Raw genomic sequence first — 111,325 nt, 5'->3', positions numbered from 1 at the left:
GTGCTTTGTTTGGCTGCTTTCGTCAACGAAGAAGGAGAAGCGGCGTAGCGGTGCAGACATGCCATCACTTGAATTTCTGCCGCGCCCTGGCGCCGCCTCGCCGAGACTCAGTAATCGGATGAACCTATGTTGCAAATCATGTCGCATGGATTCGCCGATGTCATCTGAAAACCACTGAGAATCCAAGGAATTCAGTTGCAACACAGATGCAACATGATCTGCAGTAAAACCAGCTCTAACTAATTGAATAGATTGGCGATCCCGACTGGATTCGAACCAGTGACCCCCAGATTAGGAATCTGGTGCTCTATCCTGCTGAGCTACGGGACCGCGCGCTTTTTCCATATAGAAGACCGGGCGCTTCGCCAAGTGCTCCGCTGAATTTCGTCCTTTTGACCCGGCCTCGCGCCGGGTTTTTCATTTTTCCTCGGCCCTGTTCCCCAGGAAACAGCGGCTTGAGTTGGGCCGTGCGAAAACAACATCACCGGATGAGAGAAGACATCCAACAAAACGAAGAACTGAACCGCACTTCAACTCAACACCCTAGAGGACAACAATCATGAAAAAGTTCATCATCGGCGCCACCGCCGCCCTCGTCGCCACCGTCTCGCTCGCATCGGCCGCTGAAGCCGGCTGGAAGTGGAAGCACAAGCATCACGGCTGGAAGCGCCATCATTGGGGCGTTGTCGTCGTCTCCCCGCGTTACCATGACTACTGCTTCGTCAAGAAGGTCAAGCGCTACGACGATTGGGGCAATGTCTACATCAAGAAGGTTCGCATCTGCGACTAATCTGATCTGACCCGGACCGCGGCCGCCTGATCCTCCCCCTGCTCGGAGCGGCCCATCCGGGACCACGATCGAAATGAACTCCCAGGCAGAGCCCGGCGTCCTCAGTGATTGCCCCTTAGGGGCAATTCACGACAGCGCCGGGTTCTGTCTTTTCAGCGTTTGCTAGCCCTCGAGTTCCTCGCGCAGCATTTCCAGCTCCAGCCATTCTTCTTCCATGCGGGAGATCTCGGCGCGGGCTGCTTCCATCTGCTTGGCCGCCTTGGCGAAGCCGTCGGGGTCCTTGGTGAAGAAACTGCCGTCCGCCATTTTCGCCTCGATCCTTGATATCTCCGCTTCCTTGTCGGCCATCTGCTTCGGCAGGTTCTCGATCGCGAACTTCTGCTTGTAGGACAGCTTGCTCTTGGCCTTGGAAGCCGTTTCCTGCAAAGGCTCCGCAACGGCCGCCGGTCGGCGCTCGCGTTCGTCCTTCCTGCGCTGTTCGGCCTGCTGGCCACGGCGCTGCGCCAGCATATCGGTATAGCCGCCGGCATACTCGATCCAACGGCCATCGGGGCTCATAGGATCGGCCGGCGCTATGGTCGAGGTGACGGTGCGGTCGAGGAAGTCACGGTCGTGGCTGACCAGGATCACGGTGCCGTTGTAGCTGGAAACGATTTCCTGCAGCAGGTCGAGGGTCTCGATGTCGAGATCGTTGGTCGGCTCGTCGAGGATCAGCAGGTTCGAGGGTTTGGCGAGGTTGCGCGCAAGCATCAGCCTCGCACGCTCGCCGCCCGACAGGCTGCGGATCGGGGTGCGCGCCTGTTCGGGCTGGAACAGGAATTCCTTCATGTAGCCCGTCACATGCTTCTGGACACCGTTGACCAGCAGGTTATCGCCACGGCCATCGGTCAGGTAATGCGCCAGCGTATCTTCGAGATTGAGATCTTCCCGCTTCTGGTCGAGCGTGGCAATTTCCAAATTCGTGCCGAGCTTGACCGTACCGGAATCGGGCTCGAGCTGGCCCGTGAGCAGCTTGAGCAAGGTCGTCTTGCCGGCGCCGTTCGGCCCGACGAGACCGATGCGGTCGCCGCGATGGACGCGCAGCGAAAAGGGGGCGACGATCGTCCGGTCGCCGAAAGCCTTGGTGATCTTCTCCGCCTCGATCACCAGTTTGCCCGAGTCACGCGCCTCCGAAACCGTCGCCTGAGCCGAGCCCAATGCCCCGCGATGCGTACGGTGCTCCTGCCGCATGTCCTGCAATTGCCCGAGCCGGCGCATGTTGCGCTTGCGCCGCGCGGTGACGCCATAGCGCAACCAATGTTCCTCGCGCTCGATCGCCTTGCCGAGCTTGTGCTGTTCGAGTTCTTCCTCCTCCAGCACCTTGTCGCGCCAGGCCTCGAAATGACCAAAGCCCCGGTCCAGGCGACGGGAGGTGCCACGGTCGAGCCAGACAGTCGCCGTCGAGACCTTTTCGAGGAAGCGCCGGTCGTGCGAGATCAGCACCAGGGCACTTTTCGTCTTCTGCAATTCGCCTTCCAGCCATTCGATCGTCGGCAGGTCGAGATGGTTCGTAGGCTCGTCCAGCAGCAGAATGTCGGGCTCCGGCGCCATGACCTTGGCCAGCGCCGCGCGCCGCATCTCGCCGCCCGAGAGCTGCAAAGGGTGTTCGTGGCCGGTGAGCCCGAGATGTTCCAGGAGATAGGTCACGCGATAGGGATCGTCCGATGGGCCGAGCCCAGCGGCCGCATAGGCTTCCACCGTTTCAAAGCCCTCGAAATCGGGTGCCTGGGGCAGATAGCGGACAGTGGATGACGGGTGACGGAATATCTCGCCGCTCTGCGGCTCGATCATGCCGGCGGCGATCTTCATCAAGGTCGACTTGCCGGAACCGTTGCGGCCGACCAGGCAGATGCGCTCTCCCTGTTCGATCTGCAGGCTCGCCCCGGACAGGAGCGGTGTCCCGCCGAAGGTGAGGTTGATATCTTCGAGTTTCAGGATCGGCGGTGCCAAGATCACACTCCGGAAAAGTCATGCGGTCGCGCCAAGACAAGGGCGCGTCCGGCGCGGAGGTCGAAGGTCACTTCACCTTCCGCGACATTGGAAATGGTGCGCGACGATCCGAACGGCAATTCGAAGCCGTCGAGCGGATAGCGTGCGTTCTGGATCGTCAGTCCTTCGAGCCGGTCGAGCCCGAGGACGGAAAACATGCTCGCCTTGGGCAGGTCGAGGATTATGCTTCCCGGCAGCAGCGGGTAGCCTTCCTCGTCGCCGGAGGTCAGGAAGACCCGGCGACCGTCAAGTGCCAGTGCCAGCGCCTGGACGACATGTCCCCAGGCATGGTCCGCCCGCTCGCCGCCCAGCGCACCGACCATGACGATCTCGGATGCGCCTTCGTCGAGCGCCATCTGCAAGGCAAGCTCGCCATCGGTCAGGGACTTTTCGGCCGGATATTCGAGGCGCGGAATCTCGGCATATTGCAGCGCCAGTTCGCCATCGGTGGAATCGAAGTCGCCCACCCACATTTCTGGTGTGAGCCCGAGCGGCTCCGCATGTCGGATGCCGCCATCGGCAGCAATGGCACGCGCACCCTTGACCTGGTCGAGCAGTCGCGGATGGATGGTGAGAGGACCGCCGAGGAGAATGACGAATTTGGACATGTGGGCGCTTTACGCGAGCGGCCCTTCAACGTCAAACGCAGCGGGTTTAGTTTGTGTGCATGTCCTTCACCCCAAACCGGTTCCCACTTTCGGTAGACATGCGTCAGTCCCGCAGCTTCTGCACCTTGTCGAAGAATTTCATGACCTGGGCGAGATCCTGTCCGCGCTTGAGGATGCGCCCCTGGGTATTGACGATGGAGAAAGCGCCCTGCTTCTGGGCAAATTTCGGATTCTTCTCGATTTGGTAGAGCGGCAGGTCACCCGAACGCTTGAAGACGGAAAACACCGCCTTCTCCTTGAAATGATCGATGGCATAGTCGCGCCATTCGCTCTCACCGACCATCCGGCCATAGACACGAAGAATCTGATTGAGCTCGAGGCGATGGAACGTGACAGGCATCGGATCGCGGACGTCGCGATATTCGCTGAGGTCGATGACGATCCGGCCGCGTCGGTCGGCCGCTCCAGAATGCTCGTTATGATCCGTCATAGCGTCCCGTCGACCGATTATTCCCGTCCTCTCGGCACGAACCATTGATGACGGATTGGTGACAGTTTGCCTCAACGAGCGCGAATTGCAAGAATGAATTCCCGCAACATGCAGGATGTCATGCCTGCCGGCACCGGGCGATCAGAGGGCCGCGGCCCCAAGAATGCGGCCGGGATTGTTGTCGACGTCATGGGACTGCAACAGGATCGCGCAGCCATCGAAGCCGCGCTTGGCCAGCACCGCGGCGGGAAGCTTGACCGTCAGCGCCTTGCCTTCCCACATACCAACGGTCTCCAGTTTGGTAACCGCGTTGCGGTAAACGATCTTCTTGCCCTGGTTCTCGCCCTTCTGGATCTCGACTGTCGAATACTTGCGGAAATAGGCCACGACCACGTCGGCCTTGTCTATGCCGGCGACCGGACCATCACCGATATGGATCGTCATTTCCTCTGGCGAAAGTTCGGCCGAGACAGTCACCGGCATACCATTGCGTGTGCCGTTCAGCCGGCCGAGTTCGTCGACAAGGCGATCCGGATTTGTGACTTTTGTATCATGCATGCCGTTGAGCACGATCTGGGGCGTGAATACATTCTTGATGCCCATCGTCTTGGCATAGCCATATTGGCGCTCGGTATTCTCCTTGGCGCTCAGCGTGTCCTGCCAGCCCATATAGTTCCAGTAGTCGACATGATAGGCGACCGTAACGACATCATCACGCCCCGCGAGACTCTCGATCGCGCGATCCGCTTTCGGACAGTTGGAACAACCTTGCGAGGTAAAGAGTTCTACGACGCCGATAGGCTTGGACTTGCTGGCCTCCTGTGCAGGCGCATTGGCCACAAAGCCCATCGTCGCGAAGGCCGTGGCAACGAAGATCAACGCGCGGGGCAGTAGGATGGACATTCAGAATTTCTCGCCAAATACGGGAAAGATCGGTTCAGTCGGCCGGACGACCTCATCTGCGGTTATAGATGAAGGCTAGCTCACACATAAATCAAAATAGGTTGATTGTGGCTTTCCTTTGCTGCTTGGCGCGGCAGTTTTCAATCGAAACCAAGTGCTTGACCCACCGGTTGAAGACAGGAATTCTGTGCGGTACCGTACAATCAACAGGTTTTCGTACGTGTGTACAAAGAAGATGAAAACCGGCCTTCCTGAGTGAAGATTTTCACATTATGGTCTGCCGCGCGATTTGTGATTGGACACTAGATGAGCATACTTGATGAAACTGACCGCAACCTGCTTGCCCTCCTCCAGAAGAACGACAGACTTTCGCTGGCGGAAATCGGCCAGGAACTCAAGCTAGCGCCCTCAACCGTCAATGATCGCATCAAGCGCCTCATCCGCAATGAGATCATTTCAGGCTTTCACGCCGCGGTAAATCCCGAGAAAGTGGGGCTCGACCTGCTTGCCTTCGTCTTCGTCGGCTGGAACGATCCTGGTGTCGAAACCGCCTTCTTGAAGAAGGTCGCGGAGAGCGGCGCGGTGCTCGAATGCCACCATGTCACCGGCGCCTGGAACTATCTGATGAAGGTCCGGCTCAAGAACACCCGCGAGCTCGAGCGCTTCCTTGCCCAGGATCTCAAGAGCATCGAGGGCCTGATGCGCACCGAAACACTGATCGTGCTCTCGTCGGCCAAGGAAGTGTCGACACTCGAAGTTTGAAAAAACAAAAATCTTTTCGAGACCCGCGAATAAACAAAGAAGGCCGCGCGTCTTATCGATAAGCGCAAATGCATCGTGCCTGTTCCCGGCGGAACGGCGAACTGCGCCTTTTCCTGTGAAAACCTGTCCATCGAACAACTCTCCCAACGACGGAGCGGGACATGGCACAGGTAACCAGAGGCACGAATGGAAATGACCAGTTTGTTCAGGGCAGCCTGACCAACCTCGATATCAGCACACTCGGCGGCGACGACACGATCAATCTCAACCGATCGGACGATCTCGGCGGCGACAACCGCGTCGATGCCGGCAAGGGCAACGATACCGTCACGAACGCCTTCGAAGGCGGCAATATCATCCTGCTCGGCAAGGGCAACGACGTCTATTTCGGCACGGGCTTCTCGTCGCTCGGCGGGCTCGACGGTATCGATGGCGGCGCAGGCAACGACCAGTTCGTCATCCAGACATTCAAGAGCGCCTACCATGGCGGCAATGGCCAGGATATCTTCTTTAGCGACGGCTGGCAGAATAACATCAATGGCGGCAACGGCATCGACACGATCTCCTACCAGGAGCGCCATCTGAACAACGTGGTCGGCGATGAAGGCGTCACCATCGACCTTGCGGCCGGCGCCGCCCAGACGGGCGCCTCGCGTTTCGAAACGCTGGCATCGATCGAAAATGCGATCGGCTCCGAGCTTGCAGACCTCATCGGCGGCACCAATGATGCCAACTTCCTGGGCGGCCTCGGCGGCAACGACGGTCTGCATGGGTTCGATGGTGACGACATCATCGACGGTGGAATCGGCGCGGACTTCATGTCCGGCGGCGCCGGTGCCGATCACTTCGTCTACCGCACGGCCAATGATACCCGCGCCAGCGGCTTCACGACCCTTACGATCGAGACCATCGCCGACTTCTCGGGCGCCGAAGGCGACCGGATCGACCTCAGCCTCATGCAGGGAAGCGAAAACTTCACCTTCAACGGCACGGCAGGCTTCAGCGCACGCGGCAATGGCGAGATCCGCTTCGACAACGGCTTCGTGCAAATCGATGCCAATGGCGACGGCTTGACCGACATTCTTATTCAAATGGACGGCGTTGCCTCGATGGCGAACACCGACTTTCTCATCTGATCAGAGGTTCGGATTGACCACGACGCGCCCCTTGACCCCGCCTTCGAGGATTGATTTTCCGAGGGCGGGCATTTCTTCGAGCCCATGTTCGGAAATCATGGCATCGAGCTTTTCCATCGGCAGGTCGGTGACAATGCGGTTCCACGCTGCGACGCGATCCTCGTAGGGCCGCATCACGGAATCGATGCCCAGCAAGTTCACCCCGCGCAGCAGGAAGGGAATGACGGTGAAGGAGGGCACGCCCGCGCCGGCCGCAAGCCCGATCGATGCGACTGAGCCATTGTATTTCATCTGCTTGAGCACTTTGGCCAGCATCTCGCCGCCCACGGCATCAACGGCGGCGGCCCAGCGCTCGGTTTCCAGAGGCTTGGGGCCGGCTTCCGCCAGCTCGGCGCGATCGATGATGGTGGCCGCGCCGAGATCCTTGAGATAATCCGCCATCTCCGGGCGGCCGGTAACTGCCGCGACCGCGTAACCGAGCTTCGCAAGAATCGCGACCGCGACCGAACCCACGCCACCGGCCGCGCCCGTCACCAGCACCTCGCCCTTGTCAGGCGCGAGGCCGGCCTTCTCCAACGACATGACGGCCAGCATCGAAGTGAGGCCTGCCGTGCCGATCGCCATCGCCTGGCGGTTCGAAATCACATCCGGCAGCTTCACCAGCCAGTCCGCCTTGACGCGGGCACGCGTCGCATAGCCGCCCCAGCGCGCCTCGCCGACGCGCCAGCCCGTCAGCACCACGCGATCACCCGGCTGGTAGCGCGGGTCGTCGGACATCTCGACGACGCCGGAGAAATCGACGCCGGGCACATGCGGATAGTTGCGAACGAGGCCGCCCTGGCCATGCATGCAGAGCCCGTCCTTGTAGTTCAGCGTCGAATAATCGACCCGGACCGTGACATCGCCTTCGGGAAGCAGGCTGTCGTCGAGTTCCCGCACGGTCTGCGAAATCCCGCCGTCGGTTGCCTTGTCTATCACCAGCGCTCTGAACATCATGCCTTCCTCCCTCGATTTCGAGCGGAAGCATAGGCGGACGGCCGTTGTCCCGCAATCAGACGAAGGTCACCTCGGCGTTCAACGGCATCCGCCGAACCCGCTTGCCGGTCAGAGCAAAGATCGCGTTGGCGAGCGCGGCCATGACGGGCGGCGTGCCCGGTTCGCCGGCGCCACCCATATGGGTCGAATTGCTGAGCAATTCGATTTCGATCTCGGGCGCCTGCGGCATGCGGAGCGGATCATGGTCGCCGAAATTCTGCTGCTCCACTGCGCCGCCGGCAAAGGTGATCTGCTGCTGCATCGCCGCCGAGAGGCCGAAGATGATGCCGGACATCATCTGCGCCTTGTAGTTCCGCTCGTCGAGCACCAGACCGGCATCGGCGGCGCAATAGACCTTGTCGATCTTGATGCTGCCGGCACGGTCGGAGATTTCGACGACCTGAGCGACCCAGGTGCCGAAGGACAGCGTGAAGGCCAGTCCGCGCGCCTTGCCTGATGACAGCGGTGTGCCCCAGTTCGACATGGCGGCCACCTTGTCGAGCAGGGCAGTGGCGACCGGATAGGGCGTCATCAAGGTCTTGCGGAGCGCCAGCGGATCCGTCTTTCCGGCCACAGCAATCTCGTCGATGAAGCTCTCATGCATGAAGGCGTTGTAGGAACAGCCCACCGAGCGCCAGAAGGTGACCGGCACCGCAAGTTCCACCGGCCGGCCGTCAATGCGGTAGTTCTCGATCGCATAGGGCTGGTTATAGGCGCCATCGACAATGCCGACATCGGCTCCGCCCGCCGGCAGGGACGGGTAGAGCCGACCCATGAAACTCTTCTGGATCGATGGCGACGCGACCGAGCCAAGGACCGCCTTTGGCGTGCCGTCGCCATTCAGCACCGCGCGGTATCGCGCCTTGGCGAGCGGGCGGAACGGGCTGTGGGTGATGTCCTCCTCGCGCGTCCAGGTCGTCTTGACAGGCTTGCCTTGCGCCCACATCGCCATGCGCACGGCATAGTCGATGAAGTCGGGCTCCGCGCGCCGTCCGAAGCCGCCACCGAGGAAGGTCGTGTGGACAAAGACCTGGTCTTCCTCGATCCCTGCCGCACGCGATGCCGCAAGCTTGACCACGGTCGGTGACTGGTTCGGCGCCCAGACATCGAGCCGGCCATGGCGGAAGAGCGCCGTCGCGTTCATCGGCTCCATCGCCGCATGGCTGAGGAAGGGCGCGAAATAATCGGCCTCGATCACCTGCGCCTTGGGCGTGGCTGCGAGGACCGCGTCGGGGTCACCCAGAGTGCGCAACACCGATCCGGTGTCGCCATCGAGCGCCGTATCGAGCAGGGCTTCCATCGCCTTGCTGTCGGAGGGATAGGAAGCGTCTTCCCACTCCGCGCTCACCGCATCGGCCGCCTGAAAGGCACGCCAGGTATTGTCGGCTATGACGCCGAAGCCCTCGCCATAGGGCGACTTGAGCTCGACGATCCGTTGGACGCCGCGCATGTCCTTCGCCGCTTTCATGTCCAGCGACTTGAGTTTGCCACCGATCTTCGGGTTCATCCGGATGGTCGCATAGACCATCTTGTCCTCGGCGACGTCGATGCCAAAGATCGGCGCGCCGGTGACCTTGGCCAGCATGTCCTTGCGCGGCGGCGATTTGCCGAGGATCTTCCACTCGGACTTGTCCTTCAGCTTGACCTCGGAGGGTGGCGTGAGCTTGGCCGCATCAAGCGCAAGTTCGCCATAGGTCAGGCGCTTGCCGCTGGCCGCATCGATCACATGGCCATCTGATGTCGTCAGCTTGGCTGCATCGACACCCAGCTTCTTCGCGGCAGCTTCCTTCAGCATTTCGCGCGTTACCGCGCCGGCGAGCCGCATCTTCTCATAGTGATCGACCGTCGAAGTCGATCCACCCGTGAGTTGCAGCGCCAGGAATTTTGCGACCACGCCCATGACCGAGCGTGTCGTCTCAGCGCCAAAACTCTCGTCGAACAGCGGATAGGGCGCGCCGTGCTCCAGCGCCGCCGTGTTGAAATAGGCCGGCGATCCCGGACCATGCTCGATCTTGATCTGGTCGAGCGTCACGTCAAGCTCCTCGGCGACAAGCGCGCCGAGTGTGGTGAATATGCCCTGCCCCATCTCGGCGCGCGGCGCGATGACGGTGATCGTATTGTCGGAACCGATCTTCACATAGGGATTGAAGGTCGCCTCGCCGTCAGCGAGATCGTCCTTGAGCGGATTGTCGAAAGGCTGCTTGTATTTGTAGTAGCCGAAAGCCGCGCCACCTGTCAGCGCCACCGCGCCAACCAGAAACGTCCGCCGCGTAATCGTTGCAAGTCGGCCCATGGTCAGACTCCCCTCAGCTCGTTCGAGGCACGCTTGATCGCAGAACGAATGCGCGGATAGGTACCGCAGCGACAGAGATTGCCCTGCATCGCTTCGTCGATCGCCGCGTCGTCAGGGTTGGGATTCTCGCTGAGCAGAGCCGCTGCCGCCATGATCTGGCCGGACTGGCAATAGCCGCACTGCGCCACCTGCTCCTCAATCCAGGCTTGCTGGACGGTATGCAGCGTCGCACCATTGGAGAGGCCTTCGATGGTCGTGACGGGTCCGGTGACGGAGCCGACCGGAAGCTGGCAGGATCGTTCGATCTTTCCATCGACCCAGACCGTGCAGGCGCCACAGAGCCCGGCGCCACAGCCGAATTTCGGCCCCTTGATGTCGAGTTCGTCGCGAAGCGCCCAGAGCAGCGGCATATCCTCCTCGATATCGAGCGTGTAAGCCTTGCCATTGACGGTCAGATTCATCAGACTCTCCGTGCTGAGGATTGCTTTGACAAAATATCAAAAAATGTCAGAATGTCAAACATGGTAGAAACAGAACTTCCCGACCGGCGCGGGGCGATCCTCGAAGCGGCTTTCAAGACCTTCGTTTCCTACGGCTTCAAGCGCACGACGATGGCCGATATCGCCGATGCGGCGGGACTGTCGCGGCCCGCTCTCTATCTCTTATTCAAGAACAAGAACGACATCTTCCGCGCCGGGTTCGAAATGTTCGTCGAGGAACTCCTGGCGGCGATGGAAACCGTCCTTGCCGGGGACGCCGACCTGCCGGATCGCGTGGCGGATGCCGTGATCGCCGGCATGGTAACGCCCTTCCGGGATATCGTCGACACGCCGCATGGCGCCGAACTGTTCGACGCCAAGCAGGCATTGGCCGAAGATCTTGGCGATGACTGGTTCGCGCGCATGCAGGGGCTGATCGCCGGCGCCATGGACCGGGCCGTCGCCGGCGGCGATATGAAGCTTCCCGACGGCGCGAGTACCACCGCCGTCGCCCGCCTGCTTGTCAACGGCCTCGAAGGCATTAAGCACCGCACCCACCTTGCCAAGGGCAGCGAGCAGGAAATGCGGCTGCTGGTTGACCTGATGCTGAAGCCGATGATGACGAAGGACTGAGGCCTTCAACTGATCGTCATCAATTTGCCGCAGCATTGACATTCAGGTCGGCCTTTGCCACCTGAGATCCAGTATTCTCCCGGGATTGCCCATGTCCGCCTTCGCCGAATTCGCCCCCAAGGACCGCCGCGCCTCCATTGCCGTCGATGTCGGCGGCGTGATCGTCGGCGGCGGCGCCCCTGTCGTCGTCCAGTCGATGACCAATACCGACACGGCCGATATCGACGCGACCGTCAAGCAGGTCGCCGAGCTCTTCAAGGCCGGCTCAGAGATCGTCCGCATCACCGTCGACCGCGACGAGAGCGCGGCGGCCGTGCCGAAGATCCGCGAGCGGCTGCTCCGGCTCGGCCTGGACGTGCCGCTGGTCGGCGATTTCCATTATATCGGTCACAAGCTGCTCGCCGATCACCCGGCCTGTGCGGAGGCCCTTGCGAAATACCGCATCAACCCGGGCAATGTCGGCTTTAGGGATAAGAAGGACAAGCAGTTCGCCGACATCGTCGAAATGGCGATCCGCTACGACAAGCCTGTCCGCATCGGCGTCAACTGGGGTTCGCTCGACCAGGAACTCTTGACCGCGCTGATGGACAGGAATGCCGCCGAGGGTTCGCCGATGTCGGCGCGCGACGTTACCCGCGAGGCGATCGTCCAGTCCGCACTGCTTTCGGCCGAACTCGCCGAGGAGATCGGCCTACCGCGCAACCGCATTATTTTGTCGGCTAAGGTTTCCAACGTGCAGGACCTGATTGCCTGCTACTCGGCCCTCGCCCAACGTTCGAACCATGCGCTGCATCTCGGCCTGACCGAAGCCGGGATGGGATCGAAGGGCATCGTCGCCTCCTCCGCCGCGATGGGTTATGTGCTGCAGCAGGGCATTGGCGATACGATCCGTGTTTCGCTGACACCGGAGCCGAATGGCGACCGCACCCGCGAGGTCATCGTCGCGCAAGAACTGCTGCAGGTCATGGGCTTCCGCCAGTTCCTTCCCGTTGTCGCCGCCTGTCCCGGCTGTGGCCGCACAACCTCGACCGTTTTCCAGGAACTCGCCCAGAATATCGAGCGGGACCTCCGCAAGAACATGCCGGTCTGGCGCGAGAAATATCCCGGCGTCGAGGCGCTCAACGTCGCGGTCATGGGCTGCATCGTCAACGGCCCGGGCGAGAGCAAGCATGCCGATATCGGCATCTCGCTGCCCGGCACCGGCGAAACGCCGGCCGCGCCCGTCTTCATCGACGGCAAGAAGGCGCTGACATTGCGCGGACCGAAGATCGCCGAGGAATTCGAGGGCCTGGTCATTGATTACATCGAGAAGCGGTTCGGCGGGAAGACAGAGGCGGCGGAGTAATCTCTGCCGCACGGGTCCTATGTCAGCAAGCTCACGAAGTGGTCGCGCACGGCTTCAAGTACTGAATCCGGACAGTCCGGCTCCTTCACGAAGAACCAGAACTCTCCGTACGGATTGTGGATGTTGAAATCATTCTGCCGGTAGCGGAAATCGATCCACGATTCCGTCACGCCGTCGAGAAACCCGACCAGCTCTGCACCGGCCAATGTCTTCAAGTGTGCGACCGCGGTGTCCGCGCTGACCGACTGAAGCAAGGACAAAAAGAGCCGGCTCCCGTCGGCCATGCGCTGGTCAATGATCGGATGCTCGCCCACCAACCTCCGTCAAATCCTCGCCGTCAGCAGCTTGAGCCCGGCCGCAGCAAAGAACACACCAACGAAGGCGTCGATATACCGCCGCGCATGCGTATATCCCCGCCGTACCGGCCCGGTCGAGAACAGGATGGCGAGGCCAACGAAACTCGTGCAGCCGATCAGCAGGCAACCGGCGATGAAGAAGGCGATAACGGAGGTCGGCGCACCCGGTGGCAAGCCGAGCGACAGCATCGAGAGCCAGGCGAGGATCGCCTTGGGATTGGTCAGATGCAGCATCAGCCCCTTGAAATAGAGCTGGCGGCGGGTGAGTTCCTTGTTGGCGAGCGCCGCAAGATGCAGCGCATTGGGCGTCATCGCCGACTTGAAGGACTTCCAGGCCAGCCAGAGCAGATAGAGGCCACCGACTATCTTGAGAATGGTGAGCAGGCCGGCATAGGCGGTGAGGATCGCGGCCAGACCCAGCGAGGTCAGACAGGCCCAGATGAAGGAGCCCGTGTAAACGCCCAGTGCGAGCGACACACCGGCCGCACGGCCCGACGTCATGGACGTCGCGGCGAGCGCCAGGGTGGCGGGACCAGGGCTGACGACCGCGATGAAATAGGCCGTCCAGGCAATGGCAAGATAGGGCAGGTATTCATGGATCGGCATGGCGGCCTCGCGCGCAACTGATGCCGAGAGGATAGCTGAGCCTTCGATAAGGAAAAGAGATTTTTGTTGAAGACCCCATCAGCGGAATCGATCGGAACACGCCAAAACGAAAGCCGCCGGGATTGCTCCCGGCGGCTCGCATTTCCAGATGCATGCAGGCGGATCAGGCAGCCAGGTCGCGCAGAACCTGCTGCAAAATCCCGCCATTGTGGAAGTAGTCGATCTCGTCGAGCGTATCGATGCGGCAGATGATCGGGATGTCCTTCACCGTACCGTCGCCATAGGTCACATGCGCAACCGTCTTCTGGCGCGGCTTGATCGTAGCCAGCCCCTCGATCGTCACCACTTCGTCGCCCTTCAAGTTAAGCGACTGCCAGCTCGAGCCTTCCTCGAAGACGAAGGGCACCACGCCCATGCCGACGAGGTTGGAGCGGTGGATACGCTCGAAGGACTGCGCGATCACGGCGCGGACGCCGAGCAGGTTGGTGCCCTTGGCCGCCCAGTCGCGCGACGAGCCGTTGCCATATTCGACGCCGGCGAAGATGACGAGCGGAACGCCCTCTTCCTTGTATTCCATGGCGGCGTCGTAGATCGACATCTCTTCCTTCGACGGATAGTGGATCGTGTAGCCACCTTCCTTGCCGTTCGGTCCGAGCATGTGGTTGCGGATGCGGATATTGGCGAAGGTGCCGCGCATCATCACTTCATGGTTGCCGCGGCGCGTGCCGTACTGGTTGAAGTCCGCGACCGGGACCCCATGGCCGATCAGGTAGCTGCCGGCGGGCGAGGCTGCCTTGATCGAACCGGCCGGCGAGATGTGGTCGGTGGTGATCTTGTCGCCGAAGAGGCCGAGCACGCGGGCGCCCTTGATGTCGGTGACGCCGATCGCTGCCTTCTTCATGCCGACGAAGTAAGGCGGGTTCTGCACATAGGTCGAGTTGTCGTCCCAGGCATAGGTCTTGCCTTCGGGAATCTTGACGTCCTGCCAGTTGGCGTCGCCCTTGAACACGTCGGCATATTTCGAGGCATAGAGCTCGCGGGTCACATATTTCATGATGAATTCCTGGATCTCCTTCGAGGAGGGCCAGATATCCTTCAGATAGACAGGGTTCCCCTGCTGGTCATCGCCGATCGGCTCCTTGGTCAGGTCGATCTGCACCGAGCCGGCCAGCGCATAGGCGACGACGAGCGGCGGGGAAGCCAGATAGTTGGCCTGTACGTCGGGTGAGACGCGGCCTTCGAAGTTGCGGTTGCCCGAGAGCACGCCGGCGGCGATCAGGCCCTTGTCGTTGATCGTCTTGGAGATCGGCGCCGGCAGCGGGCCGGAATTGCCGATGCAGGTGGTGCAGCCGAAGCCGACGAGGTTGAAGCCGAGCGCGTCGAGCGAATCCTGCAGGCCGGACTTGCCGAGATATTCTGCCACGACCTGGCTTCCCGGTGCGAGCGAGGTCTTGACCCACGGCTTGGACTTCAGGCCCTTGGCGACCGCGTTGCGGGCGAGCAGGCCGGCAGCGATCAGCACAGACGGGTTGGAGGTGTTCGTGCAGGAGGTGATGGCGGCAATCGCCACATCGCCATGGCCGAGATCGTAGTCGGTGCCTTCGACTTCGTAGCGGGTCGTCAGCTGGCCGGGCTTCTTGTAGTCGTTCTCGAGCGCCTGGGCGAAGTTCGGCGCAATGGTTTCGAGCGCGAGGCGGCCTTCGGGACGCTTCGGGCCGGCCATGGACGGTACCACTTCGCCGAGATCGAGTTCGAGTGTGTCGGTGAAGACGAGTTCGGAGCCGTCGCTGTCGCGCCACATGCCCTGCGCCTTGGAATAGGCTTCGACCAGCGCGATGCGGTCCGTCTCGCGGCCGGACATGGTGAGATAGTTGATGGTCTCTCCATCAACAGGGAAGAAGCCGCAGGTCGCGCCGTATTCCGGACCCATATTGCCGATCGTCGCACGGTCGGCGAGCGACATGCTCTCAAGGCCGGGGCCGAAGAATTCGACGAATTTGGAAACGACGCCCTTCTTGCGCAGCATCTGCACGACCGTCAGAACGAGGTCGGTGGCGGTGACGCCCTCCTTGACAGCACCTGTGAGCTTGAAGCCGATGACTTCGGGCAGCAGCATGGAGACCGGCTGGCCGAGCATCGCCGCTTCCGCTTCGATACCGCCGACGCCCCAGCCGAGCACGCCGAGGCCGTTGATCATGGTGGTGTGCGAATCGGTGCCAACGCAGGTGTCGGGATAGGCGGTGGTTTCGCCGTCCTCGTCCTTCGTCCAGACGGTCTGGCCGAGATATTCGAGATTCACCTGATGACAGATGCCGGTGCCGGGGGGCACGACGCGGAAGTTCTCAAATGCCTGCTGGCCCCATTTGAGGAAGCGGTAGCGCTCGCCGTTGCGCTCATATTCGAGCTCGACATTGCGGGCGAGTGCGGTGGGCGTGCCGAATTCGTCGACGATGACGGAATGGTCGATGACGAGGTCGACCGGCACCAGCGGGTTGATTTTTTCGGGATCGCCGCCGAGCGACACCATCGCGTCGCGCATTGCAGCGAGGTCGACGACGGCGGGAACGCCGGTGAAGTCCTGCATCAGCACGCGAGCGGGACGATAGGCGATTTCATACTCAGTCAAGCCCTTGTTGACGAGCCAGGCGGCGACCGCCTCGATGTCTTCCTTGGTGACGGATCGTCCATCCTCGTTGCGCAGCAGGTTTTCCAAGAGCACCTTCATCGAAAAGGGTAGCTTGGAAACGCCGGCGAGGCCGTTGGCCTCGGCCTTGGGCAGGCTGTAATAAACATATTCCTTGCCGTTCACGGAAAGCGTGCTGCGGCAATTGAAACTGTCTGTTGATTTGGACATCTAATAACCCGTCTCGTCTGATCAGCTTTGAACTGACGTGCGAACGCCCGGCGCCATGAGGCGCTTAGTGGGATGCGGGTGCAACCATTTCCGCTGTCCGCACGTGGAATGCTCCCCGCAATTCCAGGTTCGGCGCTAGGATGATATTCACGCCGGCTGCTGGCGTGGTTGAAGTTGGTATAGATAATTTCTAAACAAGTCGCCATACAGACTTAAGCCCAAGCGACATTTTTTTGCGTTGCGGCGATAATGCTGCCGGAGGCGACGCTTGACGGTAATTGACGTGACCAACCTTGCGGCCCGGCGCGGCGACGATCGGATATTTTCCGGCATCGGTTTTGCGCTGCAAGATGGCGAATCACTGGTGCTGACCGGCCGAAACGGAACAGGCAAGTCGACGCTGATCCGGGTGATCGCGGGATTGCTTCCAGCAGACGCCGGCAGTGTGAAGGTGACGGTCAACGGCACGGATATCCCCCGCGCCGCCGAGGCGATGCACTATCTCGGCCATCGCAATGCGATGAAGCGGGAACTCTCTGTCGAGGAGAACCTCGCCTTCTGGAAGTCCTTCATGGGCGACTTCGCCGGTGGCACGGGACTCGGCGTTGAGGCTGCCTCCCGGGAACTCGGCCTCGTCGAACTGCTGCATCTGCCTTTCGGCTATCTGTCGGCCGGCCAACAGCGGCGCATGGCGATGGCCAAGCTGCTCGTCGCGTGGCGGCCGGTCTGGCTCCTCGACGAACCGACAGCGGCGCTGGACCGGCAATCGGACGCGCTGTTTGGGCGAATTATGAAAGAGTATCTGGCGCGCGGCGGAATCATCGTCGCGGCAACGCATCAGGAGCTTGGGCTCGAGGGTGCGAAGCGGCTGGAGATGAAGGGGTTCGAGTATCACGGAGAGATTGCATGATAGTCGTGCGAGCGAAAGTCGCCTTCCCATTCCTGTTGGGACTTGCGCTGAACCCCTCACCAAGCGCGCCCAGGAACTCGACTTCGTCTCGTTCGGGCTTGCTATCCTCTCCCGCAAGGGGAGAGGTAAGGTGCGACAAGCGTCGTCCGCGCTTGTGGAGAGCCAGTGCCCCGAGTCTACCACTCCCCTTGCGGGAGAGGATACGCAGGCCGGGTGAGCAAAGCGAGCCCTTGGCCGAAGTTGGTGAGGGGTTCAGCGACCTCTCGTTCCCCGGTAGCCTTCAGGGCCGGGCGGCCGTGACCTCCCGCGGAGGCCACCCTCAATGACCGCCCTCTTCCTCCGTGACCTCAAACTCGCCTTCCGCGCCGGCGGCGGCACGCTCACGGCCATCCTGTTCTTCATGACCGTCGTTGCCATCATCCCCTTCGGCGTCGGCCCGGACCTCAACCTGCTCTCCCGCATCGGACCCGCTATCCTCTGGACTGGCGCGCTGCTCGCCTCGCTGCTCGGCCTCGACCGCCTTTTCCAGGCCGAACGCGAGGATGGCTCGCTCGATCTCCTGATGATGCAGGAAACGCCGCTGACGCTGGTCGTCCTCGTCAAATGCGGGGCGCATTGGACCGCAAGCGTGCTGCCATTGGTCATCGCCTCGCCTTTGCTCAGCCTCTTCATGAACATGAATGAGACCGCGATCGGCGCGCTGGCACTAACCTTGCTCGCTGGATCGCCCGCTATCACCTTCATCGGCGCGGCCGGCGCCGCTGTCGCCGTCTCGTTGCCGCGCGGTGGGTTGCTGGTCTCGATCCTCGTGCTCCCGCTCACCGTTCCGGTTCTGATCTTCGGTGTCTCGGCCGTCTATGCCGCGGTCGAAGACCCGGCCCCATTCCTGCCGCCCTTCCTTGCTCTCTTGGCGCTCAGCCTGTTCTTCGCGGTGATCGGCCCTTTCGCCGCGAGCCTTGCACTGCGCGCCTCCGCGGAATGACCGGAAAGTGAGTGCAGGCTTGACCCGGATCAATTGCGACCCCGTGGCAAACAGGATATTGAACCTGACATGACCGACGCCACCGCAACCCAGTCCCGGTTTGCCTCGCTTGCCAATCCGACACGCTTCATCGCGCTGTCAGGAGTCGTGCTGCCATGGCTTGCGGGCCTCACCGCTCTCTGTTTCGCCATCGGCATCTATCTGAGCTTCACCACCGAGGGCGACTACCAGCAGGGCGAGACGGTGCGTATCATGTATGTGCATGTGCCGGCGGCATGGCTCGCGATGATGTGCTATTCGATCATGGCAATCGCCGCGCTCGGCACGCTGGTCTGGCGCCATCCGCTCGCCGACGTCGCGGCAAAATCCGCAGCCCCGCTCGGCGCCGCCTTCACCTTCCTGGCACTCGTCACCGGCTCGCTCTGGGGCAAGCCCATGTGGGGCACATGGTGGGTGTGGGATGCGCGGCTGACCTCGGTCTTCATCCTATTCCTGATGTATCTCGGCCTCATCGCGTTTAACCGCGCCATGGACGACCCCGGTCGCGCCGCACGCGTCAGCGCCGTGATGATCCTCGTCGGCTTCGTCAATATCCCGATCATCAAGTTCTCCGTTGAGTGGTGGAACACGCTGCACCAGCCCGCCGCTGTCATGCGCCTGGACGGCCCGACCATCGATCCCGAATTTCTCCGGCCGCTGCTGGTCATGGCAATCGCGTTTACGCTGCTGTTCTTCACGCTGCATCTGATGGCCATGCGCAACGAAATCTGGCGCCGCCGCATCGCGGTCATGCGCCGTCATGCAGCGCGCGCCGCGCAGGCGGGGGAATGATGGTGGACACAAGCCACGCCTTCTATGTCTACTCCGCCTGGGGCATCGGCGCAGTGATGCTCATCGCCGTCACGGCCTATACATGGTTCGAGAGCGCCCGGCTGAAGCGCGAACTTGCACGCCTCGAAGCCCAGGGCATCCGGCGGCGCTCGGCATCCGCCACCGGAGAGCAGGCGTGAGCGAAGCCGCAAGTCCCTCGAAAGCGCGCCGCTTCCTCGTCGCCGCGATCCCACTCATTGTTTTCGGTGCGCTTGCCGGCATCTTCCTCATGCAGCTCATGTCCGGCCGCGACATCAGCGTCATCCCGTCGGCCCTGATCGACAAGCCCGCGCCGGCACTGGCCCTTGCCCCGCTCGAAGGCGCCATCCGCGCGGGCCAGCCTGTCCCGGCGCTCGATACTGCCGCGATCAAGGGCAAGCTCACGCTGGTCAATGTCTGGGCCTCCTGGTGCGTCCCTTGCCGCCAGGAACACCCGATCATTCTCGGTCTCGCGCAGGACCCGCGCATCAACGTCGTCGGCATCAATTACAAGGACAAGAACGATGCCGCGCTGGCCTTCCTGGGCGAACTCGGCAACCCCTTCCGCGCTATCGGCGTCGATCCCAAGGGCACCGCCGCCATCGACTGGGGCGTCTACGGCATCCCCGAATCCTTCCTCGTCGGCGAGGATGGTACGATTCTCTACAAGCACGTGGGTCCGTTTACGGATGATGCGGTGAAGAACAAGCTGATGCCGAAGATCGAGGAAGCGCTGGACCGGGCGAAGAGTTAGTATCATTTGTTGAGACGAATCTATTGACTCCAACAGGTATCAATTTATGATACCAATCTAGGAGACTTGATGATCCGATCGCATAAGAATTCCGTGACTGAGGCAATCGCGTCTGGGAAGGCGCCAATGGGATTTCCCTCCAATATTGTGCGATCTGCTCAACGCAAGCTTTCCATGATCCAGGAAGCCGACCACCTCGAAGACCTGCTCGCTCCTCCTGGAAACCGACTTGAAGCATTGAAGGGCGATCGAAAGGGTCAGCATTCAATCCGCATCAACGATCAATGGCGCGTTTGCTTCATATGGTTCGAAGGCGGTGCCGAGCAAGTCGAGATCGTTGACTACCCCGAATGACCGAAGGAGCTTGTGATGAAACTGAGCGATATGCTGCCCCCAATCCATCCAGGGGAAATTCTCCGGGAGGAATTTCTTAGCCCCCTCGAGATGACACCCTATGCCCTCGCCAAGCACCTTCATGTGCCCCGTACGCGTGTTGAGCGGATCGTCGCAGAGAAGATCGGCATCAGTGCCGATACTGCGCTCCGCCTCGGCAAATTCTTCAAGACAACCCCACAGTTCTGGCTGAACATGCAGACGAGCTACGACCTGAAGATCCAGTCCGCAGCCATGAAGAAGGAGCTTGCAGAAATCAAGGAGCTTGCGCTGCCGCCTAACGCCGCCCCAGCGACATGATCTTGTCGCGGATCTTCTTCGCCACGCTGCGGGTGTTCTGATAGAGGTGCAACTGCGTGCCGACCTGGCGGACTTCGCGGTCGGAATTCGGCTTGAGGCCGATGATCAGCGTGCCCATGGTCTCACGTTCCTGCCAGAGCCGGCTCATGATCGGGTGATCGGATGTGGCGCAGGAATCGGTGCGAATGATATTGGCGTCGTCGAGATGCCAGTCTGTGAGCTGGGCGGTCAGCAGTTTGCCGGGCGAATAGCGGGCGTATTCCTCGTCGAAGGCCGTCTTCCAGGTATAGGCCTCGCCATTCATGATCAGCACGATCATCGAGGCGATCGCCTTGCCGTCGAGGTCGATCGTGTGGATGCGGGCGGCGTCGATCTCGGCGAGATTGTTGACGGCTTCGCGGGCGAAGGCGGCGCGCAGGCGATCTGACAGCATGGCCGTGCGCTTCTTGCCCTTCCAGCCGCTCGCCTCGAGCAGCAGGAATTCCTCCATCCGCATGCGGATATCCTTGGGCTGGCGCGCCACTTCATAGGTCGCCGCGCCGAGCTTCGCGAGATGCCCCCATTGGCGGCGCATCTCGCGCATATGCGAGGACTTGATCGAATCCCGGAGATAGGTATCGCCGTCCTTGAGGCTGTCCAGCATCGGCCGAACCTGCTCGTTGGTGACATCGATGGGCAGGTTGCGCGACATGGCGATGGCGCGCGCCATCTGGGCGAAAGGCCCGTTGAGCCGCAGGTCCGGCAGGACCAGCACCGACGGAAGACGCATTTCCTCGCGCCCCAACGCTTCGAGGAAATGATCCATGATCTCGCCTGCACCTTCGGCATCGACAAGCGGCGTGCCGAGCGGACCGAAGGGATTGGCCCAGGCGCGAATGATCGGCGCGCCGATGGCAAAGCCCGGACGTTCGATCGAGAAGGGAACCAACAGCCTCAACCGGCTATGGGTATCGGATTCGTCACGGATGATCGCCAGGCGGATTTCGCGATCCTCGAGGCGCGGCATGGCCGGCGCCAGGAAACGGCTGGTGAAGAAGACATTCGGCTCCATCGCCCGGTTCGACAGGAAGTCCAGTTCGTCCTGGAGGTCGTATCCGGTTTGCGCGGGATAGATCGAAAGTACGCGGTCCGGCTTGCCGACCGCAGTCGAGGCGACCGCGGCAGGCCGCTGGCGGCTCGTACCGATCTCGCCATGCGCGAGCTGCATCGAGGCATGGAAGGCTTCTTCGTGGAGTGTCGGGGACGGCGACATGGTCAGGCTTCCTCGAGACGGGCGCGCGGGACAGGACGCGCGAATGCAAACAGCGTAATGCCGAGGCGGCGGCGGACGGCGACATGGAGCAGGATCGCCTCGACCAGCATGGCAAGCGCTGCGGCATAAGCAGCACCCTGGATGCCGTAGAGCGGGATCAGCGCCACGTTGAGGCCGATATTCGCGGCGAGCGCCACGACATAAAGTTTGACGCAGAGCGCCTGCTCGCCGGCCATGGTGAGCAAGACTTCGCCGGGCCCGACGGATGCCTTGCACATGATGCCGAAAAACAGGATCACCATGACCCCGTAGCCTGCCGTAAAGCCCTCGCCGAACATGCCGAGCAGGAAGTCGCCGAGCAGGAGTGCCACGAGGCCGACAAACAGGCTCGGCCAGAACACCCAGCGCACGCTCTGGCCGGAAAACTTCGCCAGCCCATCGCGATCATCATTGGCATAGAGCGCTGAGAAATGCGGCGCCGTGGCGGCCTTGACCGAGAAATAGACGAACTGCACCAGCGCCATGGTCTTGGATGCCGCAAAATAGACTGCGACCTCGGCCGGCGCGAGGAACAGGCCCGTCACCACGGTATCCGAATTGGTGAGCAGGAAGATGAAGCCTTCGATGAAGAAGATCGGCACGGCGACTTTGAACCACGGTCCAAATTCGACACGGGCCGGACCCTTCTCGAAGCGGCGACGGAGCCGGCGGGTGATGTTGAAGAACTGACCGATCGTCGTGATATAGGCCGCCGCGAGACTCGCGACCAGTGCCGTCTCTGCCGTCTTGGCGGCGCCCATCCAGACAGCAGCGAGCATGAAGACCAGGATCAGCGTCGGCCGGATGATATAGGTCGGCGAGAGCGCAACGATCGCCCAGGAATTGGCGCGCGCCGTGCCTTCCATCGTGTCGCCGAGCGCGATCATCGGCAGGATGAACAGCGCGATGAACAGCGGCATCACATAGTAGGGTTCGATCATCCCGCTGAAGAAGTGCAGCGCGACGACGCCGACCGCGAGCACGCCAGTCGAAGAAAAGAGCGCAAAGATTCGCGCTGTCGCCGTGAGCCCACGGATGCGCTCGACATCGTTGATCGCCTCGAACTGCGGCAGGAAGCGGATCTGGGCGGAATGGAAGCCGAGGCAGGAGAAATTGCCGATGAGGATGACCAGCACCCAGACGAAAACGAATATGCCATATTCGTGCTGGCCCATCATCCGGGCCATGATGACCTGCGAGACGAAGGCAATGGCTGCCGACACGACGCGGATCATGAAGGCGATCAGCGCGTTGCGGCTTGCCCGTCCGTCTCCCTCGCTCGAAGAGAGCAGTCCATAGGCCCTTCCGAGCAGGCCTTTCAGCCTGCTCGAACCGGTATCCGGCAAGTCCTTTCCGGATGCCTGGAGAAGGGCCATTGGACGCAATACTCGATATGTGTGACGCGGTACGAACGTCCTAGGTTCTCACATATCAAGGTTAAGAAACGGTTCGGTCGCCGCCCTAAAAACCGGATCGCGGCCCATAAAATTCGAACTGGCTTATTTAGTGCTGGTCTTCTGGAAAGACCGGCAGTGGCGCAATCTCGATGCCCTCTTCGGTGAGAGCCTGCGCCTCGTCCGGTGAGGCCTGACCAATGATGCCGCGCGCCTCGGTCTCGCCGTAGTGGATCTTGCGCGCCTCTTCCGGAAAACGCTCGCCGACATCGTCAGCATTGGCGCGAATTTCCTTCACCGCGTCCTTTATCTTGGTGATCATGTCCCGGCGCATATTGTCCATGGCGACAGCCTGCGTCCGGTCCTTCTGCCGGCCGGTCGTGACATTCGGAGCCATCAGCAGTTTCGAGACTCTCTTGGATTCGCAGTAGGGACAGGTGACCAGCCCCTTTTCCTGCTGGCGATCGAAGTCACCGCTCGAGGCGAACCAGCCTTCGAAGCCATGCTCATTTTCACATTGCAAGGAGTAATGGATCAACGCATCACGCTACGGCAGCCCGGATGGGTGCGGCTTCCTTCACTTGAAATTCCCTGGCATTGCGGAGATTGGGGATCTTGCGGCGCGCCGCCGCGACCGCGGCGATATCGAGATCTGCGGTGATCACAGCTTCACCCGTCCCATCGGCAGAGGCGAGTACCCGCCCCCAGGGATCGATGATCATCGAATGGCCGAAGGTTTCGCGGCCATCCTCATGCAGACCCGCCTGTGCCGCGGCGATCACGAAGGCGCCGTTCTCGATCGCCCGTGCCCGGAGCAACACCTCCCAATGCGCCTCGCCCGTCTGGCGGGTAAAGGCGGCGGGAAGCGTCATGATCTCGGCACCAGCCAGCGCTTCCGCCCGGAAAAGCTGTGGAAAACGCACGTCATAGCAGATGGCGAAGCCCATGCGGCCGAAGGGCAGGTCCGTCACCCGCGCCTCTTCACCGGGGCGATAGGTCGCGCTTTCGCGCCAGCTCTCGCCATTGTCGAGATCGACGTCGAACATATGGATCTTGTCGTAACGGGTCACCAGAAGACCATCGGGTCCAAACAGCAGGCCGCGATTGGCAACCTTGCCGTCATCGAGCTGGATCGCGGTGGAGCCGACATGAACATGGATGCCGAGTTCGCGCGCCAGCGACGACGCCCTGGCCGCGACGAGATCGGTACTCTCGGGCCTGAGGATTGCGCGCAGCCCGGCCTTGTCGCGCATCAGCGCGCCGGTCATTTCCGGCGTCTGGACATAGATCGCGCCCGCGGCATGCGCCTCGCGCACCAGCTTGTCCATGCTGGCGACGTTCCGCTCGACACTCATGCTGGAGCACATCTGGACGGCTGCGACTTTCACCATGGTCATGCCGCCACCAGAAGAGGATCGAGCTTGCCGGCCCGGTCGAGTGCGTGGATATCGTCGCAACCGCCGACATGCTGGCCGTTGATGAAGATCTGCGGGAAGGTCGTACGGCCATGCGCCTTGTCGATCATCTCGGCGCGAATCTCGGGCTTGCCGGTCGCGTCATGCTCGACATAGTCCACGCCCTTCTTCTCGAGTAGCGCCTTGGCCGCCGAGCAGTAGCCGCAATATTGCCGCGTATAGATCACGACAGATGCCATTTCCCGTCTCCGTTCGGGTGAACACGCTGAATTCTCATATAATACCGGCGTCCTGCCTTGCAAAGGCCATTGCGAAAGTCAGGACGTCGACTTTGGTGGCTCCTGCGCGTTTCAAGGCACGCGTCGCCGCGGAGACAGTGGCACCGGTCGTGTAGACGTCGTCGATCAGAAGTATCCGCTTGCCGAAGAGTTCCGTCTTGCCCTCGGCCGTCACCTCGAAGGCACCTTTCATATTCGCCTCGCGCGCAGCCTTGCCGAGCCCCACCTGCTGGGCGGTTCGGCGTTTTCGGCGCAGGGCATTTGCCAGCATCGGCTTACCCGTTTCCGCCTCCAGCGCTCGGGCGAGATCGGCGGCCTGGTTGAAGCGGCGCGAAAAAAGGCGCCAGCGGTGCAGCGGCACGGGAATGAGGACGTCGCATTCGGCGATGACCTCCTTGCCGGCCCGCGCCATCCAGCGCGCCATCATCGGCGCCAGTTCGGTCCGGTCGCGATACTTCAGCCCATGCACAAGATGGCGGGCGACGCCGTCGAAGGTGCACACGGCCCTCAGACGGTCGAAGACAGGCGGATTGGCGATCGCCTCGGCAGACAGAAAGCCGGCACCGAGATCGTGGGCGAACGGCGTACCCAGCACCTCGCAATAGGGCCGCTCAATGAAGCCGACATCGCGCCAGCAGACTTGGCAAAGTGCACCATGCTCGGCCATCACCCGGCCGCAGCCCGGGCAGGTAGGCGGAAACAGGAAGTCCGAGGCGCGCCGCCAGCCATGCCGCGCCTTCTCGACCAGGAGCGGAGTAAAGAACGGGCGGCGCGGCTGAGGATGAAAATCCGTCATTCCTTGACAATACACCGGCCTCTGTGACTTTGCGAGAAAACGGGCAAAGAATCATGGACCACCTCTTCGACTCATCTCTCGTTGCGCAACGACGCCGGCGTGCGGCCCGCAACTTCGATCCCAAGGCGGGTTTCCTTCTCGATATCGCCGCCGAGGAGATGGCCTTCCGGCTGATGGCGGTCGAACGCCATTTCGATCGGGCTGTCGAGATCTTCGGCGGTTCGGGCGCCGTCGCGCGCGCGGCCGTGGCGACCGGCAAGATCGGCGCGATGCAGCGGGTCGATGTCACAGGCGACGCTGACGTGACAGCCAAGGATTTCGAGGATGTTCCGCTCGACGCCGACAGCGCGAACCTCGTGCTTGCGCCACTTGGGCTGCATCTCGTCAACGACCTGCCGGGCAGCCTGATCCGCATCCGCCGGGCACTGAAACCGGACGGGCTGTTCCTCGCGGCAATACCGGCAACGGGAACGCTAACCGAACTCAACGACGTGCTGCTCGAAACTGAGACGCGCCTGTTCGGTGGCGCAAGCCCCCGCGTCGCACCCTTCGGCGATGTCCGCAGCATCGGAGCGCTGCTGCAGCGGGCCGGCTTTGCATTGCCGGTCGCCGATGTCGAGACTTACACCGTGCGCTATGAATCGCTCTTCGGCCTGATGAAGGATTTGCGCGGCTTCGGCATGACCAACGCGCTCGCCAATCGTTCGCGTCGGCCGGTGTCACGGGCATTCTTCCTCGAAGCCGCAAAACTCTATGCCGAGCGCCATGGCGATCCCGATGGCCGCATCCGCGCGACCTTCGCCATCGTCTATCTCTCGGGTTGGGCGCCGCATGAAAGCCAGCCGAAGCCGCTCAAGCCGGGCTCGGCGACGGTGCGGCTGGCGGATGCGCTGAAGGGATCCAAGACCTGAAACGCAAGGAGCCCGGACGAACCGGGCTCCGAAGCGTCAGCGGTCGGCGAACAGCTCAGCAGCCGTTCTTGGTGCCGTTCGACTGGATGATGCAGACGTCGTCCGGATTCTGCTGGAGAATGCTGCGGCGGATCGTGTAGCGCTTGGTCTTGCCGTCATGCGACGGCACCGAGCCGGTGGTGATGTTGTCGTAGTCCATCGTGCTCGCCTGCATGCGGTCGGCCTTGTCGGGGGCGAGCATGGGAGTGACGATCAGTGTCAGCGCGATCGCCGCTGTTCCGAAAAGGAGAGCCATGTTGAGGGCGCCCATCCGGTTGGATCGGTCCACAACAAACTCACGCTCCGGCGTTTCCTGCCAGTGCTCTTCGTTCATTTCGTCGGTCCTGCAGAGAAATCAACTTCCTAGGTGAGATTGATTTTTGCCACACGGTTCTAAACAGAACCTTAACGGAAACAGATTCTTAACCGTCAGCCTGTGCAGAACTGTGCCCTAATTGAGCAGATCGACCAGAAACGGGATGAGAGGCTCGTCTGCGGCCGGCATCGGATAATCCCGCAGATCGCGCGTCCGGACCCACTTCACCGCCTGTCCTTCACGGCCGCGGGCGATGCCTTCATACCGCCGGCAGATGTAGAGCGGCATCAGGAGATGGAAATCTTCGTAAGCATGCGACGCAAAGGTCAGCGGCGCGAGGCAGGGCACCTGGGTGATGATCCCAAGCTCTTCCTCAAGCTCCCGGATCAGGGTCTCCTCCGGCGTTTCGCCTTGCTCGACCTTTCCACCGGGGAACTCCCAGAGCCCGGCCATCGGCTTGCCCTCGGGGCGCTGGGCAATCAGCACGCGGCGGTCTGCATCGATCAGCGCGCAGGCCGCGACCAAAACGATCTTCTTGACTTCGCTCCTGCCCACATCACTCATGCCCATGCCTCCTTTTGCCAATAGGCGTAGCTATAGGCTGTCTTGAAACCCATGGACTCGTAGAGATTGATGGCGTTGGTATTGCCGGAGAGTACCTGCAGCCAGGCCTGCCGAGCACCGCGCAGGCGCGCCCAGCGTAAGGCCGACGACACAAGCTCGCGGCCAAGACCCTGCCGCCGGACGGATTGTTCGACCACCACCTGCTGGATGCCGGCGAGATCGAAATCATGGACGCAAATGCCAACCGCGGTCGGACCTGATGGACCATCCATAAGGAACAGCCCAGCGGTGGGCTCGATGGCCAAGATGATCGAGGCGACGGTCGCTGGCGTCGTGTCACGTGCCTTGTCGATCCGAACACAGGCCTCCGCGAAGCGCTGGATGTCATGGGTCGGCAGATGATCGATGCTGGTGCCGAGATCGAGCGTGTCGAGGTCGCCGATCATCACAAGCGTATCATAGCCGCGATGCCAGCCGAGACGTTCGAGGAGCGGCGGCAGGCCAGGCGGGCAGAGCGGCGACTGCCGGATGGCAGTCGGCAGGTCATTTGCCGCGAAAGCGCGTTCGGCCGCGGCCACACGCGCTTCCATGTCGCGCTCATCGAAGGGATCGAGCGGCACGAGGCTGCTCAGCCGCTTGGAGGGATGACCGGGCGTGAGCCTGAGCTGCCAGCTTCCATCGAAACTGACCTGGGCCGCCGGCCATGCCCGGAAGCCCGCGGCCTCGAGCCGGCGTACGAGCGGCAGATAGGGCCGCTCAGCTTCTGTAGTCGCCATTGATCTCGACATATTCCTTGGTCAGGTCGCAGGTCCAGACGGTAGCTGTGCCTTGGCCGAGCCCGAGATCGACCCTGACGGGAATATCCTGCTGCTTCATCACGGCGGAGGCGGCTGCTTCCGAATAGCCGGCATCGCGCTCGCCATCGACGGCGACGCGAACATCACCGAACCAGATCTTCAAACGGTCGCGATCGGCGGGCTCACCGGCCTTGCCGACAGCCATCACCACACGGCCCCAGTTTGCGTCCTCGCCGGCCACCGCGGTCTTCACGAGCGGCGAATTGGCGATCGAAAGCGCGATACGCTTGGCGCTGGCATCGCTCTCGGCGCCGGTCACGGTAACCTCGACCATCTTGCGTGCACCTTCCCCGTCGCGCACCACCTGCAGCGCCAGATCCTTGAGCACGGCGTTGAGCGCATCGGCAAAAGCGGCTGTGTCCTCAGCGGAAGCAACGATCTTCTGGCCGCGGCTTGTCGCCGCGCCTGTGGCAAACAGCAGAAGCGTATCGGAGGTCGACGTGTCGCTATCGACGGTCACGGCGTTGAAGGTCGCGCCGACGCCTCGCGAAAGCAGTTCCTGCAGCAGCGGGGCCGGCATGTCGGCATCGGTGACGACGAAAGACAGCATCGTCGCCATGTCGGGCGCGATCATGCCGGCACCCTTGGCGATGCCGTTGATCGTTACCGTGACGCCGCCGAGTTCGGCCGAGCGGGTCGCGACCTTCGGATAGGTATCCGTGGTCATGATCGCCTTGGCGGCCTCCAGCCAGAAATCACCCTTGGCGCGACCGTTCATGTCGCCGAGCACGCCAGCGAACTTCGTCGCGTCGAGCGGCTCACCGATGACGCCGGTCGAGGCGAGGAAAACCTCTGAAGTCGAGCAACCCACCGCTTCCGCCGCCGACTGCGCTGTAAGTGTTGTGGCCTCGCGCCCCTTCTTTCCGGTGAAGGCATTGGCATTGCCGGAATTGACGACGACGGCCCGGGCCTTGCCGGCAGCGAGATTGGCGCGGCAGAAATCTACCGGAGCCGACGGGCATTTCGAACGGGTGAAAACGCCGGCAACGGTGGCCGGCTGGTCGAACACCATCATCAGCACGTCGGTGCGGTTCTTGTACTTGATTCCGGCTTCGGCCGTGGCCATGCGCACGCCATCGATGGCGGGCATATCAGGATAGGACTTCGGGGCGAGCGGGGAAACGGCGTGCGACATGGTCCTCGTCCGGTGCGTGAGCGGCAGAGATGACGGAAGCGGCACCCGCGGTCACGGGTGCCGCTGCGCAGATTACTTGGCCGGTGCCTTGTTGGCTTCGTCGTAAGCCTTCTTGAGCGCCGGGTCGTCGATTTCGATCTTGGCGGCCGACTTGGTTGCCTTCAGCACTTCCATATATTTGTCGCGCAGCACGATCTGCTTGACCTGGTCCTTGACCTGCTCGAATTCCGGCGGCGGCGCATTGCGCTTGTCCTCGACCTTGATGACATGGAAGCCGAACTGTGTCTTGATCGGCGTCTTCGAGACGTCACCCTTCTTCATTTCGAAGGCAGCCTTCTCGAATTCAGGCACCATCATGCCCTTCTTGAAATAGCCGAGATCGCCGCCATCGGACTTGTTCGGATCGGTCGACTTGGTCTTGGCGAGTTCGGCAAAATCCTTGCCTTCGCCGAGTTCCTTGATCACGGCCTTCGCTTCGTCCTCGGTCTTCACCAGAATGTGACGGGCGCGAACTTCCTCGACCGGCGGCAGCTTGGCGATTTCTGCGTCATACCGCTTCTTGATGTCGGCATCGGTAATCGTGTCGACAACATGCTTTTTGAAATACGCATTGTGCAATTCGCGATCGACGATGAATTCGAGGCGGTCCTTGAATTCCTTCGTGTCTTCGATCTTCTCGGCGCGGGCCTTCTCGGCGATCAACTTCGCATCGATGACGGTCGACAGTGCGGCAAGCTTCTTCTGGTCGTCGGGAAGCTGGGCGAGCTGGGGATCGAGGTTGTCGATCGCCAGAGAGAGATCGGACTGCGTCACTTCGACACCGTCGATCTTGGCGATCACCGAATCCTTGGCGTCTTCCGCCAGCGCGGGAAGGGTCATTCCCGTAAGCGCGACGAGCGCGGCGGCGGCAATCAGCTTGTTGCGGGACATAGACAGACCACTTTCCTGTTGTGAGAAATTCGGGTCCGGGATTTGCATTTTTCAGGTCAAAAGGCAATCGGAAAAGCGAGACTTCGACCTGTTCCCGTTGACATGCAAGAGCCCCCCTCTTATCTGTCTCGCAGCTTTGGCAGCGTGAATATAGACGCTCGCTAGTACGTCTTTTGTCGGGTTTAGCCGTTTCCACGGCAAGCAACTCGAACTGAATCTTGGAAAGGACCATACAGATGGTCAGTCTCGGCGGTATCGCCCGCAAACTGTTCGGCTCCTCTAACGAACGCCGCGTCAAGTCCTACAGGCCTCGTGTCGAACAGATCAATGCGCTCGAGCCGCAGATGAAGGCGCTTTCCGATGCAGAGCTCCGGGCCAAGACCGACGAGTTCAAGGCGGCTTTGGCAGCAGGAAAGTCGCTCGACGACATCCTGAACCCCGCCTTCGCCGTGGCCCGCGAAGCCGCCCGTCGCGCACTCGGCATGCGGCCCTTCGATGTCCAGCTCATCGGCGGCATGATCCTCAACGACAATTCGATCGCCGAAATGAAGACCGGCGAAGGCAAGACACTGGTCGCGACACTTCCTGTCTATCTCAATGCGCTGACCGGCAAGGGCGTGCATGTCGTCACTGTCAACGACTATCTCGCCCAGCGCGACTCGGCCCAGATGGGCCAGGTCTACAGCTTCCTCGGCCTCACCACCGGCGTGATCGTGCACGGCATCAGCGACGACGAACGCCGCACCGCCTATGCCTGCGACGTGACCTACGGCACCAATAATGAACTCGGCTTCGATTATCTCCGCGACAACATGAAGTTCGAGAAGAAACAGATGGTCCAGCGCGGCCACAATTATGCGATCGTCGACGAAGTGGACTCGATCCTGGTCGACGAGGCGCGTACGCCGCTGATCATCTCTGGCCCGCTCGAAGACAAATCCGATCTTTACATGCTGATCGACGCTTTCATCCCGCAGCTCGATACCACAGACTACGAAATCGACGAGAAGCAGCGCTCGGCAAATTTCTCGGAGACCGGCACCGAGAAGCTGGAAGGCCTGCTGCGCGCAGCCGGCCACCTCAAGGGTGAGTCGCTCTATGACGTAGAGAACGTGGCGATCGTCCACCACGTCAACAATGCGCTCAAGGCCCACAAGCTCTTCACCGTCGACAAGGACTATATCGTCCGCAATGACGAAATCGTCATCATCGACGAGTTTACCGGCCGCATGATGCCGGGCCGCCGCTTCTCCGAAGGCCTGCACCAGGCGCTCGAAGCCAAGGAAAAGGTCTCTATCCAGCCCGAAAACCAGACGCTGGCCTCGGTGACCTTCCAGAACTATTTCCGCATGTATTCCAAGCTCGCCGGCATGACCGGTACGGCGTCGACCGAGGCGGAGGAATTCGGCAACATCTACGGTCTCGAGGTCGTGGAAGTCCCGACCAACCTGCCGATCAAACGTATCGACGAGGATGACGAGGTCTACCGGACCTTCGAAGAGAAGTACAAGGCGATCATCGCAGACATCCTGGATTCCGCCAAGCGCGGCCAGCCGGTACTCGTCGGCACAACGTCTATTGAAAAGTCCGAATATCTTGCCGAGCGCCTGCGCAAGGAAGGTTTCACGGATTTCAAGGTCCTCAATGCGCGCTACCACGAGCAGGAAGCCTTCATCGTCGCCCAGGCCGGCGTGCCTGGCGCGATAACGATCGCCACCAACATGGCGGGCCGCGGTACCGACATCCAGCTCGGCGGCAACCCCGACATGCGGATCCAGCAGGAACTCGGTGACGTCGAGCCCGGCGCGGAGCGCGACGCCCGTGAGGCGAAGATCCGGGAGGAAGTTCAGGTGCTGAAGAGCAAGGCGATCGCTGCAGGCGGTCTCTACGTTCTCGCCACCGAGCGCCACGAAAGCCGCCGCATCGACAACCAGCTCCGCGGCCGTTCCGGCCGCCAGGGCGACCCGGGCCGCTCGAAGTTTTTCCTGTCGCTGCAGGACGACCTGATGCGCATCTTCGGGTCCGAGCGCATGGACACGATGCTGGTGCGGCTCGGCCTCAAGGAAGGCGAGGCGATCGTGCATCCCTGGATCAACAAGGCGCTCGAACGCGCGCAGAAGAAGGTCGAAGCCCGCAACTTCGACATCCGCAAGAACCTGCTCAAGTTCGACGACGTTCTGAACGACCAGCGCAAGGTGATCTACGAACAGCGTCTCGAGCTGATGGACGCGACCAGTGTTACCGAAATGGTCGAGGACATGCGTGAGGAAGTGATCCAGTCGATTACGCCGCGCTTCATGCCCGAGCGCGCCTATGCCGAACAATGGGATGTCAAGGGACTCCGCGAGGAAGTGCTCAAGACGCTCAATCTCGACCTGCCGATCGATGAGTGGGCGGCCGAGGAAGGCATTGCGGAAGAAGAGATTTCCGCCCGCATCCGCGCTGCCGTCGACGAGGAAGTGAAGGAAAAACGCGAGCGCTTTGGCGAAGAGCTGATGAACTATGTCGAGCGCTCGGTGCTTCTGCAGACCCTCGACGGCCTGTGGCGTGACCATATCGTCAATCTCGATCACCTGCGCTCCGTGGTCGGCTTCCGCGGCTACGGCCAGCGTGATCCGCTGCAGGAATACAAGCAGGAAGCCTTCGAACTGTTCCAGGCGCTGCTCGCCAACCTGCGCAATACGGTTGTCAGCCAGCTGATGCGCGTCGAGCTGGTGCAGAATGCGCCGCCGATGGAAGACCTTCCGGAGATGGAAGGCCATCACTTCGACGCCACCACCGGCGAGGATGACTTCCTCGAGGGCACGCCGATATCAGGCAGCATGTTTGCCGCGAGCGACGCGACCCGCAACCCGAACGATCCGTCGAGCTGGGGCGAGGTCGGCCGCAACGAGCCATGCCCCTGCGGTTCGGGCAAGAAGTTCAAGCATTGCCACGGCGCCTACCAGGCGGCCTAAATTTGCTGTTAACAATTATGTGAAGGCCCCATCGGGCGACTTTCAGCCTGCTGACAAACCCGTCGATCTTTTCGGCGGGTTTTGTTTTGGGGTGGCTCGCGTCAGGGGGAAGATTGGCGGTGCACGATGTGCTGCAATTCGTGCTCGGCGGCAGTCCGATCTGCGGGGCGGCGACTGGCATACAAGCGCCCTTACTCCGCGGCTTGCGGATTGGATGCCTCCCGACGCTTTCGCTCTACCTGGTGAAGCGCCGAATTGGGGTCTTCGTCCGCATTCTCGCTAGCCCGCCGCTCGAGGAGTTGCTTTAGCTCCCGCAATTCCTTTTCATCCAATCGCTCGATGCCGATGAACCGGTTCTGCGCGTTTCGGCTCGTCAGGATCAGTTCATCGAGCTTGGCCTGCAGCGCCTCGCTGTCCCGATTTTGCGAGTTCTGCAGCACGAATATCATCAGGAAAGTGATGATGGTGGTGCCGGTATTGATGACGAGCTGCCAGACTTCCGAGAAGTCGAAGAAGGGACCGGATATCGCCCAGACAACCACCAAAGTCAGAGCAGCGATGAAAGTGACGGGCTTGCCCATAGCGTGCGATGTGGCGGACGCAAATTTCGAGAACATGGCGTGCATTGGAACTTCTCCTGGGGCACCGTTCGTATCCGGGATGAAGCTCATGCAAGCAGCAAAATTCAACGCCGGACAACGCGCCAATCAACGCGCTGCAGGCCGCCGGAGTTCCTCGATCGCCACCGGGCTGGCTTATCTCCGATCGAGTGGTCTGCCGGCCACCCTAGCGCTTGTGCGCCGCGTCGGTACGGGCCTTGAGATCACGGAGTGTCGTCAGTTCCAGCTCCGTCGGCGCCGCTGTTTCCTCAAGTGTCTCGGCGTATTTCACCGGCCAGCCGCAGGTCTCCTGCACCTGTTCACGGGTGACGCCCGGATGGAGCGAAACGACCGTGAATTCCTTGGTCGTCGGGTCGGGCCTCCAGACCGCGAGGTCGGTGATCAACAGCGTCGGCCCCTTCGTCGTGATGCCGAGCCGTTCGCGGTGATCGCCGCCCTCGCCGTGGCCAAAGGAGGTGTAGAAATCGATCTTGTCGACCATGCCTCGTTTGGACTGCACCATGGTGATGTAGATCTCGCCGCAGGAGGTCGCGATCTCCGGCGCGCCGCCCCCGCCGGGCAGGCGGGTCTTTGGGTGGTGATAGTCGCCGATAACGGTCGTGTTGATATTGCCGAAGCGATCGAGCTGGGCGGCGCCAAGAAAGCCGATGGTGATACGGCCGCCCTGCAGCCAATAGCGGAACATTTCCGGCACCGAGACAGTGGTCACCGCCGTCTCGCAAAGTTCGCCGTCGCCGATCGACAACGGCAGCACATCCGGCTTGGTGCCGATCGTGCCGCTTTCATAGATCAGCGTGATTTCGGGCGCATGGGTAAGACGGGCGACATTGCAGGCAGCCGAGGGCGCACCGATTCCGACAAAGCAGACATCGCTGTTGGAAAGTGCACGCGCGGCGGCAATCGTCATCATCTCGTTGGAATTGAAGCTCCGGCTTGGGGTCTCGGCGCTCATTTCGCCCTCCTCAGATTCTCGACGCGGCGGGCAAAATCCTCGACGCCCGACTCCATCACGTTTTTCTGCATCCAGTCCCGGAAGCGGTCGCGGTCGGCGGCAATCTCGTCCCATTCGAGATAGGACGCATTGTCGCGCTCATAATAGCCGTGCGCATAGGATGGATGCGATCCGCCCGGCACGACGGAAATCGCCGTGACCGTCCAGGCCGGCAGAACGGTGAGGTTCGGATGCATGCCCTCGAAATCCTCGACCACTTCCTCGACGGTGACGACGGCGCGCTTTGCCGCCAGCACTGCTTCCTTCTGGATGCCGACAATGCCCTCGACCAGCACATCGCCCTTCTTGTTGGCCTTCTGCGCATGGATGAAGGTCACATCCGGCCGCATCGACGGGATTGCCGCAAGCACCTCTCCCGTGAAGGGGCAGGTGATCGACTTGATGTTCGGATTGACGGCGGCAAGGCCGGCACCGCGATAACCGCGGAAGATCGCGCAGGGCAGACCGGACGCGCCCGCCTCATAGGCATTGGCCATGGCCGCGTGGCTGTGTTCTTCCGTCTCGATTGCCTGCGGCCAGCCATTCTCGACGGCATCGCGCAGGCGTCGCAGAAGCCCCACGCCGGGATTGCCGGCATAGGAGAAGATCACCTTCTTCGCCATGCCCATCCCGATCATCTGATCGTAGATCAGGTCGGGCGTCATGCGGATGAGTGTCAGATTGCGAAACCCTTGCCGGATCGCCTCATGGGCAGCGGCCGTCGGGATGAGGTGCGTGAAGCCCTCGAAAGCCACGCTGTCGCCGTCATGCAGGTTCTCGGCGACGGCCTGCTTGAGCGGCATGAACTTAGCCAATTGTCCATCCTCCAGATTTCCAAATGTTCGTATTGCGAACAATTGTTTTGTATGCGATACTATTCACTGAAATTGGGACGACTGTCAATCCTCCGCCTCCCCATGCGGTGGGCAGGAGAATTTCATGGAGAACGACCAGCGTGACATCGTCGGCTCGCTCGGCAAGGGCCTTGTCGTCATGGAAATCCTCGCTGGCCATCCCGCTGGCATGACGCTCACCGAGATGGCCGCAAAAGCGGAGATGACCCGCGCCGGCGCGCGTCGCTTCCTGCTGACTCTGGTCGACAGCGGCTATGCGATCCAGCAGGATCGGCGCTTCCTGCTGTCGCCGCGCCTGCTGACGGTCGCGCGGACCTGGCTGCAGGGCGCCTCGCTCTGGACCCATGCCGAGCCCTTCCTCCGGCACGTCGCGGAGAAGTTCAACGAATCGAGTTCGGCGGCGGTTCTGTCGGGCGAAGACATCGTCTACGTCGCCCGCATTCCCGGTCGACATATCCTGAGCGTCGCGCTTCATGTCGGCACGCGGCTTCCGGCATGGTGCACCTCTATGGGCCGGGTCCTGCTGTCGGATCTGCCGCCGACCGATCTCCGCACCTTCCTTGCCTCCGCCAAGATCGTGGCACACACGACGAAGAGCATCACCGATCCCGCAAAGCTGGAGCACGAAATCGCGCGAGTGGCCGAGGAGGGGTTTGCCATCATCGACGAGGAACTCGAACTCGGCCTACGATCGATCGCCGTCCCGATTCGCGACCGCGTGGGCAAGATCGTCGCAGCCATCAACATTTCCACCCAGTCGTCACGCTTCTCACCGGAGGAGATGAGGGAACTGATCCTGCCGTCGCTCAAGGACGCAGCAAGTTCGATCGAGAACTATTTCGTGGTCCAGTAGCGGCGCTATACAATCGCATAACATGCATTGAGCCGCACTCGCTCGCTTTTCGTGCATCTGCCTGCGACGGCGGCAATGAAGCGGTGACGACCGATCGCTTGGTCGCCAAGCGCATCCATGCAGCCTTCTGTCTTTGACAAGTCAGCTAAAATAGGACTTCCTTGCAAATCAGCTGCGGTGAAGTCGGGTAACTCGGTGATGTCATTCCGACGGGTTAAGGGCGGCGCCGCGGGGAGCATGATGGGAACCTAATGAAGAAGCGCCTCTTTGCAGTGGCTCTTGCCGCGTTGATCCCCGCCACCGGCATGCTCATCTACAACGAGGTTTGGTACCGCGCACAGCGCAGTGCCGAGATCCACAGTCAGGCATTGCAGGACTCTCGACAAGTAGCCTCGGAAGTTGATCGCATCTTCGAGGGCGTCCGGAGCCTGTTGATTGCAACTTCGGCCATACCGTCGATCACCGGGGACGAGACCACGCGCTGCAATTCAGTGCTGGCGGAGATCGCCAACGCGGTTCAATCCGTCGCCTCGATTTCCATGGTCGGCCCTGACGGCATCGTTCTGTGCTCCAGCGTCCCGCAACGAAACGGCATTAGCGTCGCCGACCGGGCCTATTTCCACGAAGCGCTCCAGTCTGACCAGTTCGTCATCGGCGGATATACCAAAGGCCGCATCACCGGCTCGGACGTGCTGCCGATGGCAAAATCGGTGCGGCGCGAGGGGAAATTGCGGGGCATCCTGGTTATGGGGCTCAAATTGGGCTGGCTGCAAGCGCGCATACAGGAACGCGGCATGCTTTCGGACAGGATTATTACCATCGTTGACCGGGACGGCTTTGTTATCGTCCGGGCTCCGCCGCTTCCCAATGTGATCGGGACGAAGATCGCCTCGGATTTCATGCATCTCCTGCATGCACCGCGACCAGGTACGCTCGAAGCCACGAGCCGCGACGGCATCCAACGCATTATCGGCTATCAACCTGTTTCCGAGGACAGCCCGCTCTACATTTCCGCCGGCCTGTCGAAGCAAGCTGCGTTCGAACCGGTAAACCGGGGTACGCTGATGGCCGCGCTGCTCATCATCTTGAGTGGCATGCTCGCCGCGGCTGCCGCGGTCTTCGTCGGCGACCGTTTCATCATGAGGCCGATCAGCGATATCGTCTCCGTCATCGGGCGATGGGCGGACGGCGACATCGCCGTTCGCACCGGCATGCGTGGTCAATACGGCGAAATCGGCAATGTCGGCGCCGCAGTCGACGAGTTGCTGGACGAGCTCGAACGACGCCGCGCTCAGGCTGAAGAAGCCGAGTCCGCGCGTATCTTCCTGAGCCGGGAACTGTCCCATCGCGTGAAGAACACGCTCTCTGTCGTCCAGGCGATCGCCCGGCAGACCTTCAGCAAGATCGTGCCGCCGCAGGCGATCGAAACCTATTCGATTCGGGTCCGCGCGTTGGCCGGGGCCTATGACACGCTCTTGGCTGAGCAGCGGGAGAGCGCTGACATTATCGACGTCATTAAGCTCGCCGTCGCGCCACATCACGAGCCCGGCGACAACAGGTTCCGGCTGGACGGACCAACGATTTCACTGCCGCCCAAAGCCGTGGCCGCTCTGTCGCTGGTCCTGCATGAGCTTGCGACCAACGCGACAAAATATGGAGCCTTGAGCAACCTGACCGGTCATGTCGAGCTGACGTGGCGCGAGGAAGACGAACGGATTCATGTCGACTGGACGGAGCACGGCGGCCCCTCCGTCACGAAGCCTGAGCGCGAGGGTTTCGGCACCAAAGTCGTCTCCCGCGCCTTCACCCCGGAATTCGAGGCGAAGGTGGCCTTCGACTATCGTCCCGAAGGCCTTTGCTTCAGTCTGATTTTCAAGTCAGTCACCGCGCCCGCGGCATAGACGTCGTCTAGACGATGCCGCCGCCCGAGCCGGTCACTGCCGGCCGCTTGTCCGAGACCTTGCCGCGATAGCCCGAGGCGCGATAGGCCACAACCGGCTGGACGGCACCGCCCTTTTCGAGTCGCGCCATGGCGAGGATCGGCTCGACATCAGTGCGAAACGCCTGCTTCAGCGTCTCATAGGCCAGAAGGGCGTCATTGCCGTCCTGATGGGCCGACAGCGCCTTACGATCGACGATCAGCGCCTGGGCATAAGCACGGCAGACTTCCATCGCCGAGGTCATCAGGCTTTCGATCGGGTCGGTGACATTGTGCGACTGGTCGAGCATATGCGCCGGATTGAAGCCATCGGCGTTGGAAAGTTCGGCATCCGCCAACTCGTTGAAGACGAGGAACAGGCGATATGGATCGATCGAACCGGTATCGAGATCATCATCGCCATATTTCGAATCGTTGAAATGGAAGCCGCCGAGCTTCTTGAACTGGATCAGGCGAGAAACGATCATTTCGATATTGACGTTCGGCGCATGATGGCCGAGGTCGACGAGGCAATAGGCCTTGGGGCCGAGTTCCTGAGCGATGAGATAGTTCGAACCCCAGTCCTGCACCACGGTCGAATAGAAGGCTGGCTCATACATCTTGTGCTCGGTGAAGATGCGCCAGTCGTCCGGGAGTTCCTTGTAGACCGTCTTCATGGCGTCAAGATAGCGCTCGAAGGCACGGGCGAAATGGCTCTGGCCGGGGAAATTGGAGCCATCGCCGACCCAGACCGTCAACGCCTTCGATCCGAGTTGCTTGCCGATTTCGATACACTCGATGTTGTGATCCACCGCCTGCCGGCGCGTGCCGCCGTCGGCATGGCTGAGCGACCCGTAGCGATAGGAGAGCCGCTGCTGCGGCTGATCCTGGAACGTGTTCGAGTTCATCGCATCGAAGCCGAGGCCGAGGTCGTCGCCCTTCTGCTTGAGCTCGCTGATATCGGGCACCTTGTCCCAGGGGATGTGGAGCGAGACAGTCGGCGTGGCGCGGGTCAGTTCGTTGATGACGGAGCAATCTTCCATCTTGTCGAAGATGTGCCTGGGCTCTCCAGTGCCGGGGAAGCGGGCAAAACGCGTGCCGCCGGTACCGACGCCCCAAGAGGGGACGGCCACGCCATAGGCGGCGACCTTTTTCTTGACCCAGTCGATATCGACTCCACGTCGCGCCAGGACTTCGCCAAGATGGGCGTAGTCGGACTTCAGCGCCGCGAGCGCCTTTTCGTTGGTGGCGCCGATGACAGATTCTTCGATCATGCCCATGGTGTTCCCTCACAATTCCGTTTGTACGACGGCATGAGAACCCCTCATCCGGCCTTCGGCCACCTTCTCCCCAAGGGGAGAAGCGGGGTGCCATATACTCGCCTTCAATTCTTCGCTGCCGCTACTTTTGGCACGGCAGACCCCTAGTTCCCGCTTCTCCCCCTGGGGAGAAGGTGGCCCGAAGGGCCGGATGAGGGGTTCCCATACCACTCGCGCGTTGCTGGTTACCGCGTAAACGCCTGCACATTCCCGGCATCGACATTGACGATATTGCCCGTCGACTTGGACGACAGCTCGGAGGCGAAGAAGTAGATCGCCTCGGCAATATCTTCCGGGAAGACCGAGCGCTTGAGCATGGACCGCTGGCGATACATCTCTTCCAGGCCATCCTTGTCGGTCTGGTAGGTCGAGGCGCGCTGGGTCAGCCATTCGCCCGACCAGATTTTTGAACCGCGCAGGACGGCATCCGGGTTGACCACGTTGACGCGGATGCCCTCGGACGCGCCTTCAAGGGCCAGGCACCGGGCAAGGTGAATCTCCGACGCCTTCGCCGTGCAATAGGCCGCCGCGTTCGGCGAGGCGGCAAGGCCGTTCTTGGAGGCGACGAAGACGACGGAGCCGCCGGTCTTCTGCCGCTTCAGCAGCTTGAAGGCTTCGCGGGAGACCAGGAAATAGCCGGTCGAAAGAATGGCCATGTTCTTGTTCCAGAGCTCGAGCGTGGTGTCCTCGATCGGCGCGGAAGACGCGATTCCGGCATTGGAAACGACGATATCGGCGCCGCCGAATTCCACAGCCATATCGGCGTAGGCAGCGGCGACGGCCTCCTCATCTGTCACGTTCATCTCAACCGTGCGCACAACATCGCCGGTGAAGCGATTGGCGAGGCCCTCCGCGGCATCTTTCAGCGCCGCCGCGTCGATGTCGGCGAGCATGACGCAGGCGCCTTCCGAAAGCAGGCGCGCAGCCGTGGCCGCACCGATGCCGCCGGCGCCACCGGTGACGATCGCCACTTTGCCGGCCAGCGACTTCGGCTTCGGCATGCGTTGCAGCTTCGCCTCCTCGAGCAGCCAGTACTCGATGTCGAAAGCTTCCTGTTCAGGCAGTCCCATATAGGTTGAGACCGAGGACGAACCGCGCATGACGTTGATCGCATTGACATAGAATTCGCCCGAGATGCGGGCCGTCGCCTTGTCCTTGGCAAAGGTGATCATGCCGACGCCCGGCACCAGATAGACGACCGCATTCGGGTCGCGGATCCCAGGTGAATTGTCGTGTTTGCAGCGCTCGTAATACGCCTTGTAGCCCTCCCGATACTCGGCAACAGCGGCGTCGAGGCCGGCCAGCGTCTTGACGATATCTGGATTGGCAGGATCAAAATCGATCACCAGCGGGCGGATCTTGGTGCGCAGGAAGTGGTCGGGGCAGGATGTGCCGAGCGCTGCGAGAGCTTCGAGATTGTTGGACGAGACGAATTCGAGCACGGCAGCGCCGTCGTCGAAATGACCGACTTTGGCTTCCGCGGCCGAGATCATACCGCGGATGACCGGCATTAACGCTGCAGCGACTTCGCGGCGCTGATCCTCGGGCAGAGCGTGGAATTTCTGGCCGCCGAAAACCGGCCCGGCTATCTTGGCCTCGAACCAGGCAATCGCCTTGTTGATGATTTCGATCGTGGTGAGATAGCTCTCCTCGGCGGTATCGCCCCAGGTGAACAGGCCATGGCTTTCGAGCACGACGCCCCGCGCGCTGGGATTTTCCTCGCAGAACTTGCCGAGCCACAGGCCGAGCTCGAAGCCCGGGCGCTTCCAGGGCAACCAGCCAATCTCGCCGCCGAAGATCTCCTGCGTCAGTTCCTTGGAATTCTTGGACGCGGCAATCGCGATGATCGCATCGGGATGCATGTGGTCGACATGGACGCGCGGCACATAGGCATGCAGCGGCGTATCGATCGAGGCGGCGCGCGGATTGAGGTTGAAGGTGCAATGGGTGAGGTAGTCCACCATCTCGTCTTCGAATTCGACGCCGCGATAGATGTTTTTCAGGCTCTTGAGCTTGTCCATATAGAGCGTGGCAAAGCCATCGCGCTTGATGGTGCCGACATCGCCACCCGAACCCTTGACCCACATGACCTCGACCATCTGGCCCGTCAGCGGATCCTTTTCCATCACCTTGGCCGAGGTGTTGCCGCCGCCGTAATTGGTGATTCTCTTGTCGGAGCCGAGCAGATTGGAGCGGTAGATCAGGCGTTCCGGCTCGGTCATGCCCGATGCCTTCGCCTTGTCCCACAGATTCTCAAGGCGTGCGCCACCGCGTTGCTCGGTCATTGCAGTCTCCTCCAGAAACGATTGGCCGCGCCCGGGGACGCGGTTAAGCTTTGACCGATCAAATCACATGAGATCGGCGATCTGTCAATCACAAACGATCAAAATCAGTCATATTGCGCTGCACAATGAATTATTATGAGCGGACGTGATTGACACTGCGCGAAATTGATGGAAGCATTAACGCAATGGGAGGGACCATGCACGAGAAAGAGCGCCATCGGATCATCATATCCGCGGTACAGGAAAAGCCGGTCGTCACCGTCACCGAACTGGTGGAATTGACCGACAGCTCCGAGGCCACGATCCGACGCGACATTGCGGCTCTGCATGTCCAGAAGAAGCTGCGCCGCGTCCGTGGCGGCGCCGAGGCGCTCCATCCGCCGCAGTTCGTCGGTCTTGCCGGCCGGCCGTTCTCCGTCAGCGAAACGATCAATTCCCGCCAGAAACAAATCATCGCCCGCGAAGCCGTGGCGCTCTGCGAGGATGGCGACGCGATCATCATCAATGGCGGCACGACGACGTTCCAGATGGTGCATTTCCTGGTGAACCGCCGCATGCAGGTCTTCACCAATTCGTTCCCGATCGCCGAGCATCTGGTCAAGCATTCCAAGAACACGGTAATGGTCTCGGGCGGCGTGATCTATCGCGAGCAGAGCGTCATCCTCTCGCCCTTCGACAATGACGTGACGCGCAATTTCTATGCGCACCGCATGTTCATGGGTGCCTCGGGCCTCGGGCCACTCGGCCTGATGGAAACCGACCCGCTGCTGATCCAGGCCGAACAGAAGCTCATCGACCAGGCCGACGACCTGATCGTGCTGGTCGACTCGTCGAAATTCAACAAGCGCTCCAGCCTCATCCTGTGCGGATTGAAGCGGATCGCCACCGTCATCACAGATTCCGGCATCGAGGACAGACACGCCGCGATGCTCGAAGCCGCCGGCGTCAAACTCGTCGTCGCCGGCAATGCAGAAACCGTTGTCGAGAAAACCACGGTCCGTTCCTGAGGAGGGAACACCGGGGATTGGTTTAAACCCAGGGAGGATTAAATGGGTATCGTGAAGAAACTACTGGTGACCGCCGCTGTTGCGACGGCCCTCATGGCCAATGTCGCGCATGCTGAAAACAAGAAGATCGCACTCGTCGTCAAGGCGCTGGGCATCGGCTTCTTCGACGCCGCCAACAAGGGCGCACAGGAAGCGGCCAAGGAACTCGGCGATGTCGAGATCATCTATACCGGCCCGACGACGACCACCGCAGAAGGCCAGATCGAAGTGATCAACTCGCTGATCGCCCAGAAGGTCGACGCGATCGCCGTCTCGGCCAATGACGCCGACGCCCTCGTTCCGGCGCTGAAGAAGGCCATGGACCGCGGCATCAAGGTCATTTCCTGGGACTCCGGCGTTGCCAAGGACGGCCGCCAGCTGCATCTCAACCCGTCGTCCAACCCGCTGATCGGCAACATGATCATCAAGCTCGCTGCCGACAACTTGCCTGAAGGCGGCGAAGTGGCCGTGCTTTCGGCGACCGCGACGTCGACCAACCAGAACACCTGGATCGCCGAAATGAACAAGGTGCTGGGCAACTACAAGGGCATCACCGTCGTCGACACCGTCTATGGTGACGACCTCGCCGACAAGTCCTATCGCGAGACCCAGGGCCTGATCCAGAAATACCCGAACCTCAAGGCGATCATCGCACCGACCTCGGTCGGCATCGTCGCTGCAGCGCAGGCTGTCACCGACGCCGGCAAGATCGGCCAGATCAACGTCACCGGTCTCGGTCTCCCCTCCGAAATGGCCGGCCATGTGAAGTCGGGCGCTTCCAAGTCCTTCGCGATCTGGAACCCGATCGACCTCGGCTATTCGGCCGCGATGCTGTCCTATTCGCTGATCAACGGTGCCGAAGTCAAGCCGGGCGCCGAGATCAAGATGGGCCGCATGGGCTCGCTGAAGCTCGACGACAACCTCGAAGGCGCAATGTCCGACCCGTTCGTCTACGACGCCAAGAATGTCGAAGAGTTCGCCAAGATCTTCTGATCTGGACAACGGCAATCGCCCGGCTCCCTTGGGAGTCGGGCGCTCGAGTTTACCCCCCTCTGCCCTGCCGGGCATCTCCCCCTCAAGGGGGGAGATTCGATGGAGCACTGCTCTGCCTCTCGCATGGCCGCTGCCAAGGATGCGACGGCAATGGTGGGGCGCCGAACGTGCCACCGGCGAATCTCCCCCCTTGAGGGGGAGATGTCCGGCAGGACAGAGGGGGGTACATCACACCCACAAAGCCCGACGAACCCATGGACGCGATGACACCTTCACTGCCAGCCACGATCACGCTTTCCGGGATCTCCAAATCCTTCCCGGGCGTGAAGGCTTTGAGCGGCGTTTCGCTCTCGCTCCATCCCGGCGAAGTGACCGCGCTGGTCGGCGAAAACGGCGCCGGCAAGTCGACGCTCGTCAAGGTGCTGACCGGCATCTATCAGGCGGACGAAGGCGAGATCACCTTCGAAGGCCAGCCGGTGAACTTCCCCTCCGCGCATGCGGCATTGAAGGCGGGCATCACCGCCATCCATCAGGAGACCGTGCTCTTCGACGAGCTGTCGGTCGCCGAGAACATCTTCATCGGCCACCAACCCCGCAACCGCTTCGGGCTGATCGACTGGCCGAAAATGTACGAGCTTTCCCGCGACCTGCTGGAGAAGGCCGGCGCGAAGATCGATCCCAAGACCCGCCTTCGCGACCTTGCCATCGCCTCGCGCCATTTGGTTGCCATCGCCCGCGCGCTGTCCGTCGATGCCCGCGTCGTCATCATGGACGAGCCCACCGCCGCGCTGTCGCACAAGGAGATCGGCGAGCTCTACGAACTGGTCGAGCGCCTGAAGGCCTCGGGCAAGGCGATCCTGTTCATCTCCCACAAGTTCGACGAAATCTTCCGCATCGCCGACCGCTACACCGTCTTCCGCGACGGCCAGATGGTTGGCGCCGGCCTGATCCGCGAGACCGACGAGGACCAGCTCGTCCGCCTGATGGTCGGCCGCGACATCGGCCAGGTTTTTCCCAAGAAGGACGTCGCGATCGGCGCGCCAGTGCTGACTGTCACGGGCTACTGTCACCCCACTGAATTCGAAGACATCGGCTTCGAACTCCGCCGCGGCGAAATCCTTGGCTTCTATGGCCTGATCGGCGCCGGCCGTTCGGAGTTCATGCAGGCGCTGTTCGGTATCACCAAGCCCTCCAAGGGTGCGATCAAGATCGACGGCGAGGTGGCGGTCATCCGCACACCGAATGAAGCGGTCGCCAAGGGCATCGTCTACGTGCCGGAAGAACGCGGCCGGCAAGGCGCCGTGATTGGCATGCCGATCTTCCAGAATGTGACGCTGCCGTCGCTGGAGCGCACCTCGCGCCGCGGCTTCCTTGATATGGCCGAGGAGTTCCGCCTTGCCCGCGAATACACCTCACGGCTCGACCTCCGCGCCGCCTCGCTCGATCAGGATGTCGGCACGCTCTCGGGCGGCAACCAGCAGAAGGTGGTGATCGCCAAATGGCTGGCGACCAAGCCGAAGGTCATCATCCTCGACGAACCGACCAAGGGCATCGATATCGGCTCCAAGGCCGCCGTCCATGAATTCATGAGCGAACTCGCCGGCGCCGGCCTCGCCGTCATCATGGTGTCCTCGGAAATCCCCGAAATCATGGGCATGTCCGACCGGGTCATCGTCATGCGCGAAGGACGGATCGTCGCCGAATATCCGCGCGAGGGGCTGACCGCCGAAAAGCTGGTCCGGGCGGCGGCCGGCATGAGGGAGCAGGCCATAGGGGAGCCAGCATGAGCACATTCCTGAAATATCGCGAGCTGCAGCTTCTGGCCGCCATCGTCGCGCTGATCATGCTGATCTCGCTCCGCGTGCCGGGCTTCGCCTCCCCGGCCAGTCTCGGCAATGCCTATAACGACACGTCGATCCTGATCATCCTGGCGCTCGGCCAGATGTGCGTGATCCTGTCGAAATGCATCGACCTTTCGATGGCGGCCAATCTCGCGCTCTGCGGCATGGTCTCGGCCATGCTGAATGCGTCCTATCCCGGCATTCCCGTGCCGCTCCTGCTGCTCACGGTCATCGTGCTCGGTGCGGCGCTCGGCTCGATCAACGGCCTGCTTGTCTGGAAGCTCAACATGCCGCCCATCGTCGTCACGCTCGGCACGATGACGATCTTCCGTGGCTCCATCTTCCTCTTGAGCGACGGCAAATGGGTCAACGCCCACCAGATGTCGGCCGCCTACAAGTCCTTCCCGCGAGACGCATTCCTCGGCATGCCGGTGCTGAGCTGGATTTCCATCTTGGCCATCGTGCTGATGTTCGTGCTGATCGGCCGGGCCGCCCTCGGCCGCGCCTTCTTCGCCGTCGGCGGCAATGCCAATGCAGCCATCTATGCCGGTATCGATCCCGGTCGCACCCGTTTCCTCGCCTTCGTCCTGTCCGGTGCGCTTTCGGGCATTGCCGGCTATCTCTGGGTGTCGCGATACGCGGTCGCCTATGTCGATATCGCCCTCGGTTTCGAGCTCGACGTCGTCGCGGCCTGCGTGATCGGTGGCGTCTCGATCGCCGGCGGCATCGGCTCGGTGCCGGGCGCGGTGCTCGGCGCGCTCTTCCTCGGCGTGATCAAGAATGCGCTGCCGGTCATCCATGTCTCGCCCTTCTGGCAGCTCGCGATTTCAGGCAGCGTCATCATCATCGCCGTCGCCTTCAATGCCCGCGCCGAGCGCAAGAAGGGCCGCGTTATCCTGAGACGAGCGGAGGCCGCCGCATGACCACTGTTAACCTCACGCCCCGCCAGATTCCGGACCGGCTGAAGAGCCCGGCCGAACGCGCGTTGAAAAGCTGGGAAAGCCTGCTCTTCGTGGTGATGGTGGCGATCTTCATCGTCAATTCCTTCGCCTCGCCCTATTTCCTCGATCCCTGGAATCTCTCCGACGCGACCTTCAACTTCACCGAAAAAGCTCTGGTAGCGCTGGCGCTTTCGCTGGTCATCATATCCGGCGAGATCGACCTTTCGGTCGCCTCGATCATCGCGGTGTCCTCGACGATGATGGGGACTGCCATGCAATATGGCGCCGGCCCGACAGAACTCGTGCTGGTCGGCATGGCCACCGGCCTCGCCTGCGGCGCCATCAATGGCTGGCTGGTCACCGGTCTCGGCCTGCCCTCGATCGTCGTCACCATCGGCACGATGAGCCTGTTCCGCGGCATCGCCTACATCATCCTCGGCGACAAGGCCTATACCGGCTATCCCAGCGAATTCGCCTATTTCGGCCAGGGTTATGTCTGGTGGGTCTTCTCATTCGAGCTCGTGCTCTTCGTGGTGATGGCCATCCTGTTCTACATCCTGCTCCACCGCACCAGCTTCGGCCGCCGCGTCTATGCGATCGGCAACAACCCGACGGCTGCCCTGTTCTCCGGCGTCCGTGTGGCGCGGGTCAAATTCATCCTCTTCCTGCTGACGGGCCTGATGAGCGGCATCGCAGCGGTCTGCCTAACCTCGCGCTTGGGCTCCACCCGCCCATCGATCGCCACCGGCCTCGAGCTCGAAGCCGTGACCATGGTCGTGCTCGGCGGCATCAATATCAATGGCGGTTCCGGCAGCATCCCCGGCATCGTCCTCGCCGCCATCATCATGGGCCTGGTCACCTTCGGCTTCGGCCTGCTCAATGTGCCCGGCATCGTCATGTCGATTTTCATCGGCCTGCTCTTGATCCTGGTCATCGGCGTGCCGATGATCGCGGGCCGGATCAGTGGACGGCGCAAGGCGGCGGGCGGGCATTGAGGGAGGGATTGCGCATGACGGCAAGACCCCTCCCCAACCCCTCCCCACAAGGGGGAGGGGCTAACCGGGCCGCTTCGCTTGTGCCTCACTTGAGGCAGGAGGACGCCACGAGTCTTCTCCCCCCTTGTGGGGGAGATGGCTGGCAGGCGAGAGAGGGTCTTCTTGCACCGTCGTCGGAGACGTCGAGGCCATGACCCCAATCCGCAACGTCGCCGTCATCGACGTCGGCAAGACCAATGGCAAGGTGGCGCTGTTCGATGTCGTCGAGGGCCGTGAGAGCCATGTCCATTCGACAGCAAACACAGTGCTGAAGGACGGCCCCTACCCGCATTACGATATCGAAGGCCTCTGGAATTTCTTCCTGGCGAGCCTTCGCGAGATCGGCGCCAAGGAGCGCATCGACGCCATCGCAATCACAGCGCATGGCGCTTCGATCACGCTCGTCGATGCGGAGAGCAATCTAGCCCTGCCGATGCTGGATTACGAATTCGACGGCCCAGACACGCTGAAGGCCGAGTACGACGCCGTGCGTCCGCCCTTTTCGGAAACCGGATCGCCGCGCCTCGTCTGCGGCCTCAATGTCGGCGCCCAGCTCTTCTGGCAGGCCAAGACCTTTCCGGACGATTTCGCCCGCGTCACCTCGATCATCCCCTACCCGCAATATTGGGCGATGCGGCTGACCGGCATCCGCGCATCGGAAGCGACATCGATCGGCGCCCATGCCGATCTCTGGAATCCTTACGCCAAGGACTTTTCCTCCCTTGTCGACCGCATGGACTGGCGCAAGCTTATGCCGCCCGTCGGCAGCGCCTTCGACATTCTGGGAACTCTCAAGGCCGAAATCGCCGCCGCAACCGGCCTGCCCGCGACCACGCTGGTCTTCAGTGGCATCCATGATTCGAACGCTTCGCTGCTCACCCATCTCCAGTCTGACGATCCACCCTTCTCCGTCGTTTCCACCGGCACCTGGGTCATCTGCTTCTCGGTCGGCGGTAGGCAGATCGCGCTGGACGAAGCACGCGACACGCTGATGAATGTCAACGCCTTCGGCGATCCGGTGCCGTCTGCTCGCTTCATGGGCGGCCGCGTCTTCGCCATGCTGGAGGCCGATCCGAAGGCGGAGATCACGCAAACCGATCGCGATGCCATCTTCGACGGCGGTGTCATGCTGCTGCCTGCGGTTCCTGATGATTCCGGCCCCTTCGTCGGTCGCAAGGGCGGATGGAAAGGCGATCCCAAAACGCTCACGCCTGGCGGCTATCTCTATGCCGTCTCGCTCTATCTCGGCATGATGACTTCAGTATCGCTCGAACTGATCGGCGCGGATGGACCGGTCGTGGTCGAAGGACCGCTTGCCGCCAATACGACGTTTCTCGAAACCTTGCAGGCCGTGACCGGCCGCTCGGTCATGACCGGCGGCTCCGGTGTGACAGGCACCTCGGCCGGAACGGCACTCCTTGCCCTCGGGCGCGACGCCCGCATCGCCTCGCACAGCAAGGTCTCAACCCTCTCTCCCGACCCACGGATCGCCGCCTACGCGGCCGAATGGCGACAAATTTCGGAAAATGCACAGGGTTAACATACGCCTGTCTCACATGGTTAAGCGCGAATTAACCCTCCCCCGCTAATCTCGCAGCATCCCGAACTGCGCGGCCTCTCCGCGCGCCTAGACTTTGCGAGTGAGTGACCCATGGCGAGAAGCATTCCGGCAGATTATCCCAGCCGAACCGCGCGCTTCACGGTATCATCCTTCCTGTGGCGCCAGGCCAAGGCCATTGCCGGCGTCGGCCTGCTGGCGCTGCTGGGGCTGGCGATCGCAGCGCTCTCGACCTGGAACGTGCTGGATCCGAGCTATTCCAACGCGACCTCTCGCGAACCGGCCAACATCCTCGGCACCGCCGGTTCCTACTTCGCCGACATGATGATGCAGTTCTTTGGCCTTGGCGCCGTGCTGGCCCTCCTGCCGGTCTTCGCCTGGTCGCTGATGATGGTGCTGAACGTGCCAGTCCACCGCCTGCCACAGCGTGCCGGTGCCTGGCTGGGCGGCTCGGTGCTCGCCTCCGCCGCTCTCTCCTGCCTCAAGCCTCCCGCCACCTGGCCGATTCCCAACGGTCTCGGCGGCGTCTTCGGCGACCTCATCCTTAAATTTCCGGCTCTCTTCATCGGCGCCTATCCCGATGGCATCGCAGCGATCATCATCGGCACGATCTGCTCCGTTCCGGCAGCCGGCCTGCTCGCCTTCTCTGCCAACCTGATTATCACCGCCGAGCCCGAAAAGGTTGCCAAGAACCCCGCAGCCTCGATGCCGGTCAGGATCATCAAGACGCCGGTCGCCGCCCAGCCAGAGGAAGACGATGACGACGAGCGCGATTCGCCCTTCGCCATCATCCAGGGTTATGCGGCACATGCATGGTTCTCGGCCCAGGCGCGGCTGCGCCGCTCGATGGGGCTTTCAGCCCGCGCGCCGGTCAAGCAGGGCTTCGATGAGCCGGTCGATCTCAATGACGAGGAGTTCGGCCTCATCCACGACGATGATCGCCAGAAGGCAGCGCCCAAGGTTGGCGGCCGGATCGAGCCGTCGATGTTCGGAGAGCCCGCAGGCGTCCAGCAGCGCCGGGCGTTCGTCACACCGCCGCTCGGCGAAGAGGATGACCCGCCCTTCGATATGGACGGCATGCGCCGCCCGGCTGGCATTCTTCCCGACGACGATGATGGCGACGACTGGACGCCGGCAGCCGAAATCCGCGCACCCCGCACGATCGCCGCTGCGCCGCAATCCGCGCCGCGCCAGCCGGCACGTGCGCCGGCCGCCCCGCGGCAGGAGCATCGTGGCACCAGTTATTCCGACACATTCGACCTGCCCCCGCTGGAGCTACTGGCGGAGCCCAAGAGCATCGCTCGCGATGCTTCGCTCTCGACGGAAGCGCTGTCGCAGAACGCGCGCATACTCGAAGGCGTACTCGAAGATTTCGGCGTCAAGGGCAATATCATCCATGTCCGTCCTGGCCCGGTCGTGACGCTCTACGAACTGGAGCCTGCGCCCGGCATCAAGTCTTCCCGCGTCATCGGCCTTGCCGACGATATCGCCCGCTCGATGAGCGCGATCGCCGCCCGCGTCGCCGTCGTGCCCGGCCGCAATGCAATCGGTATCGAATTGCCGAACCGCATTCGCGAGATGGTCTATTTCCGGGAGATGATCGGCTCGCGCGATTTCAATCAGACCAAAGCCAAGCTCGCCGTCGCGCTCGGCAAGACGATCGGTGGCGAACCCGTTGTCGCCGACCTCGCCAAGATGCCTCACCTGCTCGTCGCCGGTACGACGGGTTCGGGTAAATCCGTCGCGATCAACACCATGATCCTGTCGCTGGTCTATCGCATGACGCCGGAACAGTGCCGGCTGATCATGATCGACCCGAAGATGCTCGAACTCTCCGTCTATGACGGCATCCCGCATCTTCTCTCGCCCGTCGTCACCGACCCGAAGAAAGCCGTCGTCGCGCTCAAATGGACCGTCCGCGAGATGGAAGAGCGCTACAAGAAGATGTCGAAGATCGGCGTCCGCAATATCGACGGCTTCAACGAACGTGTGGCCAAGGCGGCGGAAAAGGGTGAGGGGATTACCCGCACCGTGCAGACCGGTTTCGACCGTCACACCGGCGAGGCCGTCTATGAGACCGAGGAATTCGACCTCGCGCCACTGCCCTATATCGTCGTCATCATCGACGAAATGGCCGACCTGATGATGGTCGCCGGCAAGGATATCGAAGGCGCCGTGCAGCGCCTGGCCCAGATGGCGCGTGCGGCCGGCATCCATGTCATCATGGCGACGCAGCGTCCGTCGGTCGACGTCATTACCGGCACGATCAAGGCGAACTTCCCGACCCGCATCTCCTTCCAGGTGACGTCGAAAATCGACAGCCGCACCATCCTCGGCGAACAGGGTGGCGAGCAGCTGCTCGGCCAGGGTGACATGCTGTATATGGCCGGCGGCGGACGCATCCAGCGCGTACACGGCCCCTTCGTCTCCGACACGGAAGTGGAAGACGTCGTCGCATTCCTCAAGACCCAGGGCTCACCGCAATATCTCGATGCGATCACCGCCGATGAGGATGATGGTGGAGACGGCGACTATTCCGGCGCCCCATCGGGCACCAGCAATCTCGCCGAATCCGACGATCCCTACGACCAGGCTGTCGCCGTGGTCCTGAGCGACGGTAAGGCCTCGACCTCCTACATCCAGCGTCGCCTCGGGATCGGCTACAACCGGGCAGCCTCGATCATCGAACGGATGGAGAAGGAAGGCATCGTCGGCCCCGCCAACCACGCCGGAAAGCGCGAAATTCTCGTGCCGACCGAAGAGGATATTCTGGCGCGCTGAACCGGGGCGGGTTTTGCGCGTTGAAGGCGCGCGAGCCCGTGGATTACAGGCAATCGACGCCTTGAAGGCGCCGCAGTTTTCCCTACCTTATGGGCGGCGAAAAGGAGACCTAAATGGATCGATTCGAGACCGCGAACCGGATTGCCGGCGCATCTCCCACCCGGCGCGCCATCCTGGCCGGCGCCGCAGCTCTCGCGCTCTTTGCCGCAATGCCGGCGCCTCATGCGGTCGCCCAGAAGGCCGCCGTTGCGCAGAAGATCGCCGACCATTTCTCGTCGGTGAAGACCATGACCGGCGAATTCGTCCAGTTCGGCCCGCGCGGCGAGCAGACGGGCGGCAAATTCTTCCTCGAGCGCCCTGGCAAGATTCGCTTCAACTACGAGAAGCCTTCGCCGATGCGGGTGATCTCCGACGGCCGCTCGGTGGTGATCGGCAATTCCAAGCTACGGACCTGGGACATCTATCCGCTCTCCAAGACGCCGCTCGCGCTCTTGCTCGACAGCAAGATCGACCTCAAGAGCAAGATGGTCCGCGACGTCAAGGAAGAACCCGACCTCATCACCATCAAGCTTGGCGACAAGTCGGTTTTCGCCGATTCGACCATCACCATGATGTTCGACCCGAGTAGCTATGAACTGCGCCAGTGGACGATTACCGACAACCAGGGCAAGGACACGTCGGTGATGATCTTCAACACGCAGACCGGGGTCACGTTTGACAAAAGCGTGTTCACCATCCCCTATGACGAAGTCCACAAGCGGAACACCAACAACAAGTAAGACTGCTTGCTTTGTAACCCATCGGCATTAGTCTCCGGCGCGATCGATTCCGCCGGAGAATTTCATGCAGTTTACCCTCGTCACCTGGAACATCAATTCGGTCAGGCTCAGGATGCCGATCGTCGAAAAGCTCCTGGACGAGAAGCAGCCTGATATCCTGTGCCTGCAGGAAACCAAGTGCCCGAACGAACTGTTTCCGATCGCACCCTTCAATGATCGGGGCTATCTGCACCAGGCGATCAACGGCCAGAAGGGCTATCACGGCGTTGCGATCCTCTCGCGCCTGCCGCTCCGCGATCTCGACAAACGCGACCCCGGGGATGTCGGCCATGCCCGCCATGTCTCGGCGCTTTTCGACGTCGCCGACAAGACGGTGCGGCTGCATAACTTCTATGTGCCGGCGGGCGGTGATGAGGCGAATCCTGATATCAACCCGAAATTCGCCCACAAGCTCGACTTCATCGAAGCCTTGAAGGGCGTTCATTCCGGCGCAGAGCCCGGCATTTCCTCGGTCCTCGTCGGCGATCTCAATATCGCGCCGCTGGAGCACGATGTCTGGTCGCACAAGCAACTTCTCAAAATCGTCAGCCATACGCCGATTGAGACGGATGGACTGAAGGACGTCATCGTATCAGGGACCTGGCTCGATCTGATGCGACAGTTTACGCCGGAACCGCAGAAGCTCTATACGTGGTGGAGCTATCGTTCCGCCAATTGGCAACTCGCCGACAAGGGCCGCCGGCTCGACCATGTCTGGTCGTCGCCGGACCTCGGCCCGCATCTCTCGGATATCGAGATCCTCAAGGAGGCCCGGGGCTGGGAGAAGCCGTCCGACCACGTGCCGGTCATTGCGAGATTTGCTTTCTGAGGGAAAGGTCGATGCCGAGCGGAGATGTCTATCCTCAACCCGATCAGACAGTTTCGCGCCGATGAAGATCTGCTTCGTCCATCCCTACTTCCCGGGACAGTTTGCACGGCTCGCACGGCATTTCGTCGAGCAAGGCCATGACGTCGTCGCTTTCCATAGCGGCATTGTCGATGGGCGATCGAGCAGCCCGATCGATCGTGTGCGCCTCATTGAATTCGGAGCAGAACCGCCGGCCGCCGGCCGCAACAATGATGCGCTGGCCGGAACCGCGCGATTCCTCAGGGAAGCAGCGAATCTGGCACTGCGTGCAGAGCAGTTTTCGAGCGAGGGCTGGCGCCCGGATATCGTCTATTCGCATACCGGCTGGGGCAGCGCCGCCTTCCTCCACGACGTTTTTCCCAAGGCAAAGTTCGTGAAATTCTGCGAGTGGTTCTACAACAACGACGCACGCAGCACGGACTATCTGACGCCGGGCGGGCGACCGCTGCCGCAGCGCATGGGCACCAGCACGCTTAACCTGCCGATCCTCGCGGATCTCGCCCAGGGGCATGCTCTGATCTCGCCCACCGAATGGCAGAAGTCGCAGTTTCCGGCGATCATCCGTGACAAGATTGAAGTGCTCCCCGACGGGGTGGATCTCGATTTCTTCTCGCCCGATTCGATCGCGACTTTCACCCTTCCGGATGGTCGGGCAGTCGGACGAGGAGACTGGATCGTGACCTATCTCGCCCGCGGCGCCGATCCGTTCCGCGGCTTCGGGCAGTTCATCGACGCGCTTGCGCGGCTTCAGGCTCGTGATCCACGCGTCGAGGCGATCATTCTGGGGGACCGGACAGTCTACTACGGAAGCGGCTTGGGCACCGAGAGCCATTTTCATGACGTGATGGAGAAGGCCCGGATCGATCCTGCCCGGACGCATTTTCTCGGCAGGCTCAGCTACGAGGATTATCGCGACGCGCTGCGCGTCTCCTCGGCCCATGTCTATCTCACGGTACCCTTCGTGCTCTCCTGGTCGTTTCTCGAAGCCATGGCGGCCGGTTGCGCGATTGTCGCCTCCGACACCGCCCCGGTGCGGGAATTCATGACGGATGGCGAGAACGGGCGGCTGGCGAACTTCTTCGACACTGCAGAACTCGCCGATCGCATCGCAGAAATGTTGGACGCCGGCCCGCGCGCCGAAGCGATGCGGGCAAGCGCGCGTCAGACGATCCGCCGGTGCTGGTCAGCCGAGATCGCCATCGAGCGCCACAGCGCAATTGTCGATCGGCTTCTCAGCGTGGCGAAATGAGCAGCGAGCCGCTCATTCCCCGGCTCGCCCGTGTTTGTCAGCTGAACCGCTGCCAGATCGTCTTGTAATCGCAATATTTGTCGATCGCATGCACCGAGCGGTCGCGGCCGAAGCCGGACTGCTTGAATCCGCCGAAGGGCGTGGCGAGGCTGGAAATATCGTAGGTGTTGATCCAGACCGTACCGGCATGAATACCCTCCGACACGCGATGTGCGCGGCTCATATTGGTGGTGAACACGGCGCCCGCGAGACCATAGCTCGTGTCGTTGGCGATCCTGAGCGCTTCCTCTTCGGTGTCGAAGGGGATGGCGGTCAGCACGGGCCCGAAGATCTCCTGCCGCGCAAGCGAGTCGGCATTGGACGTGGCGACGAAGACGCCCGGCGACATGTAGGAACCGCCCGTTTCTGTCATCACCTTCTCGGCGCCGAAGGCGCGCTTCGTGCCTTCCTTCTCGCCGGCCTCGATCATGCCGAGCACCCTCATGAGATGGGCGTCCTCGATCAGCGCGCCGATCTGGGCAGCGGGCTCGAAAGGATGGGCTAGCGTGATCTCGCGGGCGGTGACCTCCTCGATCTTCTTGATCAGCGCGTCCATGATCGAACGCTCGGCTACGAGCCGGGTCGAGGCGTGGCAGGTTTCGCCAGCATTGTAGAAGCAGCCCCAGGCCGCAGCGGACGCGGCGGCATCGAGGTCAGCATCGGCGAAAACGACAAGCGGCGACTTGCCGCCGAGTTCGAGCGCGACGCGCTTGAGGTTGGTCTGGGCGGCATAGCCCATGATCAGCTTGCCGACTTCGGTCGAGCCGGTGAAGGCGATCATGTCGACATCCATATGCTTGGCGAGCGCCTGGCCGGCCTCTTCGCCAAAACCGGTGACGACATTGAAAACGCCGGCGGGCAGGCCTGCCTCATGAGCAAGTTGGGCGATGCGGATGGCCGAGAGCGATGACTGTTCGGCGGGCTTCAGCACCACCGAATTGCCGGCTGCCAGCGCCGGTCCGAGCTTCCAGCTATCGATGATCAGCGGATAGTTCCACGGCGTGATTGCGCCAATGACGCCGATCGGCACCTTGCGGACGAGGGCCCGGTCGTTCGGACCGGTCGGCGCGATTTCGTCATAGAGCTTGTCACAGAGCTCGGCATAATACTGGATGCAGTTGGCGGCGAGCGTGACATCGACATTGAGCGAGGCCATGACCGGCTTGCCGACGTCGATCGTCTCGAGCAGCGCCAATTCCTCGCGGTGCTCGCGCATCAGCTCGGCCCAGCGCAGCATGATCCGCTTGCGTTCCGTGGGATCCTTGTGGCGCCAGACCCCGGACTCGAAGGCCGCGCGGGCCGCTGCAACGGCGCGGTCGACGTCGGCGGTTTTGCCACGGGCAAAGGTACCGCCCGGTTGGCCGTCCATCGGACGGATGCGGACGAAGGTGGTGCCGTCGGCCGCATCTTCAGACTGGCCGTTGATGAACATCCGGCCATTGAGCTTGGCGGCGTCGAGTGCGTTTTGCCAATAGTCTCTCGTGTATTGACCGGTCATCCTAGCCTTCCTTCTGCATTGTCATGATCGCCTGGGCGAAATTGTCGAGATCGGCATCCGAGACGTCACGGATCGTGGAACGGCGCATCGGCTGATTTTCAGTGGCGCGCATTTCGGTCGCGAGATCGGCGGCCGTGAATTTGGCGAAGGCCGCCGGGATCGCGCGCTTGATACCGCAAGCATCCATCAGCTTGGTAACGAAGGCTGGGATTTCGGAGGGCTCAGAGAGGCCCAGTACCGCAGCAGCTTCATCGAGGTCATCGGTCTTCGCTTCCGAAAGCCACGGCGTCGACACTTCGAAGCCGAGAGCGGTCGCGAGACCATGATGCACCGGCGCGAGACCGGCCATCGCATGCGATATATTGTGTGCTATGGCCGTGCCGCAATTGTCGATGGCAACGCCGGCATAGCAGGAGCCAAGCAGAACCTTGCCGCGCGCATCGAGATTGCCAGGGTTCTTTACGGCTTCTGCGAGATTGGCGGCGATGAGCCGCATCGCCTCATGGCCGAACACTTTGCCGGCAGCATGGGTATTGCGATTGGTGGATGCTTCAAAGGCGTGGATGAAGGCATCCATTCCGCACCAGGCCGTCAGGTTGGCCGGCAGCGACACAGTGAGTGCCGGGTCGAGGATGACGAGATCCGCCTTGCTTTCCGCCCCCCAGATCCAGAGCTTCTTGCCCTCGGGGCCGGCGAAGATGTTGGTCGCTGAGGTCTCCGAGCCGGTGCCCGCCGTGGTCGGGATCATGATCTTCTTGAGCGCGTTCTTCGGCAGCGGATTGGCCGCGAGCGCGTAATGCATCGCGTCCTCGCCCGACGCCGCCGTGCAGGCGACGATCTTGGCGATATCGAGTGCCGAGCCGCCACCGATACCGATCACGAGTTCCGCGCCCCCGGCGGCCGCGGTCGCTTCCTGGACATGCTTCAGTTTCGGCTCACCCGCGAAGCCCGAGTAGATTTCCGACGCGATGCCCTCGGCAGACAGCATGTCCTGGACACGCTTGCCGAGGCCGTTGCCGGCCAGGAAGGAGTCCATGACGATGGCCGCTCTCTTGATGTCGCCGAGGCTCTTGGCATGGCCTGCGAGATGGTCGATTTCGTCCGCCCCGAACCTGATGTCGGGAATATGGGACAATGCGAATTTCATGGAAATCTCCGGAATGACCGCGCCGCGCGTGAATGGATCGGCCGCGAAATTATCGCGTCTCCGCGTCATTTCAGACAGTCAAATGCGACATGAAAATCAGGTTTGGCGGTGCAAAAAGCAAAGTCCTGGTTCTGGCGATGTCGACGGCGTGCGAGCCGTGGGACATAGCGCTTCGTCTCAGGCAAAATCGTGCTTATGATGGGTGCCGTATGTTCTCCGGGAGGTCTTCATGATTGAGTTCCTGCCTGCGATCGCCCTGATTGTCATCGGACTCTACGCCTATTTCACCGTTGCACCGGGCGCGGCCTCGATACCCATGCAATGGGGCATCGGCGGTGGCGTGAACTGGTCCGCGCCGCGTGCGATTGCCTTCGGCCTGATCCCTCTGGTCGGGCTCGTCGCGATCATCATCCTGTCGATGCTGGGTGCTGGCGCGATTATCGGCGGTATCGCGATACTCTGCGCCCAGATCGTGCACGTCCTGATGGTCCGGAACTGGTATGCGAGATCCAGGACTTAATGCACAAACGAAAACGGCCCGCAAAGCGAGCCGTTCGAAAGAAGTGCGGATCGGATACCGCTTATGCAGCCACCGAAGACAGGACTTCGAGGTCCGCGACCAGCTGGGCGGCGCGGCTCTTGCCTTCGTCGCTCGCGGCGACCGCCAGATCGGCCTTTGCCAGTTCGACACGACCGCTGAGCGCATCGCGGCTGAACTCGGCAACTGTGTAAGCCGATTCGGCGAGCAGCGTGCACCCAGTGGGCAGGATGTCGGCAAAGCCGCCAAACACGACGAACTTGGAAACTGCACCGTCTTCCGCCTTCACCGTGACGACGCCGGGACGGATCGTCGTCATGAAAGGTGCATGGTTGGCCATCACGGTCATTTCGCCTTCCGTGGCCGGAAGCACGATCTCGGTAACGCGAGCGGACAGCAGAAGCTGCTCGGGCGACACCAGTTCGAAATTGAAGCTATCAGCCATAGACTTGACTCTCTTTCAGGGAGCGGTAGGCGCGGGAAGTTCCCACGCCCGGCGCGTCATCAAGCGGCTTCGGCAGCCAGCTTCTTGGCCTTTTCGATCGCTTCTTCGATCGTGCCGACCATGTAGAAGGCTGCTTCCGGCAGGTGGTCGTAGTCGCCGTTCACGAGGCCCTTGAAGCCCTTGATCGTGTCTTCGAGCGCGACGAGCTTGCCCGGCGAACCGGTGAAGACTTCGGCGACGAAGAACGGCTGCGACAGGAAGCGCTCGATCTTGCGGGCGCGGGCAACGGAGAGCTTGTCGTCTTCGCTGAGTTCGTCCATGCCGAGGATGGCGATGATGTCCTGCAGCGACTTGTAGCGCTGAAGGGTCGTCTGCACCTTGCGCGACACTTCGTAATGCTCTTCGCCGACCACCATCGGGTCGAGCATGCGCGAGGTCGAGTCGAGTGGGTCGACGGCCGGATAGATGCCCTTTTCAGCGATCGAACGCGACAGAACGGTCGTTGCGTCCAGGTGGGCGAACGAAGTTGCTGGCGCCGGGTCGGTCAAGTCGTCGGCGGGGACGTAAATCGCCTGCACCGAGGTGATCGAACCCTTGGTCGTGGTGGTGATGCGTTCCTGCATCTGGCCCATGTCGGTGGCGAGCGTCGGCTGATAGCCCACGGCCGAAGGAATACGACCGAGCAGAGCCGACACTTCCGAACCCGCCTGGGTGAAGCGGAAGATGTTATCGACGAAGAACAGAACGTCCTGGCCCTTGTCGCGGAAGTCTTCAGCGACAGTAAGACCGGTCAGCGCGACACGGGCGCGGGCGCCCGGCGGCTCGTTCATCTGGCCATAGACGAGGGCTGCCTTGGAACCTTCGCCGCCGCCATGCTTGTTGACGCCCGACTCGATCATTTCGTGATAGAGGTCGTTACCTTCGCGGGTACGCTCACCGACGCCGGCGAACACCGAGTAACCGCCGTGCGCCTTGGCGACGTTGTTGATCAGTTCCATGATCAGAACGGTCTTGCCGACGCCGGCGCCGCCGAACAGGCCGATCTTGCCGCCCTTGGCGTAAGGTGCCAGGAGGTCGACGACCTTGATGCCGGTGACGAGGATCTGGGCTTCGGTGGCCTGCTCGACATAGGACGGCGCTTCCTGGTGGATGGCGCGCTTGCCTGCAGTCACCAGCGGACCGGCTTCATCGACAGGCTCGCCGATCACGTTCATGATACGGCCGAGCGTTTCCGGGCCGACCGGAACGGTGATCGGAGCACCGGTGTCCGTGACTTCCTGGCCGCGAACGAGACCTTCGGTCGAGTCCATGGCGATCGTGCGGACGGTGTTTTCACCAAGGTGCTGGGCGACTTCGAGAACCAGGCGGTTGCCCATGTTCTGCGTTTCAAGCGCGTTCAGGATGGGCGGCAGCTCGCCGCCGGCAAACGATACGTCCACGACAGCGCCGATGACCTGGGTCACCTTGCCGACGGAGCCTGCTGCTGCAGTGGTTTCCACAGCGGATTTCTTCGTAGCTGCGCGAGCCATGATATATCCTCTTTCCTAACTCTTAGAGCGCTTCGGCGCCCGAAATAATTTCGATCAGTTCCTTGGTGATCTGGGCTTGGCGCTGGCGGTTGTAGCTCAGCGTCAGCTTGTTGATCATCTCACCGGCGTTGCGCGTGGCGTTGTCCATCGCGCTCATCTTGGCACCCATCTCGCCGGCGACATTCTCGAGCAGGGCCCGGAAGATCTGCACAGTGATGTTGCGCGGAATGAGGTCGCCGAGGATGGCACCCGGATCGGGCTCGTATTCGTAAACCGCCGACGCGCCGTTGTCGGCCGAAGCCGTCGCCGGTGCGCTTGCGGGGATGAGCTGCAGCGCGGTGGGGATCTGAGAGATGACGGACTTGAATTCCGAATAGAACAGCGTCGCGACGTCGAACTCGCCTTTTTCGAAGAGCGTGATGACCTTGCGGCCGATCTCCTCGGCATTGGCATAGCCGATCTTCTTGACGTCGCGCAGGTCGACGCGCTCGATGATCAGGCTGGCGAATTCACGGCGAAGGATGTCGAAACCCTTCTTGCCGACGCAGATGATCTTGACGGTCTTGCCATCCGCAACCAGCCTGCGGATATGGTCACGGGCCGCGCGCGCGATCTGCGAGTTGAAGCCGCCGCACAGGCCGCGCTCGGCGGTGGCGACGACAATCAGGTGAACCCTGTCGCTGCCCGTGCCCCGCATCAGCGCCGGCGCATCGGCGCCGCCGCCTTCTGCCTGGGCGATATTGGCCAGCACCGCGCTCATGCGCTGCGAATAGGGCCGTGCGGCCTCCGCAGCTTCCTGAGCGCGCCGAAGCTTCGCCGCGGCGACCATTTTCATCGCCTTGGTGATCTTCTGCGTCGCCTTGACCGAAGCGATGCGGTTTTTCAGATCCTTGAGAGAAGGCATCCGTTATCCGTCCTTACTCTGCCGATCAGGCGAAGGTCTTGGAGAAGCTGTCCAGCGCGGACTTGAGCTTGGCGCGGGTATCGTCCGAGATCTGCTTTTCCGTACGGATCGCATCCAGGATCGCCTTGCCTTCGCTGCGAATGTTGGCAAGCAGGGCCTGCTCGAATTTGCCGATCTGGTTGACCGCGATCTTGTCGAGATAACCGTTGACGCCGGCAAAGATCACGACGACCTGTTCTTCCGTCTTGAGCGGCGAGAACTGCGGCTGCTTGAGCAGTTCCGTCAGGCGCGCGCCACGATTCAGCAGGCGCTGCGTGGCGGCGTCGAGGTCAGAACCGAACTGGGCGAAAGCGGCCATTTCACGATACTGCGCGAGTTCGCCCTTGATCGAGCCGGCAACCTGCTTCATCGCCTTGATCTGCGCGGCGGAGCCGACGCGGGACACCGACAGACCGACGTTAACGGCCGGGCGGATACCCTGGTAGAAAAGGTCGGTTTCGAGGAAGATCTGGCCGTCGGTGATCGAGATCACGTTGGTCGGAATGAAGGCCGACACGTCGTTGCCCTGGGTTTCGATAACCGGCAGAGCGGTCAGCGAGCCGGCGCCCGCGGCGTCGCCCATCTTTGCAGAGCGCTCGAGAAGACGTGAATGGAGATAGAAAACGTCGCCCGGATAGGCTTCGCGGCCCGGCGGGCGGCGTAGCAGCAGCGACATCTGGCGGTAGGAGACAGCCTGCTTGGACAGGTCGTCATAACCGATCAGGGCATGCATGCCATTGTCACGGAAATATTCGCCCATGGTGCAACCGGCGAAGGGCGCGAGATACTGCATCGGAGCCGGCTCGGAAGCGGTCGCGGCGACGATGATCGAATACTGCAGCGCGCCGCGCTCTTCGAGCACCTTCACGAACTGGGCGACGGTCGAGCGCTTCTGGCCGATAGCCACGTAGACGCAATAAAGCTTTTCATTCTCGGGGCCGTTGTCGTGAACCGACTTCTGGTTCAGGATCGTGTCGAGAATGATCGCGGTCTTGCCGGTCTGGCGGTCGCCGATGACGAGCTCGCGCTGGCCGCGGCCGACCGGGATCAGCGCGTCGATGGCCTTGAGGCCGGTCGACATCGGCTCATGCACCGACTTGCGCGGAATGATGCCGGGCGCCTTGATGTCGACGCGCGAACGGCGCGTCGCATTGATCGGGCCCTTGCCGTCGATCGGATTGCCGAGCGCGTCGACGACGCGGCCGAGCAGTTCGGGACCAACGGGAACGTCGACGATGGCGCCGGTCCGCTTGACGGTGTCGCCTTCCTTGATGTCACGGTCCGAACCGAAGATGACGACGCCGACATTGTCGGCTTCGAGGTTCAGCGCCATGCCACGGATGCCGCCCGGGAATTCGACCATTTCACCGGCCTGGACATTGTCGAGACCGTAGACGCGGGCAATACCGTCACCAACCGAGAGGACCTGACCAACTTCGGTTACTTCGGCTTCCTTGCCGAAATTCTTGATCTGGTCCTTGAGAATTGCGGAAATTTCCGCGGCGCGGATATCCATCAGCCGACCTCTTTCAGTGAAAGCTTGAGTGTAGACAGTTTCGTACGAAGCGACGTGTCGATCTGGCGCGAGCCAAGCCTGACGACCAGTCCGCCGAGGATGGCGGGATCGACGGCCACATTGATCGTGACGTCTTTTCCGGTAACGCCCTTGAGCGCTGCCTTGAGTTCAGATTCCTGTTCGGCGGTAAGCGCGCGCGCGGCGGTCACATCAGCCGAGACCTCGCCGCGGTGGCGCGCGTAGATCTCGCGGAAAGACCGGATCATGCCCGGGACCGCAAACAGGCGGCGGTTCGACGCCGCAACCTTGACGAAATTTGCTGCAATGCCTGTGATGCCGGCCTTTTCGAGGACCGCGGCAACAGCACCGAGCTGCTCGGCGGCCGAAAAGACCGGGCTCTTGATGAGCCGCTGGAGATCCGGCGAACCGTCGATCATGCCCTGGAACTGATCGAGAGCAGTGGCCACTTCGGCAACGACGCCGTCTTCGAGTGCCAACGTGAAGAGAGAAGAGGCGTAGCGTTCTGCCACGCCGGAAACGGATTGCGATGAATCTGCCACGCGCTGAGTTTCCCTCATTCCCTGTGGATTTGAGCGTTGCACTGCAGCGCAACGATAAATCCTTGAATTTATTATATTTTTCGGCCCTTCACAGCCCGATTTCGCCAAGCCGCCCGAAAACTCGAAAGCCATCTAGCATAGCTTATTTGGAGTCGCAACACAGGATATTACCTGATGTCACCAATGTTGCGCATTTCTTTGCCAAAGTCCGGGGCAAACGAATCCCGGCAGAGAATAATATTCTCTTTCGGCCGCCGACGGCGTGGTTACATTGCACCGCCCACATAGGTGATCACGAGGATCACGGCGGCAATCTGGACGAAAAGCGCGATTGCATTGAAGACGAGATTGCCGCGATTGAGGACCAGCGCAAGCAGCCGGCCGATCATGGAAAGCACCAGCGCAACGATGAATCCGAAGCAGAGCATCAGCAGCACAACGAACTGGCTCTGCCAGTAGCCGGCGACGGCCATGCCGAACAGCCCGATTCCCAGCATGAAGCCACCGGTTGAGCGCACCGAGGCAATGCCGCCCTGCTTATCGCCGAAAACCCAGAGGCCGGCGGCGCTCATGGCGATGCGCGGCGCGAAGAGCACGAGGATGCCGATCACGGCGAGCGCTGCGAAGACGGAGAAGACGAGCTTCGGCATCAACTCCGAGGGCACGCCGAGCTGGAGTTCGTTGGTGATTGCCTGGCCGAAATAATAGAGCATCGCGACGGCGAAGATCAGCTGCACAAGGAAGAGCAGAACGTTGAGCAGGCTGGCTGATGTGTCAGACATCAGCGATATCAGCCGCGCGAAAGCAGCCACGGCCATTGCGACACCGAAGCCGGCACAGAGCACCGGCTGATCGAAGAACATCAGCACAGCCAGGGCATAACCTGCGAGAAAGCCGCCAGTCGGACGCAGTTCGCCGATACCACCTGGTCGGGTCGCCGCGCTATCAAGCCCCAGCACGTGTCCGCAGGTCGCCGGAAACGCGAGCATCAGAACACCGACAAGCAGGAGAACAGCCACAGAAACGAAAGCCGCCTGCGGCCATGGCTCCGCCGGAAAAATCGGCCAGGCCAGCGCGTCGATCACCGATGATATCGCTTCCATTTGTCCCCTCGTTCCCCGTATCAGGCAAGCTATGCCACAAGTGCAGGAAACGGGAAATGTGGCCGTGCGGGATTCACGGTGAATTTTCGGCGCAAGGCCGGGATATCATTCACTTTATCCCTCTTGTGAGACTATGAAGCCGCACAACGGCTAGATTCGGATTGAAGAAGAAGCTGGCCCTAAAGAAAGCTCTTTGAAGAAGAAGCTGGCCCTAAAGAAAGCTCTGCGGATCGATGTCGACCTGGACCTGAACCGAGCCGCGCTCCTTCGGTCCGTTCGCGAGCATCGCCCGCACGAAGCCCTGCATATCCTCCCCGCGCCGGCCATGAACCAAGAGCCTGAATCGGTGTCGGCCGCGCACCAGGGCCAAGGCCGCCTCGGCCGGGCCAAGCACAGAAATGCCGGAGACATTGGGCGCAGCTTGGCGCAGGCCGCGCGCATGGCCCTCGGCATCGGCGCGACCGTCAGCGGAGACGATGATCGATGCGAGACGACCGAAGGGTGGCATCAGCGCCTTCTCTCGTTCGGCAATCTCGCGCTCGTAAAAGGTCTCGGCATCGCCCGAGACGATGGCCTGCATGACCGGGTGACCCGGCTGGTACGTCTGGATCAGGCCGCGGCTCTTAAGACCGGAACGGCCGGCGCGGCCGGTGACCTGGGAGAGAAGCTGGAATGTGCGTTCGGCAGCGCGCGGATCGCCATTGGCGAGACCGAGATCGGCGTCGACAATGCCGACCAGCGTCATATTGGGGAAGTTATGCCCCTTGGCGACGAGCTGGGTGCCGATGACGATATCCGCCTCGCCTCGTGCGATGGCCTCCAGTTCCAGCCTGAGCCGCTTCACGCCGACCACGATGTCGGAAGAGAGCACGATGATGCGACTGTCAGGGAAATGCCGCTCGACTTCTTCGGCGATACGCTCGACGCCCGGGCCGCAGGCGGCGAGATGGTCGAGCGTGCCGCATTCGGGGCAGCTCTCCGGCGTCCGCTCCTCGTGACCGCAGTGATGGCATTGCAGCTTGCCGCGGAAACGGTGTTCCACCAGCCAGGCGGAGCAGTTCGGGCACTGGAAGCGGTGGCCACAGACCCGGCAGAGTGTCAGCGGGGCATAGCCACGGCGATTGAGGAAGAGCAGCGATTGCTCACCCCGCTCCGCCGTCTGCGCCATGGCCTTCAACAGGACCGGCGACAGGAAGCCGCCGCGTGCGGGAGGAAAGCGGCGCATGTCGACGAGATGCAGATCCGGCATCGCCGCGCCGCCGAAGCGGTTTGCGAGATGAATGTAGTGGTAGCGCTCCTGGTCAGCATTGACCCGGCTTTCGACCGAGGGCGTCGCCGACACTAGAACCACCGGAAAGCCGCTGATCCTTCCGCGCACCACAGCCATATCGCGGGCATTGTAGAAGACGCGATCCTCCTGCTTGTAGGCAGGGTCATGCTCTTCATCGATGATGATGAGGCCGAGATTTTCGAAGGGCAGGAAGAGCGCCGAGCGCGCACCGGCGACGACGCGAACCTCGCCCTCCGCCACCTGCCGCCAGACTTTTTCGCGCATCCGCGGCGCGAGATCGGAGTGCCATTCGGCCGGCTTGGCACCGAATCGATCCTGAAAGCGTTCGAGAAAGGCGGGTGTCAGCGCGATTTCCGGCAGCAGGATCAGCACCTGCTTGCCCTGTCGCACCGTCTCGGCGATGGCCTCGAAATAGACCTCGGTCTTGCCCGATCCGGTGACGCCGTCGATCAGTGTGACGCCGAACTCGCCCTTGCGCACGGACGCAACGAGGTCGTCGGCCGCCAGGCGCTGCCCCTCTTCCAGCTTGGGCGCGGCATAGTCCGGATCGGGTGCAGCCGTGACCGGTGGCGGCGGTAGGAAGACCGTCTCGAACACGCCCTGCGTGATCAGGCCATCGACGACGGAGCTTGACACGCCGGCGGCATGTGCCAGTCCGAGCCGGGTCCAGACCGGCGCTTCCTCGGCTAGCGCCAACACGCGGTTGCGCGCCGGCGTCATCCGTTCCGGTCGATGATCGGTAAGCCTGAGACCCTCCACCATCGGCTCCGGATCGAAGGCGGCGGGCGCACGAAGCGCCATTCGGGCGACAAAGCCGGGCGGCGAAAGCGTATAGCTCGAGATCCAATCGAGGAAGGTGCGCATGTCGGCGCTGAGCGGCGGGCAGACGAATGCCTGGGTGATCGGCTTCAGCTTCTTCGGATCGACCTGGTCGCCCGCGCCTTCGTTCCACACCACGCCGAAATATTGCCGCGGCCCGACCGGCACCTGAACGATGGCGCCGGGCTCGACATTCATACCCTCAGGCACCATGTAACTGTAAGGCTTCGGCACCGGCAGCGGCACCAGCACAGGCACGGCGCGCGGCGGCTTGGAACCACCGAACAGATCAAGCGAATCTTTTCCCATCGCGGCTAGGAGTAGCACTTGCATTTGCCGGGGGAAAACCGCAAACAGAATCCAAATCGGACTTCGATACCTCAGGGAGGCACGAGCATGAAATTCTTTGTCGATACTGCCGAAATCAAAGAAATCAAGGAACTCAACGATCTGGGTCTGCTCGACGGCGTCACGACCAACCCGTCTCTGATTCTGAAATCCGGCCGCAACATTTCCGAAGTCACCAAGGAAATCTGCGACATTGTCGAAGGCCCGGTTTCCGCCGAAGTCACCGCCACCGAATATTCCGAGATGATGAAAGAGGCCGCCGTTCTCGCCAAGATCGCGCCGAATATCTGCATCAAGCTGCCGCTGACCTTTGATGGCCTGAAGGCCTGCAAGGCGCTGACTTCTGACGGCCACAAGACCAACGTTACGCTCTGCTTCTCGGCCGTGCAGGCGCTGCTCGCCGCCAAGGCAGGCGCCACCTTCATCTCGCCCTTCATCGGCCGCCTCGACGACACCGGCATCGACGGGATGGAACTGATCCGCGAGATCCGCCAGATCTACGACAACTATGGCTACGAGACTGAAATCCTCGCCGCCTCGATCCGCACCATCAACCATGTCAAGGATGCCGCACTGATCGGCGCCGACGTCGTGACCGTGCCGCCGGCAACGCTCAAGGCGCTGGTCAAGCACCCGCTGACCGACAAGGGCCTCGAACAATTCCTCGCCGACTGGGCCAAGACCGGCCAGAAGATCGGCTGACCAGCCACTCTAATTCCAGACGACGAAACCCGGCCTCGCGCCGGGTTTTTCATTTTCCTCGGCCCTGTTCCCCAGGAAACAGCGGCTTGGGTTGGGCCGTGCGAAAACAAGGTCACCGGATGAGAGAAGACATCCACTGAAAAGAAGAACTGAACCGTACTTCAACCCAACACCCTAGAGGACAACAATCATGAAAAAGTTCATCATCGGCGCCACCGCCGCCCTCGTCGCCACCGTCTCGCTCGCATCGGCCGCTGAAGCCGGCTGGAAGTGGAAGCACAAGCATCATGGCTGGAAGCGCCATCATTGGGGCGTTGTCGTCGTCTCCCCGCGTTACCACGACTACTGCTTCGTCAAGAAGGTCAAGCGCTACGACGATTGGGGCAATGTCTACATCAAGAAGGTTCGCATCTGCGACTAATCTGATCTGACCCGGACCGCGGCCGCCTGATCCTCCCCTGCTCGGAGCGGCCCATCGGGACCACGATCGAAATGAACTCCCAGGCAGAGCCCGGCGTCCTCCAGCGCCGGGTTCTGTCTTTTCGGCGTTCAGTGCTTCTGCGTGTCGCGCATGCGGCGCTCGATCTGGCGAAGCCCGAGCGACAGGCCGATCGTCAGCACGAGATAGATATAGGCGACGATCGAATAGGTCTCGAAGAAGCGGAAGGAGCCGGCGGCATAGACCTTGGCCATCTGCGTGATGTCGGCGACGCCGAGCACCGAGACAAGCGACGAATCCTTCACCATCGCCACAAAATCGTTGGAAAGCGGCGGAAAGATCACTTTTAGCGCCTGCGGAAAGACGATGAAGCGGAAACGCTGGAAGCGCGACAGGCCGAGCGCCTTGGACGCTTCGATCTGCCCCCTGTCGACCGACTGGATGCCGGCGCGGAAGATCTCGGCGATGAAGGCTGAATAGGCGATCGTCAGCGCGATGATCGCCCGCCACATCAGCGATACGTCGCGAACGAGCAGCGGCTCGATGAAGCCAGTATCGGCCAGCGGCGCGGTCACCCAGTTCCACGCATAGACGAAACCAGGCGCACCGACGAAGGCGATGTAAAAAAGCAGGACGAGAACCGGAATGCCGCGGATCAGCTCGACATAGAAGCGGGCCGCTTGCCGCAGGGCCTTTGAGTCCGACAGCCCGAGCAAGGCAATGCCGAGGCCAAGCGCGATCGCGAGCGAAAAAGCGATCAGCGTCACCAGGACCGTGATACCGAGCCCCTTCGCCACTGTCGAGAAGACCTGGATATAGAGATCGCTGACAAAAATGGCGGCAGCGACGCTCGCGCCCAGGAGGAAAAGGGCGACGAGCCACCAGGGGAACTCGCCCTCCTCGGTATGCGTCGGGGCCGGCGCCGTCATGCCGGTCGCCGCGGGATCACTGTCCCACCCTATTGGCCCATCTTGTAGTCGAGGAACCACTTCTTGTTCAGCGCGGCGATCGTGCCGTCGGCCTTGAGCGCGGCGATTGCTGCATTGATCGGCGCGACGAGGTCGGAGCCCTTCGGGAAGATGAAGCCGAAATCCTCTGACCCGAGCGGGCCGCCGATCAGCTTGAGGGCACCACCGGACGCATCGACATAACCCTTGCCGGCCGTGCCATCGGTGAGCACGACATCAACATCGCCGGTCTTGAGCGCCTGCACGGTCGCGCCGAAGGTCTCGAACAGCTTGATGCGCGGGTTCTGCTCGTTGCCGTCGAGCACGCTGTAAACGGCGGTATAGAAGGGTGTCGTGCCCGGCTGTGCGCCGACCAGGCCCTGTTCGAAGGCCTTGAAGCTCGCCGCATCGGTGAAACGGGTCTCGTCGCCACGCACCAGCATGAACTGTTCGGAGCGCATATAGGGATCGGAAAAATCAACCTTCGCCTTGCGTTCGTCGTTGATGGTGATGCCGGTCATGCCGAGATTGTACTGGTTGTCCGAGACCGACTGGATCATCGCATCCCAGGAGGTGTTCTGGTATTCAACTTGGAAATTCAAACGCTTGGCGATCTCGTTCATCGCGTCATATTCCCAGCCGATCGCTTTGCCGGTCTTGGGATCGACGAACTGCAGCGGCGGATAGGCATTCTCCGTCACCACGACGACCTTCTTGCCCCCGAGGTCGGGCAGGTCCGCGGCCTGCGCGGCAAGCGGCATCATGGCGGCGATGGTAAGTCCGATGAGAAACTGGCGGCGCGAGGTCATGGTTGTTGTCTCCCCTGAATTCTATGCGACGGAAACTGTCATATTTTTCGGGCTTTTGGCAAGCCGGGCGTCATCAGGCCGGCGTGATTGCCGCCGGCCCGGTCAGACGCGTGACATGACCCATCTTGCGGCCTGGTCGCGGCTCGGTCTTGCCATAGAGATGGATCAGCACATCCTTTTCGCGCGCCCAGTCGGCGAGATCGTTGATGTCGTCTCCAACAAGGTTCTGCATTTGGCAATCGCTGTGCCTGATCGGATTGCCGAGCGGCAGGCCGGCGACGGCACGGATATGCTGCTCGAACTGCGAGATGACGCAGGCGGCCTCGGTCCAGTGGCCAGAATTGTGGACGCGCGGCGCAATCTCGTTGGCGATCAGCTCGCCGTCAGTGCCGACAAAGAACTCGATACCGATCACACCGACATAGTTGAGCTTGTCGAGCAGCCGGATCGCCGCCGAACGGGCATCCGCCGCCGTGCCTTCCCAGATTTCCGCCGGCAGCGTGGATGTGTGCAAGATGCCGTTGCGATGGACATTCTCGGCCGGATCATAGCATTCGATCGAACCGTCGGTACCCCGGGCAGCGATGATCGAAATCTCGCGCTCGAAGGCGATGAAGCTTTCGAGGATCAGCGGCACGCCACCGAGCCTGTCATAGGCACCGACGGCACTGTCACCGGGCTTAAAGACCATCTGGCCCTTGCCGTCATAGCCGAGCCGCCGCGTCTTGAGCACGCCCTGGCCGCCGAAATCGGCAAGCGCCGCGTCGAGATCGGCCTGGCTGTCGACGGCGTGGAACTTGGCGGTCGGAATGCCGCAATCATTGAGGAAGGTCTTTTCGACCAACCTATCCTGGGCGACTTCGAGCGCCCGCGCCGGCGGATAGACCGGCTTCAAGGCTTCGAGCAGCTTGGCGGCACCAACAGGCACATTCTCGAATTCATAGGTGAGGACGTCACAGGTCTCGGCGAGTTCGCGAAGCGCCTTCTCGTCATCATAAGCCGCCACGATCTGATGGTTGGCGAGCTGTGACGCTGGGCTGTCGGCCTGCGGTTCCAGAATGATGGTGCGGAAATTGAGGCGGCTCGCGGCAAGCGCCAGCATGCGGCCGAGCTGGCCGCCGCCGATGATACCGATCGTCTTTATTGTCATTCTACTTGTCCACGGGATAGTCGGCGACGGAGGCGCTCTGCTCTTCTCGCCATGTGTCGAGCCGGTCGGCAAGATCGTCGTCGTTGAGGGCGAGCACGGCGGCGGTCAGCAGCGCCGCGTTGACGGCACCTGCGCGACCGATGGCGAGCGTGCCCACGGGAATTCCAGCCGGCATCTGCACGATGGATAGCAGGCTATCCTGGCCGGACAGCGCCTTGGACTGAACCGGCACGCCGAACACCGGCAACGGCGTCATCGCCGCCGTCATGCCCGGCAGATGCGCCGCACCACCCGCGCCCGCGATGATGACCTTGAAGCCTTCGTCCCGCGCCGATCGTGCAAAATTGAACAGCCGCTCCGGAGTCCGGTGCGCCGAAATGATACGCGATTCGTAGGCGATTTCGAGCGCATCGAGCGTGTCGGCGGCGTTCTTCATCGTCTCCCAGTCGGACTGGCTGCCCATGATAATGGCAACGGGAGGCTTGGAAAACCGCATGCGCAACGGTCCTTTCGTCAGGCGATGATATCAGGGACGATCTGATCTTCGATCTGGGTGAGTTTATCCTTGATTGCGAGCTTTTTCTTCTTCATGCGCTGAACTCTGAGCGCATCGCAACCGGTGGCGATCATGGCATTGATGGCAATGTCGTAGTCTTCATGCTCCTGCCTGAGGCGCGCCGCCGACAAACGCAATTCTGCCTGGTCCTGGTCTGGCATTCCGTACTGTCCCCGTATCTGAAAGCGCCGCGAATTCCCCATCCGCCACGCCAGCATCGATTTGCTCCTATCACATTCAGGCGCTTAACGGGAAGTTTTCCTTTCCACGGAATTCTCCTTCGACAAATGCTAATTTACGTGGCAGACTTCTCCTGTTGCAGCCTGAGACATCCGACGGGTGGATGGTCGGATGTGGGCAATATGGGAAGGAATGACATATGACCATTGAGGCTCATATCGAAACGCTCGAAAAGAAGCATGGAGTACTTGAAGAACAGCTCCACTCTGCAATGCTACACCCCTCAAGTGGCGACGCCGAGATCGCCGAACTCAAGAGACAGAAACTCAGAGTAAAAGACCAGATCGAGCGTTTGCGTGGCCAAACCCAACATTAATTCCACAGAGTTTGCGTAAATCGTCGGCCGCTGGCCACAATTCCACCGGGCAGCAATGAGTCCTAGGGTGGGAACGGGGAGCCAGCGGCCGATTTGATTCCGGGCGGCCGATCACGGCGCCGGAGACCATTGAGGCCTATGGGCTCAGGGCCAGAATTAAGGCCCAGAATTCAGGCCCAGAACTGATCCAGCCAGAAGCCGATTTTCTTGAAGCCCTGCGGATTGATCGCATAAATCCGCCGCGTGCCTTCTGACGTCACGGAGACCAGCTGATTGTCGAGCAGGGCTTTGAGATGCTGGGACACAGCCGGGCGCGAAACCGGCAGCATGGCCGCGAGTTCATTGACTGTCTTCGGCGAGCGCCGGAGCTCTTCCAGCAGGAAGCGGCGATTTGCGTCTGATATCGCGGCGAAGGGATCGACACTCATGACCCGGACGCTAAGCCAGACCTCGGCGTTCGACAAGGGATTTTGTGCGCCGCGATCAACATTTTTTGCAACGCACCATAAAGTCAGCCGAGCATTGCCAAAAGCGGCCCGATACCGTCCCAGGAGAGTTTCACGCCGGCCAGGAACAGCATGCCGTACATCCATGGATAAAACACTTCCATGCGCATGCGCTTGACCACGGCGGCGCCGGCGAATGTGCCGAGTGGCGCCAGCGGCAGTAGGATCGCCGAGAGATAGAGATTCTTGGTGTCGAAAGCGCCGAGCGCAAAATAGGGCACGAGCTTGATCGCGTTGAGGATCGCAAAGAACCGCACGGCAGCACCGGTATATTCCCGCGGCGGCAATTTCAGCGGCAGGCCGTAGACCTGGAATGGTGCGCCGCCAGCATGCGCTATGAAGCTGCCATAGCCGGAGATCGTACTCCAGACACCGGCGCGCATGACGCTGTGGGGACGAGGCGGCTGGTCGACATTGCCGGCGAGATAGCGGTTGTAGAAGAAGCGGCCGGTGAAGGCGATCGCGACGACACCGATCAGCAGACGCATGACATAGTCGGGCACGATCGACCAGGTCGCCCAACCCAGCGCGATCCCGGCAAGCCCGCCCGGCAGCATGTATTTGAACAGCGTGGTGTCCCAGTTATGGCGCCAGCTCCAGAGTGCGGCGCCATCCATCACGATCAGGATTGGCAGCAGGATTGCCGCAGCCTGCACCGGCGGCATGACGAAAGAAAGGATCGGCACGCCCAGCAGGCCAAGCGCATCGCCCATGCCGCCCTTTCCGAATCCAACGAGAAGCACCGCCAACACGGCGACGATGTAGAATGTGGCATCCATTCGGGTTATGACCTTGAGATGGTTGATCCGTGAGACTTCAAGGTCTATCGGACAGAAGATTGTGAGGCGGGAGCCCGACCTTACCGCCGCGGGGCGCATGGGGAAAGCCGGTTTCGATGGGATTTGACAATGCCGAAAAATGAAGAGCGCCTCAGACTGGTGCTCGTGATGCCCGAGACCGATGATGCGGAGACTGCTGTGCGCCTGATGGGCGAAGCGCTCAAGGGCGGCGACGTGTCCTCCGTGATCCTTCCGCAATATGGCATGGATGACAACCGCTTCCAGGCGCTGGCCGAGAAGGTCATTCCGGTGGTCCAGCAGGCTGGCGCTGCCGCGCTCGTCGCTGGCGATAGCCGGGTCGCGGGACGGGCCAAGGCCGATGGTCTGCATATTGCCGGCGGCGTCGCCGATCTCGGCGAGGCCATGCAGAAACATGCGCCCAAACTGATCGTCGGCGGCGGCAATGCCCAGGATCGACATCACGCGCTCGAAATCGGCGAGCTGCAGCCGGACTATATCTTCTTCGGCAAGCTCGATGGCGACATCAAGCCCGAGGCGCATCCCAAGAATCTCGCGCTCGCCGAATGGTGGGCCTCGATGGTGGCGATCCCCTGCATCGTCATGGGCGGCACCAATCCCGAATCGGTGCTCGATATCGCCGAGACGGGCGCGGAATTCGCGGCCCTCAGACTCGCCGTCTTCGCTGAGCCTGGCCGCGCGGCTGCAATCGTGCAGGAAGTGAATGCGCTTCTTGACCAAAAAGCGCCACGCTTCGCGTCATAAGGGGAAGCATGGCTAGAATCGGGGACTGGATTTCGATTGTGTTGAGTGGCGCCATGGTCATGGCCGCCGCAGGCGTGCCTGCTCACGCCGATGACAAATCCAAGGCCGCGGAAATCCTCCGCAAGCGCCTAGAAGGCGACGTCGATAGCGGCAAGCTCCAGAAGAAAGAGCGCCTGCCGCCCGCGAATGTCTCCAAGGACCAGACGATCTTCACCACGCCGGTCGACGACCCCAAGAAGCAGATGCCCTCGGAAGGCCTGACGTTGCTCGAGCGCATAGGACAGTCGCTCCCCGACCTGCCGGCGGAAAAGCCGTTCAAGGGCAAAGTCGACGACGCTTACGGCGCTTACCAGCGCGGTCTCTACCTCTCCGCGCTCAACATCGCGCTGCCGAAGGCTCAGCTCGGCGATGCGGCGGCACAGACCCTGGTCGCCGAACTGATGAACAACGGCCTCGGCGTCCGGCGCAATCCGACCGATGCCGCCTTCTGGTATGAGCAGGCAGCCAAGGCCGGCGACGCCAATGCGCAGTACAAATATGCCCTGATGCTGCTCACCGGCGAGAACGTCAAGCAGGACAAGAAGGCGGCTGACGTCATGATGCGCAAGGCGGCCCAGGGCGGCAGCCGTGAGGCCCAGTTCAACGTTGCCCAGTTGCTCTCGGCCGCTGATCCGGGCGAAAAGGGCCTGAAAGAGGCGCTGCCCTACTACGAGAAGGCGGCGTTCCAGGGCGTGCCCGACGCACAATATGCACTGTCGCAACTCTATTACCACATGGACCTGCCGCGCGAGAAACGCCAGCAGGCACGCGACTGGCTGCTCAAGGCCGCGCTCGCGGGCTACGATACCGCGCAGTATGACATGGCGATGTGGCTGATCAACGGCGTGGCCGGCGAACGGAACTACGAGGAAGGCTTCCGCTGGATGCAGATCGCCGCCAATCGCGGCCATGTCGTGGCGCAGAACAAGCTCGCTAAGCTCTACGTCAATGCGATCGGCACCCGACCCGATCCGATCGAGGCGGCGAAATGGTATGTCATTTCCCGCAAGGCCGGCCTCGCCGATCTCGAACTCGAGGATTTCTTCCTGGGCATCGATGAAGCGACCCAGAAGGAAGGCGTTGCCCGCGCCGATGCGTTCATGGCGCAGCGGAGTTGAGCGGAAGACAAGGCTCAGCAATCGATAATTCTTGAAAAATGCCGGCTTTTGTGGTCTTGAGGCGCCAATTCGGCTCGCGCCATAGTCTGCCGGCGCGTCCAATGCTCACGGCCCCATCAGGGGCCGCTTCGATTTTGAAGGAATAAATCAATGGCCCGCTCGGCGCTTTTGAATGTCATGGTCCAGGCCGCTATGAAGGCCGGCAAGTCCTTGAGCCGCGATTTCGGCGAGGTCCAGAACCTGCAGGTTTCGCTCAAGGGCCCCGGCGACTATGTCAGCCAGGCCGACCGCAAGGCGGAAAAGATCGTCCGCGAAGAACTTCTCAAGGCGCGCCCGACCTATGGCTTCCTCGGCGAGGAAAGCGATGAGATCAAGGGCACCGATGGCGCGCATCGCTGGATCGTCGATCCGCTCGACGGCACGACCAATTTCCTACACGGCATCCCGCTCTTCGGCACCTCGATCGCACTCGAGCGTTCGGGCGAGATCGTCGCCGGCGTCGTCTACAACCCGGCAACCGATGATCTCTTCACCGCCGAGAGGGGCGGCGGCGCCTTCGTCAACGACCGCCGTCTCCGCGTGTCGGGCCGCAAGAAGCTGTCCGACAGCGTGATCGGCTGCGGCGTGCCGCATCTAGGCCGCCCCCAGCATGGCCGCTTCCTCGTCCAGCTTCGGCATGTCATGGGAGAAGTCGCTGGCGTTCGACGGCTGGGTTCGCCCGCGCTCGACCTCGCCTATGTCGCGGCCGGCAGGTTCGACGGTTTCTGGGAAGAGCATCTCGCGCCTTGGGACGTCGCAGCCGGCATTATCCTGATCAAGGAAGCGGGCGGCTTTATTTCCGAACTTGATGGCGGCAGCAACATCATCGAAGGCGGCTCGATCGTGGCCGGCAATGAGCATCTCCACAAGGCGCTGGTCGAAGTCGCCAACCGGCCCGTTCCCAAGGCATAACGCCTGAGGCTGGCGGGGCGCGCGCCATCGCGCCCCGCTAGGGACCTATCGGCCCTGGGGCATTCACATCATCTGGAATGCCGTGTCGCGGTGCATGCAGCCGTGCTTCTTGATCGCTGTCTTCGGCATGTCGCTCTGGCTTGTCGTCGTGGCACTGGTCGTCACTGGATCTACTGATGTCATGCTCTTCGCATCATCGGTTTTCACAGCATCGTCCGCAAAAGCGGGCATGGAGAAGGCGGCCAGAAGCGCCGCGGCAAGCACTGTCGTCTTCATCGCTGTTCTCCTCTGAATCGCTCCGATCATGGAGCAATGCAGGCAAAAGTGTGCCCTGATCCGACGAAAAGGCCAGTCACCTTTGCGTGAGGGTACGTTTGTTCGCAGGCCCGCACGGCCGGGGCTTGCCCCCTCATCCGCCTGCGTGCCACATCTCCCCTCTCCCCGTGAGAACGCGGAGAGAGCTAGGGTGAGGGGCAAAACCGCCGAGCGCAAGCATCGCGATTGCCCATCGTAAGGGGGGAGAAGCGCATGGACTGCGATTGTCTGGTCGTCGGCGCTGGGCTTGCCGGCCTCGTCGCGGCGGTGGAGGCCGCCGACCGCGGGCTCAAGGTGATCGTCGTCGACCAGGAGGGCGAACAGAATCTCGGCGGCCAGGCCTTTTGGTCGCTCGGCGGCCTGTTCTTCGTCGATAGCCCCGAACAGCGCCTGATGGGCATCCGCGACACCATCAATCTCGCCCGGCAGGACTGGCTGGGCTCGGCCGCCTTTGATCGCCCGGAAGACAAGTGGCCGCGGCGCTGGGCCGAGGCCTATCTCGACTTCGCGGCGGGCGAGAAGCGCAGCTGGCTGCATCAGCAGGGCATGCGCTGGTTTCCCGTCGTCGGTTGGGCCGAGCGCGGTGGCGGCCTTGCGACCGGCCATGGCAATTCGGTGCCGCGCTTCCACGTGACCTGGGGTACCGGCCCCGGCGTGCTGGCGCCTTTCCTCAAGCGTATCGAGACGCATGTCGCCGAGGGACGCGTCACCCTCCGCTTTCGCCATCGGGTCGATGCGCTGACCATCGACACCGGCGCAGTGACCGGTGCATCGGGGGTCATTCTCAAGCCCGATCCGGTGGTGCGCGGCCAGACGAGTTCCCGCGAGGTCATCGGCGACTTCACCATCGCCGCCGCCGCGACGATCGTCACCTCGGGCGGCATCGGCGGCAATCACGATCTTGTCCGTCGCAACTGGCCGGTCGAGCGCCTCGGCCAACCGCCAGCCTTCATGGTGACCGGGGTGCCCGACCATGTCGACGGCCGGATGCTCGGGATTACCGAGGCGGCCGGAGGCGCGATCATCAACCGCGACCGCATGTGGCACTATACCGAGGGCCTCCGAAACTGGGATCCGATCTGGCCGAACCATGGCATTCGCATCCTGCCCGGCCCCTCCTCCCTGTGGTTCGACGCGCTCGGAAATCGCCTCCTGCCGCCCGCCATGCCCGGCTTCGACACGCTCGCGACGCTGAAGGCGATTCTCGCGACCGGCCACGACTATTCCTGGTTCATCCTGACCAAGGCGATCATCAAGAAGGAATTCGCGCTTTCGGGGAGCGAGCAGAATCCCGACCTGACCGGCAGGAATATCAGGCTCCTGCTCAAGCGGCTCGGCAAGGAGCCGGCCCCGCCGATCAAGGCCTTCATGGACAAGGGCGAAGATTTCGTCGTCCGCGACAATCTCGAAGATCTCGTCGCCGGCATGAATGCACTGACCGGCGAGAAGCACCTCGACGTCGACCATATCCGGCGGCAGATCGAGGCGCGTGACCGGGAGATTGAGAACTCCTTCTCCAAGGATGCACAGGTCATCGCCATCCGCGGCGCGCGGAACTATCGCGGCGACAAGCTGATGCGTACCGCCCGCCCGCATCGCATCCTCGATCCGTCCAACGGGCCTCTTATTGCGGTGAGGCTCAACATCCTCACCCGCAAGACGCTGGGCGGGCTGCATACCGATCTCGATACCCGCGTGCTCGATTGGGCGGGCAACCCCATCGCCGGCCTCTATGCGGCCGGCGAAGCGGCGGGCTTCGGCGGTGGCGGCATGCATGGCTATAATGCCCTCGAAGGCACATTCCTGGGTGGCTGCATTTTCTCCGGCCGCACGGCGGGCCGTTCGGTGATCAAGTGAAATCCCGGCCGCCAAGCTGAACGGCAGGTGAATGGCAAGTTCAGCACCGGTTCGGATGGCCCGTGGCTCTATATGTCCAAGATCGGCGAGACAACGATGCCGGTCATCTGGGGCGAAGATGCAGACCTATTTCTACGACATCCACTGGGACCGCGAGACGCTGACCGACGACGAGGGCACCTCCCATTTCGATGATGGCTCGGCCATCTATTATGCCCGTGTCGTCGCGAGCCGTATCGCCCGCTGCGGCAAGGGCGAGCGCGTCCGTGTCCATGTCCGCGACATCAGAGGTCGGCTGCTTTCGATCCAGTGCCCGGGACCGCTGCGCGCACTCACCAGCCACCAGGCGGAAATCCGCTCGATCGTCGAGCGCGATCTCGCCCGCCAGTGTGAACTTGTCGGCTGATTACTTGGCAAGCCGGAGATGCCGTCCGGTATCGATGCCGAACTGCAGGCTTGCTAGGCGGGCATAGATACCACCCTTCTCGATCAGGCTCTGATGTGTGCCCTCCTCGACGATCAAGCCGCCATCAAGCACCAAAATTCGATCGGCCTTCAGCACGGTCGCCAGTCGATGGGCGATGACGATTGTCGTGCGACCCTCCATCAATCCATCCAGGGCTGTCTGAACCAGAGTCTCGCTCTCGGCGTCGAGTGCAGAGGTCGCCTCGTCGAGCAGCAGGATCGGGGCATTGCGCAGGATGGCACGCGCGATGGCAATCCGCTGCCGCTGGCCCCCCGACAGCATCACGCCGCGCTCGCCGACTTCCGTGTCGTAACCCTGGTCGAGCCGCTTGATGAATTCCTCGGCATGCGCCGCGCGCGCCGCCGCCTCGATATCGGCACGAGTCGCCTGCGGCGCACCGAAGGCGATGTTCTCATGCACGGAGGTCGCGAAGATCGTCGTATCCTGCGGCACGATGGCGATGCGGGCACGCAGCGCCTCGGGATCAACCTGCCTGATATCGTCGCCATCGACCAATACGCGACCGGAATCCGGATCGTAATAGCGCAGCAGCAGCGAGAAGACCGTCGTCTTGCCGGCACCCGACGCACCGACGATCGCAACACGTTCGCCCGGGCTGACCGTGAGGTTCAGGCCCTTGAGCGCCGACATGTTCGGCCTTGTGGGATAGGCGAATTCGACGTTGTCGAATTCGACCTTGCCCTTGGGCGGTGTCGGCAGCGAGATCGGATGGTCCGGAGCGGCGATGCCAGGCTTTTCGTGCAGCAGTTCGATCAGCCGCGAGGCAGCGCCGGCTGCCTGGCTGAACTCGCTCCACACTTCCGACAGCGCGCCGAGCGAACCGGCGGCGAGCACCGAATAGATCAGGAACTGGCTGAGCGTGCCGGGCGTAATCGTGCCTTCCAGCACACCGCGCGCACCGAACCACAAGACGGCCACAACGCTGCCGAAGACCATGGTGATGGCGAAGCCGGTGAGCCATGCGCGCTGGCGCGACGAGGCGCGGGCGGCGTCATAGGCGTTTTCGGCCGCTTCGGCAAAACGCCGGTTCGCCTCGCCGGTGCTGTTGAAGGCCTGCACGGTGCGGATCGCGCCGATGGCTTCGGAAGCATAGGCCGAGGCCTTGGCGAGCTTGTCCTGCGCGTCGCGCGAGCGGCGGCGCACCGAGCGGCCGAACCCGACCAGCGGAAAGACGATCAAGGGAATGGCGATCAGCACCAGCGAAGACAGTTTGGGGCTGGTGTAGATCATCATTCCGATCGCGCCAAGACAGAGGATCATGTTGCGGAGTGCCAGCGACGCCGTGGCACCGACAGCCGACTTGATCTGCACCGTATCCGCCGTCAACCGCGAGACGATTTCTCCGGTCTGGTTGACGTCGAAGAAGGACGGCGACAGCCGGGTGATCTGGGCAAACACGTCGCGCCGGAGATCGGCGACGATTCGCTCTCCCAGCGTGATGACGAAATAGTAGCGCAGTGCAGATGCTGCAGCGAGCACCACGGCCAGCGTAAGCAGCATCACGAAATAGGTATTGATGAAAGCCGCGTCGGCCCTGACGAAGCCATGATCGATCATCCGCCGCACCGCGGTCGGCAGTATCAGCGTCGTCACGGCGGCAAGCAGCAGGAAGATGAGTGCGCCGATCGCCATCTTCTTATAACGCAGCACATAGGGAACGAGATGGGCAAGCGGCCGCAGTGTGCTGTCGCTCTTGTTGTCTGTTTCTGCCGCCACGGTTCAAGGCTCCATTTACGGGTTCAGGGCTTGCGAATCTCGCGTTCCGGCCCTTGTTATCTCGAAAGGCTTCATGTATAGGCCTCGCCATCAAACGAAGCCGTGGTCCCCCGTGCGGACTGCGGCTTCATTTATTCGTTTGGCTCCGGCGCCGCAAGCCTTGCGGCAAAAGACCACTGTGACGGCAGGACATAGTCATGAGAGACAAGATTCATCCCGACTATCACATGATCAAGGTGGTCATGACCGATGGTACCGAATACGAAACCCGTTCCACCTGGGGCACCGAGGGCGCGGTCATGAACCTCGACATCGACCCGACATCGCACCCGGCCTGGACCGGCGGCAACCAGCAGATGCTGGACCGCGGTGGCCGCGTTTCCAAGTTCAACAAGCGCTTCTCCGGCCTCGGCATCTGATCGAGCTGCAAGGCGAGCGTTTCGAAAGCCCCCATCCGGGGGCTTTTTCTTTTCCGGGATTCTTCCGAAGGGCACTTATTCCGCGACGATCTTGACGCGCTGGCCCGGCGTGAGCGTGGCGCCGATCGTCAGGCCATTGAGCAGGCGGAAGAGCTCGGCCTTGCGGTCCGTGCCCAACATGCGGCCGGAAAGCGTCTGCACGGTTTCGCCCGCCTTCACCGTCACGACGCGGATGCGTAGCGGCTTGAGAGAGGTGGCCTCGCCAGGGCTCATGCGCCGGAACGTCGTGCGCAGCTTGGTCGCCGTGGCGACCAGATCTGTCTCATGACCCACCGGCACTGCGGTGAGGAAGCGATAGATCTTCTTGCCGTTGCGAACGACAGTGACGTCGAAATCCCACTTGTCTGCCGAGGCCCGCGCCGTAGCGGCGTCCATTCCGTTGACCTTGCCGCCCCGGATCGTTTCCGGCCGGAGGCCGGTGACCCAACCGCTGGCGACATAATCCATCAGGCTGCCGGCCTTGTCGTCGACGAGGTCGAAACGGACCGCGATGTCATCAGGCCCGGTCGCCATGACGGCGTCCGCCTTGTTGTCGATACGGAAGCCCAGCGGCACCTCGAACCGGATGGCGAGGTTGCCGTGCAGGAAGGTCTGGCCGCGGACATAGCCCTCCTGCGGGCTGTCGCCATAGAGCATGCCGTCGATGCCGTTGAGGAAGTAGTCGGTACCCCTATCGCCGACCTGGCCATCCATACCGAAGTTGCGCGCATGGCGGCGCGCCAGCTCGACGCGCTGCGGCGTCGTCGGATGGCTCGACAGGAAGTCGAGGCCCGGGTCGGAATCATTGTTGATCGCGTTGAAGCGCGAATAGGCGCCCATGGCATCAAGGAAGCGCGCGGCCGCGTAAGGGTCGTAGCCGGCTTCGCCTAGCATGCGCACGCCGATCACGTCGGCCTGGAGTTCCTGGTTGCGAGAGAAGGCGGCGAGCCTGAGCTTCTGCCGCGCCGCCGCCGTCTTGCTGTCGATCGCCGAGGACAGCACTTCGGCCACCACGCGGGTCTCGATCACGGCGCGCTCTTCCTGCCGCTGCCGCTCAATGCCGTGATTGGCGGTAACGTGTGCCATTTCGTGGCTCAGCACGGCGGCAACTTCCGAAGCATCGGTCGCGAGCGCCAGCAGTCCGCGTGTGACATAGACATAGCCGCCCGGCAGCGCGAAAGCATTGATCGCGGGCGAATTGAGGATGGTGATCCGGTAGGACTGCTTCGGATTTTCCGACACCAGCGTCAGCGCACCGGTGATGCGCGCCACCAACTGCTCGGTCTTCACGTCACGATATTCGCCTCCGTAGGAGGCGACGATTCGCGGATGCTCGCGAGCACCCATTTCAGCGCGCGGATCGTCCTTCTGCACCTCGTCGACGATCTGCGGATTGGTCGAGGGCGCGACTGTGGGCTCGTAGGTATCGAGCAGGCTTTCACAACCGGACAGGAAAAGTGCCGCGACAATCATAGGTGTCGCGCGGCTGCGCAGCACGCGTCGCGCCGCCCTCAAGGGACAAAAACCTGTCGTTGCAGAATTGAATTCGGTCATGGAAGGCTTAAAGCTCAGGGCTCAGTCCTTTTCGGTCGCGGCGAGTCCAGCACCAACGAGGCACCATTATCCGATTTCAACTTCTTCTGCATAGCACAATTATCGGAAAGACGTGGCAAATCTGAAGCTTAAATCCGCCCTTTTTTAGGCTCGCGACGGATTGTGGCGACCATCTTTCCGGAGCCGGACCCAGTCTTCTGAGGTGCCCGAGAAGACGATCTTGCCCGCATCGATGCCCACCACACGCCCCGCGAGGCGGCCTATTTCCTGGCTGTCGTGGCTAATCATCAGCACCATAATTCCCGTGGTCCGCTGAAGTTCCAGCAGCAGATCGCCCATGTCATGGCGCAGTCCCTCGTCGAGGCTGGCGAAGGGTTCGTCGAGAAGCAGCAGGGGGCGATGGCGGACCAGAGCGCGGGCGAATGCGACACGCTGTCGCTCCCCGCCGGAAAGCGCCTGAGGCATCCGCTTCTCGAATCCCGCAAGCCCTACTTTGGCGAGCGAGTCGCTCACCTCCGCCCAGTCCTCCGACGAGAGTTTCAAACGCGGCGAAATGCCGATCGCGACATTGGTGGCAACATCGAGATGCGCGAACAGATTGTGATCCTGGAAGATGTAAGTCAGTGGCCGTTCGCCGGGACCAAGCGCGGCGACATCTGCGGCATCCATCACGATTCGGCCACTGTCTGGCATCTCGAACCCGGCGATCAGATGGAACATGGTCGACTTGCCGCTGCCCGATGGGCCGGTCACCGCGACAATGCCGCCGCCCTCGAGATCGAGGTCATAGGCAAAACGCTTCTGTCCGAGCGATTTCTCGACTTGGTCGAGACGAAGCGAAGGCATCAATGCGCCTCCCTGATGGCAGGCCGGTCGAGGCGGACCGACGGCAGGGTGAGGAGCAGGCAGACCGCGCCGAGGATCAGCGACAGGCCCGCCGCATCAGTCGAGCGGTAGCTGCCGAGGCTGGCATAGAGAAGTGCCGGCAGAGTGATGAAATCGTCCGAACCGAATAGCGCCACTGCGCCGAGATCGCCGAGCGACAGCGCAGCAGCGAAGGAGAAGGCGGTGAACAGCGGACCCCGCATGACCGGCCAGTCGATGAGTCGGAAGCGGGCAAGACCGGTGACGCCGAGGCTCGCCGCGAGGCGGCCGGTGCGCTTGAGATGCGTGGTCAGCTCCGGCGTGATGACACGGGCGGCGAAGGGCAGCGCCATGCACATATTGACCAGGACGACGAGAATAGGGCCGGCGCCATCGGCGAGACCGGCACGGTGCAGGATCAGGAACCAGCCGGAACCGAGCGCCAAAGGCGGAATCAGCAACATGAACTCGGGCAGGCGGAAAAGACTGCTCAAGCCTGGGGCCCCGCGCGCCGACAGACTCACCGCAGCTCGCGCCATGAGGAATGTCGTCAACGTCGCGAGCAGACCGGCGGCAAAAGCGAGTGTCATGCTGGTGCGCAGCGCTTGCCAGAAAGCCGGCGTCGCGAGCAGACCGGCCAGGTTCGAGCGCAACCCAGCGACAACAATCGCCGCCACCGGCAATGCCGTGAAAGCGAGGAAGAGGGTGATCAGCGCGAAATCTCCGGCTTTTGCGCCAGATGTCTTCGCATCCGGCCGGAAGGGATCGCCAGCGGTGCCCCGTCGATCCTCCTCGGGATCGGGAAAGCGCGACAACAGCCAGAAGATCGAAGCCGTCAGTGCCAGCTGTGCCGCGGTCAGGATCATCGCCCGCGGCGGATCGAACTCGAACTTCAGTGCCTGGTAGATCGCGACCTCGAGAGTCGAATTGGCCGGCCCGCCGCCGAGCGTCAGCACGATGGTGAAGCTGGTGACGCAGATCATGAAAACCAGGCCGGCAATGCCCGGGATGACGCGCAGAATGGCCGGCCACTCGACGAAGCGGAAGAGCGAGACGCGCGGCAGGCCGATACTCGCCGCCAACCGCCACTCGTCGCGCGGCACGCGCTCCAGCGCCTTGAGCAGCAGCCGCGCCGCCAGCGGTAGGTTGAAGAAGACATGGGCGAGCAGGATGCCCTGCAGGCCATAGATCGAGATCTGGCCGGAAAAGCCAAGGTCGGAGGCGATATCATTGACAAGACCTGTCCGACCCCAAATTTCCAGGAGCCCGAAGACCGCCGGCAGAACAGGCAGACCAAGCGGCAGGATCATCAGTGCCACGACCAGTTGCCGGCCAGGAAAACTGGGGCGTCGGGCCATAGCGAGAGCAATCGGCACGGCGGGAACCACCGAAAGGACGGTTGAGAGCACGGCCTGCTCGACCGTGAAGATGAAGATGCGGATGAGATAGGAGAGCGGCGGCCAGCTCGATTGGACGCCGCTCGACAGCAGCATGATGAAGGCGAGGACGCAGAAGCCGGCGAGACCAGCGAGCGCAACCGCGCCCGCGACGATCCAGAACCGCCTTTCCCCCCCGCTTTCCATGGTCAGCAGATCAGTTGCCGCTGGTGGCACCAAGCCACTCGTCGACATAGGTCTTGCGGTTCTTCGCCGACTCCTCGGGCGTCACGGTCAGCGTGACCTTCGGCTGGATCAGCTTGCCGAAAACCGGATTGAGCGGCGTCGAGGTGGCGGCGGCCGGCAGCATCCAGTTGTTTTCCGGGATGATGTCCTGGAAGGCCGGGCTGATCATGAATTTGAGGAAGCTGCGGGCCAGTTCTTCGTTCTCGGTCTTGGTCATGCCAGCGACCTCGATCTGGATCGGATGACCCTCGGAGAATTCAGCCGCCTGGTAGCGGTCATTCTTCTCGGCGATCATATGGTAAGCCGGCGAAGTAACATAGGACAGCACCATCGGCGCCTCGCCCTTGGTGAATAGGCCATAGGCCTCCGACCAGCCGGGCGTCACCGTGAGGATGCGCTTCTGCAGCGCCTTCCACGCCTCCGGCGTCTGGTCGCCATAGACCGAGCGCATCCAGAACAGGAAGCCGAGGCCCGGCGTCGAGGTGCGGGGGTCTTCGAGCACGATCTTCTGTGTGGCGTCGCCCTCGACCAGCTCCTTCAGGCTCTTCGGCGGGTTCTTGATGACCTGCGTGTCGTAGATGACGGCGAAATGGCCGTAGTCATAAGGTACGAAGACCGGATCGGCGAAACCGCCGGGAACCTTGACGGCCGACGTATCGATGCCATGGTCGGCGAAGAGATTGGTGGCCTTGGCCTCTTCGATCAGGTTGGTGTCGAGGCCGAGCACGATATCGGCCTTGGTCGCCCCACCCTCCATCTTGAGGCGCGTGAGCAGCGCCACGCCATCGGGCAGGCTGACATAGTCCACCTTGCAATCGCAGGTCTTCTCGAAGGCTTCCTTGACCTTGGGGCCGGGACCCCATTCCGAGGTGAAGCTTTCATAGGTATAGATAGTCAGCGTTCCCGCCGCGAGCGCGGACGAGGAGAATGCGGCCAAAGCCGCGGCAAGCATCAATGAGAATCTGCGCATCAGCGCCTCCTTGGTTTTCATAAAACACGGGAATAGGGCGCTGGTTGCGAGCGTCTAATCCCTCCGCCGGTATGAGCCGGATCAGGTTCCGCGGGTTGGTGGAGACCACCTCTCAGCCAGCAGCCGAAAATCGACCGAAGGCACCCCGTTAGAGCGTCGTCACAAATATGATGTGTTGGAGGGGATGGCAAGACTCGATCTGAAGGTCACTTCTCTCGTTTGAGAAAGTACCCCCTTTCCCCTTGTGCGGTTGGGAAAGGTTTTGTCGCCGGCGAGGCCTATTACGGCACGTCCACCGCCTCCCCTGGCCGCAACGGTCGAAATTTCTCCGCCTCCACGCCCGCCTGCGCCAACGCCGCGTCCAGCGCCTTCAATGGATCCTCGATCGCCTCATTCGTCAGCTGGAACGTCCCCCAATGATGCCCGACAGCGTATTGGATGCCCGCGAGCCCCATACCCGCTACGGCTTCCTCCGGGTTCTGATGCTGCCCCTTCATGAACCAGCGCGGCTCGTAGGCGCCGATCGGGAGGATGCCGAGGCGGAAGCCACCATGCTTGCCCGCCGCTGCGCGATAATTGATGCCGTCGTGAAAGCCGGTATCGCCGATATGGTAGATCCTGCCATGCAGTGTCTCGATCACGAAGGCGGCCCAGAGCGCCATGCGGCGGTCGCCCGTGCCCCGCGCCGACCAGTGATGGCAGGGCTCGGTGTGGATGATGACGCCCTTGAACGCCGTAGTATCGCCCCAATCGGTGACGGTGACCTCAGCCCTCGGCACCGCGCGGCGAATGATCGTATCGTTGCCGAGTGGCGTGATGATGGGCGCCTTGTGCCTGGCTTCCAGCCGTTTCAGCGTCGAGAGGTCGAGATGGTCATAGTGATTGTGGGTCACGAGGATGAGGTCGATAGGCGGCAGGTGATCGAAGGCGATGCCGGGCAGGTTGTGTCGCCGGGGTCCGAGGAAACTGAAGGGGCTCACCCGATCCGACCAGACCGGATCGGTCAGGATGTTGAGGCCGGCAGTCTGGATCAGCAGGCTCGCATGACCGATCATGGTCACCCGGAGCGCCCCGCCTTCCAGCCGTTCTGCCGGCCTGTTACCCGCGAACCGGCTCGGATAGTTCTTCGGCCAGGGCAGCGGCTTGTCGCCGCCAGTCCATTTCCAGCGCAGGAAATCCCGCAGCGTACCCGGCGGGATACCGTCAGGATTGAAGAAGCGGGTGCCGTTGAAATGATCCGATTCCGGACCCTGGTAATAGGGATTGATGGGTTTGCCAGACTTGGCTGCTGACTTGGTATCTGACTTGGCCATGCAATTTTCCGTGGTTAGCCTTCAATGGCAGATAACGTCTCGCCCGTCCTTTGCAAGAGGCGTGAATTGCGCCGCGGCCCACGGAATGCTAGGGCCAGCGGCAAAATTCTCTGATCGGAAACCCGATGATCGAATACAAGAAGTTCATCTATCTCGACGTCTACAAGACGGGCAGCACGCACATCCATTTTCTCCTGAAGAAGATCATCAAGGACAAGCCGGTCCGCGTGAAGCGCCATGCGCCGCTCACCAAGGGGCGCCCCTTCACCTGGAAGGGCGGCAAACTGGTTTTCGCCACCGTGCGCAATCCCTGGGACTGGTATGTCTCGATGTGGGCCTATGGCCACACGGTCGAGAACCCGCTCTACGAACATATCAAGCAGGGTTTCGGCCAGGAAAAGCTTAACGAACTCTACGAGATGGACAATCCGAAGGTCGCCTTCCCCAAATGGCTGAAATCGATGCACGACCCGGCTTTCCTGGCGCAGGCGCTCAAGGGGCACCGCCTGCCGAGCTCCGGCCTGATGGGCTTCATGGGCTTCTACACCTATCGCTTCATGCGGGTTACCATGCCCTATCCGGAGATCTTCCTGCGCAAGCCGTTCATCAATTCGATGGATGGCGCGATCGCGGCACAGAAGAAGTGGGCGATGTATGACGTGCTGATGAAGTCGGAGACACTCGACCAGGAATTCGCCGATTTCGCCGCCGAGCACGGCAAGGACCTCGGCTTCTCCGACAAGGCTGTCGACATCATCAACAAGCAGGCCGAGAAGCACAAGAACGTCTCCAAGCGAACGCTGGAGAGCTACCGCGACTATTACACAGATGAGCTGCGGGATCTCGTGGCGACGCGCGACCGCTTCTTCATCGACCTCTTCGGCTACAAATTCTGAACATCCCCGCCAAATTGACCATCTGCGTCCCCGGAGCTAAACAGCCGCCGACGCGCCACGGAATAAGTGCTCATGATCGAGTATGAGAAGTTCATCTACCTGGACATGTACAAGACCGGGAGCACCTATATCGATTCGCTCCTCAAGAAGCTCGTCGAAGGACAACCGGTGCGCCGCACCCGCCATGCGCCGATCACCAAGGGACGTCCGTTCTTCTGGAAACAGGGCAAATATGCCTTCGCCACGGTACGCAATCCCTGGGACTGGTATGTCTCGATGTGGGCCTATTCGATCAAGCAGCCAAACGTTCTGTTCTTCCGCGACGTCCGTAAGGTGCTGGGGCCAGAAGGCTCCAAAAAACTATTCGACAACGAGAACCCCAAGGAAAGCTTTGCCACCTGGCTGAGGGCGCTCGCCGATCCCAAATTCCTCAACAGCGTGATGATCGGCCATCCCTATTCGAAGACGTCGCTCAACAAATTCCTCGGCTTCTATTCCTACCGCTTCATGCGCGTGACGACACCGCACCCGGCGCTTGCCATGGGCTGGTGGAACATCCGCAACATGGACCAGGCGATCCGGCACCAGAAGCGCTGGGCGCTCTACGACAAGGTCTTCAAGTCGGAGACCTTGACGGAAGATTTCTCGGCATTCGTGCTGGAGAACAAGGACAAGCTGGGCTTCAAGAAGGGCGCCAGGCGCATCCTGGAAAAGAATGCGCCGGTGCAGAAGAACACGTCGAAGCGCACGCTTTCGACCTATCGGGATTATTATACCGATGAATTGCGGGAGCTCGTGGCGACGCGCGACCGGCTGGTGATTGAGCTCTTCGGGTATGAGTTCTAGTCCAGCGCAGACCGCAGGTCCGTCTGGCCGAAATCGTTGCCTTTGAAGAGAATCGGAGCAGCAATAGATGCTGCGCAGGCATAGGATAAACAGTCGGCAAAATTCAATTGGGCGGGATGCCTCTGCCCTTTGCCGAACCGGGCGTAGGCATCGACTGCGACTCTCGATACTGCATCCGATATCGGCAGCACTTCGATTTTCGCCGCGGCAAGGAAATCGTCGTACATCGCCTCTGCGTCAAGAATCTCCAGCCCCAGAATTCGCGCGAGATTGATCGTGCATTCGAGGCGAACATGGGCACCCACAAAGCGCGACGAGGCACTTTCGATCGCGGCGAGATAGATTGCCGAGTCAGGCTCTGGAGCCAGGATCGCCACGATTGCCGATGTATCGATCAGCATCAGTTGCCCCAGAGATCGTCGCGTTCTTCCTTTGTCAGCGGCTGACCGGGCGGTCGAATTGCTTTGGCCAAGGCCTTACGACGCAGGGCGTCCACGCGCTCCTGCAGCGATATTTCTTCGTCAGTGCGCGCGATTGCATTTTCCAGCGCAAATCGGATCGCGGCCGTCAAGCTCGGCATGCCTCTCTTGTCCCTAAGATTCTCTGCCAGTGCTCGGACTTGCTCATCACGTATGCTCAGCATAGATCACCTCCGTCTCGCTTTGTATATACAGAGCGGGCGAATTTGTCCATACAACGACAGAACCCTCGCGGGCGGCCGCGAGGGTTCTGCATGTCGGACATTTATCAAGATGAGGCGGGATTATTCGCAAACCTGGACCTTCTTGATGACCAGTTCGCCGTAGCGGTTGATCTTCTTGACCTTGCGGACATAGCATTCCGGTTCGTCATAGCCGTAGTCGTCGACGACGTAACGCGGGCCGGCATCGACGACGATGTTGAGGCCGAAATGGTTGCGGTGGCGCCAGCCGGCTTCCGAGGTCGAAGCCAGCGAGAGGGTGGCGAGGATAATTGCGGTGGATGCGAGGATGATCTTGGTCATGGTCGTTTGCCCTTGGAGAGTTTGAAAGTGGTTGGGCTTCCTGTCTTCTCGACCATCTGCCCCGTTCGCTGAGCTTGTTTTTGCATGGCCCCGCGAGCAGCGCTGTTTCCATTGTAACAGGACTGCGACATCTGCTGAAAATCCTGGATTTTCAACCTCCGGCTTGACTTTCGCTGTCTCTTGCGGTTAAAGCCCGCCCATCTGCCAGTCCGAGACGAAGACGAGCAGCCGACCGGTGCGAGGAAATCTCCTTGATCCCGGAGGTCCACACCCGACAGCGCGTTTGCGCCCTCGGGTGCTTTTTCGCTTTGTCTCTTGTTTCGCTACTGGCTGGCACCGATCTTCCGGGACATGTTTTCCGGACAGAAGGATGGATGGAATGTTCGAGAGCCTACAGGAACGCCTGGGCAGTATTCTGAACGGTTTGACCGGGCGCGGCGCGCTGTCGGAGACGGATGTCTCTGCGGCCCTGCGTGAGATTCGCCGTGCGCTGCTCGAAGCCGACGTCGCGCTCGAAGTCGTGCGCTCCTTCACCGATCGTGTCCGCGAAAAGGCCGTCGGCGCCGAGATCCTGAAGTCGATCAAGCCCGGCCAGATGGTCGTCAAGATCGTCCATGACGAGCTGGTCGAGATGCTCGGCTCGGAGAGCTCGACAGTCGACCTCAACGCGCCCGCTCCCGTCGTCATCATGATGGTCGGTCTGCAGGGCTCCGGCAAGACGACCACGACTGGCAAGATCGCGCTCCGCCTGACCACGCGGGACCGCAAGAAGGTCCTGATGGCCTCGCTCGACACGCGCCGCCCGGCCGCGCAGGAGCAGCTCCGCCAGCTCGGCGTCCAGACCGGTGTCGACACGCTGCCGATCCTAGCCGGCCAGTCACCGGTCGATATCGCCGCGCGCGCCGTGCAGGCCGCCAAGCTCGGCGGTCATGACGTCGTCATTCTCGACACCGCCGGCCGTACGCATATCGACGAGCCCTTGATGATCGAGATGGCCGACATCAAGAAGAAGGCCAATCCGCATGAAATCCTGTTGGTCGCCGATGCGCTGACCGGTCAGGACGCCGTCAACCTCGCCCGCAATTTCGACGACCGCGTCGGCATTACAGGTCTCGTGCTGACCCGCATGGACGGCGACGGCCGCGGCGGCGCAGCGCTGTCGATGCGCGCCGTCACCGGCAAGCCGGTCAAGCTGATCGGCGCCGGCGAAAAGATGACGGAGCTGGAAGAATTCCATCCCCGCCGTATCGCCGACCGGATTCTCGGCATGGGCGACATCGTCAGCCTGGTCGAGAAGGCGGCGGAGAATATCGACGCCGAGAAGGCGGCGGCCATGGCCCAGAAGATGGCCAAGGGCAAGTTCGATCTCGACGATATGGCCGAGCAGCTCAAGCAGATGCAGAAGATGGGCGGCATGGGCGGCATCATGGGCATGATGCCCGGTATGGCCGGCATGAAGGACAAGCTGGCCGGCGCTGGCTTCGACGACAAGGCGATCAAGCGCCAGATTGCCATCATCCAGTCCATGACCAAGGCCGAGCGCCGCAACCCCGATATTCTGAAGCATTCGCGCAAGAAGCGCATCGCCGCAGGTTCCGGCACCGACGCCTCCGAAATCAACAAGGTGCTGAAAATGCACCGTGGCATGGCCGACATGATGAAGGCCATGGGCGGCGGCAAGGGCGGCGGCATGATGAAGCAGATGATGGGCGGCCTCGCCAACAAAATGGGCCTGGGTGGCTTCGGCGGCGGCATGGGCATGCCCGACCTCTCCAAGATGGATCCCAAGCAGCTCGAAGCGATGGCCAGGCAGGCCGAAGCCGCTGGCTTCAAGCCGGGTGGTGGTCTGCCTACAGGCCTTGGCGGCATGCCGGGTCTCGGCGGCCCGAAGCTTCCGGGCCTCGGTGGCGGTTTCCCGGGCCTTCCGGGCCTGCCGAAGAAGAAGTGAGGCGAGACCGCATGACCGAAGCCGACGTCAAGAACCAGCTTTCCGGCTATCGCCAGTCGATCGACAATATCGATGCGGCGCTGGTCCACATGCTTGCCGAGCGCTTCCGCTGCACCAAGGCAGTCGGGGTGCTCAAGGCCACGCACAGCCTGCCGCCGGCCGATCCGGCGCGCGAAGAATACCAGATCAACCGCCTGCGGCAGCTCGCCAAGGACGCTGATCTGGATCCTGATTTTGCCGAAAAATTCCTGAATTTCATCATCAAGGAAGTGATCCGGCATCATGAGGCCATCGCCGCCGATATCGGTGGCGCGACAGAGAATACCGCCGCCTGAGGGCTGCGGCAGACAGCATACCTGAACACAGAGACTAGAGACCTAAGGAGAAAACCATGTCCCTGAAAATTCGCCTCGCCCGCGGTGGCTCAAAGAAGCGTCCGTATTACACTGTCGTCGTCGCCGACGCCCGTTCGCCCCGCGACGGTCGCTTCATCGAGAAGCTCGGTTCCTGGAACCCGATGCTCGGTAAGGACGATGCAGCCCGCGTCTCGCTGAACAACGAGCGCATCCAGCATTGGATCGACGCCGGTGCCCAGCCGACCGATCGCGTTCTCCGCTTCATGGCCGATGCCGGGATCGGCAAGCGCGAAGCCCGCAACAACCCGGAAAAGGCTCTTCCGGGCAAGAAGGCCCAGGAACGCGTCAAGGAAAAGGCTGCCAAGGCCGAGGCCGCTGCTGCCGAATAATCCTGCCGTTCACGGTGGAAATCGCCCTCGCACGACCGTCGTGCGAGGGCTTTTCTTTTTTGGCTGCGGACTTGTAAAAGGGCAGTCTGGAAATCGAGAGACAAGAGCATGTCGAAAGGCACCACCGGACCCAGCACCGGACCCAGCACACCGGGCACACTCGTTCTCATGGGCACCATCGGCGGCGCACAGGGGCTGCGTGGCGAAGTGCGCGTGAAATCCTACACCGAGGACCCAATGGCGATCGGACAGTATGGCACGCTTTATGACGTCGACGGCAATCCCTTCGAAGTGCTCGACGCCCGCGCCCACAAGAACATGGCGGTGATGCGCTTCCGCGGCATCAACGACCGCACTGCCGCCGAGAAACTCAACGGCAAGGACCTCTATGTCGACCGCGACACGCTCGACGACGAGGATCTCGACGAGGACGAATTCTTCTATGCCGACCTCGAAGGACTCGAAGCCCGCGATGCCGAGGGCAAGAGCTGGGGCACGGTGACGGCAATCTTCGACTTCGGCGCCGGCGATATTCTCGAACTGACCGAGAAGGGAAAGCGGGCGCAGCTCATCCCGTTCAGCGAAGCCTCGGTTCTGGAGATCGATTTCGAGGGCGGCACGATCCTCATCGATCCGATTGCTGCGGGGCTGATCAATCCTGATGGCGAGGATGACGATTCGAATGCCGACGGCAAACCCGGCAGGGACGAAGGTTGATGCCATTCAAGGCGACGGTGCTGACACTCTATCCGGAGATGTTCCCCGGCTTCCTCGGGGAGTCGCTCTCCGGTAGGGCCATGGAACGCGGCGACTGGTCGCTGGAGACGGTGCAGATCCGCGACTTCGCGACCAGCAAGCACCGCAATGTCGATGACACCCCGGCGGGCGGTGGCGCCGGCATGGTGTTGCGCGCCGATATTCTCGCCGCGGCCATCGATTCCGTCGAGACCGGCGATAGGCCGCGCCTTCTGATGAGTCCGCGCGGCAAGCCGCTTACCCAAGCGCGCGTGCGCGAATTTGCAGCCAGCGAAGGCGTCGTCATCATCTGCGGCCGCTTCGAGGGTATCGACCAGCGGGTGATCGATTCCCGCGGGCTCGAAGAAGTCTCGATAGGCGACTATATTCTCTCAGGCGGCGAGCCGGCGGCGCTGATCATGCTCGACGCGATCGTCCGCGTCCTGCCCGGCGTGATGGGCAATCCGGATTCCGGCACGCATGAGAGCTTTGAAAACGGCCTGCTCGAGCATCCGCAATATACGCGGCCGCAGGTGTTCGAAGGCGTCGAAATTCCCGGCGTGCTGACGTCGGGCAACCACGCGGCAATCGGCAAATGGCGGCATGAAGAGGCTGTTAAGCTGACCTCGGAGCGCCGGCCGGACCTGCTCGCTCAGCCCGTCACGAAATAGTAGACTGACAGCCCGAGGCCGGCCGCAATCACGATCCAGCGCAGCACCACCTGCGGCACGCGCTTGGCCATGGCGACGCCGGCATAGCCGCCGAGCGCGCAGCCCGGTACCATGACCGCAGCGTGGTACCAGGCGACCGCGCCGGCCGTCGCGAAGACGATGATCGCCACGGCCGCGATGATGATGGCGAGGAAATTCTTGAGCGCGTTGAGGCGGTGATAATCGCCTCCGGTGGCAATGCCGAGCGAGGCGAGCATCATGATGCCCATGCCGGCACCGAAGAAGCCGCCATAGAAGGATGTGACGGACTGGGTGATGATGCCGAGCGGGTTCACGGCGTGGCGCTCCCCGGTGTTCTTCGGCTTGAGCAAGGGGCCGGCAGCGAAGACAACAGTCGCGGCGAGCAGCAGCCAGGGCACCATGCTTTTGAACGTATTGTCCGAGAGCCAGACGAGATAGAGCGCGCCGAGTGCCGAGCCGACGATGGAGATCAGCCCCAGCACCAGCGCTTCTTTCCAGATCTTCGAGAGATCCTTGAAATAGGCAAGCGTCGATGTGACGTAGCCCGGGAACTGGACGATCGATGACGTCGCATTGGCCGAGATGGGCGGCACACCCGCGAGCGTCAGGACCCCGAAGGTCAGGAAGGTGCCGCCACCGGCAATGGCATTGATCGCGCCCGAGAAGAAGGCAGCGATAAACATCAGGGCGATGAGGGAGACGGTCATGGGCAGGTCCTGCAGGGCGGGCTTCCATCCCGCTTAGCTTTTTGGGCTCGATACCGCAAGAAGCGCGAAGAATCTCCGTGCCGAGGGGTGACAAATGGCGGCACTTCATGTATTAGCGCGCCCGGAATGGGATTTTCCCGACCAACCAGCAACGAATGACAGACGCATTCGCCTTGCCTCACGGCAATACCCCAGGCTTGACCCCTGTGTCATGACCAAAGGTATCTTATACGGGCGCTCTGGCTGTTGAACCACAAATGAGGTTGTCAATGAACATAATCCAGCAGCTGGAAGCCGAACAGGCCGCCAAAATTGCCGCCAAGCGCACGCTTCCCGATTTCTCGCCCGGCGACACCGTCAAGGTCAACGTCCGCGTTGTCGAAGGTTCGCGTACCCGCGTACAGGCCTATGAAGGCGTCTGCATCGCCCGCTCCGGCGCCGGCCTGAACGAGAATTTCACCGTCCGCAAGATTTCCTATGGCGAAGGCGTCGAGCGCGTGTTCCCGGTCTTCTCGCCGCTCGTCGAAGGCGTCGAAATCGTCCGCCGCGGTAAGGTCCGTCGCGCCAAGCTTTATTACCTGCGCGACCTGCGCGGCAAGAAGGCTCGTATCGTCGAGAACACCAATGTTCGCGCCCGCAAGCTGAACGACGGCGAGCGCCAGGCCGCCCAGGCCGAGAAGGCCCGCCTCGAAGCCGAGAAGGTCGCCGCTGCCCAGGCCCTGGCCGCCGAGAAGGCTGCTGCTGAAGCCGCTGCTGCCGCTGAAGCCAAGGCAAAGGCAGCCGCTGAAGCCGCCGCTGCTGCGGAAGCTGCAGCCGCTGCCGAAGCGCCCGCTTCCGAATAAGCCACGGCCTATCGCGAGAAGATCAAGGGCGGCATCAAAGGGTGCCGCCCTTTTCTTTTGCAGCAATCGGCCTTGTCCAGGCTTGCAGGTGTAACAAATGTAACTGCGGGCGATTTCGGGACATGCGATAGCAGTAATCGACGATCGGACCCCTACTGTCGTCACTCAGTATCCCAAGAACCTCCCAAGCAAAACCCTCGCACCTCCAGGCGAGGGTTTTGTGATTCTGTTGGTCTGGCTGCGGAAGTGGAGGTGGAAGATCGTCTCGGCAACTTTGTCCAACAGGTCGCCATTCTCGGGCAGGAATGAGACCTCGACGGTGCCGGGCCGCCCGCGCGTCTGCGTCGCTGCGACCGCCGTCGCTTGCTCGCACCTTGCCATGTCATTCCTCATCAGCATTCCAAAATGATGAAGCCTTGCCTCATTTTTTTTCGCGTGGTCGGCAACAGGTGTAACAAATGTAACTGCGCGGGTCGTCGGGACGTGCGATGGCTCGTCTCGGCGAACGGTTTCCCCCAAATCGTCGCCAAAACTAAGCAGGCGACGGCCTGCGAATTTCTCTATATCCTCAGGCAAAACCCTCGCACCCTCCAGTCCGAGGGTTTTGCTTTTTTGGCAAGGTCGCTCCTGTCAGCGCCTATGCCGTCATCTGCGCAACAAAAAACCCGGCACGAGGCCGGGTTTTCTGCATGACAAAGGTGCAAGGCCTCAGGCGGCCTCGTCCTCGACCTCTTCCTCGACCTTGGACGAGCGACGCGGGCTCTTGGCAAGGTTGGTCTCCACGAGACGGACAGCCTCGGTTTCCGACATCTTGTTCACAGCCGCGATTTCGCGCGCCATCCGGTCGAGAGCCTGTTCATACAGCTGGCGCTCGGAATAGGACTGCTCCGGCTGGTTCTCGGCCCGATAGAGGTCGCGCACGACTTCAGCGATCGAGATCAGGTCGCCAGAATTGATCTTGGCATCATATTCCTGGGCACGGCGCGACCACATGGTGCGCTTGATGCGTGCCTTACCCTGAACGACCTTGAGCGCGCGCTCGACGAAATCGGTCTCGGACAGCTTGCGCATGCCAATGGTCACGGCCTTGGCGACCGGAACCTTGAGGCGCATCTTGTCCTTTTCGAAATCGATGACAAAAAGCTCGAGCTTCATGCCGGCGACTTCCTGCTCCTCGATCGTGACGATCGTGCCGACGCCATGCGCCGGATAGACGATCGATTCACCGGTCTTGAAGCCCTGGCGCGTTGCGGTCTTTTTGATCTGGGTTGTCATGCTGTTCACAAACTCCCTTGGTACTCCCGGTAGGTGCCGGGTGGCCTCTTTGGGCCGGGACCGGGCTAGGCCCGCAATCTAAACTGAAACCAAACAGTCAAAGCTACGATCCTCCGGCGAGCCCCATGAAATAAGGCAACCAGAGGGGCAAAATTTTCAAGGAGACCGCATTTAAGGGATCGTTGCTTTCGTGATTGAGGGCACGTAAAAACGCCCTCTCGGGATCAGTGTGTTATCCCTACCACAAAAAACCGCCGAAATCAATGTTTTGCTTTCGCAGCCGCGAGCGAACGCCCCACGACCCGAGCAAATGGTAAAGCGCTTGCGGTCATTGCGTGGCAAAACCTGAACCGGGCTTTTACTTTTTCTTTACCCGAGCAAAGGCCAAACGAAACGAAGGCCCGAAGGTTCCCTGATATGCTCGATAAGAGCAGCCAATCAGTCGCCCGAACCGGGCTTGTCGGAGAAATACTTATCGAGCTTGTCCGCAACGCCGTCGAAGTCCTTGGCCTCGGGCAGAGCCTCACGCTTCTGCGTGATATTCGGCCAGATCGAAGCGAAATCTGCGTTTAGTTTCAACCACTTGTCCAGGCCAGGCTCGGTATCCGGCTTGATCGCCTCGGCAGGACATTCCGGCTCGCAGACACCGCAATCGATGCACTCGTCCGGATGGATCACGAGAAAATTTTCACCCTCATAGAAACAGTCAACCGGGCACACCTCCACACAGTCGGTGTACTTGCACTTGATGCAGTTGTCGGTCACGACATAGGTCATGAAACGCTCCAGGACGATGTCTTTTGGGCCGTCAGGCGGCGGTTTGCCCGTCACCTAGCGGCTTTGCAACGGATTGGCAAGCATGGCACAGGACCGGGTTTGCAGTATTTGCAGGCCAGCCCTGCAGAGGGCGAGGCACATGCCTGCGACATTCAGCCGCTCTCGTCCGGGTCCCAAGCCTGTAGCCTGTCGAGTGCGCGCCGTTCCCGCTTTTCCGGACGACCGGAGCCGGGCGCCCGCTGCGCCTGCTCGAAAAGAGTCAGCCGCTCCGGCGGCGGCGACTCGTCGTCATAGAGCAGGCGAGCTTCGTCATAGGGTCCACGCCGCGTGCCGGGCGCTTTCACGACCAGCACATAGGTCCGGCGGTCCACCAGGACCTCGAGCCTGTCACCGACCCTGACATCGGCGCTCGACCGGCGAACCTTCTCGCCATTGACCGAGACATGGCCGCCCTCCACCCATTCCTGCGCCAGCGTGCGTGACTTGGCAATCCTGGTGAAGAACAGCCACTTGTCGATGCGCTGACGGGCAGGCTGGTCGGCCATGCTATTTCTTCATTTGCTCCTTCAGCACAGCGAGCTTGGCGAAGGGCGAGTCCGGATCGATCGGCTTTTCCTTGCGCGGCGGGCGGGCCTCGAAGTTCTGGTTCTGCGGCTTGCCGTGACGATCGGGCCGGGGTCCGCGATCCTGGCGATCATTATTGCGATCGCCCTTGTTGCGATCGTTGCGGTCATTGTTGTTACGCGGCCGGTTGTCGTTGCGGCCCTGGCGTTCGCCAGCAGGCCGGTCGGCGGCAGCGCTATCGCCGGCACGGGCTTCGCGTGGGCGGTCGTCGCGGCGCTGCTCTCCGGCACTGCGTTTCGGACCACGATTTTCGCCACCGCGTTCGTTGCGACGTTGCTGGCCATCGCCAGCCGGCGCACCTTCGCGACGCGGACCACCGCGGCGTTCGCCACGGTTCTGCTGCTCGGGCCGGCCACCGCCGGGACGCCAGAGCAACACGCGCTTCTCTTCGGCGGGAGCGGCTTCGACACCCTCGGTAGCAACGGCCGCCGGCACTTCGGCCGCGATCTCGGTCGCTGCCTCAACAGGCGCTTCAGCTGCGGTTTCCGTCTCCGGCCCTTCGGCTGCTGCTTCAGCAGGTGCATCCGCTGGCGCTTCGGTAGCGACGGCTTCGAGTTCCGCCTCGACAGTCGCCTTCACTTCCTCCACAGCCTCTTCGGTCTGGCCCTCGACATCGGCTTCAGCCGTGGCATCGGCAGACTCAGCGGCCGCCGGCCCGGACACGGCAGCAGCGGCCGGTGCCGGCGCTGTCGAGGCAAGATGCGCCGCCGCCTCTTCGGCCGGCACGCTGTCGGCGCGATAGCCGAGGCCCTTGAGGATTTCCTCGATATCGTCGGCGGTTGCGCCGAGGATCGAAAGCATGGCGGGCGTCGCGATGAAGCGGCGGCCGTCATAGGCGCCGTCAGGGCGGGTCGCCGAACCGGCCTTCCACTGCAGCAGCGGACGGATGAGGTCGGCGAGACGCTCGAGAATGTCGATGCGGACGGCGCGCTTGCCGAGGAAACGGAAGCCGGCGAGACGGTAGAAGTTCCGTTCGAAGGCATGGTCGGTGACGATAGACGTCCGGCCCGCGGCCAGCGCCGGGATCAGGTCGCCATAGCCGGGCTTGTCCAGCGCGTCATTCTTGAGCGCCCAGAGCAGGGTGATGAGCTCAGCCGGAGCCGGCTTGAGCAGCGCCGGCATGAAAACGTGATAGGCGCCGAAGCGGATGCCATATTTGCGTAGCGACGCACGGCCGTCCTGGTCGAGCGCCTTGACGTCCTCGGTGACATCGCGGCGGAACAGCACGCCGAGATTTTCGGCGATCTGATAGGCCAGGCCCTTGGCGATACCTTGCAGGTCCTCGGCACGCGTCAGGTCGTCGAGTGGCTTCAGAACGGTCGCAATATGGTGATTGACGAAGCGCTCGATGCGGGCCTGGACATGGTCGCGCGCATGACCGGAAAGCAACTCGTCGGCCAGAAGCAGGATGCGCGGACGCATGATGTGGTCCGACGCGGTCAGACGCCCGACGGGCTCGCCGAGCCAGCGCACCGTGCCATCGCTCGACAGCGCCAGATCGCCATTGCCGGCGGCGTGAATGCGGGCGGCACGCGCCTCGAATTCCAGCCCCAGCGCCTTGCTCGCTGCGTTCTCGACAGCCTTCAGGTCCTGTCCTTCGGCACCGGCAACCAGCGTAAACCGGAAACCGGAAAGCTGCCCCACATGATGCCCTTCCACGAAGACATCGCCATTCACACTGATTTCCGCTTCAAGCATAGCATTCTCTCTCAGGCGCCTCATGAGCACAGATGTCCTGCGATCAACGAAGCGTTGGGTCAACCGTTCATGCAGCGCGTCCGAGAGGCGATCCTCGATTTCACGCGTTTTTTCCTGCCAGTGTGCCGGATCTGCAAGCCAACCCGGTCGGTTGGACACATAGGTCCAAGTCCTGATTTGCGCAATACGCGCCGACAGCGTGTCGATATCGCCTTCGGTCCGGTCGGCACGCCGGACCTGTTCGGCAACAAAGCTCTCGTCGACGGCCCCGCGGCGGACGATGTCCTTGTAGATCGAGGCCACCATGTCCGAATGCTGCAGCGACGTGATCCGCCGGTAATCTGGCAGCGCGCAAATCTCCCAGAGCTTTTCTACTCTTTCGCGCGTCGAGGCAAGCTCCAAAACGTCAGGATAGCGGGCAAGATGTTCGAGCGCCTGATAGTCGTCGGACGGCAGCGCCTTGGTCAGGCCGAGCTGGCGCGGCGCGGCATCGAGGCTCGCCCGAAGCGCTGATATCGATGAGAAATCCAGCACCTTCGAGCGCCACTGCATCACCTTCACCGGGTCGAATTGGTGGCTTTCGATGCGCCGCACGAGTTCGTCGTCGAAGGGCTGCGTCTGGCCCGTGACACCGAACGTACCGTCGCGCAGATGGCGGCCGGCGCGGCCGGCGATCTGGCCGAGCTCGCCGGAATTGAGGTTGCGATACTGGAAACCGTCATACTTGCGGTCCTGGGCGAAGGCGACATGGTCGACATCGAGATTGAGGCCCATGCCGATCGCATCGGTGGCCACGATATAGTCGACGTCGCCCGCCTGGTAGAGTGCGACCTGGGCATTGCGGGTGCGCGGCGAGAGCGCGCCGATGACAACGGCCGCACCGCCCCGCTGGCGCTTCACCAGTTCGGCGATCGCATAGACCTCGTCCGCCGAGAAGGCGACGATGGCCGAGCGATGCGGCAGACGGGTGATCTTCTTGGAGCCAGCGTAGAAGAGCTGCGACAGACGAGGCCGCTCGACGACATCAATGCCCGGCAAAACCTGGGTGAGGATGGGCTTCATCGTCGCCGCACCGAGCAGCAGCGTCTCTTCGCGACCCCTCAGATGCAGGATGCGATCGGTGAAGACATGGCCGCGCTCGAAATCCGCCGCGAGCTGCACCTCGTCGATGGCGACAAAGGCTGCTTTCGTCTCCTCCGGCATCGCTTCCACAGTGCAGACGGAGAATCGGGCATTGGCGGGGGCAATCTTTTCTTCGCCGGTGATGAGAGCGACATTGGCCGCGCCGACCTTGTCGACCAGCCGGCCATAGACCTCGCGCGCAAGCAGGCGCAAAGGCAGACCGATGACCCCCGAGGAGTGAGCGACCATTCTTTCGATCGCATAATGGGTCTTGCCGGTATTGGTCGGGCCGAGCACCGCGGTAACGCCGCGGCCGCTCAAAGTCAGGGGATCGGATTTCAACAGAGGTCCAGTCCAGTTCATTTCATGCCCGGCCAGATCGTACAGATCGACAGGGGCGCTCATCCATGCATCCGCATTGCTGCAATTGCAAGACGGCGCGAGAAGCGCCGCAGGACGATTGCCTCAGGCAGTGCGTCAACCTCTCGTAAACCATGAAAATCTACCAACTGGCAAGTTTCGGAACAGTTTCGGAACGAATCAGCGACGAATCGCAGACTCGCGATCGTACTTTGTTTGTTCCCCACAAGATGTAGTGGATCACGAAGTGCGCCCTGCAACATGCTGAATCTGCTTGCGGTTTGCCCCATGACCCACCGGAACGGTGGCGTCCTGGTGAATTTTGCAGTCAAACAGCAACTGAGCTTATGGTTAACGAACTGTAAAACCTGCGCTATCGGTGCAGGTCGGCTCCGTAGAGGACACCCTGAACCAAATTGGAACGAATCGCTGACGAATCATGCTGCGTCGCACTTTCCCGCTTCGTTCTATACAACATATAGTGGCGCAGGATTTCGTTAACCATAGGCGCTTCGGAACCTTTTTGGCGCTCCGGAAAAGCCCTTTCGCCCCAGACGCTTGGAACCCGAGGCCATGCTGCAGCGTTAGGTGCGATCAGATTGAAAAAGTGAACGGAACCCGCCCATGCTCGGCACCATCTTGATCATTGTTCTCATTCTTCTCTTGGTCGGCGCGATCCCGAGCTGGGGCCATAGCCGTAGCTGGGGTTACGGGCCCTCCGGCGGTCTCGGTCTCGTGCTCATCATCGTCCTCATTCTCGTCCTGATGGGACGAATCTAGCGCTGAAAAGGATCGAGCCATGAAGAATATCATCATCGCCTCACTACTGATCGCGCCCCTGGCGCTCAGCTCCTGCACCCGCACTGAGCGGAACGTGACGCTCGGCGCAGCGACGGGCGCTGTCGTTGGCGGCGTTGTCACCGGCAGAACTTCCGGCGTCGTGGCCGGCGCGCTTATCGGCGGCGTCACCATGGCCTTTGTCAGCAAGTCGAAGCGAAACGGCTGGTGCGTCTACAAGGACCGCCGCGGCCGTCTGCATGAAGCGCGTTGCCGCTAGCAGTTTCAGCCCTCCTCCCGGTAACTCGCGGCGCCTCGGGCGCCGCTTTTTTTGTGCCTGACCGGAAGGGGAACGAATCACTGACGAATCAGAACCGCAGCGGATTTCCTGATTTGTTCACCGCAACATATTGAGTTTTATTAATTTTTTAACCATACGGCGATTGGTACCATCCCCGAAATGCGACCGGCGCCGAGGCTGTTGCCCCGGCACCGGGTGAATTCAGATCAGCAAGCGTCGATATTACGCCAGATACTGACCGCCATTGGCTGACATCGTCGAGCCGGTGATGAAGCCGGCATCGTCGGAAGCCAGAAAGACGACGCAACGCGCGATTTCCTCGGGCTCGCCGAGGCGGCCGACAGGGATCTGCGGGATGATTCGCTCGTTCAGCACCTTCTCCGGCACGGCGCGCACCATCTCGGTGCCGATATAGCCCGGGCAGATCGCGTTGACGGTGATGCCCTTTGCAGCACCTTCCTGCGCCAAGGCCTTGGTGAAACCGATATCGCCGGCCTTGGCCGCCGAATAGTTCACCTGGCCCATCTGACCCTTCTGGCCGTTGATCGAGGAAATGCTGATGACGCGGCCGAAGGATCGGTCGCGCATGCCGCCCCAGACCTGATGGGTCATGTTGAAGAGGCCGGTCAGATTGGTGTTGATGACTGCGTTCCAGTCGGCCGGCGTCATCTTGTGGAACATGCCGTCACGGGTGATGCCAGCATTGTTGACCAGGACCTCGACCGGTCCGACATCGCCCTCGACCTTGGCGATGCCCTGCTGGCAGGCCTCGTAGCTCGAGACATCCCACTTGTAGGCGGGAATGCCGTGCTCTTTGGAGAAGGCCGCAGCCGCCTCCTCGTTGCCGGCATAATTCACTGCCACCTTGTAGCCGGCATTCTTCAGCGCGATCGCGATCGCCGCACCAATGCCGCGGGTCCCACCCGTCACAAGTGCCACTCTGCCCATGGTCGTTCCCTCCTCCACTTAATTTTCAGGCGCATTCAGACCAACGGAAATCCCCGTTACATCGCTTCAACGCACAGGGCGATGCCCATGCCGCCGCCGATGCAGAGCGTCGCGAGGCCCTTCTTGGCCGAGCGGCGCTTCATTTCGAACAGCAGCGTGTTGAGCACGCGGGCGCCGGATGCGCCGATCGGATGACCGATCGCGATCGCGCCGCCATTGACGTTGACGATTTCGGGGTTCCAGCCGAGATCCTTGTTGACCGCACAGGCCTGGGCCGCGAAGGCCTCGTTGGCTTCAACGAGGTCGAGATCGTTGATCGACCAGCCGGCCTTGGCAAGCGCCTTGCGCGAGGCCGGGATCGGGCCGGTGCCCATGATCTTGGGGTCGACGCCAGCGGTCGCCCAGGAAACGATGCGGGCGAGCGGCGTGATGCCGCGCTTGGACGCATTTTCCTCGGTCATCAAAAGCGTGGCAGCGGCGCCGTCATTAAGACCGGACGCGTTTGCCGCCGTGACCGTGCCCTCTTTGTCGAAGGCGGGACGCAGCTTGGCCATGGCGTCAAGCGTGGCGCCATAACGGATATACTCGTCGGCGTCGACGATCGTGTCGCCCTTGCGGCCCTTGACGGTGAAGGGGATGATTTCGTCCTTGAAGCGACCGGCCACCTGGGCGGCTTCGGCCTTGTTCTGCGATGCGACCGCGAACGTATCCTGCTCCTCGCGGGTCAACTGCCATTGGCGGGCGATATTCTCGGCGGTGTTGCCCATGTGATAGCCGTGGAAGGCGTCGGTGAGGCCATCCTTGATCATCGTGTCGACCATCTTGTAGTCGCCCATCTTCACGCCGGCACGGAGATGCGCGCAATGGGGCGCCATCGACATGGATTCCATGCCGCCGGCGATGATGATGTCGGCATCGCCATTGGCGATCTGCTGCATGCCGAGCGCCACGGCGCGCAGGCCCGAACCGCAGAGCTGATTGATGCCCATCGCAGTGGCCTCGATCGGAATGCCGGCCTTGATCGCGGCCTGGCGCGCCGGGTTCTGGCCTTCGCCGGCCTGCAGCACCTGGCCGAGGATCACCTCGTTGACTTCGGCGGCATCGACGCCCGCCCGGCTTAGCACGCCGTTGATCACGGCAATGCCGAGTTCATGCGCCGGCGTATTGGCAAAAGAACCGTTGAACGAGCCGACTGCGGTACGCCCGGCGCTGGCGATGACGATCGAGGGACTGGACATGGCATTTCCTCCGTTAGGAATTTTGGATGGACAGTGGCAAAGCGCTGGCACACTTGTCAATGCGAGTGAATGTTCACGCCTGATATCGGGGTGGGCGGCGGCACTGGCAAGAGCTCACGCAGTAATACGCTTGCGTCCGAGGTCGCCACGGCCTGGACGTGTTTTTTTCGCACTGCGAATTATTGCGCAAAAAAAATCGCACGAAATCGCCGCATCGCACAAAACGATTGTATTTTCGGGGGTTTTCCGCTTACACTTTCGTTGCGCCTAGGGAGAAAGGCGCAACCAGTTGCCGAACTGTGCGCTGTCAGGAGGAACTCAATGGCAAAAAACGACGGGCAGACGGTCATCAAGAAATACGCCAACCGGCGGCTCTACAATACCGGTACCAGCACCTATGTGACGCTTGACGACCTTGCCCAGATGGTGAAGCGCGGCGAGGACTTCACCGTGCAGGACGCCAAAAGCGGTGACGACATCACCCATTCGGTCCTGACCCAGATCATCTTCGAGCAGGAATCCAAGAACGGCAACACGCTTCTGCCGATCTCCTTCCTGCGCCAGCTGATCTCCTATTACGGCGATCAGATGCAGACCTTCGTGCCGAGCTATCTCGAGCAATCGATGCATGCTTTCGGCGAGCAGCAGAGCCAGATCCGCGAACATATGGCCAAGACACTTGGCGACACCCCGCTCACCAAGAACCTTCAGGTGCCGATGCAGCTGATGGAAGAACAGATCAAGCGCAACACCGAGATCTTCCGCCAGGCGATGGAAGTCTTCACGCCGTTTGGCGCGATCGCCGGGGCAAAGGCCGAGCCCAAGAAGACCGAGGCCAAGGACATCGAGGAACTGAAGGAACAGCTCCGCGCGCTCCAGACCAAGATCGAGAATATGTGAGATCGTCTGTCGGCAAGCATATCAAATGGCGATCCCTAGGGATCGCCATTTTCGTTCATGCCGTGCTTAGAGCCCGATCGCCACGTCTCGCGAAGCCGATTTGATCGACACGGTGAAGCCCGCGATCACGTCGACCAAGGTAATCAACATCAGGATGAAGAATATCTGGGTCGCCGCACCCTGCACCAGCAGGAATTCGACGAGGAAGACGACGAAGAGCGCCATCGAGAACAGATGATCGAGCAGCGCCACCGACGAGCGGCGCGTTGCCTTGAAGATCTCGAGGAACAGGATCACCAGGCTGATGACGATGAAGAGGTCGCCCAGCGACATGGTCCAGGTGGCGCCCGACATCATGTTGACGCTGGTCACCGTGGTCTTCAGGCCCTCGATGCCGCCTCCGCCGAAAGCTCCGAACATGGCGATGTTGTAGAGGATGAAGGGGATCAACAGCAGGGGGATGGCGGCCATCGGCAAAACTCCTCGAAATCGGGCTGTCAGAAGGTCTTAGTATAGTTTTCGTTCAGTACAAAGACGTCAAACCCGCCGACTTTCATCGCAAACAGCAAAAAAGGCCGGCATTTCTGCCGGCCCTTTGAAATCAAAGCGTCCGCCTGATGAAATCAGGTGCTTTCCTTCGGCGTCAGGACCTGGCGGCCGCGATACATGCCGGTCTTGAGGTCGACGTGGTGCGGACGGCGAAGTTCGCCGGAGTTCTTGTCCTCGACATAGGTCGGGGTCTTGAGACCATCAGCGGAACGGCGCATGCCACGGCGCGACGGGCTGGTTTTTCTTTTCGGAACTGCCATTTCGAAACTCCAATCTCTATCCCGTCAAAACCTCGCCATCGGCCCGCTAGGCCGGACGAGAAAGCGGGTCTTTCCGGAAAATTTGCCGGTCATATACAGAAGGACTCCCGGCTTGACCAGTCCCCGGTCAAAAAAATGTTGCAAATCTAGGCTACGCGGGAGTCGCGGCCTGAATCAAAGCTCGTCCTCGAGCACCACCCAGGTCTCCTTCGCCGCATCGGCCGCCCAGGCCTGCACGGCCGGATGGTTCTGCACGGCTTTCATATAGCCGAGCGTCGCAGGGTGATCCACCAGCAGATAGGAGTCGAAACGGGCGACGACGGGCGCGAAGAAGGCGTCGGCCGCCGAGAATTCGCCGAACAGGAACGGACCGCCGCTATCCTCGATGCTTTTGTGCCAGATCTGCTCGATGCGGGAAATGTTCGCCTTCACATCATCGCCGACGGCGAGCTTCTTCTTCGGATAGCGCAGGTTCATAGGCGCAGCGTTGCGCAATGGCCGGAAGCCGGTCGCCATTTCCGAGCAATAGGACCGCGCCAGCGCCCGCTGCCTGCGGTCAGCAGGCCAGATGCGCTTGTCGGGGAAGAGCTCGGCGACATATTCGACGATCGCCAGCGACTCCCCGATCCTGAGCCCGTCATGTTCGAGGATCGGCACCGTGCCAGCCGCCGAGATCGCCTTTATCGCCGGATTGCCGGCCGCAAAGTCGAACTGGATCAGCACCTCCTCGAAATCCACACCGGAAGCTTTCAGCGCCACCCAAGGGCGCATCGACCAGGACGAATAGTTCTTGTTTCCGACATAAAGCGTGAGGGCAGACATACGCAATCTCCGTTGAACCTATGGAAATTCTACGGTTCAGCCGCACTTTCTACCAATGAATAGAAGTGGCCTCAGTCATAAAGGCATTTGATGTATTCGCCCGAGGCATTGGCGCGGCGCTGGATGAGATTGGCAAGCCGGCTCATGCCGCGCGACGGTTTCGAGGCGACCCGGGTGATCGGATTGGGCAGTGAGACGGCGAGCAAAGCCGCCTGTTTCTTCGAGAGTTTCGCCGCCGAAGTCTTGAAGTGATATTGCGCCGCGGCCTCGATGCCATAGATACCCGGACCCCACTCGGCGATGTTGAGATAGATCTCCATCAGCCGCTTCTTGCTCCAGACCGCATCGGCGCCGATCGCCAGCGGCAGTTCCAGGCCCTTGCGGAGAAACGAGCGGCCATTCCACAGGAACAGGTTCTTGGCGGTCTGCATCGGAATGGTCGAAGCGCCGCGTGTCGCCTCACCGTCCAGCGCGTCCTCAACGACGCCTTGGAGCTGGCGGACATCGACGCCGAAATGACTGCAGAACTGCCCGTCCTCGGACATCATCACGGATTGCACGAGCGCAGGCGAGATAGCCTCGAACTCCACCCAGCGCCGGTCATAACCCTTGAAGGTCGCGAGATCCCAGAGCATCAAGGTCGAGACGGGCCGGACGAAATCGACGGCATAGACGAGGATCAGGAAATAGGGCGCTAGGGCGACGATCACCGCCCATTTGAGGAGCCGTTTTATCCAGCGGCGCATGGGGCTCTCACCGGCGGCAGTGCCGGCCGGGATATCCAGCAGCGTCGTGTCGGGGGCAATGTCCAATCAAAGCCTCGGCTTGTCCCATCATCTCTCGAAGGTCTCATAGACTGGCGGACGCATCAAGGCCAGCACTTTGACCTCTTGATATTAACGCGGCCGTGGATCGTCCAGTTTCAAGTCCTGTTGCAAGGCCGATTGGGCCATGCCAAAGAGCAGCCCATGCGTGACAGAGAATTTCTCGAAAAGCTAGAAGGCCACGCCGCCGCCGTGCAGGCGCTGCTGGGCGAACTGCTGTCGGACGCGGCACGTCCCGCCGAGACGGCGCGGCCCGAACGGCTGCTCGCTGCCATGCGCCACGGCGTTCTCAACGGCGGCAAGCGCATGCGCCCGGCGCTGGTGGTCGAAAGTGCCGCGCTCTTCGGCGCCGACACCGACGCGGCGTTGCGCGTGGCGGCGGCGCTCGAATGCGTGCACTGCTATTCGCTGATCCATGACGACCTGCCGGCCATGGACAATGACGACGTCAGGCGCGGCCAGCCGACCGTGCACAGGAAGTTCGACGAAGCGACGGCAATCCTTGCCGGCGACAGCCTGCTGACCTATGCCTTCGACATTCTGGCCGCTCCCGAGACCCAGCTGCCCGACGCCACCAAGGTCGCGCTGATATTGGCGCTTGCCCGCGCCTCCGGCATCGGCGGCATGGCAGGCGGCCAGGCGCTCGACCTCGAGGCCGAGACGCGCGAACTCGCGGAAGGCGAAATCACCCGCCTGCAGGCGATGAAGACCGGGGCGCTGATCCGCTTTGCCTGCGAGGCGGGCGCGCTGGCAGCCAATGCGGTCGAGGAAGATCGCCGCCGGATGATCCGGTTCGGCGAGATCGTCGGCCTGGCCTTCCAGCTGCGCGACGATCTGCTCGATCTGACCGCCGACAGCGCCACACTCGGCAAGGCCGCCGGCAAGGATGCAGCGCGCGGAAAGAAGACGCTGCCGTCGATCCACGGCGTCCAGTGGACGCAGCACCGGCTTGCCGGCCTGATCGAGGAAGCAAATGCCCTTCTCTCGCCCTATGGCGAGAAGGCGGAAATGTTGATGGCGTTGGCCGACTATGTCGCGACGAGGAAGAACTGATGAGCAAGTTTTGGTCGCCTGTTGTTGCAAACCTGCATCCTTACGTCGCCGGCGAGCAGCCGAAGATCGACAACCTCACGAAACTCAACACCAATGAGAATCCCTACGGCCCGTCGCCCAAGGCGCTGGCCGCGATAGCGGCCGAGGCCAGCGACCGGCTAAGACTCTATCCCGATCCTGCCTCAACGAAACTGCGTAGCGCGATCGCCAAACGCTATGGCGTGGCGATCGACGAGGTCTTCGTCGGCAATGGCTCGGACGAAGTGCTGGCGCATGTCTTCCAGGCACTGCTCAAGCACGACAAGCCGCTGCTTTATCCCGACATCACCTACAGTTTCTATCCAGTCTATTGCCTGCTCTATGGCATCGAGGCAGTCGCGCTCCCGCTCGACGAGGCCTTCCGCGTTCGGATCTCCGACTACGACCGCCCGTGCGGGGCGATCATCCTGCCGAACCCGAATGCGCCGACGGGCATCGGCCTGCCCATGGCGGATATCGAGGCCCTGGTCGCCGCCCATCCCGACCAGCCTGTCGTCATCGACGAAGCCTATATAGATTTCGGCGGCGAGACGGCGATCCCGATGATCCGCAAGTACCCGAACTTGCTGGTGATCCACACGTTGTCCAAGTCGCGTTCTCTTGCCGGCCTGCGCGTCGGCTATGCGATCGGCCAGCGCCCTCTGATCGACGCCCTCGAGCGGGTGAAGGACAGCTTCAATTCCTATCCGCTCGACCGCCTCGCCGAAGCCGGCGCGACAGCGGCGGTGGAAGACGAGGAATGGTTCGAGACGACCCGCCAGCACGTCATCGCCTCGCGCGAACGGGTCTCAGGCGGCCTGCGCCAGCGTGGCTTTGAAGTTCTGCCCTCGCAATCGAATTTCGTTTTCGCGCGCCATCCAGGGCATGCGGGTGCCGATCTCGCCAAGGCGCTGCGCGACCGCGCCATCCTCGTGCGCCACTTCGCCAAGCCGCGGATTTCGGACTTCCTCAGGATTTCGATCGGCACGGAAGAGGAATGCGACCGCTTGATCGAGGCGGTCGACGAGATCATTCCACCGTTGTGAAAAGCGACAGATGCCCCCACCCTGACCCTCTCCCCGCTCGCGGGGAGAGGGGACGCCAGAGGCACCGGCGGTGCCGCATGTCCCTTCTCCCCGTCAGAACGGGGAGAAGGTGGCGGCAGCCGGATGAGGGCATACTTCAAATGCAGTCTATTGATGGGATCGCCTCAAGGCCTGATCACACAAACCCCGGCCTGCATCTTACAAGCGCTGTCAGCTTTCATGGCACCCACATCGATGATCTTCAGCTTCGGCCCCGTCGTGACGCTGATCGACGTCGCATCCGAGCTGGAATAGCCATAAGACCACTGCCCGACACCGTTGCGCACGCCGATCACGACATCGCCGGAATAGGTGTTGCCCTGGTCGTGGTGGCGATGGCGGTTCTTTCGATCGACCTTCACGACGACGACATTGCGATTGACGACGCGGACGACGTTGCGGTGATGGCGATGGCCGCTGCGATCGACCATCTTGAACTTGTGATGCTTTATGATGCGGTGCCGTTCGTTGCGGTTGCCCGCCTCGCTCTGGGCGAGCGGCGCGATCGAAAATGCGACAAGCAGGGCGAGGGCCGAGCCGGTGAACTTCAACATGTCCGTTCTCCCTTCGAGTGCCGCCGACGACGCGAGCGGCGAATATTAACGAAAGGTTAATGAAAAGACGTGCAAAGTCAACGTGTTGCAAAATGGGACAG

At 61.7% G+C, this 111,325-nt stretch carries 114 protein-coding genes, 1 tRNA gene and 1 riboswitch (1 of these 116 only partly in view); of the genes, 49 read left to right on the top strand and 66 right to left on the bottom strand.

Going from position 1 to position 111,325, the window contains the following annotated elements; genetic code table 11:
- Positions 1-201 carry the 5' end (the start) of a hypothetical protein gene (locus AC2YI2_RS16500; RefSeq protein WP_487387569.1) on the bottom strand. It extends 393 nt beyond the left edge of the window, so only the first 201 of its 594 coding nucleotides appear in the window; it begins with the start codon at positions 199-201; the stop codon falls past the left edge of the window.
- Between the two features lie 52 nt (positions 202-253).
- Positions 254-330 (bottom strand) — tRNA-Arg (locus AC2YI2_RS16495).
- Between the two features lie 229 nt (positions 331-559).
- Here AC2YI2_RS16495 and AC2YI2_RS16490 point away from each other — a divergent pair.
- Positions 560-790 (top strand): hypothetical protein, encoded by a 231-nt coding sequence (locus AC2YI2_RS16490; protein ID WP_487387511.1) that lies wholly within the window; start codon positions 560-562, stop codon positions 788-790.
- Between the two features lie 162 nt (positions 791-952).
- Here the strand turns inward: AC2YI2_RS16490 and AC2YI2_RS16485 are convergent, their stop codons facing one another.
- From AC2YI2_RS16485 to AC2YI2_RS16470, 4 genes are all read right to left on the bottom strand, one after another.
- A complete protein-coding gene (locus tag AC2YI2_RS16485; RefSeq protein ID WP_487387568.1) occupies positions 953-2,779 on the bottom strand; it encodes an ABC-F family ATP-binding cassette domain-containing protein in 1,827 nt (608 codons plus the stop codon).
- A gap of 2 nt (positions 2,780-2,781) precedes the next feature.
- Positions 2,782-3,426: a thiamine diphosphokinase gene (locus AC2YI2_RS16480; RefSeq protein WP_487387567.1), complete on the bottom strand. Its 645-nt coding sequence runs from the start codon at positions 3,424-3,426 to the stop codon at positions 2,782-2,784.
- 103 nt (positions 3,427-3,529) lie between these two features.
- Positions 3,530-3,916, bottom strand: coding sequence for a DUF2794 domain-containing protein (locus AC2YI2_RS16475; protein WP_487387566.1), 387 nt, complete (start codon positions 3,914-3,916; stop codon positions 3,530-3,532).
- Between the two features lie 141 nt (positions 3,917-4,057).
- Complete coding sequence (locus tag AC2YI2_RS16470; protein ID WP_487387565.1) at positions 4,058-4,819, bottom strand: DUF1223 domain-containing protein; 762 nt, start codon at positions 4,817-4,819, stop codon at positions 4,058-4,060.
- Between the two features lie 306 nt (positions 4,820-5,125).
- Between AC2YI2_RS16470 and AC2YI2_RS16465 the strand changes: the two genes are divergently transcribed.
- Complete coding sequence (locus tag AC2YI2_RS16465) at positions 5,126-5,581, top strand: Lrp/AsnC family transcriptional regulator (RefSeq protein WP_487387564.1); 456 nt, start codon at positions 5,126-5,128, stop codon at positions 5,579-5,581.
- Positions 5,582-5,742: 161 nt separating this feature from the next.
- Positions 5,743-6,717: a calcium-binding protein gene (locus AC2YI2_RS16460; protein ID WP_487387563.1), complete on the top strand. Its 975-nt coding sequence runs from the start codon at positions 5,743-5,745 to the stop codon at positions 6,715-6,717.
- Here the strand turns inward: AC2YI2_RS16460 and acuI are convergent, their stop codons facing one another.
- The 3 genes from acuI to AC2YI2_RS16445 are packed head-to-tail and all read right to left on the bottom strand — an operon-like array spanning position 6,718 to position 10,506.
- A complete protein-coding gene (gene acuI, locus AC2YI2_RS16455; protein ID WP_487387562.1) occupies positions 6,718-7,713 on the bottom strand; it encodes an acrylyl-CoA reductase (NADPH) in 996 nt (331 codons plus the stop codon).
- 55 nt (positions 7,714-7,768) lie between these two features.
- Positions 7,769-10,045: a xanthine dehydrogenase family protein molybdopterin-binding subunit gene (locus tag AC2YI2_RS16450; protein WP_487387561.1), complete on the bottom strand. Its 2,277-nt coding sequence runs from the start codon at positions 10,043-10,045 to the stop codon at positions 7,769-7,771.
- A gap of 2 nt (positions 10,046-10,047) precedes the next feature.
- The gene (locus AC2YI2_RS16445; RefSeq protein ID WP_487387560.1) at positions 10,048-10,506 is read right to left on the bottom strand and encodes a (2Fe-2S)-binding protein; all 459 of its coding nucleotides are present in this window, start codon (positions 10,504-10,506) and stop codon (positions 10,048-10,050) included.
- Between the two features lie 60 nt (positions 10,507-10,566).
- On the opposite strand from AC2YI2_RS16445, the gene AC2YI2_RS16440 reads away from it, so the two are divergent.
- The gene (locus tag AC2YI2_RS16440) at positions 10,567-11,157 is read left to right on the top strand and encodes a TetR/AcrR family transcriptional regulator (RefSeq protein WP_487387559.1); all 591 of its coding nucleotides are present in this window, start codon (positions 10,567-10,569) and stop codon (positions 11,155-11,157) included.
- A 91-nt stretch (positions 11,158-11,248) separates the two neighbouring features.
- Positions 11,249-12,502 carry a flavodoxin-dependent (E)-4-hydroxy-3-methylbut-2-enyl-diphosphate synthase gene (gene ispG, locus AC2YI2_RS16435; RefSeq protein WP_487387558.1) on the top strand — a complete coding sequence of 418 codons (1,254 nt, stop codon included), beginning with the start codon at positions 11,249-11,251 and terminating at the stop codon, positions 12,500-12,502.
- 17 nt (positions 12,503-12,519) lie between these two features.
- Here the strand turns inward: ispG and AC2YI2_RS16430 are convergent, their stop codons facing one another.
- The 3 genes from AC2YI2_RS16430 to acnA all read right to left on the bottom strand — a co-directional run bounded on the left by AC2YI2_RS16430 (position 12,520) and on the right by acnA (position 16,318).
- Positions 12,520-12,816, bottom strand: a complete 297-nt coding sequence (locus tag AC2YI2_RS16430; protein ID WP_487387557.1) for a hypothetical protein — start codon at positions 12,814-12,816, stop codon at positions 12,520-12,522.
- Between the two features lie 9 nt (positions 12,817-12,825).
- The gene (locus AC2YI2_RS16425) at positions 12,826-13,464 is read right to left on the bottom strand and encodes a LysE family translocator (protein ID WP_487387556.1); all 639 of its coding nucleotides are present in this window, start codon (positions 13,462-13,464) and stop codon (positions 12,826-12,828) included.
- A gap of 163 nt (positions 13,465-13,627) precedes the next feature.
- Complete coding sequence (acnA, locus tag AC2YI2_RS16420; protein WP_487387555.1) at positions 13,628-16,318, bottom strand: aconitate hydratase AcnA; 2,691 nt, start codon at positions 16,316-16,318, stop codon at positions 13,628-13,630.
- A gap of 277 nt (positions 16,319-16,595) precedes the next feature.
- Between acnA and ccmA the strand changes: the two genes are divergently transcribed.
- The 7 genes from ccmA (at position 16,596) to AC2YI2_RS16385 (ending at position 20,506) form a co-directional block, all read left to right on the top strand.
- A complete protein-coding gene (gene ccmA, locus AC2YI2_RS16415) occupies positions 16,596-17,228 on the top strand; it encodes a heme ABC exporter ATP-binding protein CcmA (RefSeq protein ID WP_487387594.1) in 633 nt (210 codons plus the stop codon).
- Between the two features lie 322 nt (positions 17,229-17,550).
- Positions 17,551-18,210, top strand: coding sequence for a heme exporter protein CcmB (ccmB, locus tag AC2YI2_RS16410; protein ID WP_487387554.1), 660 nt, complete (start codon positions 17,551-17,553; stop codon positions 18,208-18,210).
- Positions 18,211-18,279: 69 nt separating this feature from the next.
- Complete coding sequence (locus AC2YI2_RS16405; protein WP_487387553.1) at positions 18,280-19,041, top strand: heme ABC transporter permease; 762 nt, start codon at positions 18,280-18,282, stop codon at positions 19,039-19,041.
- Positions 19,038-19,220: a heme exporter protein CcmD gene (gene ccmD, locus AC2YI2_RS16400; protein ID WP_487387552.1), complete on the top strand. Its 183-nt coding sequence runs from the start codon at positions 19,038-19,040 to the stop codon at positions 19,218-19,220. The genes AC2YI2_RS16405 and ccmD overlap by 4 nt, the downstream gene beginning before the upstream one ends.
- The gene (locus tag AC2YI2_RS16395; RefSeq protein ID WP_487387551.1) at positions 19,217-19,813 is read left to right on the top strand and encodes a DsbE family thiol:disulfide interchange protein; all 597 of its coding nucleotides are present in this window, start codon (positions 19,217-19,219) and stop codon (positions 19,811-19,813) included. The genes ccmD and AC2YI2_RS16395 overlap by 4 nt, the downstream gene beginning before the upstream one ends.
- Positions 19,814-19,882: 69 nt before the next feature.
- The gene (locus tag AC2YI2_RS16390; protein WP_487387593.1) at positions 19,883-20,167 is read left to right on the top strand and encodes a type II toxin-antitoxin system RelE/ParE family toxin; all 285 of its coding nucleotides are present in this window, start codon (positions 19,883-19,885) and stop codon (positions 20,165-20,167) included.
- Between the two features lie 15 nt (positions 20,168-20,182).
- Positions 20,183-20,506, top strand: a complete 324-nt coding sequence (locus tag AC2YI2_RS16385; protein ID WP_487387550.1) for a HigA family addiction module antitoxin — start codon at positions 20,183-20,185, stop codon at positions 20,504-20,506.
- Here AC2YI2_RS16385 and AC2YI2_RS16380 read toward each other — a convergent pair.
- The 6 genes from AC2YI2_RS16380 to AC2YI2_RS16355 form a co-directional block, all read right to left on the bottom strand.
- Positions 20,484-21,713 (bottom strand): GNAT family N-acetyltransferase, encoded by a 1,230-nt coding sequence (locus AC2YI2_RS16380; RefSeq protein WP_487387592.1) that lies wholly within the window; start codon positions 21,711-21,713, stop codon positions 20,484-20,486. The two genes, AC2YI2_RS16385 and AC2YI2_RS16380, sit on opposite strands and share 23 nt — an antisense overlap.
- A 47-nt stretch (positions 21,714-21,760) precedes the next feature.
- Positions 21,761-23,173 carry an oligosaccharide flippase family protein gene (locus tag AC2YI2_RS16375; protein ID WP_487387549.1) on the bottom strand — a complete coding sequence of 471 codons (1,413 nt, stop codon included), beginning with the start codon at positions 23,171-23,173 and terminating at the stop codon, positions 21,761-21,763.
- A gap of 127 nt (positions 23,174-23,300) precedes the next feature.
- Positions 23,301-23,729: a DUF1178 family protein gene (locus AC2YI2_RS16370; RefSeq protein WP_487387548.1), complete on the bottom strand. Its 429-nt coding sequence runs from the start codon at positions 23,727-23,729 to the stop codon at positions 23,301-23,303.
- 4 nt (positions 23,730-23,733) lie between these two features.
- On the bottom strand, positions 23,734-24,582 hold the full coding sequence (locus AC2YI2_RS16365) for a carbon-nitrogen hydrolase family protein (protein ID WP_487387591.1): 849 nt from the start codon (positions 24,580-24,582) through the stop codon (positions 23,734-23,736).
- A 2-nt stretch (positions 24,583-24,584) separates the two neighbouring features.
- A complete protein-coding gene (gene grxC, locus AC2YI2_RS16360; RefSeq protein ID WP_487387547.1) occupies positions 24,585-24,845 on the bottom strand; it encodes a glutaredoxin 3 in 261 nt (86 codons plus the stop codon).
- A 34-nt stretch (positions 24,846-24,879) separates the two neighbouring features.
- Positions 24,880-25,680: a ComF family protein gene (locus AC2YI2_RS16355; RefSeq protein ID WP_487387546.1), complete on the bottom strand. Its 801-nt coding sequence runs from the start codon at positions 25,678-25,680 to the stop codon at positions 24,880-24,882.
- A 53-nt stretch (positions 25,681-25,733) separates the two neighbouring features.
- Here AC2YI2_RS16355 and AC2YI2_RS16350 point away from each other — a divergent pair, with 53 nt between their 5' ends.
- Positions 25,734-26,591 (top strand): methyltransferase domain-containing protein, encoded by an 858-nt coding sequence (locus AC2YI2_RS16350; protein ID WP_487387545.1) that lies wholly within the window; start codon positions 25,734-25,736, stop codon positions 26,589-26,591.
- A 55-nt stretch (positions 26,592-26,646) separates the two neighbouring features.
- On the opposite strand, the gene AC2YI2_RS16345 is transcribed toward AC2YI2_RS16350, so the two are convergent.
- The 5 genes from AC2YI2_RS16345 to AC2YI2_RS16325 all read right to left on the bottom strand — a co-directional run bounded on the left by AC2YI2_RS16345 (position 26,647) and on the right by AC2YI2_RS16325 (position 30,432).
- Positions 26,647-26,964, bottom strand: coding sequence for a hypothetical protein (locus AC2YI2_RS16345; protein WP_487387544.1), 318 nt, complete (start codon positions 26,962-26,964; stop codon positions 26,647-26,649).
- A 117-nt stretch (positions 26,965-27,081) separates the two neighbouring features.
- Positions 27,082-27,510, bottom strand: coding sequence for an 8-oxo-dGTP diphosphatase MutT (gene mutT, locus AC2YI2_RS16340; protein WP_487387543.1), 429 nt, complete (start codon positions 27,508-27,510; stop codon positions 27,082-27,084).
- Complete coding sequence (locus AC2YI2_RS16335) at positions 27,507-28,286, bottom strand: GNAT family N-acetyltransferase (RefSeq protein ID WP_487387542.1); 780 nt, start codon at positions 28,284-28,286, stop codon at positions 27,507-27,509. The genes mutT and AC2YI2_RS16335 overlap by 4 nt, the downstream gene beginning before the upstream one ends.
- Positions 28,267-29,502 (bottom strand): bifunctional glutamate N-acetyltransferase/amino-acid acetyltransferase ArgJ, encoded by a 1,236-nt coding sequence (argJ, locus tag AC2YI2_RS16330; RefSeq protein WP_487387541.1) that lies wholly within the window; start codon positions 29,500-29,502, stop codon positions 28,267-28,269. Before argJ ends, AC2YI2_RS16335 begins: the two co-directional genes overlap by 20 nt.
- 72 nt (positions 29,503-29,574) lie before the next feature.
- Entirely contained in the window at positions 29,575-30,432 is an 858-nt protein-coding gene (locus AC2YI2_RS16325; RefSeq protein ID WP_487387540.1) for a peptidylprolyl isomerase, read from the bottom strand.
- 236 nt (positions 30,433-30,668) lie between these two features.
- Between AC2YI2_RS16325 and secA the strand changes: the two genes are divergently transcribed.
- Positions 30,669-33,389 carry a preprotein translocase subunit SecA gene (secA, locus tag AC2YI2_RS16320; RefSeq protein ID WP_487387539.1) on the top strand — a complete coding sequence of 907 codons (2,721 nt, stop codon included), beginning with the start codon at positions 30,669-30,671 and terminating at the stop codon, positions 33,387-33,389.
- A gap of 191 nt (positions 33,390-33,580) precedes the next feature.
- On the opposite strand, the gene AC2YI2_RS16315 is transcribed toward secA, so the two are convergent.
- From AC2YI2_RS16315 to AC2YI2_RS16305, 3 genes are all read right to left on the bottom strand, one after another.
- Entirely contained in the window at positions 33,581-34,015 is a 435-nt protein-coding gene (locus AC2YI2_RS16315) for a low affinity iron permease family protein (protein WP_487387538.1), read from the bottom strand.
- Positions 34,016-34,175: 160 nt separating this feature from the next.
- Positions 34,176-34,961, bottom strand: a complete 786-nt coding sequence (locus AC2YI2_RS16310) for a CoA-transferase subunit beta (RefSeq protein ID WP_487387537.1) — start codon at positions 34,959-34,961, stop codon at positions 34,176-34,178.
- A complete protein-coding gene (locus tag AC2YI2_RS16305) occupies positions 34,958-35,815 on the bottom strand; it encodes a CoA transferase subunit A (RefSeq protein ID WP_487387536.1) in 858 nt (285 codons plus the stop codon). The genes AC2YI2_RS16310 and AC2YI2_RS16305 overlap by 4 nt, the downstream gene beginning before the upstream one ends.
- 124 nt (positions 35,816-35,939) lie before the next feature.
- On the opposite strand from AC2YI2_RS16305, the gene AC2YI2_RS16300 reads away from it, so the two are divergent.
- Both AC2YI2_RS16300 and AC2YI2_RS16295 read left to right on the top strand, forming a co-directional pair.
- Entirely contained in the window at positions 35,940-36,707 is a 768-nt protein-coding gene (locus AC2YI2_RS16300; RefSeq protein ID WP_487387535.1) for an IclR family transcriptional regulator domain-containing protein, read from the top strand.
- A 251-nt stretch (positions 36,708-36,958) separates the two neighbouring features.
- Complete coding sequence (locus tag AC2YI2_RS16295) at positions 36,959-38,608, top strand: cache domain-containing protein (RefSeq protein ID WP_487387534.1); 1,650 nt, start codon at positions 36,959-36,961, stop codon at positions 38,606-38,608.
- A gap of 7 nt (positions 38,609-38,615) precedes the next feature.
- On the opposite strand, the gene rhaI is transcribed toward AC2YI2_RS16295, so the two are convergent.
- On the bottom strand, positions 38,616-39,905 hold the full coding sequence (gene rhaI, locus AC2YI2_RS16290; protein WP_487387533.1) for an L-rhamnose catabolism isomerase: 1,290 nt from the start codon (positions 39,903-39,905) through the stop codon (positions 38,616-38,618).
- A gap of 224 nt (positions 39,906-40,129) precedes the next feature.
- Positions 40,130-42,229 carry a bifunctional rhamnulose-1-phosphate aldolase/short-chain dehydrogenase gene (locus AC2YI2_RS16285; protein ID WP_487387532.1) on the bottom strand — a complete coding sequence of 700 codons (2,100 nt, stop codon included), beginning with the start codon at positions 42,227-42,229 and terminating at the stop codon, positions 40,130-40,132.
- A gap of 197 nt (positions 42,230-42,426) precedes the next feature.
- On the opposite strand from AC2YI2_RS16285, the gene AC2YI2_RS16280 reads away from it, so the two are divergent.
- The 10 genes from AC2YI2_RS16280 (at position 42,427) to AC2YI2_RS16235 (ending at position 55,358) form a co-directional block, all read left to right on the top strand.
- On the top strand, positions 42,427-43,236 hold the full coding sequence (locus tag AC2YI2_RS16280) for a DeoR/GlpR family DNA-binding transcription regulator (RefSeq protein WP_487387531.1): 810 nt from the start codon (positions 42,427-42,429) through the stop codon (positions 43,234-43,236).
- A gap of 42 nt (positions 43,237-43,278) precedes the next feature.
- A complete protein-coding gene (rhaS, locus tag AC2YI2_RS16275) occupies positions 43,279-44,268 on the top strand; it encodes a rhamnose ABC transporter substrate-binding protein (protein WP_487387530.1) in 990 nt (329 codons plus the stop codon).
- A 254-nt stretch (positions 44,269-44,522) separates the two neighbouring features.
- Positions 44,523-46,055: a sugar ABC transporter ATP-binding protein gene (locus AC2YI2_RS16270; RefSeq protein WP_487387529.1), complete on the top strand. Its 1,533-nt coding sequence runs from the start codon at positions 44,523-44,525 to the stop codon at positions 46,053-46,055.
- Positions 46,052-47,032 carry an ABC transporter permease gene (locus AC2YI2_RS16265; RefSeq protein WP_487387528.1) on the top strand — a complete coding sequence of 327 codons (981 nt, stop codon included), beginning with the start codon at positions 46,052-46,054 and terminating at the stop codon, positions 47,030-47,032. Before AC2YI2_RS16270 ends, AC2YI2_RS16265 begins: the two co-directional genes overlap by 4 nt.
- Entirely contained in the window at positions 47,029-48,045 is a 1,017-nt protein-coding gene (locus AC2YI2_RS16260) for an ABC transporter permease (protein ID WP_487387527.1), read from the top strand. The genes AC2YI2_RS16265 and AC2YI2_RS16260 overlap by 4 nt, the downstream gene beginning before the upstream one ends.
- Positions 48,046-48,235: 190 nt before the next feature.
- Complete coding sequence (locus AC2YI2_RS16255; RefSeq protein ID WP_487387526.1) at positions 48,236-49,624, top strand: FGGY-family carbohydrate kinase; 1,389 nt, start codon at positions 48,236-48,238, stop codon at positions 49,622-49,624.
- 111 nt (positions 49,625-49,735) lie between these two features.
- Entirely contained in the window at positions 49,736-52,423 is a 2,688-nt protein-coding gene (locus tag AC2YI2_RS16250; RefSeq protein WP_487387525.1) for an FtsK/SpoIIIE family DNA translocase, read from the top strand.
- A 113-nt stretch (positions 52,424-52,536) separates the two neighbouring features.
- Positions 52,537-53,202 (top strand): outer membrane lipoprotein carrier protein LolA, encoded by a 666-nt coding sequence (locus AC2YI2_RS16245; RefSeq protein ID WP_487387524.1) that lies wholly within the window; start codon positions 52,537-52,539, stop codon positions 53,200-53,202.
- A 64-nt stretch (positions 53,203-53,266) separates the two neighbouring features.
- Complete coding sequence (locus AC2YI2_RS16240) at positions 53,267-54,070, top strand: exodeoxyribonuclease III (RefSeq protein WP_487387523.1); 804 nt, start codon at positions 53,267-53,269, stop codon at positions 54,068-54,070.
- 61 nt (positions 54,071-54,131) lie between these two features.
- Positions 54,132-55,358: a glycosyltransferase gene (locus AC2YI2_RS16235; protein WP_487387522.1), complete on the top strand. Its 1,227-nt coding sequence runs from the start codon at positions 54,132-54,134 to the stop codon at positions 55,356-55,358.
- Positions 55,359-55,395: 37 nt separating this feature from the next.
- On the opposite strand, the gene AC2YI2_RS16230 is transcribed toward AC2YI2_RS16235, so the two are convergent.
- The gene (locus AC2YI2_RS16230; RefSeq protein ID WP_487387521.1) at positions 55,396-56,895 is read right to left on the bottom strand and encodes an aldehyde dehydrogenase family protein; all 1,500 of its coding nucleotides are present in this window, start codon (positions 56,893-56,895) and stop codon (positions 55,396-55,398) included.
- A gap of 1 nt (position 56,896) precedes the next feature.
- Positions 56,897-58,042, bottom strand: coding sequence for an iron-containing alcohol dehydrogenase (locus tag AC2YI2_RS16225; RefSeq protein WP_487387520.1), 1,146 nt, complete (start codon positions 58,040-58,042; stop codon positions 56,897-56,899).
- Positions 58,043-58,271: 229 nt separating this feature from the next.
- Here AC2YI2_RS16225 and AC2YI2_RS16220 point away from each other — a divergent pair, with 229 nt between their 5' ends.
- On the top strand, positions 58,272-58,562 hold the full coding sequence (locus AC2YI2_RS16220) for a hypothetical protein (protein WP_487387519.1): 291 nt from the start codon (positions 58,272-58,274) through the stop codon (positions 58,560-58,562).
- Between the two features lie 61 nt (positions 58,563-58,623).
- Here AC2YI2_RS16220 and AC2YI2_RS16215 read toward each other — a convergent pair whose 3' ends face one another.
- The 7 genes from AC2YI2_RS16215 to AC2YI2_RS16185 all read right to left on the bottom strand — a co-directional run bounded on the left by AC2YI2_RS16215 (position 58,624) and on the right by AC2YI2_RS16185 (position 67,095).
- A complete protein-coding gene (locus AC2YI2_RS16215; RefSeq protein ID WP_487387518.1) occupies positions 58,624-59,025 on the bottom strand; it encodes a F0F1 ATP synthase subunit epsilon in 402 nt (133 codons plus the stop codon).
- 59 nt (positions 59,026-59,084) lie between these two features.
- On the bottom strand, positions 59,085-60,554 hold the full coding sequence (gene atpD, locus AC2YI2_RS16210) for a F0F1 ATP synthase subunit beta (RefSeq protein WP_487387517.1): 1,470 nt from the start codon (positions 60,552-60,554) through the stop codon (positions 59,085-59,087).
- A gap of 22 nt (positions 60,555-60,576) precedes the next feature.
- Positions 60,577-61,458: a F0F1 ATP synthase subunit gamma gene (locus AC2YI2_RS16205; RefSeq protein WP_487387516.1), complete on the bottom strand. Its 882-nt coding sequence runs from the start codon at positions 61,456-61,458 to the stop codon at positions 60,577-60,579.
- Between the two features lie 25 nt (positions 61,459-61,483).
- Entirely contained in the window at positions 61,484-63,013 is a 1,530-nt protein-coding gene (atpA, locus tag AC2YI2_RS16200; protein WP_487387515.1) for a F0F1 ATP synthase subunit alpha, read from the bottom strand.
- A complete protein-coding gene (locus tag AC2YI2_RS16195) occupies positions 63,013-63,591 on the bottom strand; it encodes a F0F1 ATP synthase subunit delta (protein WP_487387514.1) in 579 nt (192 codons plus the stop codon). The genes atpA and AC2YI2_RS16195 overlap by 1 nt, the downstream gene beginning before the upstream one ends.
- Positions 63,592-63,839: 248 nt before the next feature.
- A complete protein-coding gene (locus AC2YI2_RS16190; protein ID WP_487387513.1) occupies positions 63,840-64,676 on the bottom strand; it encodes a hypothetical protein in 837 nt (278 codons plus the stop codon).
- A gap of 211 nt (positions 64,677-64,887) precedes the next feature.
- Positions 64,888-67,095, bottom strand: a complete 2,208-nt coding sequence (locus AC2YI2_RS16185; protein WP_487387590.1) for a primosomal protein N' — start codon at positions 67,093-67,095, stop codon at positions 64,888-64,890.
- An 87-nt stretch (positions 67,096-67,182) separates the two neighbouring features.
- On the opposite strand from AC2YI2_RS16185, the gene fsa reads away from it, so the two are divergent.
- The gene (gene fsa / locus AC2YI2_RS16180; RefSeq protein WP_487387512.1) at positions 67,183-67,836 is read left to right on the top strand and encodes a fructose-6-phosphate aldolase; all 654 of its coding nucleotides are present in this window, start codon (positions 67,183-67,185) and stop codon (positions 67,834-67,836) included.
- Positions 67,837-68,026: 190 nt separating this feature from the next.
- On the top strand, positions 68,027-68,257 hold the full coding sequence (locus AC2YI2_RS16175) for a hypothetical protein (RefSeq protein WP_487387511.1): 231 nt from the start codon (positions 68,027-68,029) through the stop codon (positions 68,255-68,257).
- A 128-nt stretch (positions 68,258-68,385) separates the two neighbouring features.
- Here the strand turns inward: AC2YI2_RS16175 and AC2YI2_RS16170 are convergent, their stop codons facing one another.
- From AC2YI2_RS16170 to AC2YI2_RS16150, 5 genes are all read right to left on the bottom strand, one after another.
- The gene (locus AC2YI2_RS16170; RefSeq protein ID WP_487387510.1) at positions 68,386-69,204 is read right to left on the bottom strand and encodes an amino acid ABC transporter permease; all 819 of its coding nucleotides are present in this window, start codon (positions 69,202-69,204) and stop codon (positions 68,386-68,388) included.
- A 29-nt stretch (positions 69,205-69,233) separates the two neighbouring features.
- On the bottom strand, positions 69,234-70,031 hold the full coding sequence (locus AC2YI2_RS16165; protein WP_487387509.1) for a transporter substrate-binding domain-containing protein: 798 nt from the start codon (positions 70,029-70,031) through the stop codon (positions 69,234-69,236).
- 73 nt (positions 70,032-70,104) lie between these two features.
- Positions 70,105-71,181: a 5-(carboxyamino)imidazole ribonucleotide synthase gene (locus tag AC2YI2_RS16160; protein ID WP_487387508.1), complete on the bottom strand. Its 1,077-nt coding sequence runs from the start codon at positions 71,179-71,181 to the stop codon at positions 70,105-70,107.
- A gap of 1 nt (position 71,182) precedes the next feature.
- Complete coding sequence (purE, locus tag AC2YI2_RS16155) at positions 71,183-71,677, bottom strand: 5-(carboxyamino)imidazole ribonucleotide mutase (protein WP_487387507.1); 495 nt, start codon at positions 71,675-71,677, stop codon at positions 71,183-71,185.
- 17 nt (positions 71,678-71,694) lie between these two features.
- The gene (locus AC2YI2_RS16150) at positions 71,695-71,898 is read right to left on the bottom strand and encodes a YdcH family protein (RefSeq protein WP_487387589.1); all 204 of its coding nucleotides are present in this window, start codon (positions 71,896-71,898) and stop codon (positions 71,695-71,697) included.
- Positions 71,899-72,116: 218 nt separating this feature from the next.
- On the opposite strand from AC2YI2_RS16150, the gene AC2YI2_RS16145 reads away from it, so the two are divergent.
- Complete coding sequence (locus AC2YI2_RS16145) at positions 72,117-72,293, top strand: YdcH family protein (RefSeq protein ID WP_487387506.1); 177 nt, start codon at positions 72,117-72,119, stop codon at positions 72,291-72,293.
- Between the two features lie 170 nt (positions 72,294-72,463).
- Here the strand turns inward: AC2YI2_RS16145 and AC2YI2_RS16140 are convergent, their stop codons facing one another.
- Both AC2YI2_RS16140 and AC2YI2_RS16135 read right to left on the bottom strand, forming a co-directional pair.
- Positions 72,464-72,721: an ArsR/SmtB family transcription factor gene (locus AC2YI2_RS16140; RefSeq protein ID WP_487387505.1), complete on the bottom strand. Its 258-nt coding sequence runs from the start codon at positions 72,719-72,721 to the stop codon at positions 72,464-72,466.
- Between the two features lie 83 nt (positions 72,722-72,804).
- Positions 72,805-73,578, bottom strand: coding sequence for a sulfite exporter TauE/SafE family protein (locus tag AC2YI2_RS16135; RefSeq protein ID WP_487387504.1), 774 nt, complete (start codon positions 73,576-73,578; stop codon positions 72,805-72,807).
- 129 nt (positions 73,579-73,707) lie between these two features.
- Between AC2YI2_RS16135 and AC2YI2_RS16130 the strand changes: the two genes are divergently transcribed.
- The 3 genes from AC2YI2_RS16130 (at position 73,708) to AC2YI2_RS16120 (ending at position 76,469) form a co-directional block, all read left to right on the top strand.
- The gene (locus tag AC2YI2_RS16130; RefSeq protein WP_487387503.1) at positions 73,708-74,361 is read left to right on the top strand and encodes a thiamine phosphate synthase; all 654 of its coding nucleotides are present in this window, start codon (positions 73,708-73,710) and stop codon (positions 74,359-74,361) included.
- 8 nt (positions 74,362-74,369) lie between these two features.
- On the top strand, positions 74,370-75,518 hold the full coding sequence (locus AC2YI2_RS16125) for a tetratricopeptide repeat protein (RefSeq protein ID WP_487387502.1): 1,149 nt from the start codon (positions 74,370-74,372) through the stop codon (positions 75,516-75,518).
- A gap of 150 nt (positions 75,519-75,668) precedes the next feature.
- Positions 75,669-76,469, top strand: coding sequence for an inositol monophosphatase family protein (locus AC2YI2_RS16120; RefSeq protein WP_487387501.1), 801 nt, complete (start codon positions 75,669-75,671; stop codon positions 76,467-76,469).
- A gap of 63 nt (positions 76,470-76,532) precedes the next feature.
- Here the strand turns inward: AC2YI2_RS16120 and AC2YI2_RS16115 are convergent, their stop codons facing one another.
- Positions 76,533-76,745, bottom strand: coding sequence for a hypothetical protein (locus AC2YI2_RS16115; protein ID WP_487387500.1), 213 nt, complete (start codon positions 76,743-76,745; stop codon positions 76,533-76,535).
- Positions 76,746-76,997: 252 nt separating this feature from the next.
- On the opposite strand from AC2YI2_RS16115, the gene AC2YI2_RS16110 reads away from it, so the two are divergent.
- Together AC2YI2_RS16110 and AC2YI2_RS16105 are read left to right on the top strand one after the other, a co-directional pair.
- Positions 76,998-78,641 (top strand): FAD-binding dehydrogenase, encoded by a 1,644-nt coding sequence (locus AC2YI2_RS16110; RefSeq protein ID WP_487387499.1) that lies wholly within the window; start codon positions 76,998-77,000, stop codon positions 78,639-78,641.
- 118 nt (positions 78,642-78,759) lie between these two features.
- A complete protein-coding gene (locus AC2YI2_RS16105) occupies positions 78,760-79,047 on the top strand; it encodes a DUF6894 family protein (protein WP_487387498.1) in 288 nt (95 codons plus the stop codon).
- On the opposite strand, the gene AC2YI2_RS16100 is transcribed toward AC2YI2_RS16105, so the two are convergent.
- Positions 79,048-80,844: an ABC transporter transmembrane domain-containing protein gene (locus tag AC2YI2_RS16100; protein WP_487387497.1), complete on the bottom strand. Its 1,797-nt coding sequence runs from the start codon at positions 80,842-80,844 to the stop codon at positions 79,048-79,050.
- Between the two features lie 197 nt (positions 80,845-81,041).
- Here AC2YI2_RS16100 and rpmE point away from each other — a divergent pair, with 197 nt between their 5' ends.
- Positions 81,042-81,263 (top strand): 50S ribosomal protein L31, encoded by a 222-nt coding sequence (rpmE, locus tag AC2YI2_RS16095; protein WP_487387496.1) that lies wholly within the window; start codon positions 81,042-81,044, stop codon positions 81,261-81,263.
- A 75-nt stretch (positions 81,264-81,338) separates the two neighbouring features.
- Here the strand turns inward: rpmE and AC2YI2_RS16090 are convergent, their stop codons facing one another.
- From AC2YI2_RS16090 to AC2YI2_RS16070, 5 genes are all read right to left on the bottom strand, one after another.
- Entirely contained in the window at positions 81,339-82,856 is a 1,518-nt protein-coding gene (locus tag AC2YI2_RS16090) for a M48 family metalloprotease (protein WP_487387495.1), read from the bottom strand.
- A gap of 144 nt (positions 82,857-83,000) precedes the next feature.
- The gene (locus tag AC2YI2_RS16085; RefSeq protein ID WP_487387494.1) at positions 83,001-83,702 is read right to left on the bottom strand and encodes a thiamine ABC transporter ATP-binding protein; all 702 of its coding nucleotides are present in this window, start codon (positions 83,700-83,702) and stop codon (positions 83,001-83,003) included.
- Complete coding sequence (thiP, locus tag AC2YI2_RS16080; protein WP_487387588.1) at positions 83,702-85,303, bottom strand: thiamine/thiamine pyrophosphate ABC transporter permease; 1,602 nt, start codon at positions 85,301-85,303, stop codon at positions 83,702-83,704. Before thiP ends, AC2YI2_RS16085 begins: the two co-directional genes overlap by 1 nt.
- 10 nt (positions 85,304-85,313) lie before the next feature.
- Positions 85,314-86,312, bottom strand: a complete 999-nt coding sequence (thiB, locus tag AC2YI2_RS16075) for a thiamine ABC transporter substrate binding subunit (RefSeq protein ID WP_487387493.1) — start codon at positions 86,310-86,312, stop codon at positions 85,314-85,316.
- Positions 86,313-86,353: 41 nt separating this feature from the next.
- A riboswitch (TPP riboswitch) is annotated at positions 86,354-86,470 on the bottom strand.
- A gap of 123 nt (positions 86,471-86,593) precedes the next feature.
- A complete protein-coding gene (locus AC2YI2_RS16070) occupies positions 86,594-87,625 on the bottom strand; it encodes an MBL fold metallo-hydrolase (protein ID WP_487387492.1) in 1,032 nt (343 codons plus the stop codon).
- A gap of 125 nt (positions 87,626-87,750) precedes the next feature.
- Here AC2YI2_RS16070 and AC2YI2_RS16065 point away from each other — a divergent pair, with 125 nt between their 5' ends.
- On the top strand, positions 87,751-88,521 hold the full coding sequence (locus tag AC2YI2_RS16065) for a sulfotransferase family 2 domain-containing protein (protein ID WP_487387491.1): 771 nt from the start codon (positions 87,751-87,753) through the stop codon (positions 88,519-88,521).
- Positions 88,522-88,593: 72 nt separating this feature from the next.
- Positions 88,594-89,367: a hypothetical protein gene (locus AC2YI2_RS16060; RefSeq protein ID WP_487387490.1), complete on the top strand. Its 774-nt coding sequence runs from the start codon at positions 88,594-88,596 to the stop codon at positions 89,365-89,367.
- On the opposite strand, the gene AC2YI2_RS16055 is transcribed toward AC2YI2_RS16060, so the two are convergent.
- The 3 genes from AC2YI2_RS16055 to AC2YI2_RS16045 form a co-directional block, all read right to left on the bottom strand.
- On the bottom strand, positions 89,364-89,768 hold the full coding sequence (locus AC2YI2_RS16055; protein WP_487387489.1) for a type II toxin-antitoxin system VapC family toxin: 405 nt from the start codon (positions 89,766-89,768) through the stop codon (positions 89,364-89,366). The genes AC2YI2_RS16060 and AC2YI2_RS16055 overlap by 4 nt on opposite strands.
- Positions 89,768-90,010: a type II toxin-antitoxin system VapB family antitoxin gene (locus tag AC2YI2_RS16050; protein ID WP_487387488.1), complete on the bottom strand. Its 243-nt coding sequence runs from the start codon at positions 90,008-90,010 to the stop codon at positions 89,768-89,770. Before AC2YI2_RS16050 ends, AC2YI2_RS16055 begins: the two co-directional genes overlap by 1 nt.
- A gap of 120 nt (positions 90,011-90,130) precedes the next feature.
- Positions 90,131-90,370, bottom strand: coding sequence for a hypothetical protein (locus tag AC2YI2_RS16045; RefSeq protein WP_487387487.1), 240 nt, complete (start codon positions 90,368-90,370; stop codon positions 90,131-90,133).
- 379 nt (positions 90,371-90,749) lie between these two features.
- Between AC2YI2_RS16045 and ffh the strand changes: the two genes are divergently transcribed.
- The 5 genes from ffh to trmD all read left to right on the top strand — a co-directional run bounded on the left by ffh (position 90,750) and on the right by trmD (position 94,469).
- A complete protein-coding gene (ffh, locus tag AC2YI2_RS16040) occupies positions 90,750-92,318 on the top strand; it encodes a signal recognition particle protein (protein ID WP_487387486.1) in 1,569 nt (522 codons plus the stop codon).
- 11 nt (positions 92,319-92,329) lie between these two features.
- The gene (locus AC2YI2_RS16035) at positions 92,330-92,653 is read left to right on the top strand and encodes a chorismate mutase (RefSeq protein ID WP_487387485.1); all 324 of its coding nucleotides are present in this window, start codon (positions 92,330-92,332) and stop codon (positions 92,651-92,653) included.
- 56 nt (positions 92,654-92,709) lie between these two features.
- Complete coding sequence (gene rpsP / locus AC2YI2_RS16030; RefSeq protein WP_487387484.1) at positions 92,710-93,063, top strand: 30S ribosomal protein S16; 354 nt, start codon at positions 92,710-92,712, stop codon at positions 93,061-93,063.
- Positions 93,064-93,171: 108 nt separating this feature from the next.
- Positions 93,172-93,780 (top strand): ribosome maturation factor RimM, encoded by a 609-nt coding sequence (gene rimM, locus AC2YI2_RS16025; protein WP_487387483.1) that lies wholly within the window; start codon positions 93,172-93,174, stop codon positions 93,778-93,780.
- Positions 93,780-94,469, top strand: a complete 690-nt coding sequence (gene trmD / locus AC2YI2_RS16020; RefSeq protein WP_487387482.1) for a tRNA (guanosine(37)-N1)-methyltransferase TrmD — start codon at positions 93,780-93,782, stop codon at positions 94,467-94,469. The genes rimM and trmD overlap by 1 nt, the downstream gene beginning before the upstream one ends.
- Here the strand turns inward: trmD and AC2YI2_RS16015 are convergent.
- The gene (locus AC2YI2_RS16015) at positions 94,451-95,197 is read right to left on the bottom strand and encodes a sulfite exporter TauE/SafE family protein (protein WP_487387481.1); all 747 of its coding nucleotides are present in this window, start codon (positions 95,195-95,197) and stop codon (positions 94,451-94,453) included. The genes trmD and AC2YI2_RS16015 overlap by 19 nt on opposite strands.
- A gap of 269 nt (positions 95,198-95,466) precedes the next feature.
- On the opposite strand from AC2YI2_RS16015, the gene rplS reads away from it, so the two are divergent.
- Positions 95,467-96,039 carry a 50S ribosomal protein L19 gene (gene rplS / locus AC2YI2_RS16010; protein WP_487387480.1) on the top strand — a complete coding sequence of 191 codons (573 nt, stop codon included), beginning with the start codon at positions 95,467-95,469 and terminating at the stop codon, positions 96,037-96,039.
- 708 nt (positions 96,040-96,747) lie between these two features.
- Here rplS and AC2YI2_RS16005 read toward each other — a convergent pair.
- The 4 genes from AC2YI2_RS16005 to AC2YI2_RS15990 all read right to left on the bottom strand — a co-directional run bounded on the left by AC2YI2_RS16005 (position 96,748) and on the right by AC2YI2_RS15990 (position 101,898).
- Positions 96,748-97,314 carry a CarD family transcriptional regulator gene (locus AC2YI2_RS16005; protein WP_487387479.1) on the bottom strand — a complete coding sequence of 189 codons (567 nt, stop codon included), beginning with the start codon at positions 97,312-97,314 and terminating at the stop codon, positions 96,748-96,750.
- Between the two features lie 438 nt (positions 97,315-97,752).
- Entirely contained in the window at positions 97,753-98,091 is a 339-nt protein-coding gene (fdxA, locus tag AC2YI2_RS16000; RefSeq protein ID WP_487387478.1) for a ferredoxin FdxA, read from the bottom strand.
- Positions 98,092-98,243: 152 nt separating this feature from the next.
- Positions 98,244-98,636 (bottom strand): RNA-binding S4 domain-containing protein, encoded by a 393-nt coding sequence (locus tag AC2YI2_RS15995; protein WP_487387477.1) that lies wholly within the window; start codon positions 98,634-98,636, stop codon positions 98,244-98,246.
- A gap of 1 nt (position 98,637) precedes the next feature.
- Positions 98,638-101,898 carry a helicase-related protein gene (locus AC2YI2_RS15990; RefSeq protein ID WP_487387587.1) on the bottom strand — a complete coding sequence of 1,087 codons (3,261 nt, stop codon included), beginning with the start codon at positions 101,896-101,898 and terminating at the stop codon, positions 98,638-98,640.
- A 621-nt stretch (positions 101,899-102,519) separates the two neighbouring features.
- Here AC2YI2_RS15990 and AC2YI2_RS15985 point away from each other — a divergent pair.
- Positions 102,520-102,675 (top strand): DUF3309 family protein, encoded by a 156-nt coding sequence (locus tag AC2YI2_RS15985; protein WP_487387476.1) that lies wholly within the window; start codon positions 102,520-102,522, stop codon positions 102,673-102,675.
- 19 nt (positions 102,676-102,694) lie between these two features.
- Positions 102,695-102,952 (top strand): YMGG-like glycine zipper-containing protein, encoded by a 258-nt coding sequence (locus AC2YI2_RS15980; protein ID WP_487387475.1) that lies wholly within the window; start codon positions 102,695-102,697, stop codon positions 102,950-102,952.
- Positions 102,953-103,195: 243 nt separating this feature from the next.
- Here the strand turns inward: AC2YI2_RS15980 and phbB are convergent, their stop codons facing one another.
- Complete coding sequence (gene phbB, locus AC2YI2_RS15975; RefSeq protein WP_487387474.1) at positions 103,196-103,921, bottom strand: acetoacetyl-CoA reductase; 726 nt, start codon at positions 103,919-103,921, stop codon at positions 103,196-103,198.
- A gap of 56 nt (positions 103,922-103,977) precedes the next feature.
- Positions 103,978-105,159 (bottom strand): acetyl-CoA C-acetyltransferase, encoded by a 1,182-nt coding sequence (locus AC2YI2_RS15970; RefSeq protein ID WP_487387473.1) that lies wholly within the window; start codon positions 105,157-105,159, stop codon positions 103,978-103,980.
- Between the two features lie 321 nt (positions 105,160-105,480).
- Between AC2YI2_RS15970 and phaR the strand changes: the two genes are divergently transcribed.
- Positions 105,481-106,059 carry a polyhydroxyalkanoate synthesis repressor PhaR gene (gene phaR, locus AC2YI2_RS15965; RefSeq protein ID WP_487387472.1) on the top strand — a complete coding sequence of 193 codons (579 nt, stop codon included), beginning with the start codon at positions 105,481-105,483 and terminating at the stop codon, positions 106,057-106,059.
- Between the two features lie 66 nt (positions 106,060-106,125).
- On the opposite strand, the gene AC2YI2_RS15960 is transcribed toward phaR, so the two are convergent.
- The 4 genes from AC2YI2_RS15960 to mtgA form a co-directional block, all read right to left on the bottom strand.
- Complete coding sequence (locus AC2YI2_RS15960) at positions 106,126-106,530, bottom strand: hypothetical protein (RefSeq protein ID WP_487387471.1); 405 nt, start codon at positions 106,528-106,530, stop codon at positions 106,126-106,128.
- A 152-nt stretch (positions 106,531-106,682) separates the two neighbouring features.
- Positions 106,683-106,868, bottom strand: a complete 186-nt coding sequence (gene rpmF, locus AC2YI2_RS15955) for a 50S ribosomal protein L32 (RefSeq protein ID WP_487387470.1) — start codon at positions 106,866-106,868, stop codon at positions 106,683-106,685.
- A 174-nt stretch (positions 106,869-107,042) separates the two neighbouring features.
- A complete protein-coding gene (locus AC2YI2_RS15950; RefSeq protein WP_487387469.1) occupies positions 107,043-107,690 on the bottom strand; it encodes a glutathione S-transferase family protein in 648 nt (215 codons plus the stop codon).
- Between the two features lie 71 nt (positions 107,691-107,761).
- The gene (gene mtgA, locus AC2YI2_RS15945) at positions 107,762-108,502 is read right to left on the bottom strand and encodes a monofunctional biosynthetic peptidoglycan transglycosylase (RefSeq protein WP_487387468.1); all 741 of its coding nucleotides are present in this window, start codon (positions 108,500-108,502) and stop codon (positions 107,762-107,764) included.
- 156 nt (positions 108,503-108,658) lie between these two features.
- Here mtgA and AC2YI2_RS15940 point away from each other — a divergent pair, with 156 nt between their 5' ends.
- Together AC2YI2_RS15940 and hisC are read left to right on the top strand one after the other, a co-directional pair.
- A complete protein-coding gene (locus AC2YI2_RS15940) occupies positions 108,659-109,567 on the top strand; it encodes a polyprenyl synthetase family protein (RefSeq protein ID WP_487387467.1) in 909 nt (302 codons plus the stop codon).
- The gene (hisC, locus tag AC2YI2_RS15935; protein ID WP_487387466.1) at positions 109,567-110,631 is read left to right on the top strand and encodes a histidinol-phosphate transaminase; all 1,065 of its coding nucleotides are present in this window, start codon (positions 109,567-109,569) and stop codon (positions 110,629-110,631) included. The genes AC2YI2_RS15940 and hisC overlap by 1 nt, the downstream gene beginning before the upstream one ends.
- Positions 110,632-110,795: 164 nt before the next feature.
- Here the strand turns inward: hisC and AC2YI2_RS15930 are convergent, their stop codons facing one another.
- Positions 110,796-111,224, bottom strand: coding sequence for a hypothetical protein (locus tag AC2YI2_RS15930; RefSeq protein WP_487387465.1), 429 nt, complete (start codon positions 111,222-111,224; stop codon positions 110,796-110,798).
- Between the last annotated feature and the right edge of the window lie 101 nt (positions 111,225-111,325).

Source organism: Rhizobium sp. SRI_017 (genome assembly GCF_057586295.1).
The sequence above is the reverse complement of the archived record's forward strand: the minus strand, read 5'-3'. Positions and strand labels throughout refer to the sequence as shown.

Coding starts and splice junctions, on each gene's coding strand:
- AC2YI2_RS16175 (WP_487387511.1), top strand. CDS start 68,027: ATGAAAAAGTTCATCATCGGCGCCACCGCCGCCCTCGTCGCCACCGTC.
- fdxA (WP_487387478.1), bottom strand. CDS start 98,091: ATGACCTATGTCGTGACCGACAACTGCATCAAGTGCAAGTACACCGAC.
- trmD (WP_487387482.1), top strand. CDS start 93,780: ATGCCATTCAAGGCGACGGTGCTGACACTCTATCCGGAGATGTTCCCC.
- AC2YI2_RS16450 (WP_487387561.1), bottom strand. CDS start 10,045: ATGGGCCGACTTGCAACGATTACGCGGCGGACGTTTCTGGTTGGCGCG.
- AC2YI2_RS16245 (WP_487387524.1), top strand. CDS start 52,537: ATGGATCGATTCGAGACCGCGAACCGGATTGCCGGCGCATCTCCCACC.
- AC2YI2_RS16310 (WP_487387537.1), bottom strand. CDS start 34,961: ATGAGCGCCGAGACCCCAAGCCGGAGCTTCAATTCCAACGAGATGATG.
- AC2YI2_RS16120 (WP_487387501.1), top strand. CDS start 75,669: ATGGCCCGCTCGGCGCTTTTGAATGTCATGGTCCAGGCCGCTATGAAG.
- AC2YI2_RS15950 (WP_487387469.1), bottom strand. CDS start 107,690: ATGTCTGCCCTCACGCTTTATGTCGGAAACAAGAACTATTCGTCCTGG.
- AC2YI2_RS16170 (WP_487387510.1), bottom strand. CDS start 69,204: ATGACGGCGCCGGCCCCGACGCATACCGAGGAGGGCGAGTTCCCCTGG.
- rhaI (WP_487387533.1), bottom strand. CDS start 39,905: ATGGGCATGATCGAAGAATCTGTCATCGGCGCCACCAACGAAAAGGCG.
- AC2YI2_RS16295 (WP_487387534.1), top strand. CDS start 36,959: ATGAAGAAGCGCCTCTTTGCAGTGGCTCTTGCCGCGTTGATCCCCGCC.
- AC2YI2_RS16055 (WP_487387489.1), bottom strand. CDS start 89,768: ATGCTGATCGATACATCGGCAATCGTGGCGATCCTGGCTCCAGAGCCT.
- AC2YI2_RS16230 (WP_487387521.1), bottom strand. CDS start 56,895: ATGACCGGTCAATACACGAGAGACTATTGGCAAAACGCACTCGACGCC.
- AC2YI2_RS16380 (WP_487387592.1), bottom strand. CDS start 21,713: ATGCAGCTCGCGCATGGCGAGATCGGTACGAGCCGCCAGCGGCCTGCC.
- AC2YI2_RS16235 (WP_487387522.1), top strand. CDS start 54,132: ATGAAGATCTGCTTCGTCCATCCCTACTTCCCGGGACAGTTTGCACGG.
- AC2YI2_RS16145 (WP_487387506.1), top strand. CDS start 72,117: ATGACCATTGAGGCTCATATCGAAACGCTCGAAAAGAAGCATGGAGTA.
- AC2YI2_RS16460 (WP_487387563.1), top strand. CDS start 5,743: ATGGCACAGGTAACCAGAGGCACGAATGGAAATGACCAGTTTGTTCAG.
- thiP (WP_487387588.1), bottom strand. CDS start 85,303: ATGGAAAGCGGGGGGGAAAGGCGGTTCTGGATCGTCGCGGGCGCGGTT.
- AC2YI2_RS16165 (WP_487387509.1), bottom strand. CDS start 70,031: ATGACCTCGCGCCGCCAGTTTCTCATCGGACTTACCATCGCCGCCATG.
- hisC (WP_487387466.1), top strand. CDS start 109,567: ATGAGCAAGTTTTGGTCGCCTGTTGTTGCAAACCTGCATCCTTACGTC.
- AC2YI2_RS16390 (WP_487387593.1), top strand. CDS start 19,883: ATGATCCGATCGCATAAGAATTCCGTGACTGAGGCAATCGCGTCTGGG.
- AC2YI2_RS16265 (WP_487387528.1), top strand. CDS start 46,052: ATGAGCACATTCCTGAAATATCGCGAGCTGCAGCTTCTGGCCGCCATC.
- ccmD (WP_487387552.1), top strand. CDS start 19,038: ATGATGGTGGACACAAGCCACGCCTTCTATGTCTACTCCGCCTGGGGC.
- secA (WP_487387539.1), top strand. CDS start 30,669: ATGGTCAGTCTCGGCGGTATCGCCCGCAAACTGTTCGGCTCCTCTAAC.
- AC2YI2_RS16160 (WP_487387508.1), bottom strand. CDS start 71,181: ATGACAATAAAGACGATCGGTATCATCGGCGGCGGCCAGCTCGGCCGC.
- AC2YI2_RS16315 (WP_487387538.1), bottom strand. CDS start 34,015: ATGCACGCCATGTTCTCGAAATTTGCGTCCGCCACATCGCACGCTATG.
- AC2YI2_RS16105 (WP_487387498.1), top strand. CDS start 78,760: ATGCAGACCTATTTCTACGACATCCACTGGGACCGCGAGACGCTGACC.
- ccmB (WP_487387554.1), top strand. CDS start 17,551: ATGACCGCCCTCTTCCTCCGTGACCTCAAACTCGCCTTCCGCGCCGGC.
- AC2YI2_RS16350 (WP_487387545.1), top strand. CDS start 25,734: ATGGACCACCTCTTCGACTCATCTCTCGTTGCGCAACGACGCCGGCGT.
- rimM (WP_487387483.1), top strand. CDS start 93,172: ATGTCGAAAGGCACCACCGGACCCAGCACCGGACCCAGCACACCGGGC.
- AC2YI2_RS16135 (WP_487387504.1), bottom strand. CDS start 73,578: ATGGATGCCACATTCTACATCGTCGCCGTGTTGGCGGTGCTTCTCGTT.
- AC2YI2_RS16405 (WP_487387553.1), top strand. CDS start 18,280: ATGACCGACGCCACCGCAACCCAGTCCCGGTTTGCCTCGCTTGCCAAT.
- AC2YI2_RS16150 (WP_487387589.1), bottom strand. CDS start 71,898: ATGCCAGACCAGGACCAGGCAGAATTGCGTTTGTCGGCGGCGCGCCTC.
- AC2YI2_RS16140 (WP_487387505.1), bottom strand. CDS start 72,721: ATGAGTGTCGATCCCTTCGCCGCGATATCAGACGCAAATCGCCGCTTC.
- AC2YI2_RS16115 (WP_487387500.1), bottom strand. CDS start 76,745: ATGAAGACGACAGTGCTTGCCGCGGCGCTTCTGGCCGCCTTCTCCATG.
- AC2YI2_RS16260 (WP_487387527.1), top strand. CDS start 47,029: ATGACCACTGTTAACCTCACGCCCCGCCAGATTCCGGACCGGCTGAAG.
- AC2YI2_RS16090 (WP_487387495.1), bottom strand. CDS start 82,856: ATGACCGAATTCAATTCTGCAACGACAGGTTTTTGTCCCTTGAGGGCG.
- thiB (WP_487387493.1), bottom strand. CDS start 86,312: ATGCGCAGATTCTCATTGATGCTTGCCGCGGCTTTGGCCGCATTCTCC.
- mutT (WP_487387543.1), bottom strand. CDS start 27,510: ATGAGTGATGTGGGCAGGAGCGAAGTCAAGAAGATCGTTTTGGTCGCG.
- rhaS (WP_487387530.1), top strand. CDS start 43,279: ATGGGTATCGTGAAGAAACTACTGGTGACCGCCGCTGTTGCGACGGCC.
- AC2YI2_RS15970 (WP_487387473.1), bottom strand. CDS start 105,159: ATGTCCAGTCCCTCGATCGTCATCGCCAGCGCCGGGCGTACCGCAGTC.
- AC2YI2_RS16205 (WP_487387516.1), bottom strand. CDS start 61,458: ATGCCTTCTCTCAAGGATCTGAAAAACCGCATCGCTTCGGTCAAGGCG.
- argJ (WP_487387541.1), bottom strand. CDS start 29,502: ATGTCGCACGCCGTTTCCCCGCTCGCCCCGAAGTCCTATCCTGATATG.
- AC2YI2_RS16225 (WP_487387520.1), bottom strand. CDS start 58,042: ATGAAATTCGCATTGTCCCATATTCCCGACATCAGGTTCGGGGCGGAC.
- rplS (WP_487387480.1), top strand. CDS start 95,467: ATGAACATAATCCAGCAGCTGGAAGCCGAACAGGCCGCCAAAATTGCC.
- AC2YI2_RS16005 (WP_487387479.1), bottom strand. CDS start 97,314: ATGACAACCCAGATCAAAAAGACCGCAACGCGCCAGGGCTTCAAGACC.
- AC2YI2_RS16365 (WP_487387591.1), bottom strand. CDS start 24,582: ATGGTGAAAGTCGCAGCCGTCCAGATGTGCTCCAGCATGAGTGTCGAG.
- AC2YI2_RS16050 (WP_487387488.1), bottom strand. CDS start 90,010: ATGCTGAGCATACGTGATGAGCAAGTCCGAGCACTGGCAGAGAATCTT.
- phbB (WP_487387474.1), bottom strand. CDS start 103,921: ATGGGCAGAGTGGCACTTGTGACGGGTGGGACCCGCGGCATTGGTGCG.
- AC2YI2_RS16060 (WP_487387490.1), top strand. CDS start 88,594: ATGATCGAGTATGAGAAGTTCATCTACCTGGACATGTACAAGACCGGG.
- AC2YI2_RS16375 (WP_487387549.1), bottom strand. CDS start 23,173: ATGGCCCTTCTCCAGGCATCCGGAAAGGACTTGCCGGATACCGGTTCG.
- AC2YI2_RS16280 (WP_487387531.1), top strand. CDS start 42,427: ATGCACGAGAAAGAGCGCCATCGGATCATCATATCCGCGGTACAGGAA.
- AC2YI2_RS16270 (WP_487387529.1), top strand. CDS start 44,523: ATGGACGCGATGACACCTTCACTGCCAGCCACGATCACGCTTTCCGGG.
- AC2YI2_RS16480 (WP_487387567.1), bottom strand. CDS start 3,426: ATGTCCAAATTCGTCATTCTCCTCGGCGGTCCTCTCACCATCCATCCG.
- phaR (WP_487387472.1), top strand. CDS start 105,481: ATGGCAAAAAACGACGGGCAGACGGTCATCAAGAAATACGCCAACCGG.
- AC2YI2_RS16470 (WP_487387565.1), bottom strand. CDS start 4,819: ATGTCCATCCTACTGCCCCGCGCGTTGATCTTCGTTGCCACGGCCTTC.
- AC2YI2_RS16045 (WP_487387487.1), bottom strand. CDS start 90,370: ATGACCAAGATCATCCTCGCATCCACCGCAATTATCCTCGCCACCCTC.
- AC2YI2_RS16035 (WP_487387485.1), top strand. CDS start 92,330: ATGACCGAAGCCGACGTCAAGAACCAGCTTTCCGGCTATCGCCAGTCG.
- AC2YI2_RS16300 (WP_487387535.1), top strand. CDS start 35,940: ATGGAGAACGACCAGCGTGACATCGTCGGCTCGCTCGGCAAGGGCCTT.
- AC2YI2_RS16335 (WP_487387542.1), bottom strand. CDS start 28,286: ATGGCGACTACAGAAGCTGAGCGGCCCTATCTGCCGCTCGTACGCCGG.
- AC2YI2_RS16445 (WP_487387560.1), bottom strand. CDS start 10,506: ATGAATCTGACCGTCAATGGCAAGGCTTACACGCTCGATATCGAGGAG.
- AC2YI2_RS15960 (WP_487387471.1), bottom strand. CDS start 106,530: ATGGCCGCCATCCCCCTGCTGTTGATCCCCTTCATCCTCTACAACATC.
- AC2YI2_RS16490 (WP_487387511.1), top strand. CDS start 560: ATGAAAAAGTTCATCATCGGCGCCACCGCCGCCCTCGTCGCCACCGTC.
- acnA (WP_487387555.1), bottom strand. CDS start 16,318: ATGTCCAAATCAACAGACAGTTTCAATTGCCGCAGCACGCTTTCCGTG.
- AC2YI2_RS16065 (WP_487387491.1), top strand. CDS start 87,751: ATGATCGAATACAAGAAGTTCATCTATCTCGACGTCTACAAGACGGGC.
- AC2YI2_RS16475 (WP_487387566.1), bottom strand. CDS start 3,916: ATGACGGATCATAACGAGCATTCTGGAGCGGCCGACCGACGCGGCCGG.
- AC2YI2_RS16345 (WP_487387544.1), bottom strand. CDS start 26,964: ATGAACGAAGAGCACTGGCAGGAAACGCCGGAGCGTGAGTTTGTTGTG.
- AC2YI2_RS16385 (WP_487387550.1), top strand. CDS start 20,183: ATGAAACTGAGCGATATGCTGCCCCCAATCCATCCAGGGGAAATTCTC.
- AC2YI2_RS15990 (WP_487387587.1), bottom strand. CDS start 101,898: ATGAACTGGACTGGACCTCTGTTGAAATCCGATCCCCTGACTTTGAGC.
- AC2YI2_RS16240 (WP_487387523.1), top strand. CDS start 53,267: ATGCAGTTTACCCTCGTCACCTGGAACATCAATTCGGTCAGGCTCAGG.
- AC2YI2_RS16190 (WP_487387513.1), bottom strand. CDS start 64,676: ATGGAAGCGATATCATCGGTGATCGACGCGCTGGCCTGGCCGATTTTT.
- AC2YI2_RS15985 (WP_487387476.1), top strand. CDS start 102,520: ATGCTCGGCACCATCTTGATCATTGTTCTCATTCTTCTCTTGGTCGGC.
- rpmF (WP_487387470.1), bottom strand. CDS start 106,868: ATGGCAGTTCCGAAAAGAAAAACCAGCCCGTCGCGCCGTGGCATGCGC.
- atpA (WP_487387515.1), bottom strand. CDS start 63,013: ATGGATATCCGCGCCGCGGAAATTTCCGCAATTCTCAAGGACCAGATC.
- AC2YI2_RS15940 (WP_487387467.1), top strand. CDS start 108,659: ATGCGTGACAGAGAATTTCTCGAAAAGCTAGAAGGCCACGCCGCCGCC.
- purE (WP_487387507.1), bottom strand. CDS start 71,677: ATGCGGTTTTCCAAGCCTCCCGTTGCCATTATCATGGGCAGCCAGTCC.
- atpD (WP_487387517.1), bottom strand. CDS start 60,554: ATGGCTCGCGCAGCTACGAAGAAATCCGCTGTGGAAACCACTGCAGCA.
- AC2YI2_RS16255 (WP_487387526.1), top strand. CDS start 48,236: ATGACCCCAATCCGCAACGTCGCCGTCATCGACGTCGGCAAGACCAAT.
- AC2YI2_RS15995 (WP_487387477.1), bottom strand. CDS start 98,636: ATGGCCGACCAGCCTGCCCGTCAGCGCATCGACAAGTGGCTGTTCTTC.
- rpmE (WP_487387496.1), top strand. CDS start 81,042: ATGAGAGACAAGATTCATCCCGACTATCACATGATCAAGGTGGTCATG.
- fsa (WP_487387512.1), top strand. CDS start 67,183: ATGAAATTCTTTGTCGATACTGCCGAAATCAAAGAAATCAAGGAACTC.
- grxC (WP_487387547.1), bottom strand. CDS start 24,845: ATGGCATCTGTCGTGATCTATACGCGGCAATATTGCGGCTACTGCTCG.
- AC2YI2_RS16355 (WP_487387546.1), bottom strand. CDS start 25,680: ATGACGGATTTTCATCCTCAGCCGCGCCGCCCGTTCTTTACTCCGCTC.
- rpsP (WP_487387484.1), top strand. CDS start 92,710: ATGTCCCTGAAAATTCGCCTCGCCCGCGGTGGCTCAAAGAAGCGTCCG.
- AC2YI2_RS16185 (WP_487387590.1), bottom strand. CDS start 67,095: ATGGGAAAAGATTCGCTTGATCTGTTCGGTGGTTCCAAGCCGCCGCGC.
- AC2YI2_RS16110 (WP_487387499.1), top strand. CDS start 76,998: ATGGACTGCGATTGTCTGGTCGTCGGCGCTGGGCTTGCCGGCCTCGTC.
- AC2YI2_RS16215 (WP_487387518.1), bottom strand. CDS start 59,025: ATGGCTGATAGCTTCAATTTCGAACTGGTGTCGCCCGAGCAGCTTCTG.
- AC2YI2_RS15980 (WP_487387475.1), top strand. CDS start 102,695: ATGAAGAATATCATCATCGCCTCACTACTGATCGCGCCCCTGGCGCTC.
- acuI (WP_487387562.1), bottom strand. CDS start 7,713: ATGATGTTCAGAGCGCTGGTGATAGACAAGGCAACCGACGGCGGGATT.
- ispG (WP_487387558.1), top strand. CDS start 11,249: ATGTCCGCCTTCGCCGAATTCGCCCCCAAGGACCGCCGCGCCTCCATT.
- AC2YI2_RS16130 (WP_487387503.1), top strand. CDS start 73,708: ATGCCGAAAAATGAAGAGCGCCTCAGACTGGTGCTCGTGATGCCCGAG.
- AC2YI2_RS16070 (WP_487387492.1), bottom strand. CDS start 87,625: ATGGCCAAGTCAGATACCAAGTCAGCAGCCAAGTCTGGCAAACCCATC.
- AC2YI2_RS16220 (WP_487387519.1), top strand. CDS start 58,272: ATGATTGAGTTCCTGCCTGCGATCGCCCTGATTGTCATCGGACTCTAC.
- ffh (WP_487387486.1), top strand. CDS start 90,750: ATGTTCGAGAGCCTACAGGAACGCCTGGGCAGTATTCTGAACGGTTTG.
- AC2YI2_RS16425 (WP_487387556.1), bottom strand. CDS start 13,464: ATGCCGATCCATGAATACCTGCCCTATCTTGCCATTGCCTGGACGGCC.
- AC2YI2_RS16125 (WP_487387502.1), top strand. CDS start 74,370: ATGGCTAGAATCGGGGACTGGATTTCGATTGTGTTGAGTGGCGCCATG.
- AC2YI2_RS16325 (WP_487387540.1), bottom strand. CDS start 30,432: ATGTCCCGCAACAAGCTGATTGCCGCCGCCGCGCTCGTCGCGCTTACG.
- AC2YI2_RS16015 (WP_487387481.1), bottom strand. CDS start 95,197: ATGACCGTCTCCCTCATCGCCCTGATGTTTATCGCTGCCTTCTTCTCG.
- AC2YI2_RS16440 (WP_487387559.1), top strand. CDS start 10,567: ATGGTAGAAACAGAACTTCCCGACCGGCGCGGGGCGATCCTCGAAGCG.
- AC2YI2_RS15930 (WP_487387465.1), bottom strand. CDS start 111,224: ATGTTGAAGTTCACCGGCTCGGCCCTCGCCCTGCTTGTCGCATTTTCG.
- AC2YI2_RS16285 (WP_487387532.1), bottom strand. CDS start 42,229: ATGACCGAGCAACGCGGTGGCGCACGCCTTGAGAATCTGTGGGACAAG.
- AC2YI2_RS16195 (WP_487387514.1), bottom strand. CDS start 63,591: ATGAGGGAAACTCAGCGCGTGGCAGATTCATCGCAATCCGTTTCCGGC.
- AC2YI2_RS16250 (WP_487387525.1), top strand. CDS start 49,736: ATGGCGAGAAGCATTCCGGCAGATTATCCCAGCCGAACCGCGCGCTTC.
- AC2YI2_RS16465 (WP_487387564.1), top strand. CDS start 5,126: ATGAGCATACTTGATGAAACTGACCGCAACCTGCTTGCCCTCCTCCAG.
- AC2YI2_RS16085 (WP_487387494.1), bottom strand. CDS start 83,702: ATGCCTTCGCTTCGTCTCGACCAAGTCGAGAAATCGCTCGGACAGAAG.